The following is a 114,161-nucleotide window of genomic DNA, read 5'->3' as shown; positions in this document are numbered from 1 at the left end:
GACCAAGAGGTCAGTTACGGGGACCGTCAAGTTCGGCGGGCCCGCGCCCGCTGCCGCCAGCATCGACCGGACCGGTCAGGTGCTCACCGGCGGCCTGGTCACGTCCGGGCTCGTGATGGCGCTGTTCGCCGGCTACGCGTACCGCCGGCGGGCCCGGTTCCGGGAGCCCGCGGTGGCGGCCTGAGCCGTCCGGGCCGGTCCGTTCGGGGATGGCGGACCGGCCCGGACCAGGGTGTCGCCCGGCGCACGCCGGCACGACCTCAGGCCAGGGCCGCCTCGGCGGCGGCGAGGAACACGTCGTTCTCGGCCGGGGTGCCGATGGTCACCCGGACGCCGTCGCCCGCGAACGGCCGGACGATCACGCCCCGAGCCTCGCACGCCTTGGCGAAGTCCACCGCCCGGTCGCGCAGCGGCAGCCAGACGAAGTTGGCCTGGCTCGCCGGCACGTCGCCGACGAGCTTGCGCAGCGTCTCGGTCACGCGGTCGCGTTCGGCCACCACGAGGGCGCAACGCCGCCGCACCTCGTCCTCCTGGGCCAGGGCGGCGAGCGCACCCGCCTGCGCGGCCATGCTGCTGGAGAAGGGCGTCACGACCTTGCGCACGGCCGCCGCCACCGCCGGCTGGGCGACCAGGAAGCCGATCCGCAGGCCGGCCAGGCCCCAGGCCTTGGAGAGCGTCCGCAGCACGACCACGTTCGGCCGGTCGAGGTAGGTGAGGCCGTCCGGCACCTCCGGGTCGGTGACGAACTCGCGGTACGCCTCGTCGATCACGACCAGCACGTCCTCGCCGACCGCGTCGAGGAACCGGTCCAACTCGGCCCGGCGCACCGACGTGCCGGTGGGGTTGTTCGGGTTGCAGACCACGATCAGCCGCGTCCGGTCGGTCACCGCCGCCGCCATCGCCGTCAGGTCGTGCCCGTGCCCGGCGTCGTTGGGCACCCGTACGCTGGTCGCGCCGCTGGTCGCCGCGATGATCGGGTACGCCTCGAAGGAGCGCCACGCGTAGAGGAACTCGTCGCCGGGCAGGCAGGTGGCCCGGACGAGGTGCTCGGCCAGCGCCACCGACCCGCAGCCGGTGGCGATCCGGTCGACGTCCACGCCGTACCGCCCGGACAGGGCCTGACGCAGCGCGAGCACGCCCATGTCCGGGTAGCGGTGCACGCCGGCGACGGCCTCGGCGACGGCCTCCACCACGCCGGGCAGCGGCCCGTACGGCACCTCGTTGCTGGCCAGCTTGATCGCCTCGGGCAGGCCGAGCTCGCGGGCCAGGTCGGCCGGGCTGCGGCCGGGCACGTAGTTGGGCAGCGCGTCCAGGTCGGCGCGGGTCAGCCGCAGCGCCGGCTGGTGGCGTCCGGGTTCGGTCATGGGGTGTCTCCCGATGGGTGGGTGCGGTCGTCGGGGGTGCGGTCGTTCGGGGCGGTGCCCGCGCCGGGAGCGGTGCCTTCCTCGGCGGCGCTCCCGCCCCCGCTGGTGCGGTTGCCGCGCGGGAGCTGGACCACCACGGTCTGCGCCCGCTTGTCGTGCAACGCCTGACGCAGCGGGTGGTCGAAGAGCGGAGAGAGCGCGTCGACGAGCTGGAGCAGCAGGCCGAGGCCGCAGCAGTACCAGAGCAGGGTGGGCAGGCCGAGGGTGTTCCACCGGCGCAGCGCCCGGCCGAAGCCGAGCGGCTGGTCCGCGCTCATGGGCAGCACCTTGACGCCCACCAGCCGCTTGCCGAAGGTCTGCCCGCCCGAGGCCATCGTCGGCACCTCGTACGCGAGCCAGAGCGCGGTGGCGATCAGCAGGATGACGACCTGGAGGCCGCCGGCCTGTTCGCTGGGCTGTGGCAGGCCGTCGGTGGAGCTGTCGCCGGCCATCGCCCGCCGGAACACCTCCCGCCAGTACGGCGCGACCTCCTCGACCAGCCGCCAGACGAACCAGCCGTTCACCACGGCGTTCAGCGCGAAGACGATCGCGAAGTCGATCAGCCGGGCGACCAGCCGGGCGCCGAACCCGGCCAGGGGAAGCCCGTGCGGGCGGGGCTCCGGCGGCCGTCCGGGCCAGCCGCCGGCCGGCCAGCCGGGCGGCGGACCGCCACCGGGCGGCCAACCGGGCGGCGGGGCCTGCGGGTGGCCGTGCCCCTGCGGCGGCTGCCAGGGGTAGTGCTGGCCCGGATGCGGCTGCCCCGGCAGGGGCGGCCCGCCCGCGGGGGCGCCCGGCGCGGAGACCGGGGCCACGGGCGACGTCGGGGCGGGCGCGGGCGGCGGTTCGGCCGGCGGTGGTCCCTCGGGTGGGGTGGCGTCGACGGGGATCGGCGCGCCGATCCAGCCCTCGCCGTCCCAGTAGCGTCGGGTGTCCGGGTCTGCCGGGTCGACGTACCAGCCCGGTTCGACGCTCATGGCCTGGCCTCGCTGCGCTCGCTCACGCAGCCACCTTAACGACGACCGTGCCGGCGAACTTGTCGTGGAGGCACTGCTGCCAGGGCTTGTCCCACAACTGCCAGAGCCCGTCGAGGTAGCTGAGGCCGGGCAGGAAGCCGGCGGCCACGTACTGCACGGCGTAGCGCTTGCCGGCCATCCGCCGGTCCAGGGTGGCGGCGGGGTCGAGCGGCACGATCCGCAGCTTCATCACCCGCTTGCCGAACGTCTGCCCGGTGCGCTTCATGTATTCCACGTGGTAGAGCCAGTAGAGGCCGAACATCACCACCATCAGGCCCAGCTGGAGCAGGAACAGCGGCAGCAGGAACTCCGTGAGGAACGCGTCGGGCGTCGGCCCGAGGGTGCCGTCCGGGTTGGTCCGGGACAGGTCGCCCGTCATGTTCAGGAACAGGATCAGCATCGGCGGCATGAGGAGGACCATCATCACCGCCGTGCTCAGCGCGCCGTCGATCAGCGCGGCGAGCAGCCGGTCACCGAAGCTGGCGAGCGGTTGGCCGCCCGGCCCGAGCGCCGGGGCCGGGCGGGGCGGCCCGGCCCAGCCCGGGGGCGGCGGGGTCCAGCCCGGGGGCGGCGGGAGCTGACCGGGCGGGACGTGCTGGGGAGGCACCGCGTACCCAGGATTGGCGGGACCGGAAGGCGGCGCGAAGCCGCCGGCGGCGGGCGGGGGCCCACCGGCCGGCGGCGTCGGGTACGTCGGAGGCTGTGTCACGCTCGTCAGTGTTACAGGTTGCCGCGCGCTTCCTGCTCCCGCTCGATGGCCTGGAAGAGCGCCTTGAAGTTGCCCTTGCCGAAGCCGAGCGAGCCGTGCCGCTCGATCAGCTCGAAGAAGACCGTCGGGCGGTCCTGCACCGGCTTCGTGAAGATCTGGAGCAGGTAGCCGTCCTCGTCCCGGTCGACCAGGATCTTGCGGGCCTTCAGCTCCTCGATCGGCACCCGCACCTGGCCGATCCGGGCGCGCAGCTCCGGGTCGTCGTAGTACGAGTCGGGGGTCTCCAGGAACTCGACGCCGGCGGCACGCATGGCGTCGACGCTGGCCAGGATGTCGTTGGTGGCCACGGCGATGTGCTGGGCGCCCGGGCCCTGGTAGAACTCCAGGTACTCGTCGATCTGCGACTTCTTGCGGGCGATCGCCGGCTCGTTGAGCGGGAACTTCACCTTGCGGGTGCCGTTCGCGACGACCTTGCTCATCAGCGCCGAGTAGTCGGTGGCGATGTCGTCGCCGATGAACTCGGCCATGTTCGAGAAGCCCATGACGCGCTTGTAGAAGTCGACCCACTCGTCCATCCGGCCGAGCTCGACGTTGCCGACCACGTGGTCGACGGCCTGGAAGAAGCGCTTCGGCTGGAGGCCGGCGTCGATCATCGGTTGCCGGTCCACGATCGGCCCGCGAGCCACGAAGCCGGGCAGGAACGGGCCCGTGTAGCGGGACCGGTCGACGAGCGTGTGCGCCGTGTCGCCGTACGCGGCGATGGCCGCCATGCGGACGGTGCCGTGCTCGTCGCTGACGTCGTGCGGCTCGGTCAGGCCGGTGGCGCCCTGCGCGGTGGCGTGCGCGTACGCCGCGTCGACGTCCGGCACCTCCAGCGCGATGTCGGAGACACCGTCGCTGTGCTTGGTCACGTGCTCGGCGCCCGGGGCGTCGGGGCGGACCGCGCCGGTCAGCACGAACCGCGCCGAGCCGCTGGTCAGCACGTACTGGGCGTGGTCCCGGTAGCCCTGCTCCGGGCCCCGGTACGCCACGCAGGTCATGCCGAACGCGGTGGAGTAGTAGTGCGCGGCCTGCTTGGCGTTGCCCACCAGGAAGTGCACGAAGTCGAGGCCCTTGACGGGGAACGGGTCGCGGCTGATGTCGTGGTCGACGGCGCCGACGAGCACGTCGACGTCGACGTCTTCGGTTGCCTGGGGCCGGTCGATCGCCTGGGTCATCGCGGTCTCCCTCTCGTACCGGTCGGCCCGGGTGGGCCGCCGCCGTGGTCGTGGTGGGTGCTTCCTTCCGCGAGGATCGCGGTGACCCGCCCACTGGGCAACCGTCCGCGTTGCGGCTGGTCAGGTTGCACATTCGGTAGGGTGACCTGCCATGAATGCTGGTCAAGGTGTACAGCTGGACACGCTCGACGCGCGGTTGATCGAACTGCTCGCCGAGGAACCGCGGATCGGGGTGCTGGAATGCTCCCGGCGCCTCGGCGTGGCCCGGGGCACCGTGCAGGCCCGGCTGGACAAGCTGCTGGAGCGGGGCGTCGTCGGCGGATTCGGGCCGGAGATCTCCCCGGCGGCGATCGGGTTCGGGGTGACCAGCTTCGTCACCCTGGAGATCAGCCAACGGCACGGGCACGACCAGGTCGCCGCGCACCTGGCCGCGATCCCGGAGGTGCTGGAGGCGCACACCATCACCGGCTCCAGCGACCTGCTCTGCCGGATCGTGGCCCGCTCGAACACCGACCTCCAGCGGGTGATCGACCAGATCGTCTCGTACGAGGGCATCCGCCGGGCCTCCACGATCATCGCCCTGGCCGAGCAGATCCCGTACCGCACGCTTCCCCTGGTCCGCTCCGCCGCCCAGCGGTAAGGAAGGGACCCTTCCTATATACGGGGCGATAGTAGGGGGCCCTTCCTTACGCCCTCGGCGCGGCGAGAAAGGGCGGCGACACGGCGGCGCGGGAGGGCGACGACGCGGCGGTCGTCGCTACGGTGTGCGTGTGGCGAAGGCGGGCGGCCCCGGGTGGCGTGGCGGGCTGCTGCTCGCGCTCGTCGTGGTCGTCGCGCTCGCCGCGACCGGGGTGTGGAACCCGTTTCCCGGGGTCTGGGACTGGGTCGACCGCAGCGAGCCGATCTCCGAGCCCGACGTGGTCTGGCAGCAGCGTGTCGGCGGCACCCCGCGCAGCGTGACCATCGCCGGTGACACCGTCGTGGTCGAGCAGCGCACCCGCGTGGAGGCCCGCAGCCTGGCCACCGGAGCCCAGTTGTGGGAGCGCAAGGCCGACTGGTCGGCGGTGGCCGGCGGCGACCGGGACCCGGTCGTCGTCGTGGGCAAGCTGCTGGTCAAGGGGTACGAGGTGCTCGACCCCACGACCGGCGTCACGCGCCGGCGCGACGGCGACGCGGTGGCCGTCTGGACGTACCGCAACATGCTGCTCGACGCCCACTGCGTCGACGCCACCGACTGCACGGTGAGCGCCTGGGACCCGCGCGGCACCGCCCCGCTCTGGACGGCCTTCGTGCCGGGGGTGCGCAGCGGGCTGCTCGGCGACAACCCCGGGCTGCTCGGTACCCGCCGCCTCGACGCCGTCCGGATCGACGACGAGGTGGCCGGCCCGGAACCCGTACCGCCGCTGCTCGGGTTCCCCATCGACGGCCGGGTGCACGTCCTCGACACCGCCACCGGGCGGGTGCTCCAGGACGTCGAGCCCGGCCGGGACGAGCGGCTGTCGGTCGTCGGCGGCCGGCTGCTTCGGATCACCGCCCGATCCCAGGACGGCACCTGCTACTTCGCCATCTCCGGCCGCGACGCGGCGACCGGCCAGGAGGCGTGGCAGCGGACCGGCATCAACCTGCGGACCGCCGACAACGCCGGCTGCGTGCAGCGCGAGGACCCGCACGGTGCGCGCAACGTGCTGATCGGGGTGGCCCCGGACACCCGCGAGGCGGTCCTCGACGGCTACGACGGGCGGCTGCTGCTGGTCACCTCCGCCGGGGAACGGCTGCTCGCGGTCGACGACCGGCACGCCCTGGTCCGGCCGGCCGACAAGCGCGCGGTCATCGGCCGGGAACTGGGTGCCGGCCGCGTCCGGTGGACCCGCCCCGCCGGATCGAAGGCCGGCGCCGCGCTCACCCCGTACGCCGCCGTGATCGCCGATGAGAAGCCGTCCCGGCTGGTGGCGCTGGACCCGCGTACCGGGCGGGAACTGGCGAGCCTGCGCACCTCCGCGAACGCGCTCGCGGTCGGCCGGGGCGGCATGGTCATCGGCGAGGGGCGGGAGATCGGCTATGTCCGCTTCGGCGGAGCCCCGGGCGCCCCCGTCCCGCCACGCGACGGCGGCGTACCCGGCCCCGGCGGCACGGCGGGTGTGCCCGGGCCGCAGGACAGCTGCGGCCCGAAGCGGGAACTCTGCCCCGGGTGAGAGCGTCGTCCCAGGACCCACCCGGCGGGTGGGACTGATCGACCCTTCTGCCCTAGGCTTTCCGCTCATGAGCAGTGCCGCCTCGTTCTCGTATGCTCCCTTGCTGCCGACCGGCCCGGACCAGACGGAATACCGTCTGGTCACCGACGAGGGCGTCGACGTCGTCAACGGGCCGGGGGGTCGCCGGTTCCTCACCGTGGAGCCGACCGCGCTCACCGCGCTGACCGCCGAGGCGATGCACGACATCGCGCACTACCTGCGCCCGGCGCACCTGGCCCAGCTGCGGTCGATCATCGACGACCCGGCGGCCTCGCCCAACGACCGGTTCGTCGCGCTCGACCTGCTGCGCAACGCCAACATCGCGGCCGGCGGCGTGCTGCCGATGTGCCAGGACACGGGCACCGCGATCGTGATGGGCAAGCGCGGCCGGCACGTACTCACCGACGGCAGCGACGCCGAGGCCGTCTCGCGCGGGGTCTACCAGGCCTACACCCGGCTCAACCTGCGCTACTCGCAGCTCGCCCCGCTGACCATGTGGGAGGAGCGCAACACCGGCAGCAACCTGCCGGCGCAGGTGGAGCTCTACGCGGAGGATCCGGACGGGCAGCCCGACGCGTACAAGTTCCTCTTCATGGCCAAGGGCGGCGGCTCGGCCAACAAGTCGTACCTCTACCAGGAGACCAAGGCGCTGCTGAACCCCACGCGGATGATGCAGTTCCTGGAGGAGAAGCTGCGGCTGATCGGCACCTCCGCCTGCCCGCCCTACCACCTCGCCGTCGTCATCGGCGGCACCTCCGCCGAGTACGCCCTGAAGACCGCCAAGTACGCCAGCGCCAAGTACCTGGACGCGCTGCCCACCTCGGGCTCGATGAGCGCGCACGGCTTCCGGGACCTGGAGCTGGAGGCGGAGGTGCTGGAGCTGACCCGCGACTTCGGCATCGGCGCGCAGTTCGGCGGGCGCTACTTCTGCCACGACGTACGGGTGGTCCGACTGCCCCGGCACGGCGCCTCCTGCCCGGTGGCGATCGCCGTCTCCTGTTCGGCCGACCGGCAGGCGGTCGCCAAGATCACCCCGTCGGGCGTGTGGCTGGAGCGGCTCGAGACCGACCCGGCGCGCTACCTGCCCGACGTCACCGACGAGACGCTCGACGCGTCCGAGGTGGTCCGTGTCGACCTCAACCGGCCGATGGACGAGATCCGCGCCGAGCTGTCGAAGTACCCGGTGAAGACCCGGTTGTCACTGACCGGCCCGCTCGTGGTGGCCCGCGACATCGCGCACGCCAAGATCGCGGAGCGGCTGGACGCCGGCGAGCCGATGCCGCAGTACCTGCGCGACCACGCGGTCTACTACGCCGGCCCCGCCAAGACCCCGGAGGGCTACGCGTCCGGCTCGTTCGGCCCGACCACCGCCGGGCGGATGGACGCGTACGTGGAGAAGTTCCAGGCCGCGGGCGGCTCCCAGGTCATGCTCGCCAAGGGCAACCGCTCCGCCCAGGTCACCCGCTCCTGCCAGCAGCACGGCGGCTTCTACCTCGGCTCGATCGGCGGCCCGGCCGCCCGGCTCGCGCAGGACTGCATCAAGCACGTCGAGGTCCTGGAGTACGCGGAGCTGGGCATGGAGGCGGTCTGGAAGATCGAGGTGGAGGACTTCCCGGCCTTCATCGTGGTCGACGACAAGGGCAACGACTTCTTCGCCGAGGTCACCAAGCCGGTGCTGACGGTCGGCCGCCGCTGACCCGCGTACGCGAAGGGGCGCCGGGCAGTCGCCCGGCGCCCCTCGTCGTCATCCCGCTTCCGGCACCCAGAAGAACAGTTGGGCCTCACCCGAGAGCAGTCCGCCCGCGGTCGTGCTGCGGACGTACAGGAAGTACACGTCGGAGACCGCCGGGGTCACGGTGACCCGCGCCGTGCCGTCGGCTTCGGCGCTGACCGTGGTCTCCTCGCCGTCATTGAGCCGGTACGTGTACTTCACCACGTTCGCCATGTTCGGTGCGAAGCTGAGCCGCCGCGGCGTACCTGCCGGTGCCGCCGGGTCCTCGTCGATGATCGTCGGCGCGGTGGAACGCACGAAGAACTGGTAGACGGTGTTCTCGGAGAAGTTCCCGGCCCGGTCGACGCTCTGCACGACGAGGCTGTTCGGTCCGTCTCGCTCGGGCGCGTAGCTGACCGTCGCAGACCGGCCCGATGCGTCCACCGGGACGAAGTGCGTGCCACCGAAATCGCCGTAGACGAAGCCCTTCAGGTCGTCGGCTTCGGCGGCGAAGGTGAAGCTGCCCGGGATGCCGGGGCCCCCGGTGCCCGGCGAGCCGCCCTGATCCGGGTAGTCGGTGGAGGAGACGGCCGGGGCGGCCGGCGCCACCGTGTCGACGGTGAACCGGCATTCCGGCGACCAGCCCGAGCTGTCGTGCTGGTCGGACGCCCGCACCGCGAAGGCGTAGGTGCCAGCATGCACGAGCGTGTCCGCCGGGAGCCGGTACTGGTACTGCGCCGGGGCCGTCTGACCGTCGAGGGTGGCTTCCGCCCGCTCCGCCGGGCGGTCGACGGGCCACCAGGCGAAGGTGCCCGCGACATGGTCGTGGCCCCCGGTCTCGTTGACATCGGGATCGGAGACCAGGGCTCGGAGTGTCGGTGTGGTGGTGCGGATCGTCAGCGGGGTGTCGCACGCTGCGCCATCGACGGTGAGCTGGTCGGGAATGTTCGGCGGCGTGTTGTGGTCCAGGGAGATGCCGACGTTCTTGATCCGGCGGCCGTAGTGCCTGTTCGCCTCGTGGTCGCTGGCGATCCGGACCATGAGCGTGAGCTGGTCGTGCCCGTCCGCCACCGCCTGGCGCACCGTCTCGGTGATCATCACCCCGATGAAGCTGCTCCCGCAGGGCAGGTTCGGATAGGCGATGTCCGCCACCTTCTCCCGTACCGCCGGGGCGGTGTTCCAGGTCGGGGCGCTGGCGGGAGGGTCGGTCCGCCACAGCTCGATCTCACGCGGCCTGGAGCAGTCGTTGACGCTCGTCTCCCCGGTGATCCCGCGGGCCGAGATGACCCGTTTCCCCTGGTAGGGCGTCAGGTCAAAGGTGAAGTACGCCCGGGCGGTGTGCTTCTTCCCGTCAGCCACCCAACTGCCCACCGGAACCGTGTCGTCGGAGGGGGAGAACGACATGGTCGGCTGCCAGGCGTCAGTCCATGTGACGCTGGCTGGAGTGACGTAGTCGGTTATGGCCGCCGCTGGCTGCGCGGTCACGGCCACCAGGCTGCCCGTGGCCAGTAGGAGAGCAACTGTCGTCGTCGCCGTACGGCGTGACGAAACCCGGTGTCGAATCGACATGGAACCTCCGAGTGGTATGCGGTCGATGTCATGACCTTAGATTCGTCACGCCACCCGATCGTCAGGATTTGGAGCCGCACGGCGTCGGACCAGCTTTCCCTGCGGCCCGGCGCGCGGCGCGGCAGGATGGTACGCGTGACGACTCCAGAGGCGACGGGCTACCGGATCGAACGCGACTCGATGGGCGAGGTGGAGGTGCCCACCGAGGCGCTGTGGCGGGCGCAGACCCAGCGCGCGGTGCAGAACTTCCCGATCTCCGGCCGGGGCATCGAACCGGCCCAGATCCGGGCGCTGGCCCAGATCAAGGGAGCGGCGGCCGAGGTCAACGGCGAGTTGGGCGTCATCGACGCGGACGTCGCCGCGGCGATCGCCGCCGCGGCGGCACACGTGGCCGACGGCGGCTACGACGACCAGTTCCCGATCGACGTGTTCCAGACGGGCTCCGGCACGTCGTCGAACATGAACACCAACGAGGTCATCGCCACGCTGGCCGGCCGGGAGCTGGGCCGGGACGTGCACCCGAACGACGACGTGAACGCCTCGCAGTCCAGCAACGACGTCTTCCCGTCCTCGATCCACCTGGCGGCCACCGAGGCGGTCGCGCGGGAGCTGCTGCCCGCGCTGGCTCACCTGGCGGAGGCGCTGGAGGGCAAGGCCACGGAGTTCGAGACCGTGGTCAAGGCCGGCCGTACCCACCTGATGGACGCCACTCCCGTGACTCTCGGGCAGGAGTTCGGCGGGTACGCCGCCCAGGTCCGCTACGGCATCGAGCGACTGGAGGGGGCCCTGCCCCGGCTGGCGGAGCTGCCGCTGGGCGGCACGGCGGTCGGCACCGGCATCAACACCCCGTTCGGCTTCGCCGCGAAGGTCATCGAGAAGCTGCGCGGTTCGACGGGTCTGCCGCTGACCGAGGCGCGCAACCACTTCGAGGCGCAGGGCGCCCGGGACGCGCTGGTGGAGACCTCCGGGCAGCTGCGTACGGTCGCCGTCGGCCTCTACAAGATCGCCAACGACATCCGCTGGATGGGCTCGGGCCCCCGCGCCGGGCTGCGCGAGCTGCGCATCCCCGACCTCCAGCCCGGCTCGTCGATCATGCCGGGCAAGGTGAACCCGGTGGTGGCCGAGGCGATGCGGCAGGTCTGCGCCCAGGTCATCGGCAACGACGCCACCGTGGGGTTCGCCGGCTCCCAGGGCGACTTCGAGCTGAACGTCATGCTCCCCGTGATGGGCCGCAACCTGCTGGAATCGATCCGCCTGCTCGCCGCGTCGAGCCGGCTCTTCGCCGACCGCATGGTGGTCGGCCTGGTCGCGGACGCCGAGGTCTGTCTGGCGTACGCGGAGGGCTCCCCGTCGATCGTCACCCCGCTCAACCGCCACCTCGGCTACGACGAGGCCGCCTCCATCGCCAAGGAGGCGCTGGCCAAGCAGGTCTCGATCCGCGAGGTGGTCATCTCCCGGGGGCACGTCGACTCGGGCAAGCTCACCGAGACGCAGCTCGACGAGGCGCTCGACCTGCTCCGGATGACCCACCCCTGAGTCGTCCCGCCGCTACCCGCCCTGTCCCGCCCGGTCGTCCGGCCTTGGCCCGGTCCGATGCCCGCTCCTGCCGGAAGGTAGCGAGGGGAGGCACTGTCGAGCCTGCCCACGTCGGTCTCGGCCTTGTCAGGCTTCCGGCACGGGTCGTGGGTGAGCGCCGTCGTCGGGTGTCCGTGCCGGGCGCTGCCCGGTTCCCCGCGCGCGCAGGGCGGTGGGACACCGCCGGGAACCGCCATCCGTGGCGCATGCCCGGTCCCCGCGCGCGCAGGGCGGTGGGACACCGCCGGGAACCGCCATCCGTGGCGCATGCCCGGTCCCCGCGCGCGGAGGGCGGCGTGCGCGCTGTCGAGCTGCCCCATCGGTGAGACCGAGGCGCCGACAGCCCTGCCGACAGGTAGGCGTCCCAGCGCTGACCGGCAAGTCGGACCGTCCGTAGAGGCGGCGAGGGCCGTGCGTCCGGGGTGGTCCAATGAACGGGGCAGCTCGACAGGGCGGAGGGCGGGCGTGCCTGCGGGCGGGACGGGTGACAACGTTTCAACCGGCGGCGTCAACGGCGTCAACGGCATCAACGGCGACGGCGGCGAGGGTCGTGCCCGGGGCGGAGGCCCTGGACCGCCCCGGCCGCGAGCGTGTGGTGTCGCTGTGGACCCTGCGCCCGGACGGTTCGCCGCACCTGTCGCCGGTGCGGTTCCTGTGCCGCGACGGGGACTGGTGGGTCGGCACGGGAGCGGATACGCGGCCGGGCCCGCTGAATCGTCGCCGTCAACCGCGCGCGGCGGACCTGCGGGCGCGGTAGGCGGTGACGGCGGCGCGGTTGCCGCAGCCCGCGTCGCAGAACCGTCGGCAGCGGTTCTTCGACAGGTCGACGAGCACGTTCTCGCAGGCCGGGTGGTCGCAGGTCCGCAGTCGGCGCAGCTCCCCGGCGCGTACGAGATCCGCCAGCGCCATCGCGGCCTCGACGGCCATCCGGGCCGCCAGCGGCGCGTCGCGCGGCACGGCGTGGAAGTGGTACGGCTCGTCGTCGTGGGTGATGAGCTGCGGCAGCGCGTCGTGCTCGCGGAGCAGTTCGTTGACGATGGCGACGATGCCCTCGGTGTCGGCGTGCCAGACGCGGCGCAGCCGGGGCCGGAGGTCGCGCACCGCCCGCAGTTCCTCCTCGGTGTGCTCGTGCCGCCCGCTGTAGCCGTGGGCGACGAAGTGCGCGTCCAGGGCGGCGACGTCGGGCAGGCCCTCACCGTCGCGGCCGGCGGTGTTCACCAGCGCTGCCACGGCGGTCAGGGAGCACTCCGTGTCATGAGTGAAAAGCAACTTGACTCCTGTCGCAGGGCCGGCCTAGCGTCACGGGTGTAGTGGCATTTTACTCATGACAGTGGGAGTGGATCGATGCGTCAGCCACCCGCCGCCGGGCTCGGTCTCGGCCTCGCGCTGCTCTCCGCCGTCACCTTCGCCACGTCGGGCACGTTCGCCCGGTCCCTCATCGACGCCGGCTGGTCGGCCGAGGCGGCCGTGGTCGCCCGGGTCGGCGTCGCCGCCCTGATCGTGGCGGTCCCGGCCGTGCTGTCGCTGCGCGGCAGATGGGGCGTGCTGCGCCGCAACCTAGCCGCGATCGGCGTGTTCGGGCTGCTCGGGGTTGCGACGGCCCAGGTCTGCTTCTTCAACGCGGTCCGCTACCTGCCGGTCGGCGTCGCGCTGCTGCTGGAGTACCTCGGCATCGTGCTGGTGGTGGGCTGGATGTGGCTGGTCCACGGGCAGCGTCCCCGCCGGCTGACCGTCGCCGGCTCGGCGGCGGCCCTCGCCGGCCTCTTCTTCGTCCTGGACCTGACCGGGGCCGGCCGCCTCGACCCGGTGGGCGTGCTCTGGGGGTTGGGCGCGGCGATCGGCCTCGCCGGCTACTTCGTGCTCGCGGGCCGGGTCGACGAGGAGTTGCCCTCGGTGGCCATGGCCAGCGGCGGCATGGCCGTCGGGGCCGCCGCCCTGCTCCTGCTCGGCGCGGTCGGTGTGCTGCCGCTGCGGGTGGCTCTCGGCGAGGTCACCTTCGCCGGGCAGCGCACCAGCTGGCTGGTGCCGGTGGTCGGCCTGTCGCTGGTCGCCGCCGTCGTCGCGTACCTCGCCGGGATCGCCGGCACCCGGATCCTCGGCGCGCGGCTGTCGTCGTTCGTGGGGCTGACCGAGGTGATGTTCGCCGTCCTGATCGCCTGGCTGGTGCTGGGCGAACTGCCCACCGTGGTGCAACTGCTCGGTGGCGCCCTGATCGTCGCCGGCGTCGCCCTGGTGCGCGTCGACGAACTGCGTGCCCCCCGTACCGACGACCGCCCGGAACCGCACGTCGCCGAGCCCGCCCTGCCGTGACCCGAACGGGCCGCGCTGTCGCGTCCACGACGGATGAAAACGAGATTCCCGCCATAGCCGACGTTGCTATGGCGGAAAGTGCCGCGGTGTTGTCTGATGGCTGCCACGTCCCTCAACGAGAGGATCCGATGTGGTGAGCAAGCGCTTCACCGCCGGTGCCGTCGCAACCGCGACGACGCTGGCACTCGCGGTGACGGGCATGAGCGTGCCGGCCAGTGCCGAGCCGACCAGTGCCCGTACCTTCACCGTCGTCGCCGAGGACGGTGTCTCCGCGGACGCGGCCGTCGCCGCCATCCGTTCGGCCGGTGGCACCGTGGTGTCCCGGTCCGACGAGGTCGGCATGTTCCGGGTGACCAGCGACCGGGCGGACTTCGCCGCGAAGGCCACCGCCGCGTCGACGCTGATCGGCGCCACCGAGCAGAAGGCGATCGGCCGCAAGCCCAAGCTGGACCGGGTCGAGCAGGAGCACCTGTTGGCCGCCGCCGCGGCCAAGGGCGTCGGCGCCAAGCGTGGCAAGAAGATGGACCCGCTCGACGACAAGCTCTGGGGCCTGGAGATGATCAGGGCCGACCGGGCGCGCAAGATCGAGCCGGGTGACCGCCGGGTCACCGTCGGCGTCCTGGACACCGGCGTAGACGCCAGCAACCCGGACATCGCGCCGAACTTCGACTGGGCGCTGTCCCGTAACTTCGCCCCCGACATCGTCGACGTCGACGGCGAGTGCGAGGTGGCGAGCTGCCTCGACCCGGTCGGCACCGACGACGGCGGGCACGGGACCCACGTGGCCGGCACCATCGGCGCCGCCGCCAACGGCTTCGGTCTCTCCGGCGTCGCCCCGAACGTCTCCCTGGTCGAACTCAAGGGCGGCCAGGACTCCGGCTACTTCTTCCTGGAGCCGGTGGTCAACTCCCTGCTGCACGCCGGGAAGGTCGGCCTGGACGTGGTCAACATGTCCTTCTACGTCGACCCGTGGCTCTACAACTGCACCGCCAACCCGGCCGACTCCCCCGAGCACCAGGCCGAGCAGCGGGCCATCATCAAGGCCATGAAGCGGGCCCTGAACTTCGCCCACAACCGGGGCGTCACCCTGGTCGGCGCGCTGGGCAACAGCCACGAGGACCTGGGCGACCCGCGGACCGACACGTCGAGCCCGGACTACGGTGACACCGCGCCCTACCCGCGCGAGATCGACAACGACAGCTGCTGGGACCTGCCCACCGAGGGCCCCAACGTGATCAGCGTGTCGGCGGTCGGGCCGTCGGGCAAGAAGTCGGACTTCTCGAACTACGGCACCGAGCAGACCGCCGTGGCGGCGCCCGGCGGCTGGTTCCGCGACGGCTTCGGCACGGACACCTTCCGCACCGACGCCAACATGATCCTCTCGACGTACCCGAAGAAGGTGCTCCAGGAGGAGGGCTCGGTCGACGCCGACGGCAACATCGTCGCCGGCTTCGAGGAGTCGGTCTTCAAGGCGTGCAAGGCCAACGGCGAGTGCGGGTACTACACCTACCTGCAGGGCACCTCGATGGCGGCCCCGCACGCCTCCGGCGTCGCCGCGCTGATCGTCAGCAAGCACGGCAAGAAGGACCGTCGGGGTGGCTTCGGCATGGCGCCGAAGCTGGTGGAGCAGCACCTCTACCGGACGGCCGCCGAGCGCGCCTGCCCGGAGCCGCGCCTCCAGTCGTACGCCAACGAGGGTCGGGACGCCGAGTTCGACGCCTACTGCGCCGGAGGGCTGAACTTCAACGGCTTCTACGGGTACGGCATCGTCGACGCCTACGCGGCGGTGAAGACCCCGGTCAAGCCCAACGTCCGCCCGTAACGACGCACCATCGGAGGGGCCCGGTCGACGTCGACCGGGCCCCTCGCCTGTCCGGCGGGTGGCGGTCGGCCCGGCGGCCGGTGGCGGAGGCGCCCCGGTCACGGGCGCCAGCCCCGGGCGCCGAGCGCGGCGCGCGTCTCGCGCAGGACGCCCGGGAAGTCCTGGCGCAGTCGCCTGCCGGTCACCGGTAGCACGAGCCAGCCGGCCCCGACGAGCCGGGCGATCCGGTCGAGGTGCCCGGCGTCGGTCTCGGCGTGCCGCCCGTCCTGGGCGACGGCGACTCGGTACGCCGGCCACGCCAGGTCGGCGTGCACGACCAGCCCGGAGGCGGCCCGGACCGCGTGCCGGACGGCGGGACGTGGCAGCCCGGCCAGCACGAGCCGCACCCGAAGCTCGGACTCGGCCGCCGACCGGGCGCCCGGATCCGCCAGTTCGAACACCCAGCGGGCCCGGCGACCGCCCGGCCGGTCGGCGTTGCGGGCGGCGACGTCGGCGAGGGCCGCACGGCTGGTCAGCCCCTGCCGGAGCAGCCTGTCGACGATGCCGACCGCACGCAGCGGCTCCAACCAGACCGCCGTCTCCCAGGCCGCCGAGGTCGGATCCGTGCTGGCCGGCACGCCGGCGGTACGCAGATCCGCCACCCTCGGTCCGCCCGGAACCGGCCGGACCGGACTGCCCGGACCGTCGGCCGGCGCGCGCAGCGCCGTGCGGAGGCCGTCGCCCGGCGTGCGGAGCGTCGGGTACGGCCCGCCACCCGCCCCTGCTGGCTGCCGGTGCGCGCCCGTGCAGTGCACGCGCAGGCCCCGTTGCGGGCCGAGGCGAACCCCCCTCGGGACGAGGACATGCACGTCGTCGGCGAACGAGGCGGCGTGCTCGACACCGTGCAGACAGGCCGCCGAGGGGCCGGCGAAGAGCGCCTCGGGCGGCAGCCGCAGGACGGCGGCCCGGCAGGCCAGGGCGTGGTCCCGGTGCAGCCGGGCGTCGGCGTAGACGTCGTGGCGCAGGCGTAGCCAGGCCGAGCTGCGCAGCTGGTGCTCGGTGACCAGCCCCTGTCGGATCGCGTCTGAGCCGCGGAAGACCTGCCAGGCCAGGGCGCCGGGCCGGTGCGGTGGAGGTGGCATGGAGGCAGCGTGCCCGCCTCCGGGCGCCGCCCGGCACCCCTGTGGACAACCGGAGGCGCAACGGGACATCGTCGCCTGTGGACAACCGACACGACGGCCGCCGGATGTGCTAGAAGAGCGCCTCTCGGGAGGCGAGGACGTCCCCGGCGGGCGGGGGAGGTGAAGGACCGGCCCGCTCAGGAGAGGGCGGTGGCGATGGCGGCGGCGGCGGCGAGGACCTGCGCGCCGACCCCCTCGGCGTCCAGCGGGGCCAGCGCCACCACCCCGACACTCGCCTCCAGACCCGGCACGCCGAGCACCGGGGCGGCCACGCCGTACGCCCCCGGCTGGAGCTCCCCGGCGGTGCTCACCGGGCCGGCGGCGCCCGCCCGGCCGGCGAGGATGGCCTGCCCGGCCGCACCGCGCTCCAGCGGGTGCCGCGCCCCCGTCCGGTACGCGACGTGGAAGGACGTCCAGCTCGGCTCGACCACGGCGAGGGCGACCCCCTCGCCGCCCTCGACCACGGTCAGGTGGGCGGTCGCGCCGGCCTGCTCGGCGAGGCGGCGCAACGCGGGCAGCGCCCCCTCGGCGAGCAGCGGCTGGGCCCGTCGTGCCAGGTGCAGCACCCCGGCACCGAGGCGCAGCCGGCCCCCGCCGTCACGGCGCAGCATGCCGTGCGCGGTGAGCGCGCCGACCAGCCGGTACACCGCCGCCCGGCCGATGCCCAACCGGTTCGCCGCCTCGGTGACGGTGAGCCCGCCCGGCGCGTCGGCGACCAGGTGCAACAGCCGCAGCCCCCGGTCCAGCGTCTGCGCCGTCTCCCCGCCCCGCGCCGTCGTCTCCACGAACAGCAGCGTACGACCCGGCTCCGGACAACCCCGGAACGCGTGCGACGGCTACCCTTGTACGGTGACGCTACGCCTGTATGACACCGCCACCCGATCGGTGCGGGACTTCGTCCCGCGGGAAACCGGCAAGGTGGGGGTCTACCTGTGTGGTCTCACCCTCCAGGCCCCGCCGCACATCGGTCACCTTCGCTCCGGCGTCAACTACGACGTGCTGCGCCGCTGGCTGCTCGCCGCCGGCTACGAGGTCACCTTCATCCGCAACGTGACCGACATCGACGACAAGATCCTGGTCAAGGCGATGGAGCGGGGCCGGCCGTTCTGGTCGATCGCGTACGCCAACGAGCTGATCCTGGCCGACTCCTACCGGGCGCTGAACGTGCTGCCCCCGACGTACGAGCCGCGCGCCACCGGGCACGTCCCGGAGATGCACGAGCTGATCGCCAAGCTGATCGCCGAGGGGCACGCCTACCCGGCCACCGACGACTCCGGTGACGTCTACTTCGACGTCCGCTCGTGGCCGGCGTACGGCTTCCTGTCGGGACAGTCGCCGGACGCGATGCAGTCGGCCGGGGACGCGCCCGACCGGGGCAAGCGCGACCCGCGCGACTTCGCGTTGTGGAAGGGCGCCAAGCCCGACGAGCCGGCGGACGCCTACTGGCCGTCGCCGTGGGGGCGGGGCCGGCCGGGCTGGCACATCGAGTGCTCGGCGATGTGCTGGCGCTACCTCGGCGCCGAGTTCGACATCCACGGCGGAGGGCTGGACCTCACCTTCCCCCACCACGAGAACGAGATCGCCCAGTCGCAGGCCGCCGGGCTGCCGTTCGCCCGCTACTGGGTGCACCACGGGCTGCTCAGCATCGGCGGCGCCAAGATGGGCAAGTCGCTGGGCAACGCCCTCGACCTGACGTACGTCGACTCGCTCGGGGTGCGCCCGGTGGAGCTGCGCTACTACTACGCCGCCGCGCACTACCGGTCCCGCATCGACTACTCCGAGGACGCGCTGCGCGAGGCCGCCGTCGCGTACCGCCGGATCGAGGGGTTCGTGCAGCGGGCCGTCGAGCGCGTCGGCGCCGGCCAGCTCGGCGACCTGCCGGGGGCGTTCGCCGCGGCGATGGACGACGACCTGAACACCTCCGCCGCGTTCGCCGTCCTGCACGAGGTGGTCCGCGACGGCAACACCGCGTTGACCGGCGGCGACGATGTGACCGTCCGCACGGCGCTGGCCGCGGCCCGTGCCATGCTGGATATCCTCGGGATCGACCCCCTCGACCCGGCGTGGACCGGTGGCGGCCGCGCGGACGACCTGCGCGGCGTGGTGGACTCGCTGGTCGCGCTGGCCCTGGAGCAGCGCGCACAGGCCCGCGGTCGCAAGGACTGGGCTGCCGCCGACGCCGTACGCGACCAGCTCAAGCAGGCCGGCGTGGTGGTCGAGGACACCCCCCAGGGCCCCCGTTGGACTATTGGAGAGCAGGACTGATGGCCGGCAACTCGCAGCGCCGTGGCCGGCGACTGACGCCGAAGGCGGGAGCCCCGAAGGGCTCCGGTGGCAAGAACAAGGACAGCCTCGCCGGGCGGGGGAAGACTCTGCCCGCCGACGAGCGGCCCTGGCACAAGGCCTACTCGGGCACCGAGAAGCTGCCGCAGCGCACCGCCTGGAAGCAGGACAAGGAGCGCCGGGCGGCGGCCGAGGAGGGGCGCGCCCCGAAGATCGGTCAGCCGGGCAGCAAGGACACCACCTGGGGCAAGGGCGGTGGCCGGGGCACGCCGACCACCGGCGGGCGCGGCGCGGGCGGTGCCCGGGGCGGCCGGCCCGCCGGTCGCGGCGGCCCCCGGGTCGCGCCGGGCCGCAAGTCCAACCCGTCGAAGGACACCCCGGAGCTGCTGGTCGGGCGCAACCCGGTGCTGGAGGCGCTGCGCGCCCTGGTGCCGGCGACCGCGCTCTACACCGCCCAGGGAATCGACGTCGACGACCGGGTCAACGAGATCATCCGCACTGCCGCCGACCGGGGCATCGCGAACCTGGAGATCAGCCGGGCCGAGCTGGACCGGATGACGGGCGGCGTGCTGCACCAGGGCGTCGGCCTCCAGGTGCCGCCGTTCGCCTACGAGCCCTTCGAGGACCTCGTCGCGGCGGCGCTGGAGCAGGCCGCCCCGCTGCTCGTGGCGCTCGACGGAGTCACCGACCCGCGCAATCTCGGCGCGGTGATCCGCTCCGCCGCCGCCTTCGGCGCGCAGGGTGTCTTCGTACCGGAGCGGCGGGCCGCCGGCATCACCGCGACCGCCTGGCGGACCAGCGCCGGCGCGGCGGCGCGGGTGCCGGTCGCCCAGGTGACGAACCTGACCCGGTCGCTGAAGGCCTGCCGGGACGCCGGCTTCATGGTGGTGGGTTTGGACGCCGACGGCGAGACCGACCTCTACGACCTGGAGGCCGCCGTCGGCCCGCTGGTCGTGGTGGTCGGCTCCGAGGGTCGGGGGCTCTCCCGGCTGGTCGGCGAGACCTGTGACCTCACGGTCGGCATCCCGATGGTCTCCGACGTCGAGTCGCTCAACGCCAGCGTCGCCGCCGCCGTCACCCTCGCCGAGGTGGCACGCCGCCGGGCCGCCGAGGGCTGATCCCGCACACGCGCGAAGGGGCGGTCCGCCGGTGGCGGGCCGCCCCTTCGCGCGTCGGGGCCTACGGCCGGAAACGATGACGGGGGTGCGCGCCGGTCGGCGGGCACCCCCGTCGGGTCGTACGTCAGATGCGGTTGCCGGTGCTCGCGTTGAAGACGTGGCTGCGGCCCTCGCGCGGCTTGACGAACACGGTGTCGCCCATGTTCGGCATGGTGCGCCGGTCGGTACGGACCACGAAGCGCTCGTTGTTGCCCTCGAGCGCGGCGTGGCCGTAGATGTTGGCGTCCGAACCGAGGTCCTCGACCAGCTCGACGACGACGGGCATGCCGCCCTCGGTCGGGCTGACCAGGTCGCAGTCCTCGGGGCGGAAGCCGACGGTCACCTTGTTGTCGCCGCCGTCGGCGCGGGCCGCCTCGACCTGCTCGCGGGTGAGCGGGATCTGCAGGTCGGCGAACGCGGCGCCCCGCTCGCTCAGCGGCACGGTCTTGATGTTCATGGCGGGAGAGCCCATGAAGCCGGCGACGAAGACGTTGGCCGGGGTGTCGTAGAGCGCGCGCGGGGTGTCCACCTGCTGGAGCACACCGTCGAGCATGACCGCCACCCGGTGGCCCATGGTCATGGCCTCGACCTGGTCGTGGGTGACGTAGACGGTGGTGACGCCCAGCTTCGCCTGCAGCGACGCGATCTGGGTACGGGTCTGCACACGCAGCTTCGCGTCGAGGTTCGACAGCGGCTCGTCCATGAGGAAGACCTGCGGCTCGCGGACGATCGCCCGGCCCATGGCCACCCGCTGGCGCTGACCGCCGGAGAGCGCCTTCGGCTTGCGGCTCAGGTACTCCTCCAACTGGAGCAGCGCCGCGGCCTCCTTGACCCGCCGGTCGATCTCGGCCTTGGAGGTCTTGCGCAGCTTGAGCGCGAACGCCATGTTCTCGTAGACCGTCATGTGCGGGTAGAGGGCGTAGTTCTGGAAGACCATCGCGATGTCGCGGGCCTTCGGCGGCAGGTGGGTGACGTCCCGGTCGTCGATGTGGATCGAGCCCTGGTCGACGTCCTCGAGGCCGGCGAGCATGCGCAGGCTGGTGGACTTGCCGCAACCGGAGGGGCCGACCAGGACGAGGAACTCGCCGTCGCCGATCTCCAGGTCGAGCTGGTTGACGGCGGGACGCTCCTGGCCCGGGTAGATCCGGGACGCCTTGGAGTAGGTGACCGTAGCCATGGTGGGGTGCTTCCTTTCACCGGCAGGAACGTGCCGGACGATCCGAGTGAAGGAGCGGCCGGCACAGGACGCGCCGGCCCACGGGCAGCGTCTCGATGATCGAGATGTCGTCCGTGTCACTGCACGGTAAACGGCTTTCCGCCACGTGCCAAGGCGGGATGCACGGGATGGGACGGGCCGCCCAGACATTCCGGTCACTCGGGCACGGGCGGACATCAATCGACCGTCGATGTAGGTGCGCCGCAGCGGTTCGGCGACGTTTCCGGTGGTCGGGGGGCCTGCCGAGGGAGAAATCCGGACGTCAGTCGCTATGCTGACGTCGGCACCACGCGCCCCTGTAGCTCAGCTGGCCAGAGCACTCGCCTTGTAAGCGAGATGTCGCCGGTTCGATCCCGGCCGGGGGCTCCAATTGCAGATCGGCTCCCAACGGTTCGCGCGCCGGCGCGCGGCCGGGGTGGGGCCCTGCGGCCCTGGTCCACCGCCACCCGGCCATCACGGCCGCCATCCTGGCGACCGCGCTAGCGGGAACGGCGGTTCGGCCGACGCCTATGCTGGGCGGCGTGAGCAGGGCGACGGAGGAGTCGAACCGGGCCATGCTTCGCGCCCGGGACGCCATGGACCGCGCGTACGACCAGCCGCTGGACATCCCCGCCCTGGCCCGGATCGCGTACGTCTCGGAGGCGCACTTCATCCGCACCTTCCGGGCGACCTTCGGCGAGACACCGCACCGCTACCTCCAGCGGCGGCGGGTGGAGCGGGCCATGTACCTGCTGCTGCACACCGACCGGGACGTCACCGACGTCTGCTTCGCGGTCGGCTTCTCCAGCCTGGGCACGTTCAGCCGCACGTTCCGGCAGATCGTCGGGGAACCGCCGTCGGAGTACCGCCGGCGCAAGGCGCCGACCGCCGCCGTGCCGGTGTGCTTCACGAAGGCGTGGACCCGCCCCAGCAGCTTCGGGCAGCAGCGGTCAGTTTTGGATAAGCAGCAGGTCGGGCCCGCCCCGTAGCGTTCCCGGCATGACGATGAACGCGATCAGCCGCTCCCAGATCTACGTGCTCGACCAGGACGAGGCCCTCGACTTCTATGTCGGCAAGCTCGGCCTGGAGGTCAACACCGACACCGACCTCGGCTTCATGCGCTGGCTGACGGTGAACCTGCCCGGCGACCCGGAGCGCGAGATCCTGCTGGAGAAGCCGGGCCCGCCGGCGCTGGACCCGGCGACCGCCGGGCAGGTCCGGGAACTGCTCACCAAGGGGGCGCTGGGCGGCTACCTCTTCATGACCACCGACGACGCCCACAAGACGTACGAGGACCTGGTCGCCAAGGGCGTCGAGATCACCGACGAGCCGACGGAGCGCCCGTACGGGATCGACTTCGGCATCCGCGACCCGTTCGGCAACAAGATCCGCATCGGCCAGATGTTCTCCAGGGGCTGACCTGGCGGCGGGGGCGTGACCGGCGTCCCGGCCCCCGCGCTGTGGCTTGCCGCACCGGGTGGCGGTGCGCTACCACTGCCGCCGGATCGGACCGGGCCGTGCGGATGCCCCGGCTCAGGTCAGGGCGTAGCCGGGCCAACGGGCGGGGTCGGCGCGCAGTGCGGCGAGCAGATCCGGCCGACGCTCGGCCAACTGCCCGACGTGTCGGTCACGCAACCACCGCGCCAACCAGGCGGCGGTCGGTGCGGCCGGGCCACCGTGCCGCCATGCGACGGTCAACCTGACCCGGAGGTCCTCGGCCAGCCGTACGGTGTGCAGCTCGCCGGGAGGCACGAGGGTCGCGCTGGTGAGGGCGACCGCCACGCCGTCCTTCAGGATGTGGCGGCCACTGGGCCCGTTGAGGGCGGTGAAGCGGATCCTGGGCACGAAGCCCGCGGCCTGACAGACAGCCAGAACCGACCGCTGGTTACGGGTGCCGGCGGGGCCGGTGAGCCAGTCGTGGTCCGCCAACTCGCGCAGCGCGACGGTCGTCCGGCCGGCACCGGCGTCCTTGGGCAGCAGGACGTACGCCGGGTCCTCGAAGGCGACGATCGTGTCCCACCCGGCGGGCGTGGCAAGGCCGGCGAGCGGCAGGTCCGCGTACACGCAGATGTCGGCGGCGAGCATCGCTGGCGTCCAGTCCGGGCCGGGAATGCTGACGACGTGCTGCCGCACGTCGACCAGGGTTCCGTCGCGGAGCGCGTCGACCATCCCGGTGGAACCGAACTCACTGGCCACCGTCAAGCCGCCGGGGACGACCGGAACGTCGTCGGCCGTCGTCGTCGCCGACAGCCGGGACAGTTCCTTCTCCAGCCTCTGCAGGTGTGGCAGCAGTTCGACGAGTGTCGGCCTGGCCGACACGCCCTTCGAGGTCCGGTCGAACAGGGTGCTGCCCCAGCTACGCTCGATCCGCTTCAGCTGGGCACTCACCGAGGGCTGGGGCAGACCCAGGTCACGGGCCGCGCCGTTGATCGACCCGGTCGCGGCTACCGAGGTCACCAGCCGCACGTGCCGCATGGCCACGGCGTCGGCGTCGACGCCGACGAGGGCGGCGATCGCCTCGGCAGCGGCCGTCGCCTGACTGACCGAGCCCAGCGCCGCCCGCCCCCGGTCGGTCAGGTGGTACCCCGCCCCGGCCCGGCGCAGCCACGCCACCCCGCCGGCACCGGCCAGCCGGCGTAGCCGCTTGCGGACGGCGGTCTCACCCAGACCGAGTCGGGCGGCGAGGGCCGGGCAGTCGAGCCCGTCGGCAACGCCCAGCAGCAGCCGCAGGTCGATCGTGTCCACGGTGATCTCCAGGCGACGGAGCGGCAGGTTCGTCCGGCTGTCACTGACAGTCGGATCGCGCCTCGGCGAAGGCGGGCCATCCGACCGGGTCGGCACGCATCTCGGCGAGCAGTTCCGGGCGTAGCTCCGCCAGTCGCCGGATCTGCCCCTCTCGCAGCCAGCGCACGATCCACTGAGCCGTCGCGGTGGCCGTGCTGCGTCGCCGCCATCCGACTGTCATCCGCACCCGGACGTCCTCGGCAAGTCGGACGGCACGCACCGCGCCACTGGGGACCAGGGTCGCGCCGGTGAGGGCCACCGCTGAACCATCTTCGATGATGCGGCGACCGCTGGGCCCGTTGAGGGCGGTGAACCGGATCCGTGGATCGAATCCCATCGACCGGCAGAGCAGCAGCACCGACTGGTGGTTGCGGCTGCCGGGCGGACCACTGATCCAGTCGTAGTCGGCCAGCTCGCGCAGGCTCACCGCCGTCCGGCCGCCATCGGCACCGAGTGGCATCAGGACGTGGGCAGGATCCTCGAACGCGACGGCTTTCTCCCGCCCGGGTGGTACGGCGAGGCTGACGAAGGGAAGATCGGCGTAGAGGCAGATGTCGGCGGCGAGCATCGTCGGCGTCCAGTCCGGGCCCGGGATCTCGATGATGTGTTGCCGCACGTCGACCTGGGCATCGTCGCGGAGCGCGTCGATGAGTCCGTGGAAACCGAATTCGCTGGCCAACTGCAGGTCCCCTGGGGGCACCGAAGGTTCCTCGGCTGCGGCCGGCGCGGCGAGACAGGACAGCGCCCGGTCCAGCAGGCGCAGGTGCGGCAGCAGCTCGACGAGCCTGGGGGCAGGCTCGACACCGCTTCGGGTGCGCTCGAACAGGGTGGCCTGCCAGCGTCGCTCGATCCGGGCCAACTGCGCACTCAGCGAAGGCTGCGGGATCTGTAGCTGGCCGGCAGCGGTGCCGATCGAGCCGGTCGCGGCAATCGTGGTGACCACCCGGACGTGCCGCATCGAAAGGGACTCGACGCCGAGAAGTCGCACGATTTCCTGGGATGCGGCCACCGCCTGGCTGGCCGGACCCACCATGGCCCTTCCCCGCTCGGTCAGGTGGTGCTGTCGTCCCGCCTGTCGCAGCCAGGCCGACTCCTCGGCGCCGGCCATCCGGCGTAGGCGCTTGCGCACGGCGGGTTCGCCGAGGCCGAGCGAGGCGGCGAGGGTGGGGCAGTCATCACCGTGCGCGACACCCAGCAGAAGTCGAAGATCTATTGTTTCCACGAGTTCAGATGGTATGGCCGCTGCGCGCGATTGGTGAGGGCGACGCCGCGCTGGACTGGTAAATGAGGCAGGGCGGCGACCGCCGATACGGACAGCGACTAATTCGGCACCGAATGGAGTCCGGTAGTCGTGCGGCGGCATTTCCGCATCCGCCGTCGACGATCGATGATTGTTGCGGAGGGGATTAGTTGGAGCCGCCCTGTCCAGGTTGTTCCGGTGGGGGCTGCCGGGCATGCGTCTTCGGGCTCGCAGGTCGAGCAGCGCCGATGCCGGATCGACCGGTGGAGGGCTGCACCATCCACCCTGTCGGTCGTGTCAGGCGCACCTCGCACTCGCGGCGGCATCAGCGACGATCGCGCACGAGCCGGCTCTGGTATGGGCGATGAAACCAGTTGGTAGTCCCCAGACCCGGCCTGATGCTGATCCAATTCCCGTACGGTCTCGTTCCCTTCCGTGGGGCGGCGGGGCCCGTCGGCCGGCCGGTCATGCGGCCAGGCTCGATTTACAGTCCGTTGTTCGACCAGGTCCCAAGGCATCAGCCGCGGTCATTTCATCAGACCTGGGACAATATCCAGCTAAAGTGGAGGAATCCATGAGAACGAGTCAGCAGCCGAGAAGGTACTTCGGTCCTGTGCACCGAATTCTGATGGCGATGGCGCTCGCCGCGACCATCCTCGGCCCCTCTCTCGCTGTTGCCAGCCCCGCACAGGCCGCCAGCACCACGATGTGCTCGGCCACGCCGGTGCCCGCCGGCTGGGTGGTCACCCAGGCGCACAGGGATCCCGCCAACTGCGGCCCCCACCTGCACTACTGGATCACCAACGACCTCTACAACGGAATGCACATCTGCTCCGCCACCCGCGTGCCCGCGGGCTGGGTGGCCACCCAGGCGCAGACGAACCCGGTCACCTGCGGGCCGCACCTGAGCTACTGGGTCACGAGCAACCTCTACAACGGGATGCACATCTGCTCCGCGACCCAGGTGCCCGCGGGTTGGGTGGTCACTCGATCCCAGACGGATCCGGGGACCTGCGGTCCCCACCTGCTCTACTGGATTACCCGAGCCTGACGTCCGGCGAGCGCGGGGTGGTCTGAGGAACGCGTACTCAGCACCGGAGGCGGGTCAGACGCTCGCCCGTCAGGGAACGGACGGGCGAGCACTGCCAAGGCCATCTCATGGGTCACCACGAGATGGCCTTGGCAGTATCCGGGCCACGAATCCCTGGCGTAGGTGGTCCAGGTGTCCGGAGGCGCACACCTGCCGCCAGGGCTGCGCGGCACCGGTCTGCCGGGAAGCCAACGGGTGCCCGCCCGGCCGGTCGGCAGGCCGGCAACTCGTCGGCGAGCCGGCCCAGCGCCGCGTCGGCGCCGGTGTGGGCGAGCACGTCGGCGCCCGCTCGACGGCGTCGGCGCCGTGCGCGGTGACGGTGCCGAGCTGCCGAGCTGCCGAGCGGAGGCCAGCGAGCCGAGGTCGGCCTCGGAGCCGCCGCCGACTCCCAGCCGCAGCGTCGCGGTGCGCGCGACGAAGCGGCGCAGGAACTCGTCGTGCAGCGGGTCGGCGACCCCCCGGCCGACCCGGGTGGAGTCGGTGACGCAGGCTGCTGACCCGGCGGCCGGGCCCGTGAGCGGGAGCGCCTCGATCTTCGAGCTGCTCAGATGCTGCCTGTGACGGATCTGTGACGGATCTGGGGTCGGCCCGCCTAGCGTGTCGTCAGCACGGACCGGCAGCCCGCCGGAGCGTACGGGAGGAGGTTCCACACGCATCATTGACACAGTCGGCAGGGCCCCGCGCCTCGTACCGCCCACGACCACCGCTGGGAGGCCCGGACCTCCTAACGAACACCAGTAGCGCACCTACCCGGGGCAGCCGGACCAGGTGGCGTCGGGGGCGGCACGGTCCGAGCCGGCAACGCCACGTACGGGTCCCGGACCCGGGTCAGCGGCCGCACCCGCCTGACCATTGTGTAGTCGGCCCGTCACGGGGGCGGGTCGGCTGCCACGATCCGGCGGGACGAGACACGTCGGCTCTGGTGTCGGTCGTCGGGCCGATGCTGTCAGCGGCGCGTTGGGCGGGAAGTGGTGATCTTCAACGCGACTACCTAGCCGTGACGTGCGACAGCCGGCACACTCGTGGTCGTGCGGGGGCCGCTGCCCGGTGTCCCCGCGGGGCCACGCAGGGGGATTTCACGTGCACAGCGCAGCTATCTTCCGGCTGCTGGGACCGGTCGACCTGGTGTGCGGGGAAACGACGGTGCCGATCAGCGGGCGGGTCTCCCAGGCGGTGCTCGCCGCTCTGCTGCTGGAGGCGGACCGGTATGTCCAGGTCGACCGGTTGGTCGAGGCCGCCTGGGGCGACGACCGGCCCGCGAGGGCCCGTACCCAGGCCCAGAACCGGGTCTCCACGCTCCGCCAGACGCTGCACGCGGCCCTCGGCCGCCAGATCATCGAGTCCACCGGCAGCAGCTACCGCATCCGGCTGGACGGCATCGCCCTCGACGTCGACGAGTTCGACCGGTTCCTGCGGGTGGGCACCGACAGCATCGGTGCGGGCGACCTCGGCGGCGGCGTGAGCGCGCTGGAGAAGGCACTGGCGCTCTTTCGCGGCCCCGCACTGGACGGCCTGACCACGCCGCTGATGAGGGCCGCCGCCGAGCGGCTCGACCAGGCCCGTATCGACGCGACCGAGCAGTTGATCGACGCCCGGCTCGCGCTCGGCGAGCACCGGGCGGCTCTGTCCACCCTCGCCACGCTCGTCGCCGAGAACCCGTGGCGGGAGCGGTTGCACAGCCAGCTGATGATCGCCCTCTACCGCAGCGGACGCCAGGCCGACGCGCTCGCCGCCTTCGAGCAGATCCGTGGACGACTCGCCGACGAACTGGGTGTCGACCCCGGGCCCGACCTGCTGCGTACCCGGGACCTGATCCTGCGCGAGGACCCGTCGCTCGCGGCCCCCGAGGCGCCACCGCCCGCGGTGGCCCCGTCCGCCGGTGGCTGCCACCTGCCCCGCGCGGTGCCCGACTTCACCGGCCGCGCCGGTGACGTCGCGGCGTTGGACGCCCTGGCAGGTGAGGCGCCGCACGAGCCCGTCGTCGCCGTCGTCACCGGTACGGCGGGCGTCGGCAAGACGGCCCTCGCCCTGCACTGGGGACACCGTCGGCGTGCCCTGTTCCCGGACGGCCAGGTATACGTCAACCTGCGTGGACACGGTCCGGGCGCGGAGCTTCCGCCGCTCGCCGCGCTCGCGGTCCTGCTACAGGCGCTCGGGGTCACACCGGAGGAGATTCCGGCCGACGAGGACGCCGCTGCCAACGCCTACCGCGCGGTCCTCACCGGTCGCCGCGTCCTCGTCGTCGCCGACAACGCGGCCACCGCAGAACAGGTTCGACCGCTGTTGCCCACCCAGCCGGGCACGATGGTCGTGGTCACCAGCCGCGACAGCCTCACCGGGCTGGTCGCCATCGACGGAGCGCGGCGCGTGCCACTGTCGCGACTCAGCTCCGTCGACGCCGTGCGCCTGCTCCGGCGGATGCTGGGCGAGGGCGCCGTCGACGCCGACCCGGCCGCCGCAGCCGAGCTCGTGGCGGCGTGCGCGTACCTGCCGCTGGCGCTGCGGATCGCGGGCGCGCACCTGTGCGACCCGGCCGGGCCCGGTCTCGTCGGCTATGTGGCCGAGCTGCGCCGCGCCGCCCGGCTCGACATACTGCAGGTTCCCGTCGACGAGCTCGCGGCCGTCCGGGCCGCGTTCGACCGTTCCAGCCAACGGCTCTCCGCCGCCGCGGCCCGGCTGTTCCGGCTCTGCGGCGCGGTGCCGGCACCGGACATCGCGGCCGACGCCGCCGCCGCGGTCGGCGACACCACCGCCTGGCACGCCGCGGAACTGCTCGACCAGCTGGCGGCCGCCCACCTCGTCGAGCGGGTCGGCCCCGGCCGGTACGCCATGCACGACCTGCTCCGCGAGTACGCCAACGAGCAGTGCCGCCTGAACGAGCCCGAAACGGCGGCTGCGGTCGGTCGGTTCTACGACCACTACCGCGACCGCGCGGACGCGGCGGCGGTGTTGGCGTTCCCGACCGCCCTGCGACTGCCCGGCGAGCCGCCGCAGCCGGGCGGGTTCCCGGACCGCACGGCGGCGTTGGAATGGCTCGATGCCGAACGCGCCGTCCTCGTCGCCGCCGTCGCGGCAGCGGCTGCGGAAGGCCATCCCGACGCGGCCTGGCGGCTGGCTCAGGCGTTGCGGCCCTACTTCTGGCTCCGCCGTTGCACCGTCGAGTGGCGTGCCACGGAGCTTGCCGGCCGGGATGCCGCCACCGACGCGGGCGAACAGCAGGCGATCGCCGCCGGGTCCTTCGGACTGGGCATGGCGGACATCAACTTCGGCAGGTACGCCGACGCCGTCGGACACCTGCGGGTAGCGGCAGCGGCGAGCCGGGCCGCCGGATGGACGGCGGGCGAGGCCAGCGCCGTCGGCAACCTGGGCATCGCGTTCAGCGAGCTCGGCCGCCTCACCGAGGCCGCCGAGCACTACCGGCGGGCCTACGACCTCAACCAGCAACTCGGTCGGGTCGGTAGCCAGGCCAACAACCTCGGCAACCTCGGCCTGTCCGAGCTGCGGCTGGGCGACTTCCCCGCGGCGGTCCGGCACCTGCAACGCTGCCTGGATCTGTACGCCGAGTTCGGCGGCGGCCAGCACGACGGCGTCTATCTGGCGGGTTGCGCCCAGGCGCACCGCCATCTCGGCAATCTCGACGTCGCTGCCGACCAGCTCCAGCGGGCTCTGGCGATCTGCCGCGATCTCGACGACGAGGAGCAGGAGGTCCTGGTCCTCGTCGACCTCGCTCTGGTGCACCGCGCGTACGGCGACACCGACGCCGCGGTCGAGCACGCCCGGCAGGCCGCCGCACTCGCCAGACACCTGCACGACGCGGACGTCAGGTCGGTGGCGCTCGCCGGGCGGGCCGCCGTCCTGGCCGGCAGCGACCCCGCCGCCGCCCGAACCGACGCGGCGGAGGCGGTGCGCCTGGCGACCGAGGGCGCCAACACCTACGTCACCGCGCACGCCCTGCTGTCCCTGGCCGACGCCGAGATGGCGGGTGGCGACCGACGCTCCTGCCGGGACCACGCCGAGCAGGCGCTGCGCTTGGCCCAGGAGTACGGCTTCGCCGAGATAGCCCGCCGGGCCCGCGCGCTGGGCGCCCCGTCGTCGGCCGGGCAGTCCACGTAGCCGGTCCCGACCGTGCCGGCGGCGAGCCGGTAGCTGGAGGCGTCCCGGCGGCAGGCGGCGGGGGCCGGCGACCACCCCGCCACGGTGGTCGCCGGGCCGCCGTCGTTATGGTCGCCGCACCGACGCGGCGCCGCTCCCGGTGGCCGGGCGGGACGTCGAAGGGGTGGTGACGGTGGCGGACGCGGATCTCCTCGTCGAGGTGAGCGGGCCGGTGGCGAGGGTGGTGATCCGCAACCCGGCGCGGCGCAACGCGATGACCACCGCGATGTGGCGGCGGCTGCCGGAACTGCTCGACGGGCTGGAGGCCGATCCGGCCGTCCGGGCGCTGGTGCTCACCGGCGCCGGGGACACCTTCTGCGCCGGCGCGGACCTGGGCGACCTGGACGAGCTGCTGGACGCCGGTGACGCCAGCATCGCGGTGGCCGCCGAGGAGCGGCTCGCCGCCTTCGCCAAGCCGACCCTCGCCGTCGTCCGGGGCGCGTGCGTGGGCGGCGGCTGTCAGCTCGCCGTCGCCTGCGACCTGCGGGTCGCCGCCGCCGACGCCCGGTTCGGCGTGCCGCCGGCGCGGCTGGGCCTGGTGTACCCGGCGCCGACCACCCGCCGGCTGGCCCGGCTGGTCGGCCCGGCCGCCGCCAAGCACCTGCTGTTCACCGCCGAGCTGGTCGACGCCGAGCGGGCGCTGCGGGTGGGCCTGGTCGACGAGGTGCTGCCGGGCGACCGGCTCGCCGCCCGGGTGGAGGAACTCACCGCCGCCGTGGTGGCCCGGTCGCAGCTCAGCGTCGCCGCCGCCAAGGAGATCGTCGACGGGCGGGCGGACGAGAACCGGATCGCCTGGTGGCACGGGCAGGTCCGGGCCAGCGGCGAGGCCCGTGAGGGCGTCGCGGCCTTCCACGAGCGTCGCCCGCCCCGCTTCGGCTGGACGCCGCCCGCCCTGCGCTGACCGGATCCATCACCCGCAGGGGCGGCGGGGAGAGCGCCCCGCCCGCGCGGGACGTGACCCGACCGGGGGTGGGGCGGTCGTTCGACCCCCACCCCCGGTCCGGGTCAGGCCGGGTCGGCCAGGACGATCGTGATCGACCGGGCCGCGTCGTCGCGCAACCGGATCGTCTTCGCCGAGGACCGGTCGGTGCCGCCGTACCAGCCGGCGGTCCATGGCGGGTTCGGGACGTACCGGAGCTTGACCGGCTGGTCCGCGAGCCCCTCGATCACCCGTGGCCCGTAATGGAAGGAGTATTCCTTCACCAGGTCGCCCGTGGTCGCGTTGTAGACCTCGCCGGCGAGCCAACCGTGGTACGGCTGACCGTCCGCGGAGGTCGCGGCGACGTTGATCCGGGGGCCGGTCCTGCGCAGCGAGATGTCGGCGATGCCCGGCTCGTCGGTTCCCGCCCTGACCGCCTCCGCGGCCCGGCGGTTCGGCGTGCCACCCGACCAGACCGCCGCGTAGGGCTCGGCGTGGTCGTAGAAGTGCGAAAACTGCAGCGGCCAGGCGTACGGGCCGAGGTTCGGCACGGTGTAGGCGCCCTCCGAGTCGGCGCAGAACCTGCCGATCCCGGGCGGCCCGCCGCTGCCCTGCCGCAGGGGCAGCAGGGACGCACAGCCGTTGACCAGGGGCTCGCCGGTCGCGGCGTCCCGGATGGTTCCGGTGATCCGGGCGGCCGGATCCAGCTTGACCGTGGGGACGGTGCTCAGCCGGCCGCCCTGTCCGTCGACGCGCAGCGCGTCGTGCTGCCGGCCGACGCCGCCGTTGCGGCCCACCCACTGGGCGCCGTGCACGTCGTCGCCGGGGAGGGCCAGCAGGGTGTAATCGCCCGGCTCCAGCTCCCGCAGAGTGACCCGGCCCTGATCGTCGGTGTAGTTCACGTCCCACCGGCAGGTGTCGTCGTCCAGCGCGCCGAAGACCAGCGGCAGGGCGGCCACGCAGGTGTACGGCACCGGCTGACCGGTGGCCCGGTCCACCACGGTGGTGGTGATGGCGGTGGTGGGCCGGAGGGCGACCTCGACCCGGGTGGTCCGGCCGAGGGCGACCGAGACGTTCCTGACCTCCTGGCGGGCGTGCAGGCCGTCCGACGAGCGCACGTGGAGGGTGTACGTCCCGGACGCCAGGTTCTCCAGCCGCAGGCGGCCGTTCGTGGCTCCGCACTGGAGGGAGTGTTCCTGGACGCCGGCGCAGATCGCGTCGACCGGAGCGCCGCTGACCGCGTCGGTGGCCACCACCTCCACGACGCCGGGCAGCAGCATGGTCTCCTCGGGGACGGTGGTGGTCGCGCCGGGCGCGACCGTCACCAAGTCGGCCGTGGAGTAGCCGAGCTTCTGGTGGGACCACTGGAAGCGGCCAAGGAAACCATACTGGATCTTGTAGGTCCCGGCCGGCACCGAGGAGAACCGGAAGTTGCCCTCGGTGTCGGACAGGACCTGCCCGCCGGCGGCGCCGTCGGTGGTGAAGAGGTTGACGGTCACGCTGCCGGGCTGCTCCGTCACCACGTGGCCGGAGATCGCCCCCGGGGTGGGCTCCTCGGCGTACGCGGGTGTGGCGGCCAGACCGGTGGTCAGGCTGAGCACCGCAGCCGCGGCGAAGGCGGCGTACCTGCGGGCAGGATGGTTCATCTGTTCCCCGTTCGGGCGGAGGAGGCGGACGCGGGCGTCGGACCGGCGGCCCGGACGGGCTGACACGGGCGGCGGTCACGCTGGTCCCACACTGGTACCGGTTGCCCGCACGCTACTCCGACGACCCCCGCCCGCGCTGACCTCGTCGCAGGAACCGGCCGGACGGCCCGACCGCGCACCGCCAGCCGGGGTGATCGACCTCCGCCGATCGGGTGGTTCCCGCCCGGCGTCGGACCGTAGGCGGTGGTGAAGGCCGTCGCCGTCGACGACGGTCACTACGATCCGGGTGGGCCGCCGCTCGACGGCGAGCCATGAAGGAGGAGCTCCAGTTGAGATTCACCACCCGCGGTCTTCGGGGGCGCGGGCGCACGTCGGCAGGCGTGGTCGTCGCCGCACTGGTGCTGGGAGCCGTCGGCCTCCCCGCCGGGCCGGCCGCAGCCGCCGAGCCGCACCACGTGCTCACCCCCTCGTTCCTCGCCTACACCGACTCCACCAAACCCGACAGCGCGGTCTTCCACCCCAGCGGGGGCGACATCCCGGTTGGCTCGTGGCGCGACGACGTCCAGACCGTCCACACCTCCCGGGTCTACGTCACCTTCGACATCGGCGGGATCTATGCGGGGCGGGTGAGCAAGGCCGCGCTCGTCGCGCGGGAGAGCAGGGCGAACGACTGCTCCCGCGCGCGTACGACCACCGCCCGACCCACCGCGGCCTTCACTGGTGAGAACAGCTGGTCGAGCCCGCCGAGGACGATCGGCAAGGCGGTCGACGCGACCGCCGAGGGAAGCGACTGCACCTCCTGGCGAACGACCTGGGACCTGGCCGCCGCCCTGCGTGACGCACTGACCCGGGGCGACGACAAGCTCACCACCGAGCTGCGCATTCCCAAGCGGCACGAGGGGAGCGTCTTTCACGGCCGCTGGTTGGAGACCAACGAGTTCCGGTTCGAGGTGGAGCTGACCAACACCGCTCCGCTGAAGCCGACCAGGCTCTACAACGGCAACACCGACACACCGTGCGGCGCAGCTTACTTCGCCCGGTCGGACTTCAGCGCGTACGCGAACATGACCGACCGGGACCGCGACCCGGGCGACTCGCTGACCCCCGAGTTCGAGTTCTGGCCGGTCGCCGACCCGTCGGCCGTCACCGCGATGCAGACGGCCGTCTCGAGCGGTGGGGACGGCCTGAGCGGCGTCGGCACGGTGCCGGTGACCTCCCTGCCCGACGGCGAGTACGCCTGGCACGCCCGGACGTACGACCAGCGCGCCTGGTCGCCGTGGAGTGACCCGTGTCGCTTCCTGGTGGACCGGACGGCTCCCGGTGTCCCGCCGACCGTGGCATCTCCGGAGTATCCGGAGAACCCGACCAGCCCGACCGGCGGCACCGACGTCACCGGCACCTTCCTGCTCACGGCCCACGGTGTCGGTGACGTGGTGCGCTTCCAGTACGGCGAGAACCAGTGGAGCCTCTACAACCAGGTGCCCGCCGACCAGCTCGGCGGCGCGGCGACCATCCAGTGGCGGCCCCGTGGCGCCGGAGCGCAGACGCTCTACGTGGTCAGCGTCGACCGGGCCGGCAACACCTCACCGGTGCGGGCGTACACGTTCAACGTCCGGGACCGGACGGTCACCGCCTGGTCGACGAAGCAGGAGCCGGACCCGTCCGGGGCCGGCATCGCGGTGACGATACGGTTCGGCACACAGCCCGGCAACGGCGTCACCACTGTCACCTACCGCGTCGACGGCGCGGCGGAGCAGTCCGTCGCGATGGGCGCCGAGGGGGTGGCCGAGCCGGTGATCGGGCCGCTCAAGGGCGGCCAGCACACGCTCGCCTACGCCGGCCGCAACGCCGCCGGTGAGGCGCTGTACGAGCAGGAGACCACCTTCTACGTCGACGACGCGCCGACGGTGGCCTCGGACGGTGTGTATCCGATCGAGGGTTCGGGCGGCGGGGTCGGTGTCCCCGGAGTGTTCACGGTGACACCGGCCGTGCCGCAGGGGGCTACCTCGGTCAACTGGTTCACCACCGCCGACAGCAACCCGACGGTGGTGCCGCTGGACGCCGACGGTAAGGCCCGGATCACGTGGACGCCGACGGCCTCCGGCTGGACCTACTTCTGGTTCTCCGTGAAGTATGCCGACGGCACCTCGTCCGGCTCACGGTCGTTCTCGACCACGGTCCGGTGACACCTCGGCGGGGTGCGGGAAACTCCCCGCGCCCCGCCGCCGGTGCGGGGCCGGCGGGTGCCGCGCCGAGGGTCGTACCCCGACGCGGCCCCCCGTTCCCGCCGGCCGGTCCGTCACCGCCCGGCCAGCGACGCCCAGGTCGGCACCACCGGCTCGCGCCGCAGCGGCATGCCCGCCTCGGCCGGCGTCCGGTCGCCCTTGCGCTGGTTGCACGCGTAGCAGGCGGCGGTCGTGTTACGCCAGGTGTTCCGGCCGCCGCGCGAGCGGGGCAGGACGTGGTCGACGGTGCCGGCCGGCCCCCCGCAGTACGCGCAGCAGCGCCCGTCGCGGCGTAGCACGCCGGCACGGGACCAGGCCGGGGCGGCGCTGAACCGCCACCGGGTCACCACGTAGCGGACCAGGCGCACCACCCGGGGGACCGGGAACACGCCGATCACCCGGTCCGGCTCGGCCTCGTGGATCTCGGCGACCCGCCGGCAGAGCATCCGGATCGCGTGCTGGACGGTGACCCGGTGCAGCGGGCCGAGGTCGGCATTGACGACGAGGACGGCGTCCACCGGTGTCTCCCTTCGTGGCGGTGACGAGCTGGGCGGGCCGGACAACGAAAGAGCCGCCCGGTCCGGGTGCGGACGGGCGGCTCGACGTCGTGCGGGCACGCGTCAGTCGGGCCGGCCGCCCACGTGGTGTTCGGCGCGGTGACCGCCGCCGCCGGCCGGCGACGCCGGACGCGTGGGTAGGCACGACGGCACACAGGTGACGTGCGACATCGACATGACCAGCTCCCGCAGCGGTGGTTGACCTTGCACGATCACGGTAGGTCGGCGGGGGAGAGAGGGGCAACGGATTTCGATCGAGGCCCCGGCTCGTCGGGGCGGCGCTGGCGGCGGGCCCGGCTGGCGGCCCGCGCGGCGCCCAGGGGCCGGTCGATGCGTACGGCCATCCGCGCGGCCAGCTCGCTCTCCAGCAGCGGCCGGTTGACCTCGGCGGCGACCGCGAGCGCCGGCCCGGAGACGGTACGCCAGATCGCGGCCAGCCCGGCGCCGAGCCCGAGCAGGGCCACGGCGGCCCGGGTCATCGGCGACCCGGCGGCGGCGAGCACGCTCACCCCCACCACGGCGAAGAGCACCGCGAGCAGCGGTACGAGCACCGGCCAGAAGATCCCCCGGACGGCCTGCACCACCAGCGTCCGGTCCCGCACGATCAGGTTCCGGGCGACGATCGCGTAGTCCTCCTCGTCCAGCAGGTCCCTCGGGTGCAGCCCGCCGGTGAGCACGCCCTGCCACAGCTCGCCCTGGTTGCGCAGCTCGCGGGCCAGCTCGGGCAGCCCCGCCTCGGTCGGGTCGCCCACGCCGGCCCGGGTGACCGCCGACGACCACGCCGACAGCGACCGGCGGACCACGGCGGCCGAGTACGGGGGCAGCACGCTGGCCAGCTCGCCCAGCCAGCGGCCGATCTCGAATTGCCGGCCGCCGAAGCGGTGCGCCACCTGCCGGGCGTCGCCGTGCCGAACGGCGTCGCCGTAGCGGACCGTGTCGGCCAGCGAGCGGCCCAGCCGGTACGCCAGCCCCACCCGCTGGTTGGTGGCCATCGTCCAGCGCAGCAGCTCGACGTTCAGGTCGTCGAGGGCGAGCAGCAGGGCGTCGCCGGAGCCGTCGGCCACCCGGCCCCGCGCGTCGGCGGTGCCGGGCGCGGGGCCGACGCGCCGGGTCAGCGCGGCGATCTGGGCGAGTGCGACCTCCACGCCGTCCAGGTACATCTGCATGCGCCGCCGTCCCGACATCTCGGTCAGGTTGGACAGCTTCGCCGGTGCGCCCGGCGGCCGGTCGGTGCCGGGGTCACGCAGCTCGGCGGTCTGCGCGTGGTGGTAGGCGTCCGCCATCCACCAGCCGAGCCGCAGGGCGGTCACGACGCAGGCCCGCTCGTCCCGGATCAGCGGGTACGCGTCGTCCCGCGGCATGTCGGCGACGAGTGGGCCGTCGTCCGTGCGCGGCGACATCCCGCTGACCTCCCGGCTCATCCCAGACGATCAGCCTAGGCCAACCCGATGACCTTTTTGCCCGCTTTGCTCAGCCTCGCCCGGCGAGCAGGCCCCGGGGTCGGATCGAGCGCAGCGGCTCGGCCGCGCCGCCCTCGGCCCGCAGGATGTGGTTGGCCGCGACGATCCCGGTCGCCGCCGACCGCTCCATCAGCGCGCTCGGGAAGTCCGTCCGGATGCCGTCGCCGGCCAGGTAGAGCCCGTCGGCGTCGGTGCGTACCCCCGGCCGCCAGGCGTGACTGCCGGGCGTGAACGCCGGCGCCTGCGCCTCCACCCGGGCGCGCAGCTCCCGGACCCGCAGCCGGGCCGCCTCCGGCCAGAGCGCCGTCAGCTCGACCCGCATCCGCTCGGCCAGCTCCTCGGCCGGCACGCCCGCGTCGCAGGCGTACGCGTGCAGCTCCACGACCGAGCCGCCGGTGCGCTGCGCCCAGCGGCGGGACTCGTTCTCCAGCCGGTGATAGAGGGTCACCGAGTCCAGGGTGGGCTGTCGGGACACCCCGTTGAACACCGCCCGGTCGGCGGCGACGTCCCCGTCGCACCAGTAGCGCGCCACCGCGTACGGCGGGCCGGGCCGACCGAACGCGGGCATCCGCGCCGCCAACCGGGGCGCGTGGTCGGCCAGGCCGGGCGAGGCCGCGACCAGCGCGGCCAGGGCGGGCGGGTCGACGGCGAGCACCACGTGCCCGGCCGGGTACGCCGTGCCGTCGGCGGTCGTCACCCGCCACCCGGCGGCCTCGCGGGTCAGGGTGGTGGCGGCGGCGCTCGTGAGCACCCGGCCGCCGTGCTTCTCCACGTGCCGGGTCAGCGGCTCCCAGATCGCCGTCGCGTAGTCCTCGTCGGGGCAGTCGAAGGCCAGCCCTTCCGGGTTGCCCAGCAGGTAGAAGTGGAACTGGGCGATCATCTCCGCCGCCGACATCTCCGCCTCGTGGTTGAAGAACGAGTGGGAGAAGACCTCGAAGAGCATCGCGCGGGCCCGGTCCGGCAGCCGCAACGAGGTGAGCAGCGCGTCGGCGGTCGTGTCGTCGAACTCGGCGTACGTGCGCCCCGGGTCGTACGTGAGCAGCGGCAGCGCCGCGTCCCGGTCCATTCCGCGCAGGTCGCCCAGGCGCAGGCTGGGGCTGCGCAGCAGCAGCGCCAGCAGGTTCATCGGCGGCGCGGGCGGCAGCCGGCCGAACTCCTCGGTCGGCCAACGCCCGCTCAGGATCGGGTAGCCCGGAACCGGCTTGAGGAAGCCCAGTTCCGGGTCGGCGCGGCGCAGGACGGAGCGCCAGTTGTAGTACTGCCGGAAGAACGCGTGGAAGCCGTGCTCGTTCATCTGCCGGGTGCCGTCGGCGAGCGTCTCCGGCCAGGCCCCGAGCCGGCCGCCGAGGGTCGGCGCGGCCTCCAGCACGGTCACCGTCACCCCGCGTTCGGCCAGCACCACCGCCGCCGACATGCCGGCGATCCCGCCGCCGACCACCACCGCCTCCACCGGGCCCGGCACGCGGGGGGCCCCGCCACCGCCCGGGTCCACCTCGTGTTCGCGTACGCCGATAAGCCGACCGGCCACCTTCGACAGCGCCATGTGCACCTTCCCGCCGGATGAGCCTCCAGTCTGCCCGGTGAGGTGTAAGGAAGGGCCCCTTCCTAACGCATAGCGTTAGGAAGGGGCCCTTCCTTACACCTCAGGTGGTAGGCAGCGGCGCTTCCGGTCCGAGGCGGGCCAGACGTACTCCAGGTCGGGCGGGACGTCGTCGCCGAAGATCGGGCCGTAGTGCCCGGGGTCCTTGCGCAGCAGCGACGAGCGGTGGCTCAGGTGCAGGTCGTCGCGGCCCAGCCAGGGCGGCAGCTCCCCGGCCTCGGCCAGCTCGGCCTGCGTGCGGACCCGGGTGAGGCCGCAGGCGGCGGCGAGGTCGGCGGTCATCGTGGTGGCGCAGGTGTCCGCCCGCCCGGGCTCGCACCAGACCGCGCAGACGTCCAGCCCGTAGCGGGTCAGGGCCTCCTCGTACCCGGCCCACATCTTCACCGCCGGGTGGTTGCGCCAGCCGTACGTGGGCCAGGTCAGACCGCGCAGCACCTGGATGGTCTCCACCCGCTGCTTGCCCAGCCGTTTCTGGTCCAGGGTCCGGGCACTGGCCAGGAAGTCCGGGTACGGCAGGAACGTCTGCATGCCGGTGCTCTACCCGTCCCCGGATGGGACATGCCGGGGCGACCAGCGTCCATGATCACGGGGCTGCGCGCGGCGCGACGGGCTGACTACGATGCGGCACATGGCGGAGCCCCTGCTGGATCGTGCGCGGCGTGCCGGCCGGCGGCTCAGGGTCAACGGCGACGCCCCGGCACACTACGTGATCTGTGGCCGCGACGCCCTGGCCTACTGGGTGGTGCGGGCGCTGCTCGCCACCGAGTTCCAGGCCGGCCGCGTCCGCATCACTCTGGTCGTGCCCGGACGGCCGAGCTCCGACGAGCCCGACGGGCGCGACCTGCAGGGTGTCGAGGTGGTCCGCGCCGACCGGCTGGACGAGGTCACCTTCCGCCGGGCGGGGCTGGCCGGCGCCGACGGGCTGGCCCTGCTGCACCAGGACGACGTCGGCAACATGCACGCCGCGCTCTGCGCGCAGGAGGTCGAGCCCGGGTTGCGCCTGGTGGTGCGGATGTTCAACACCAACCTCGCCAACGGGGTGCGGCAGATCTTCCCCGACTCGGCGGTGCTCTCCGACGCCTCCATGGCCGCCCCCGCCTTCGTGGCCGCCGCGCTGGGCGAGGTCGCCCCCACCCACTTCCGGCACGGCGGGCGCACCCTCCACGTGGCCCGCCGCGACGACGTACGCCCGACCGACGTGGTCTGCGGGGTGGCCGACACCCGCGACCCGCAGCAGGTCCGGTTGCTCCCCGCCGACGAGCGCGCGGCCGACCTGGTGATCGCCGAGGCGACCGGGACACCGCCCGGTACGGAGCTGGCCGCCCGCCGGTTGAGGCGCGCCCGCCGGCGCCGCCGCCCCCTGACCGTGCTGCTGCGCGCCGTACGCAGCTTCGCCACCCGCAAGATCGGCGTCGCGGTGATCGTGCTGCTGGCGGTGATCGGGGTGCTCGGCTGGCTCAACGGCCGCGCCACGGACGCCAACTGGGCCGATTCGCTCTACCTGACGCTCGTGACGACGCTGAGCGGGCAGGACCCGGAACCGAACAAGCCGGCCGCCGAGCAGATCATGCAGGTGGTGCTCAACCTGGCCGGGCTGGCGTTGATCCCGCTGATCACCGCCGTGGTGGTCGACGGCATCGTCAACGCCCGGCTGGCCCTGCACTCGGGCCGCATCCAGCCCGAGCGCGCCGGGCACGTGGTGGTGGTCGGGCTGGGCAACGTCGGCACCCGGGTGATGGCCCAGCTCTGCGACTTCGGCGTCGAGGTGGTGGCCATCGACAAGCTGCCCGAGCCACGCGGTGGGGCGCTGGCCCGGCGGCTGGGCGTACCGCTGATCGTGGGCGACGCCGCGCTGGAGGAGACCCTCCAGTCGGCGTCCGTGGGCGGCTGCCAGGCACTGGTGGTGGTCTCCACCGACGACGAGACCAACCTCCAGGCGGCGCTCAACGGCCGGGCCGTCAACCCGGAACTCCAGGTGGTGCTGCGCCTCTTCGACGGCCACTTCGCCGAACGCGTCCAGCAGGCGTTCGGCATCGGCGTCTCGCGCAGCGTGTCCTACCTCGCCGCGCCGTCGTTCGCCGCCGCGCTGCTGGACCGGGCGGTGATCGCCACCATCCCGGTCGGCCGGCACGCGCTGCTGGTCACCGAGGTCAGCGTCGCCGCCGGATCGTCGCTGGACGGCCGGCCGCTCGCCGTCGTCGGGCGGGCCGAGAGCGTACGCCTGCTGGCGCACGCCCGGGCCGGCCAGCGCCTCGACTGGGCGCCCGACGCGCGCCTGGTGATCGTGGCGGGCGACCGGCTGACGGTGGTGGCCCGCCGGGCCGGCCTGAACGCACTGCTCCGCGAGGCCGCGCCACCCCCGCCGGAGGACCCGGTCGCGCCCACACCCCGGCAACCGGAGCAGTGACGGGTCGGGCCGGCCGGGTCAGGCCCGGCGGGGGCGCAGGGCGTACCAGAGGGCGCCGGCGGCGAGCACGGCGGCGCCGGCGAGCACGCTGGCCGGCGGCAGGTTGACCGCGAGCAGCAGGCAGCCGACCAGCCCCAGCACGGCCAGCCCCCGCACCGGCAGCCGCCGGCCCGGATCGCGGCCCAGCGTCAGCGCGGCGGCGTTGGTGATCGCGTAGTAGACCAGCACCGTGCAGCTGGAGAAGCCGATGGCGTCGCGGACGTCGCCCAGCAGCACGATCGCCACCACCACGGCGGCCACCGCCAGTTCCGCCCGGTGCGGCACCCGGTGCACCGGGTGGACGGCGGCGAGCGTCCCCGGCAGGTCGCGGTGGCGGGCCATCGCGAGCGCGGTGCGCCCCACCCCGGCGAGCAGGGAGAGCAGCACCCCGGTCACCGCCACGGTCGCCCCGGCCCGCACGAGCCACGCCAGCCCGGGCAGCCCGGCGGCCGTCACCACGTCGGCCAGGGGCGCGGTGGATGCGGCCAGCCGGTCGGCCCCGAGCACGCCGACCGTCACCACGGCCAGCACCAGGTAGACCGCCAGCACCACGCCGAGCGCCAGCGGGACGGCCCGGGGGATGGTCCGCTCCGGCTCGCGCACCTCCTCGCCGAGGGTGGCGATGCGGGCGTACCCGGCGAAGGCGAAGAAGAGCAGCCCGGCGGCGGTGAGCACACCCCGCCCGCCGCCGCCGAGGTCGCCGAGCCGGTCGAGCGCGACGTCGCCGCCGACCGCGCCGGCCACCGCGACCAGGGTCAGCACCGCCAGCACCACGCCGACCAGCACCTTCGTCGCGGTCGCGGTCTTGCCGATGCCGCGCAGGTTCACGGCGGTCACCGCCAGCACCGCGCCGACGGCGACGAGCCGCGCCTGCCCCGGCCAGAGGTACGCCCCGATGGTCAGCGCCATCGCCGCGCAGCTCGCCGTCTTGCCGACGACGAAACCCCAGCCGGCCAGGAACCCGGCGAACGGGCCGAGCCGCTGCCGCCCGTACACGTAGGTGCCGCCGGACTCCGGGTAGCGGGCCGCGAGCCGGGCCGAGCTGGTGGCGTTGCAGAAGGCGATGAGACCGGCCAGTACGAGGGCCGCCAGCAGCCCGGCCCCGCCGGCCGCCGCGGCGGCCGGCGCGAAGACCACGAAGACGCCCGCGCCGAGCATCGACCCCAGACCGATGACCACCGCGTCCTTCGCGCCGAGCCGGCGCGCCAGTTGATCCACGGCGAGACCCTAGGGGGCGCGGGTGAACGGACGGTGCCAGTCCCGCGGCGCCCCCGGCAGCGGCAGGTCGTCCCACGGCACCCGGTGCAGCAACCGGTCGAGCAGGAGCCCGAGCAGCAGCCCGGCGACCGAGTCGGTCAGCCAGTGCCAGCCCAGGTAGGTGGTGGTGCAGAGCACCACGAGCGGCGGCACCACCCGGACCACGGCGACCAGTCGGGGCGGCACGCTGCGGCCGTACGTGCGCAGCAGCGGGGCGAGCAGCAGCGCGATGACGCCGTACCAGACGATCGCGTTGGCGACGTGGCCGGAGGGGTAGGACTGGGCGAACCGCAGCGGCAGCTCGTCCTGGAACAGCGGGAGGGTCCGCTCGGCGGGCAGGAAGGGGTCCTTGATGCTCGCGCTGGGCGCGGGCCGGGCGGTCCACACCTTGAGCGGGCCGATCGTGAGGAAGGTGAGGGCGAAGGCGAGCACGGGCGGCAGCACCGGTCGTACGGATCCCAGCCGCACCGCGAGCAGCACCGCGAGCCCCAGGGCGATCAGCGTCAACGGGGTGCCCTGACCGAGGTAGTTGAGGATCACCGCCGTCCAGTGCGCGGCCGTCGGTCGGTGCGCCTGCGACCAGTCGGCGACCGCCCGGTCGATCCCGAAGAGCCTCTCGTTGGCGAGGGCCACGGTCATCCCGACCAGCGCGGTGAGCAGCAGCGCGTCGAACCACCAGCCGGCCGGCCGGACCGGCCGGAGCTGGACCTTTCCCCGTACCGTCGTGGTCTCGCGCACCCCGTCACGCTACCGGCCCCTGCCGGCGTCGGCACCGGACGGGCCGGGGGCGCCTGTGTGCCGAGCCACGAAGGGAGGCGCTCGGCGGGGGGAACCCGTCAGACTTGTGCCCGTGCGGATCACCTCGGCCCTCGTGGACCCGGCGCTGCTCGACCTCCCCTGGTCGACTCCGTTGGAGGAGTGGCCTGCGCAACACCTGGTGGCGTTGCCGCAGGGCATCTCCCGGCACATCGTCCGCTTCGTCCGGCTGGGTGAGTACGTCTACGCGTTCAAGGAGACCCGCGAGCGGATCGCCGAGCGGGAGTACGACCTGCTCCGCGCCCTGGAGCGGATCGACTTCCCGTCGGTCGAGGCGGTGGCGATCGTCGCCGACCGGCAGACGGACGACGGGGAACCCCTCGAGTCGGTGCTGATCACCCGGCACCTGCAGTTCTCCCTGCCCTACCGGGCGCTCTTCTCGCACACCCTGCGCCCGGAGACGATGGGCCGACTGCTCGACGCGCTCGCCGCCCTGATCGTCCGGATGCATCTGACCGGCTTCTTCTGGGGCGACTGCTCGCTGTCGAACACCCTGTTCCGCCGGGACGCCGGGGCGTTCGCCGCCTACCTCGTGGACGCCGAGACCGGGGCGCTGCACCAGTCGCTGTCCAGCGGGCAGCGCGGCGAGGACCTGGAGATCGCCCGGGTCAACATCTTCGGCGAGGCGCTCGACCTCCAGGCCGCCGGACTGCTGCACGAGTCGATCGACCCGGAGGTCGTCTGCGAGGAGGTCGTGCAGCGCTACGAGCGGCTGTGGCACGAGATCACCTACGAGCAGCAGGTCGAGCGGGAGGCCCGGCACGACATCGAAGGGCGGATCCGCCGCCTCAACGAGCTGGGCTTCGACGTCGCCGAGGTGGCCATGTCCACGATCGACAACGGGCGGTACCTGATCCGGCCGAAGGTGGTCGACGCGGGCTACCACACCCGGCGGCTGCTGCGCCTGACCGGCCTGGACGCCGAGGAGAACCAGGCCCGGCAACTGCTGAACGACCTCGACGCCTACCGTGCCGAGAGCTACCTGACCGACGAGCAGCAGGCCGCGCACCGCTGGCTGACCGAGGTCTTCGAGCCGGTGGTCCGGGCCGTGCCGGCGCACCTGCGCCGCAAGCTGGAGCCGCAGGAGCTCTTCGCGCAGATCATCGAGCACAAGTGGCTGCTCTCCGAGCGGGCCGGCCGGGACGTCGGGATGGCCCCGGCCGTGCAGTCGTTCCTCTCCGACGTGCTGGTGCACCGCCCGGACGAGCAGGCGGTACTCGGCGTCGAGGTCCCCACCACCGGCTGAACCCAGCCGTGCTCGGCGCCGTCCCGGCGCTGTGGATGGCACCATGACCGATCACGCCGAGGCCTGGTGTGGCCGGCCCGGTGTGGTCGTCCCGGTCCGGCCGGGCGCGGTCGAGCGGCCGGTTCAGCGTGGCGGTACACCGGGGCGCATCGATTCCGGCCGGGGCGAGGGTTCGCGGCCCGGGCACTGTCGAGCTGCCCCTGTGTGTGGGGCAGACCCGGCGGCGTCCTCCGCTCCGTCACCACGACCAGCACCAGTCGCCGCAACCATCACTGGACCGGGACGGCGGTGGCGGCGTGGTCTCACCGGTGGGGCAGCTCGACAGCGCCGAGGTGGCACACCGGCGGGCAGCTCGACAGCCTCGGCGACGGTGGTCGCCCGGCTGCCCGACTGCCCGGCAATGGACGTTGCCGCCGGGCTGCCAGCTTTCCCCGCCGCCGCGATCGCCGCCGCCGCGATCGGCGTCACTCCACCCAGGAGCCGCCGCGCATCACCCGGACCACGTTCAGGTCGTCGTCGAGCACCACCAGGTCGGCTCGGAGCCCGACCTGGAGCGCGCCCAACTGGTCGCCGAGGCCGATCGCGCGGGCCGGGGTGGTGGACGCCATCCGGACGGCGTCCGCGATCGGGATTCCGGCGGCCACCGCGTGCCGCAGCGCGGCGTCCATGGTCAGGGTGCTGCCCGCGATCGCGCCGTCGCGGGCCAGCCGGGCCACGCCGTCCGCCACCGTGACCGTCTGGCCGCCGAGGTCGTACTCGCCGTCGGCCATGCCCGCGGCGGCCATCGCGTCGGTGATCAGGGCGGCCCGCTCGGGGCCCGCCGTCGACGTGACGAAGCCCAGCGTCCCGTCGTGCAGGTGCACACCGTCGGCGACCAGCTCGCAGACCACGCTCGGGGCGTCCAGCAGGGCCACCACGGGACCGGGCTCGCGGTGGTGCACCGGCCGCATCCCGTTGAACAGGTGGGTGCCGACGCTCGCGCCCGCCGCGACGGCGGCGCGGGTCTCGTCGTACGTGGCGTCGGTGTGGCCGACGGCGGCGACCACCCGGTGCGCGGTGAGCAGCTTGACCGCCTCAAGGGCGCCGTCCCGTTCCGGGGCGAGGGTGACCATCCGGACGGCCCCGTCGCCCAGCTCGATCAGCTCGGCCAGCTCGTCGGTGGACGGGTCGCGCAGGTACTCGGGGTTCTGCGCGCCGCAGCGGGCGGAGGAGAGATACGGCCCCTCGAAGTGGATCCCGGCCAGCACCCCCTCGGCGACCAGCGGGGCGAACGCCTCGGTGGCCGAACGCATGAGCACGAAGGGTGAGCTGACGAGGCTGGCCAGCAGCGTGGTGGTGCCGTGCCGCAGGTGGAAGTCGGCGGCCTGCCGGGCCTGCCCGGCGTCGCCCGTGGTGAAGGTGTGTCCGCCGCCGCCGTGCGTGTGCATGTCGACGAAGCCGGGCACGATCCAGTGCCCGTCGCGCACGGACGGGTACTCGGCGACTGCCCTGATCCGACCCTCGTCCACCTCCACGCAGCCCTGCCGGATCACGCCCGTCGGGGTCACCACCTTGCCGTTCACCCGGTTGGCCATCACTTCTCCAGACTGTCGAGGGCGAGCAGGGCGGCGCCGAGGCAGCCGGCCCCGTCGCCGAGGGCCGCCGCGACCAGGCGCGGCTCCCGGTGGAAGGTCATCCGTTCGTGCAGCGCGGCCCGGAGCGGGTCGAGCAGGCGCGCGCCGGCGCGTGCGAGCCCGCCGCCGAGCACGACGGTCGCCACGTCGTAGAGGGCCTGACCGGTGGCGAGGCCGTCGGCGAGTGCCTCGACGGCCTCCCGCCAGACGTCCGCCGCCAGCGGCTCGCCGGCCGCCGCCCGGTCGGCGACCTCGGCGGCGGTCGCCGGCACGCCCGCCAGCGCCGAGTAGCGCCGACCGATGGCGGACGCGGAGGCGACCGCCTCCAGACAGCCGGGACGCCCGCAGCCGCAGCGCGGCCCGCCGGGGCGTACCAGGATGTGGCCGATCTCGCCCGCGGCGCCGTGCGCGCCGGTGGCGGCCGTGCCGTCGACCACGTGGGCGGCGGCGATCCCGGTTCCGATCGCGACGAAGAGGACGTGCCCGGCGTCGCGCCCCGCGCCGAGCCGGGCCTCGGCCAGGCCGCCGGCGCGCACGTCGTGGCCGAGCGCCGTGGGCAGCCCGAGCCGCTCGTGGGCGAGATCCCGCAGCGGTACGTCCCGGAAGCCCACGTTCGCCGACCAGACGGCGATCCCGCGCGCCTCGTCGATCACCCCGGGCACCGCGATGCCGACCGCGACCGGGTCGTGCCCGTCGGCGCGGGCCCGGTTGGCGAGCCCCTCGGCGACCCCCAGGACGGTCTCCACCACGGCGTCCGGGCCGCGCCCGGCTTCGGTGGGGTGCCGCTCGGTGCGCAGCACGGCGCCGTCCGGCCGGACCAGGGCGCACTTCATCCCGGTGCCGCCGACGTCGAGGGCGACGACGACGTCGGGCGACCTCACGCGAGGACCACGGAGCGGGTCAGGTGCCGGGGCGCGTCGGGGTCGAGGCCCCGGCTGGTGGCGAGCGCGACGGCGAACCGCTGCGCCAGGATCAGGTCGGCCATCGGGTCGACGGGCGTACGGCCGGCGGCCCAACTGCCCAGCACCGTGCGGCAGCCGTGGGTGCGGCTGTGCACGAACGCCGCTCCGGTCGCCGCGACGTCGGCCGGCAGCCCGTCGGGCAGCTCGCCGAACGCCCAGACCAGCCGGCCCGGGGCGGCGATCGAGATGGGCCCGTGCCGGTAGTCCATCGCCGGGTACGCCTCGGCCCAGAAGGTCGCCGCCTCGCGGCACTTCAGGGCCGCCTCCTGGGCCAGCCCGACCGTCCACCCGCGACCGAGGAAGGTGGCCTGCTCGATGCTGGTCGGGTCGATCGGCAGCGGGGCGCGTACGGCCACCTCCGCGTCGGCGGCGAGCGCGTCGATGTTGTCGCCGAGGTGGGCGCGGAGCAGGGCCAGCGCGGTGGTCGCGAAGCGGGTCTGCACCACCGAGCGCTCGTCGGCGAAGGGCATGGTGACCGCCGCGTCGGCCAGCGCGACGGCGGGGGAGTCGGGGTCGCCGACCAGGACGGTGGTCGGCACCTGCCCGCGCAGGGCGGCGATCAGCTCGGTGACCTCGGTGGTGGTGCCGGAGCGGGTGATCGCCACGAGCCGGTCGTAGCGCCGGCCGGTCGGGAACTCGGAGGCCTGGAAGGCGTCGGTCTCGCCCTGGCCGAGGTGCTCGCGGCGGGCCGCGTACGCCATCGCCATGAACCACGACGTGCCACAGCCCACGACGGCGACCCGCTCCCCGGGGCGGGGGAGGTGGTTCGTCGCGGTGGCGGCGAGTCGCGCCGCCTCCCGCCAGCAGTCGGGCTGGCTCGCGATCTCGGCGTCGACGTACGACATGAGAACTCCTACGCAGGGGAGCGGTGCGCAATACGGCTCGTTAAAGCCGCCTTTCGCGCGTTATTCTGCGCGAAAGCGGCTGGCTGTGGCAACCGGCTCCGGCATCGCGCAAGCCGGAGTTTTGCGCCCTCGTAGTTTCGCGCACTACTGTGCACGCAATCAATCACCGACCGTGCAGTAACTGGAGGGTTCGGGTGGACCGGTACGCCAGATGGAACGCCCTGCTCGAGATGCTGACCGACAACGGCCGGGTCAGCGTCGAGGAGGCCGCCGAGCGGCTGGACGTCTCCCAGGCCACCATCCGGCGTGACTTCGACCAGCTCGCCCAGCAGCAGATGATCACCCGGACCCGGGGCGGCGCGGTCGCCAACGGCGTCTCGTACGACCTGCCGCTGCGCTACAAGACCGCCAAGCACTCGGCGGAGAAGCAGCGGATCGGCGCGGCCGCCGCGGCGCTGGTCTCGCCGGGCACCGTGGTGGGCCTCAACGGCGGCACGACCAGCACGGAGGTGGCCCGGGCCCTCGCCGTCCGGCCCGACCTGAACACCAGCGCCGAGGGCGCCCAGCTCACCGTGGTCACCAACGCGCTGAACATCGCCAACGAGCTGCTGGTGCGCTCCCGGATGAAGGTCGTGGTGGCCGGCGGTGTGGTCCGTCCGAAGTCGTTCGAGCTGGTCGGCCCGCTGGGCGGGGCGCTGCTGCGCGAGGTCACCCTGGACGTCGCCCTGCTCGGCGTGGACGCGATCGACCCGCAGCTCGGCGCCGCCGCCCACCACGAGGGCGAGGCGGCGATGAACAACCTGATGGTGGCGCGGGCCAAGCGGGTCGTCATCATCGCCGACTCCTCCAAGCTGGGCGGTCACGCCTTCGCCCGGATCTGCCCGGTGGACCGGGTGGAGACCCTGGTCACCGACTCGGGCGCCAACCCGGAGGTGGTGGAGGCGTTCCGCACCGCCGGAGTCACGGTCATCTGCGCCTGAGGTGAAAGGAAGGGCCCCCCGCTAACGCCTGGTGCATAGGAAGGGCCCCTTCCTTGCACCTCGTCGGCGCGTCGGATGCCTGCCGGGCATCGCGGGCGGCTGCATACCGCGTATGGTGTCGGCTGTCGTACACCCATCGGGGGAGGTGCAGCTTGCCGGCTGTCCTGGAGATCGAAGGTCTCCGCAAGACGTACAGGAGCCGTCGGCGCGGTACCCGCCACGCGCTCGACGGTTTCGACATGCGGGTCGACGAAGGGCAGGTGCACGGCTTCCTCGGTCCGAACGGATCGGGCAAGACCACCACACTGCGTACGCTGCTCGGCCTCATCCGGCCCGACGGCGGCCGGATGACGATCCTCGGCCACGAGGTGCCGGCGGCGCTGCCCGCCGTCGCCGGACAGGTCGGCGCGATCGTGGAGAGCCCGCAGTTCTTCCCGCACTTCAGCGCGCGCGAGACCCTGTCCCTGCTCGCCGGCGCGGGTGAGGTGCCGCAACACCGCGTCGACGAGGTGCTGGAGCTGGTCGGGCTGCGCGACCGGGCCGGCGAGCGGGTCAAGACCTACTCGCTGGGCATGAAGCAGCGGCTCGCCGTCGCCTCGGCCCTGCTGAAGAACCCGAAGCTGCTGATCCTCGACGAGCCGGCCAACGGCCTCGACCCGGGCGGCATCCGGGAGATGCGTACCCTGACGCGCAGCCTCGCCGAGTCGGGGATGACCGTGGTGTTGTCCAGCCACATCCTCGGCGAGATCCAGCTGATCTGCGACTCGGTCACCATCATCTCGCTCGGCCGCCGGGTGGCCTTCGGGCCGGTCGAGCAGGTGCTCGCCCAGCACTCCTCGGCAGCGGTGCGGGTACGGCTGGAGGCGGTCACCGACCTGCCGGTCGCCGCCGAGGCGCTGACCCGCGCCGGGATCCGGGTGACGGGCCAGGCCGACCACCTGATGCTCGCCGGGGTCGACAAGCCGGCCACGGTGACCCGGCTCCTCGCCGAGCAGGGCCTCTACGTGAGTGAACTCGCCCCGGTCGCGGTCGATCTGGAGAGCGTCTTCCTCGAACTGACCGCCACCGCGCCGGTCCCCGGCCAGCACCGGCAGGTCGACCAGTCCACGAAGGTCGGTGGAGCGGGGCAGCCCGGTACCGCCGGAGGAGGGTGGGGCGCGTGAGCCTCTACCGTACGGAGCTGCGCCGGCTCGCCAAGCGGCGCTTCACCCGCTGGATGAGCCTGCTCGGCCTGCTGGTGCTCGCGCTGGTGGTGATCGGCGTCTTCTTCACCAACGAGAAGATCGACGCCGCCGCGCTGGCCAAGGCCGAGCGCGCCGCCGAACAGCAGTGGCAGCGGGACGTCCGCCACAACGCGCAGTACCGCGCGGAGTGCGACGAGGCGAAGGCCGCCGGGACGGCCCAGGCCCAGGACTTTCCGCAGGACTGCGCGTCCATCCAGCCGCCGCCCCGGGAGGCGATCGCGACGCGGTGGTTCCTGCCGTCGACCTTCGACTTCCGGCAGAACTTCGGCGACACGCTGCTGCCGCTCACGGCGATCCTGGCGCTGGTCGGGTTCGTGGTCGGCGCGTCCTTCGTCGGGGCCGAGTGGAACACCGGCGGGATGATGAACCTGTTGCTGTGGCGACCCAGGCGGCTGACCGTACTGCTGACGAAGCTGGCGGCGCTGCTCACCGGGCTGGTCGCACTGGCGGTGCCCACGACGCTGCTCTGGTTCGGCAGCTTCTGGCTGGTCGCCGTCTTCCGTGGCAGCACGGCGAAGATGACCTCCGGGGCGTGGCAGTCGTTTGCCCTGACCGGGCTGCGCGGGCTGGTGCTCGCCCTGGTCACCGCGACCATCGGCTTCGCACTGGCCTCGCTGGGGCGGCACACCGCGATGGCCCTGGGCGGAGTGATCGCCCTGATGGTCGTCGGCCAGTTCGGCCTCGGCATCCTGCTGGCGATGGCCGGCGTGCGCTTCGCCGAGGCGTGGCTGCTGCCCACCTACGCCGTGGCGTGGATGCGGAAGAAGGTGACCCTGGAGGACTGGAACACCTGCCAGGCGACCTACTTCGGTGAGTGCAAACCGGACACGCTGGAGATCACCTGGCAGCAGTCCTCGGTGCTGATGGTGGTCGGGTTCGTGGTGATCCTCGGCGCGGCCCTCTGGGCGATGCGACGGCGCGACATCTCCTGACCGTGGGCGGGTGCGACCGGCGGCTCTCCCCGGCCCCGGTCGCACCGCTCCCGCCTCCGGGCGGGCGGACACGCGATGGACCGGAGCGGTCACGTTGCGGCACCGTCGTCCGATGCGAACCGGGTCGGCCCTGGTTAGGCTGGTGTCCCCCCGTCGGTCGGCGTCGTGGCGTGCCGCCCGCGCCCGCCCGGGACGCCGATCCGCCCGGAGCAGGACCAGCCCCACGAGGAGCGCCATGCAGCCCGCCGACGCCGCCCCGGCCGCCACCGAGCCGCCCGCGACGGAAGGGCCCGGCGAGACGGTCGAGGCGGGCGAGGCGGTAGCCACCGGCGGGGCGCCCGAAGCCGGGACCGTCGTCCCCCAGCCGCGCGGCGGCCCGGCCGCCGCCCCGGCCGTTCCGCAGCCCCGCTCGGCCGTGGAGTCGGACGCCGCCGTGGCGACGCCCCGCGACACCGACGTTCCGCCCGGCGGCGCCGGCCGCGACACCGACGTTCCGCCCGGCGGCGCCGGCCGCGACACCGACGTTCCGCCCGGCGGCGCCGGCCGCGACACGGGGGCCCCGGCGGATGCCCGGCCCGAGAGCGGCCTGACCGAGCGGGAACGGCGCATCCTCGCCTTCGAACGACAGTGGTGGCGGCACGCCGGCGCCAAGGAACAGGCCGTCCGGGACACCTTCGGCCTCTCGGCCACCCGCTACTACCAGCTGCTCAACGGGCTGCTCGACAACCCGGCGGCCCTCGCCGCCGAGCCGGTGCTCGTCGGGCGGCTACGTCGGTTGCGTTCCTCCCGGGCCCGTAATCGCCGCCGCTGACCGCTGTCGCGCCCCGTGACCGGTCCCGGCCCCTGCCCCGGCTGGCGGTCCGGTGCCGTCGGCCGGACAGGGGCCGGACCGGGGCTCCGGCCGGACAGGGGCCGGGACCGGGGCTCCGGCCGGCGGTCCGGTGCCGTCGGCGTGGTACCGCGCCCGACCCGTCCACCGTCGGGCCCCCGCCGCCGGACGGAATGTCGGCGGTCCGCGCGGGTACGCGGGTGTCGTTCCGGGCCGCGTCTCGCGGCCGGTTCACGTTCCGGGCCGTGAACTGCGGCCCGGGGCCGACGGAGGGAGCGGGCGATGACGCAGATGAACCCGAGCCGGCCACCGGACGGTGCGACCGGCACCGCACAGCAGGCCCGGCAGGAGGCGTCCCGGGTCGGGCACCAGGCGGCCCAGGCCGGTGGACAGGTCGCGCACAACGCCGCCGAAAAGGGCGGACAGGTCGCGCACACCGCCGCCGAACAGGGCGGCCAGGTGGCGTCTGAGGCCCGGCGGCAGGCGCGCAACCTGACCGGCGAGGCCGGCACGCAGCTGCGCGACCAGGCCCGGGCGCAGCAGCACCGGGCCGCCGACGGGCTGCGCGGCATCGGGCGTGAGCTCGGCTCGATGGCCCAGCGGAGCGAGGACTCCGGGATGGCCGGTCAGGCGGTCCGCCGGATGGCCGACGCCGCCGAGCAGGCGGCCGGCTGGCTCGACGAACGCGAACCCGCAGCGGTGCTCGGCGAGGTGCGGTCGTACGCGCGCCAGCACCCGGGCACCTTCCTGGCCGGAGCGGCCCTGGCCGGCATGCTGGTCGGGCGGCTCACCCGGAACCTGACCGCCTCGGGCAACGGGGCGCGGGGCGCGAGCCAGCCGTCGACCCCGCCGTCCGTCACGCCCGCCGGGCCGGGTGCCGCGCCCATGCCGGCCGGCCCCCAGCCGTACGAACGGACGGTCGAGGCGCCGTACGTGGCCGAGGAGGCCTACACCGGGACGGCCCGGGTGCGCAACGCCTCCCCGCCCGGTCGGCAGGGGCCGGACATCCCGGGCGGGGTGGCGCCGTGAGCGCCCCCGAGAAGGAGCGGACGCAGTCGGTCGGCGATCTGCTGGGCGACGTGACCCGCGACTTCTCCACGCTGGTCCGCAAGGAGGTCGAACTGGCCAAGGCGGAGCTGCGCGCGGAGGCGGGTCAGGCCGGCAAGGTCGGCGGCATGTTCGGCGGGGCGGCGCTGGCCGGTTTCCTGACGGTGCTGTTCGTGTCGTACGCGCTGTGGTGGGGGCTGTCCAACGTGATGGACCAGGGCTGGGCGGCGCTGATCGTGGCCGTCATCTGGGCCGCCGTCACGGGTGTCCTGCTCGGTCGCGCGCGCAAGGAGAAGGCACAGATCAGCTCGGTGCTGCCGCGGACGAGACAGACCGCCGGGGAGATACCGGACGCGATGCGAGGCCGGTGAACCAGCCGGGAGGGAGCAGATCATGTCCAACGATCCGGACCGGATCCGGTGGGAGATCGAGAACACCCGGAACGAACTGAGCAGCGACGTCGACGCGCTGGCCGACAAGGTCAATCCGCGGCGGATCGCCGGTGAGCGCGTCGGGCAGGCCCGTGGCGCGCTCACCCGGGTCAGGGAGAAGGTGATGGGCGTGCAGTCGGACGGGCACGGTGCCGCGCAGCGGATGTCGCACACGGCAGGCCAGCGGATGTCGCACGCGGCCGATTCGGCGCGCGGGCTCGGGGAGCAGTCCCGGGAGCAGATGTCGCACGCGGCCGATTCGGCGCGGGAGTTCGGCGAGCACTCCCGCGAGCAGATGTCGGAGATGGCCGGGTCGGTGCGGGAGGAGGCCCGCTCGCTCGGGCAGCAGACCCGCCAGCAGGCGCAGGGCAATCCCCTCGCGGCCGGCCTGATCGCCTTCGGCGCCGGGCTGTTGCTCTCGTCGCTGATTCCGGCGAGCCGCCCCGAACGGCAGTGGGCGGGGCAGGCCAAGGACATGGTGAGCCAGCACTCCGATCAACTGCGTGCGCAGGCCGGACAGCTGCGGGAGCAGGCCAGCCAGGTCGGGCACGAGATGCGCGACAACCTGCGCGAGCCGGCACAGCAGGCAGCCGAGTCGGTGCGCTCCACCGCCGCCGGGGGAGCGTCGGCCGTGCGGGAGCAGGGCCGGTCGGCCGCCCACCAGATGCAGGGGCAGGCGCATGAGACCGCCGACGACCTCCGTCGCCGCTGAGGCGACCCGGGTGGTCGGGGCGGCGCGGACGATGCGGGTACGCTCCGCGTCCGCGCCGCCGCCCGGCCGGTCGGTCAACGAGGACCTGGTGTTCCGGTTGGGGCCAATGACCGGCGTGCTGGACGGCGCCAGCGTGCCGGAGGGCTTCGACACGGGCTGCGCGCACGGCACCGCCTGGTACGTCCGGCACCTCGCGGCCCGGCTCGGGCTGGCGGAGGCGGTCCGCCCGACGGCGACGCTGATGAGCAACCTGGCGGCGGCGATCCTCGCCGTGCGGGCCGACCACGGCGGGGAGTGCGACCTGGACCACCCGGGCACCCCGTCGAGCACGGTCTGCCTGCTGCGCGACGGCGGTGACCACGTCGACTACCTGGTGCTCTGCGACAGTCCGCTGGTGCTCGACGCCGGTGGTCGGGTGAGCGTGGTCACCGACGACCGACTGGACGCCGGGACGGCGGAGCTGCGGGCCATGGTGGCGGCCCTGCCGGGTGACGTCGACCGGGTCACCCGGCTCCGGCGGGCGGTCGACATGCAGCGGGCCCGGATGAACCGCACGCACGGTTACTGGGTGGCCGCCGCCGACCCGGACGCCGCGTTCCACGCCGTGACGGGGACCCTGCCGCTGCGGGGGGCGGGCGCGGTACGGCGGGCGGTGCTGCTCAGCGACGGGGCGTCGGCCCTGGTGGAGCAGTTCGGCCTGCTCGACTGGGCGGGGCTGCTGGAGGTGGCGACCGCGGCGGGGCCGGGCGCACTGGTCGACCGGGTACGCGCGGCGGAGCGCGACCACCCGGACCGGTTGCGCCGGCACAAGGCTGCCGACGACGCCTCGGTGGTCCTGTGCGAGTTCGACACCGGCCAGCCGTGACTTGCGGCTCGCGGGCCGCTGGGGGCGCTCGACAGCGGAGCGTGAGGCGAAACACGTAGCCACCGACCGGCCGGTACTTTCCGCCGGACCGCCAGTCGAGGCCCGATGGGGTGGACGTGGGCCGGTGAGGGCGGCAGACTGCGGCACGTGGCGGGAACGGTGCGGTTGGATCCGGTGGACGAGCAGAACCTGGAGCCATTGCTCTCCGTAGCGGCTGCGGAGGCGGAGCCGCTCGACGTGATGCCGCCGGTGGAGGCACCGGCGGGGTGGTCGCACGCCCGACGGGAGGCGTTCCGCGAGTTCCACCGGGCCAGCTTCGCGGGTCTGGACGGTCCGACCGGCACCCGCATGTACGCGATCCTGGCCGGCGGCGAGGTGGTCGGCATGATCCGGATGAGCCGCCGCGACGAGCCGGGCGCCGTCGAGACCGGGATGTGGCTCGGCCGCTCCGCCCGGGGCCAGGGGATCGGCGCGGCCGCCCTGCGCGAGTTGTTGCAAGAGGCGGCGGCGGCCGGCATGCGCCTGGTCGTCGCGGAGACCACGGCCGACAATCTCGGCGCCGTGTCCGTACTGGAGAAGTGCGGCGCGAAATTGCGCACAGACGGCAAGAAGGTGCTCGCCGAAATCTGTCTCGATTCGGCGCTGCCGCCCGTTTGACGGGCATTCCGCAACTCTGAACGCTCTGCCGTTCTTCCTGCTCCGTGGTGCCTCATCGTCCTTTTCTTGCGTTCCGCGAGGTGTTTGCTCGAAGCGCCGTCGACTCGCGTCGGGAAAGCGCGGCGGTGTTTTACCGAGGGGACAACGGGTACTGCCGGCCGGGTCCGATCGGACGGGACACCCGATGTGCGGTCCGGTGCGTGCTGATCCCCGGCGGCCATTTCCTCGACCATTGCCGTCAGGTGTCCGGCGCTTCGGGGAGCGAAGGAGAACTGATGAAGAGCGGAGCACGAATCGGGCTCGCGGTCGGCTTCGGCTACCTGCTCGGCCGGCGGCGCAAGCTACGTACCGCCCTCACCCTGGCAGCCGCGGTCGCGGCCGGCCGGGCCAGCCGGGAGCCCGGCGGACTGCTGAAGGCAGGCGGCAACCTGCTCCAGTCGTCCACCCACCTGAGTGACATCGGTCGCCTCGGCGCCCCCCTCGCCGCCGCGTCGAAGGCGGCCGCGACCGCCGCCGCCGGCAGCGGGATCGACGCCATCAGCGGCAAGCTGCGCGGCTCGGCCGACGCGCTGCGCCGCAAGGGCGGCGCCGGCACGCCCGACGGCGGTTCGGGCGACGGCGACCGGCCGGGCCGGGACGCCGAGGGCGGGCAGGGCGACGGCGGCGACGCGGCCGGGCGGTCCGACGCCGAGGGCGGGCAGGGCGACGGCGGGGACGTGGCCGGGCGGTCCGACGCCGAGGGCGGGCAGGGCGACGGCGGGGACGTGGCCGGGCGGTCCCCCGCCGACACCGGGCGGCGGGGGCGGTGACCGTGGCGGACACGACGAACCCCGGCGGACTCGGGAACAAGCTCCGGGGTCAACTCGCCGGCGAGGCGCGGAACCTGGCCAACGCCATCGGCGAACGCGCGGTGCAGGCCGTGACCGAGCGGATCACGGGCGCGACGGGCCGGCTCAGCGAATACGCGAAGCAGGGCGGCGGTCCCGGCCTGATCGCCGCCGCCACCGGGGCGCAGAAGCTCGCCGAGGGCGGCTCACCGGTCAAGGCGATGGTCCAGGCCGGGTTCGCCGGCGGTAAGGAGAAGGTCATGGCGGCTCTCGGCAAGGGCGGCAAGGGTGGCAAGGGCGGCGGCAAGAAGCTCAAGGTCACCAATATCGTCGAGGCGATCGAGGTCGGCGTGCCGGTCCGGGTCGCGTACGACCAGTGGACCCAGTTCGGCGACTTCCCGAGCTTCATGAAGAAGGTCGAGAACGTCGACACCGAGTCGGACGAGAAGCTGACCTGGAAGGCACAGGTCTTCTGGTCGCACCGCACCTGGGAGTCCACCATCGTGCGGCAGATCCCGGACAAGCTGATCCACTGGCGGTCCAAGGGCGAGAAGGGCTCCGTCGACGGCACCGTCAGCTTCCACGAGTTGTCGCCCGATTTGACCCGGATCCTGGTGGTGCTGGAGTACCACCCGCAGGGTCTCTTCGAGCACACCGGCAACCTGTGGCGGGCCCAGGGCCGCCGGGTCCGGCTGGAGCTGAAGCACTTCGTCCGCCACGTGATGACCGAGACCGTCCTCGACCCGGACGCGGTGCAGGGCTGGCGCGGCGAGATCGAGGACTCGCAGGTGGTCCGGGACCACGAGACCGCGCTGCGCGAGGAGCAGGAGGAACGGCAACGGCGCGAGGAGGAGCCGCGCGAGGAACGTGGTCACCGCCGGCCGCCGCAGCGCCGCCGCCCGGCGGAGGAGGAGTACGAGGACGAGTACGACGAGGGCGACTACGACGAGTACGAGGAGGAGCCGGAGGAGGAGCAGCCCCCGCCGCGTCGCCGTGCCCCGGAGCGGGCCCGCCGCCCGCAGCCGAGGGAGGAGCCCCGCCCCCGGGACGAGCCCCGCCGCCGCGAGGAGCCCCGCCCTCGCGAGGAGCCCCGCGCCCGCCGTTCCCCGGAGGCGCCCCGCCGACCCGTGGTCCGCCGTCGACGGGAGGAACGCGAGTGACGGTCTCGACGAACCAGGGTCCGCCCGGTGGCGCCCTCGACCGCGGGGGAGCCGGCTCGAGCCTGGCCGACGTCGTGGAGACCGTGCTGGACAAGGGTGTGGTGATCGACGCCCAGGTGTCGGTGAACGTGGTCGGCATCCAGCTGTTGGAGATCAACGCCAGGATCACCGTCGCGAGCATCGAGACGTACCTGCGCTTCGCGCAGGCGGTGGACCGGTTCGACATCACCCCGGAGCACCAGGCGGGCCTGCCCGACCTGGTCGGCGGCGTCGCCGGGGCGCTCGACGAGGGCGGTGCGGTCTCCGGGGTCGGCGGGACCGTGGGCGCGCTCGGTGGCGCGGTCCGGGACGTCGTCGGCGGTCTCGGCCCCGGCGACCAGGACCGGGACCAACACCAGGACCGGGACCAACACCGGGACCGGGACCAACACCGGGACCGGGACCGACACCGGGACCGGGACCGACACCGGGACCGGGACCGACCCCGGCGGCGCCGGGACGAGGAGCGGTGAGCATGGCGCAGGAGACCGGACTGTTCATCTACGGCATCGTGCCCTCGGATGTGGAGCCGACCCCGGACGCCGCCGGGGTCGGCGACCCGCCCGGCGAGGTGTCGGCGATCCGGCACGGTGAGCTGGCCGCGCTGGTCAGCGAGGTGAGCCTGACCGAGCCGATCGGCCGGCCGGCGGATCTGAGCGCGTACCAGGAACTGGTGGACGGCACGGCGGCGGTGGCGCCGGTGCTGCCGGTGCGCTTCGGCACGGTCGTCACCGGACCCGACGCGGTCGCCGACCTGCTGGACGCGCACCACGACCGGTTCGCCGCCGCCCTCGACGAGTTCGAGGGCCGGATCCAGTACACCGTGCACGGCCGTTACGACGAGGCGAAGCTGATCGGGGCGGTGCTGGCGGGCGACCCGGCCGCCGCCGAGCTGGCGGAGCAGGTGCGCGGGCACGAGGAGGCGGCCACCCGAGCGCAGCGGATCCGCCTCGGCGAGATCATCAGCCAGGCGGTGGAGCTGCGCCGCGAGGCGGAGAACCGGCAACTGGTCGACGCGCTCGGGCCGCTCGTCGTGGCGAGCGCACCCCGGGCGCCGAGCAACGAAATGGACGCGGCGAACGCCGCCTTCCTGGTCGACCAGGACCGGGAGGACGAGTTCGTCGCGGCGGTCGAGGAGTACGCCGAGCAGCGCCGGGAGCTGATCCGCACGCGGCTGCTCGGCCCGCTCGCCCCGTACGACTTCGTCAGTGCCCACCAGCTGACGGGGTGACCGGTGGACATCCTGTGGACGCTGCTGACCCTGCCGTACGCGCCGGTGCGGGGGCTGACCGCGGTGGTGAAGGTGATCGCCCGGGAGGCGGAGTCGCGGCAGCACGACCCCGTCGACGTCCGGCGCGAGCTTGAGACGCTGGACGCGGCGGAGGCCGCGGGCGAGATCAGCGCGGCGGAACGGGACCGGGGGCAGCAGCAGGTGCTGGAGCGGCTGACCGGAGTGGCACGGGCGCCGCGCGGCGGCGAGGAAGGTGAGCGCGATGGTGGATCTGATCCGCGGCGACGGCGGCCGGGCGCGTCGGAGTGAGCCCGTCGACGACCGGTACGACGACGAGGAGGAGTACCTCGAACCGATCTCGGCCGCCGAGGCGGCGCGCGAGGGGCTGCGGCAGATCGTCGAGTTGACCGGCCGGGACCCGGTCGGCACCACCTCGCTCAAGTCGTCGCGGGACGGCTGGCTGATCGGGGTGGAGGTGGTCGAGGACCGGCGCATCCCGACCTCCACCGACCTGCTCGGCCTCTACGAGGTGGAACTGGACCTGGAGGGCGGCCTGCTCGGCTACCGGCGGGTGCGGCGCTACCAGCGCGGCAAGGGCGAGGTGGGTTGAGGTGACCACGCAGCCGCCACCGGTGGTGCAGAACTCCGGCCAGGTCCTGCCCGCCGGGCACGAGCCGGCCAACCTCGGCGACATCCTGGAACGCGTGCTCGACCGGGGCATAGTGATCGCCGGCGACATCCGCGTCAGCCTGCTCGACATCGAGCTGTTGACGCTCAAGCTGCGGCTGGTCATCGCCTCGGTCGACACGGCCCGACAGATCGGCATCGACTGGTGGGAGCACGACCCGTGGCTCAGCTCCCGGGCGAGGCCGCCGGTGGAGCCCGGCCCACGGGACCCGGAGCAGGTGGAGGCGGAACGCCGCCCCCGGGTCGCGCGCAGGGCCGCCCGCAGGGAGGAACGGGATGAGTTCGACGGCTGACGTCCTGCCCGCCACCGGGCCGGCCCGCCCCGGCTGCGGGGTGTGGCTGCACGGCGTGACGCGGGACGTCGATCCGGCCCTGCTCGCCACGACCCGAGGGATGGACGGCGCCGCGGTGCGCGCGGTGCGGGCCGCCGGCCTGGTCGCCGTCGTCAGCGCCGCGCCGCTGTGCGAGTACGGCGAGGAGGCGCTGCGCCGGAACCTCGAAGACCTGGCCTGGCTGGAGCGGGCGGCCCGGACGCACCACGCGGTGGTCGCGGCCCTGTCCCGTGCCGCCGCGGTGGTGCCCGCCCGGCTGGCCACCGTGCACCACGACGACACCCGGGTGGCGGGGCAGCTCACCGCCCGCCGGGTCGAGCTGACCGCCGTCCTGGACCGGCTCACCGGCCACGACGAGTGGGGCGTCAAGGGGTACGTCGTGCCGGGCGCGACGCCCCGTACGGCGGAGCCCGCCGGTTCGGGCGGCGCCGGGGCGGCGTACCTGCGGCGGCGTCGGGCCCAGCTCACCGCCCGCGACGAGGGGCAGCGGATCGCCGCCGACGCCGCCCTCTCCGTGCACGAGGCACTGGCCGGGCACGCGGTGGCCGCCCGGCGGCACCCACCGCAGGACCGCCGGCTCTCCGGCGCGTCCACCGCGATGGTGCTCAACGGGGCGTACCTGGTGGGGCAGGGGGCGGTCGCCGGATTCCGCCGACTGGTCGACTCGCTCGCCGGGCGGCACCCCGAGCTCCGGCTGGAGCTGACCGGCCCGTGGCCGCCGTACTCCTTCGCCGAGGAACGGCCCGCCGGGCCGGCGCTGGCCGTACGGGAGCCGGCGTGCTGACCGCCCGTAGGTGGGCGTGGTGACCACCTCGCTCGCGCCGAGCAGCGCCGACGATCCGCTGGCCTACCGGCCGGTGGCCCTGGTCGACCTGCTCGACCGGGTCCTCGCCACCGGCGTGGTGATCAGCGGCGACATCACCATCGCCATCGCCGAGGTCGACCTGGTCCGGATATCCCTGCGCGCACTGGTCGCCTCCGTCGGCGCGCTCGCCCCGCCGGAGCCACCCGACGCCGTCCCGGCCGACGTCCACCGGGCGCCGGAGATGCCGGCATGACCGCCCCCGGCGACCGCGCGGACGGCCCGGGCAGGCACGCGGACGACCCGGGTGGCGGGGCCGGGACAACGGGCGCGGACGGCCCGGGCAGGCCTGCGGGCGACCCGGGTGGCGGGGCCGGGACAACCGGCGTGGCCCGCGCGGGCGGCGGTGACACCCGCCGGGACGAGGCGGCCGAACTCGCCGCCGCGCTCGGTGACACCCGGTGGCAGCCGCCCCGGGTGACCCCGTTGGACCGCCGGCTGGCCGTCGACCGGGACTCCGTCGAGCGGGGGCTGGCCAGCCTCGTGCTGACGGTGATCGAGCTGCTGCGGCAGCTCATGGAGCGGCAGGCGCTGCGCCGGGTCGACCTCGGCGACCTCACCGAGGAGCAGGTCGAGCGGATCGGCACCACCCTGATGGCGCTGGAGGAGCAGATGACGGGGCTGCGCGAGTACTTCGGCCTCGCCCCCGAGGACCTGAACCTGGACCTCGGGCCCCTCGGCCCCCTCCTGCCGACCGACTGACGACGCCGAGCCGGGCCGCCCCGGAACAGCCGTGTCAGCCGGCCCGCTTCTCGGCGTACGCGGCGAGCCAGGCGACCTGGGTCGGATCCAGGGACGGGCGGACCCGGGCGCGGGCCGAGGCCACGTGCGCGGCGGTGACCGTGGACGCGGTCAGCGACTCCCGCATGGCGGCCAGCGCCGCCTCCCGTACCAGCGCGGCGCAGTCGGCCGCCGAGAAGCCGTCCAGCTCCCCGCCCAGCTCCGCGAGGTCCACCTCGGGTGCCAGCGGCACGTTGCGCGCCGAGGCGCGCAGGATCTCCGCCCGCGCCGGCCCGTCCGGTGGCGGCACGTAGACCAGCCGTTCCAGCCGTCCCGGGCGCAGCAGGGCCGGATCCACCAGGTCCGGGCGGTTCGTCGCGCCGACCACCACCACGTTGCGCAGCGTCTCCACCCCGTCCAGCTCGGTCAGCAGCGCGGCCACCACCCGGTCGGTGGTGCCGCCGTCGCTGGCCTGGCCGCGTACCGGGGCGAGTGCGTCCACCTCGTCCAGGAAGATCAGGGTGGGCGCGGCCTCCCGGGCCCGGCGGAACAGCTCGCGGACCGCGCGCTCGCTCTCGCCCACCCACTTCGACAGCAGCTCCGCGCCCTTCACCGAGAGCACGTTCGCCCGCCCCGAGCCGGCCAAAGCCGTGACCAGGTAGGTCTTGCCGCAGCCCGGCGGGCCGTAGAGGAGCACCCCGCGTGGCGGCTGCACGCCGAGCCGGGCGAAGGTGTCCGGGTAGGTCAGCGGCCAGAGCACCGACTCGGTCAGCGTCTCCTTGACCTCCGTCAGGTCGCCCACGTCGTCGAGCGTCACCGAGGCCAGCTCCAGGGTGGAGGCCGCCATGGTGGTGGGTCGGACCACCTCCAGCGCGGCGGTGAAGTCGGCCATCGCCACCGTCGGCGTCTCCGCCGACTTCTGCCGCAGCGCCGCGCGCACCCCGGCCTCGCGGACCAGCGCGGCCAGGTCGGCGGCGACGAAGCCGGGGGTACGCCCGGCGACCTCGTCGAGCCGTACGTCGTCGGCGAGCGGCACCTGCCGGGTCAGCACCGTCAACTGCTCCCGGCGCAGGGCCGCGTCCGGCAGCGGGACGCTGATCCGCAGGGAGAGCAGGTCGGGGGCGCGCAACGCGGGGTCGACGGCCTCGGGCCGGCCGGTGGTGCAGACGACCGCCACCCCCGCCCGGACGGACTCGGCGACCAGTTGCCGGAACACGGTCGCCACCGGGCCGGGCCCGTCGGCCGGGGCGAGCGCCTCCACGTCGGTCACCAGCAGCACCCCGGGGCCGTCGGCGCGCGCCTCGGCCGCGGCGGCGCGCAGCCGGTCGGCGGCTGCCTGGTTGGTCAGCGCGGCCACCTCGGGGGCCCAGAGCGGGCTGACCCGGGCCCCGACCCGGGCGGCCACGGCACGCACGAGCGCCGCCTTGCCGGAGCCGGCCGGCCCGGCGATCAGCACGCCCAGCGAGACGGTGGTGCCCAGCCGGCCGAGCACCTCCCGGTGGTGGAAGCCGAGATCGAGCAGCTCGGTGAGCTCCTCGGCCTGCGCCCGCAGCCCGGGCAGCTCGTCCACGGCGGGCGGCGCGTCGTCGTCGCTCCCGACGGTCCGTCCGGTGGCGTCCACGGCCGGGCCGCCGGCGCGTACGCCCGTGGCGCGCGTCGCGCCGGGGGCGGTCCCGCCCGTCGTCGGGCCGGCCGCGTCGACGCTCCGCGCGTGCCAGCCGGTGCCGGCGGAGCCGTGGGTCGTCTGGCCGTGCTCCCAGCCGACCACGGTGTCCATGGTGACCAGCGAGCCGGCGTCGGGGTCGGCGGCGACCACGGCGAGCAGGGTGCTGGTCCACGCGTACCCGACGCTGTTGGAGAGGCTGCGCCGGGCTGCCTCCACCAGGCTGCGCACCGAGGCGTCGGGCAGCACGTCCTGCGGCAGCAGCGACACGTCGTCGCCGGTCGTCACGACCTTGCCGAGCAGGGCCAGCCGGAGCATCTCGGGGGAGACCACGGCGGCGATCTGCGCCGGCCCGGCGAGGAGCACCCGGCGGGCCGGCGTGACGGGCAGGCTGCGCACCGTCACCTGGCCGCCGTCGCGGATCCCGAGGTTGCCCAGCATCAGGTCGTCGGCGTGGAGCAGCGCCGTGCTGGCGGTCGGCTCGGCCGCCGCGACGATGCCGGCGGTCACCCGCCGGCCCGCCAGCCGCACCGGGTCGCCGGGGCGCAGCGCCAGCGCGGTGAGCACCTCGGGGTGCAGCCGGACGACGCCACGCCGGGCGTCCAGGGCCGCCGGCCGCAGGCTCGCGGTCAGGGTCAGGTCGGGTTCCGCCACCGCCCGACCCTAGCCGCCGTGGTCACGCCGCGCCCGCCCCCGGCACGTTCCGTGGCCCGTGGGGGCCGTCACCGTCGTTGAGCAGGGAGGGGTCGCGGCGGATCAGTTCGGCCAGCCGCCCCGCCGGGTCGGGGGTCAGCCCTTCCCGGGCCGGCGCCCAGGCCGGCACCGTCTTGACCGACATCGGCCAGGCCGGCGGCGGCGCGGCGACCTCCGTGCCGACCGTGACGCCCACGTCGGTCCAGGCGACCCGCAGCGGGTACGCCTGCCCGTCGTGCTCCACCCGGAGGCTGACCGCCGTGCCGGGGTGACCGGCCACCACCCGGCGGACGGCCTCGGCGACCTCCGTGACGGGGTCGCGGGGTTCCGGACCCCGCCTCGTGTCCGCCCAGCCCGGTCCGGCGTTGCGCCCCTCGCCCCGGGCCTCGACGCGGCCCGGGTCGGAGCCGCCTCGCGCCTCCGTCGGGGCGGCGGCCTCCCCGCCCGCCGCCTCCGCGTCGGCGGCCCGTCGGCGCAGCGCCTCCTCGCGGCGGGCCATCCGGGCCAGTGTCTCGTCGAGTCCACCTCTCATCACGACCACCCCTTCTCGTGAAACGGGTCGAACCGCCGGAACGGCTCAGGACTTCCTCTCCCGGGTGGCCCGCTCGAGTGCGCGGTCCAGGACGACCAGCAGGGCGTCCCGCACCGAGAGCCGGTCCCGGGCGTCGAACTGCACCAGGGGCACGTGGTCGCCGACGGCCAGTGCCCAGCGGATCGCGTCGAGATCGTGGGCCAGCCGCCCGTCGAAGGCGTTCACCCCGACCACGAAGGGCATGCCGGCCCGCTCGAAGAAGTCGATCGCCGGGTAGCAGTCGTCCAGCCGGGCGCTGTCCACCACGACGAGGGCGCCGAGCGCCCCCCGGGCCAGGTCGTCCCACATGAAGCCGAAGCGGGCCTGGCCGGGCGTGCCGAAGAGGTAGAGCTTCAGGCTGCGGTCGATGGTGACGCAGCCGAAGTCCATCGCCACCGTGGTGGTGGTCTTCGCGGAGCGTACGCCCGGGTCGTCGATGCCGATCCCGGCGCTGGTCATCTCCGCCTCGGTGGTGAGCGGGGCGATCTCGGAGATCGCGCCGACCGTGGTGGTCTTGCCGACCCCGAAGCCGCCGGCGATGAGGATCTTGACGGGGATGGGCGGCGCGGCGGCCGGCGCGGGCCGGGGCACCGCGGCCACCCCGGTGGCCGGCGACCGGGGCGGCGTCGGAGCGGACGCGGCGGGCTGCGGCCCGGCGGGGGAGCCGTACCGGGCGGCGGCGCTGTTGGCGGCGATCCCGCCCAGCGGGGCGACCGGCCATTCAGGAGATCGCACGGAGTCCATCAATCACTCGCAGGATGATGTCGGGGTCGAGGATGTCGGCGCCGTCGTGCACGTCCAGGTGGCCCGCCGCGCGGAGGTCGCCGACCAGCACCCGGGTGACGCCGAAGTGCAACCGGGTCCGGGCGGAGATCTCGGCGACCGAGATCGGCTCACCGCAGAGCGAGACGATCTCCTGCAACTCGGGCGCCAGCCGGGTCAGCTGCGCGGACCGGTCGGTCGCCGGCCGGGCGGTCACCTGCGTCTCCAGCCCGATCGTCGGGTCGGCGCCGGCCACCCGCCCGGCGGTGAGCACGAACGGACGCGGGCCCGCCGGCCCGTCCTCGGGCGTCGGCGCGGCCGTGGCCGCCGGCAGGCCGGGCCGGGCATCGTACGAGGACGACGCGCGCAGGTAGGGCCGGATCCGGATCGTGGGCTCCGGGTCCGGTTCCCCGCCGACGACCTCCGGGGTCATTGCTGGGCGGCGTTCTTCAGTTCGGCGATCAGTCTCGGGGTGAGGGCGCCACCGGCCCGGCCGGCGAAGAGCGTCATCTCGTAGGCGACGGTGCCGAGGTTCGCCGACCGGTCGGCGACCACGCCGAGCACCGAACCGCTGCTGATCGCGCTGATCAGCAGGTAGCCCTCGGCCATGTCCACGACCACCCGGTTCAGCCCGCCGAGGGCGTACCAGCTCGCGGCCCCACCGGCGAGGCTCGTCATGCCGGAGACCACGGCGGCGAGCCGCTCCGCGTTGGAGCGGTCCTTGATCGCCGACATGGCCATCAGCAGCCCGTCCGACGAGACGGCGATCGCCTCCAGCACGCCGGCGGTGCTGGAGGTGAAGGAGTCCAGCAACCAGTTGAAGGTGCGCGCCTCCTGGCTCAGGTCCCCGGTGCCCGGGCTCTGGTGGTCGACGTTGTCGTGCAGGAAGGGGCTGGTCACCGTGATGTTCCCTCTTCGTAGCGGTGGTCTTGGCTGACTTCACGCAGAGCGCGGGCGACGCCCGCCTCGAACTCGGTGAGGAGGTCGCGGACCTCGTCCGGATTGCCCAGGTGCGGGCTGTCGGGCTGACGGGCCGGGGTGGCGGTCAGGTTCGCCCCGGGCACCCGCCGGGTCAGCCGACCCGGCACCGTGCCGTCCGGCGTACGGCGGCCGACCTCGGCCCGGCGTACGCCCGACTCGACCGCCTCGACGAGGGCGCGGGCGGCCGCCGGATCCACGCCGGTGGCTTGCGCCGGCCCCACCGCGGGCGGCTCGGCCGGTCGCAGGGTGGCGCCCGGCACGCGCTGCCGGATGCCCGTCGGGGCGGCGCCGGTCGGTGCCTCCGGCTCGTCGCCGGAGCCGAACGCGTCCCAGGAGGCGCCGGACTCCATGCTGCGGGTGACGCGGCTCAGCAGCGCCGCGTCGAACCCGGCCGGCGGGGCCTGCGGCGCCGCCCCGACCGCAGCGTGGGGCCGGGCGACTTCCGGCGCCTCGACGGCCGCAGCGTGGGGCCGGGCGACTTCCGGCGCCTCGACGGCCGCAGCGTGGGGCCGGGCGACTTCCGGCGCCTCGACGGCCGCCGCGCGGGGCCGGGCGGCCTCCGGCGCCGCGACGGTCGCGGCGTGTGCCCGGGCGGGGGCAGGTCCGGTGACCTCCGGCGTCGCGACGGCCGGAGCGTGCGGCCGGGCGGCCGCCGGCGCGTCGGCGGTGGAGCGCCGGTCGCGGGCGGGTACGGCGGCCCGGGCCACGGTCACGCCGGTCCGCTCGGCGCGGTGGATCACCAGCGACGTCTCCGGGACCTCCAGGTGGGCGGTCACCCCGCCACCGGCGGTCGGCGCCAGCCGCACCGCCCAGCCGTGCCGGCGGGCCAGCCGGCCCACCACGAAGAGCCCCAGCAGCTCGGTCGGCGCCAGATCGAGCCGCTCCCGCCGGGTGAGCCGGGCGTTCTCCTCCGCCAGCCGTTCCTGGGTCATGCCGATACCCCGGTCGATGACGGTCAGCCGCGCCCCGGAGCCGGCCTGTTCGCCGTCCACGGTGACCCGGGTGTGCGGCGGGGAGAAGACGGTCGCGTTCTCCATCAGCTCGGCCAGCGCCAGGACGAGGTCGCCCACGGTGCCGGGCGCCACCGACACGCCCGGCGGAACCCGTACGTCGACGCGGGTGTAGTCCTCGATCTCGCCCAGCGCCAGCCGGACCACGTCGCCGAGCGGCACCGGCGCCACGTGCGGGTCCGCCCCGGCCGAGCCGGAGAGCACCACCAGGCTGCCGGCGTTGCGGCGCAGCCGGCTGGAGATGTGGTCGAGCCGGTACAGGTGCTCCAGCCGGCCGGGATCGGTCTCCTGCCGCTCCAGCCGGTCGATCAGCGCGATCTGCCGGCCGACGAGGTTCTGCGTACGGCGGCCGACGTGGCCGAACATCTGCGCCACGTTGCGCCGGCCGGCGACCTGCCGTTCGACGAGCCGGGCGGCGGTGCTCTGCACCCGGTCGAAGGCGCGGGCCAGGTCGCCGATCTCGTCGCGGGCCCGCACGTCGACCGGGTCGAGGCGCACCGGCGCGGCGCCCTCGGTCTCGTCGTCGGCGACCCGGGTCAGCTCCGCCTCGGCGACCCGGGCCACCCGGTCGGCGGAGCGGGTGAGCCGGGTCAGCGGCCGGGCCACCGTCCGGGCGACGGCCACGCTGAGCAGCACCACCCCCACGAGGATCAGGGTGGCGAGCCCACCGACCAGGTGCGCCTCGGTCAGCGCCCGGCGCTGCTGTCTGGTCACCTCGGCGATGACGTCGGCGACGAGCTTCTTCTCGATGAACTGCCCGAAGGTGATCATCGAGCGGACCGCCGGGAAGAGCGCGTCCAGCGGGATGTCCCTGGTCGCGCCGGCCGGGTCCAGCACGCTCGTGGTGAGGAAGGTCGCGTTGGTCCGGGCGGCCACGGCCGCGTCGTTGAGCCTCGCCAGCGCGAACTGCTCCGGCGTGATCAGGCTGCGGAACCGCTGGTTGTCCACCCGCAGCGCGGCCATGCAGGCGACGAACGAGGCGCTCACCCGGGGCTCCCCGGTGGCCTTGACGAGCACGATCAGGGTGGCGCAGGCGGCCAGCCCCTCGTCGGCGCGCAGCAGCCCGTCCAGGGCCAGCACCTGCCGTCCCGCCGCCGTCTCCGTGTCCACGCCGAACGGTAGCCGCAGCGACTCGATCAGCGCCGCGTTGACCGGCCCGTACGCGGCCATGATCTGGTCCGGGGTGGCGGTCCCGGCGAGTACGGCGGCCCGCAGGTCGGTCAGCCCGCGTACGCGGCTGAGGGCCTCGGCCACCCGCGGCTGCAGCCGGTCGCCCCGGGTGGCCCGCAGGTCGGCGACCCGGTCGTCCACGCTGGCCGTCCGCTGCACCAGTTCGGTGCGGGTGACCCGGCCGAGCAGCAGGCCGACGGAGAGGACGCGTTCCTGTTGCAGGTCCTGCACGAGGGTGCCGATGCGGCTGGCGACGCGGACCCGTTCGGCGATGTCGCCGGCCCGCTGCGCGGCGGCCACCCGGTCGAGCACCGCCGGCACGGCCAGACCCACGATGCTGAGCAGCGGGATGACCACGAGCAGCGCGAGCTTGCCCCGGATCCGGAGCCTAGCGAGCAGCATCGGAGGGCCCCCAATGCGCGCCGGGCTCGCGGGTCGGCCCCACCGGCTGGAGTCGACGGGCTTCGGCGCTCCGGGCGGCGGTCGGCCGCCACGGCGTCTCCTCCGGTGGGGCGGCGGTGCCGTCCCGTTCGAGTCGGGCCCGTGCCGCGCGCCGCCGGGCCCGGCGGGCGGCGGCCAGCCACACCGCGCCGAGTGCCGCCCACAGCACGACGGCCAGCACCCCGGCCGCCACGGTCAACCAGCGGTCGCGGTCCAGGTCGCCGAGGCGTCCGGCGAGCAGCGCGTCCAGCTCGTCCAGGATGACGGGTTGGAGCTGCTCGGCGGCGGTCTGCGCGTTGACCCGGGCGCCGGCGATGCGCGCCTGGTCGGCCACCGCGTCACGGCCGGTCGGGGCGGAGTGGGCCGCCAACGCCTCGACGGCCCGCTGGTAGGTGTCGAGCGGGGTCAGCACGCTCGCGCCGAGGTCGGCGCTCTCCGAGCTGTCCACGGCGGCCCGCAGGTCGGTGACGAGGTCGCCGGCCGGGGTGAGGACGGCCACCCGGAGGGCGGCGATCTCGACCGCGCTGCGGTTCCGGTCGGCGGCGGGGCGGTCGGCGGCGAGCACGGCCAGGTCGGCCAGCCGGCCGGTCGCCACCACCGTCTCGGGCAGGTCCCGGCTCGCGTGCTGGAGGAAGAACGAGTCCGACCGGGGGTCGCGGACCAGCCCGGAGGTCTCCCGGACCTTGCCGTGCAGGGCCAGCAGCAGATCGGTGGCCTCGCCGTACGCGGCGAAGGCCGCCTCCGGGTCGGCGGGGCCGCGGGCGCCCAGCGCCTCGATCCTGGCCCGCAGGCCGGCCCAGCGTTCCTGGGTGCGCAACTCGTCGCCGATCCGCGTGTCGACGGCGGCGGCGGCCTCGACGGCGCGGGTCAGCGCCGCGCTGTCGGCGGGGCGGGCGGCGACGGCGGCGGACTGGGCGTCGACCAGGGCGTGGGTGACCGGGGCGAGGGCGCGCAGGTACTCCACGCCCAGCCGTTCCCGGCTGGCCAGGTCCCGATCGTCGGCCGTGAGCCGCCAGGTCTGGACGAAGAGCAGAGTCATCGGCGCGAGCAGGGCGACGAGGAGCAGCAGCGGCAGTACGCGGCCCACGACGGTGGGCCGCCGGCGGGCCGGCGGCGCGGGGACTGGCATGTCTGTCTCCTCCGGCGGGCGCGCGGGATGGCGGGGGTGTCGGGGTCGACGGTGGTCCCGTGCACCGGACCGGAAAAGTAACCGACCGGCGGGGAGCTGATCCGGCTGCTGAACAGTCAGCTTTGCGGCATGAAGCCCGAAGTGGCCGCTGGGTGATTCGCCGGGCACACAGGGTGTCGGTACGGGGAGTGACAAGGATGGATCGGAGTGGATTTCCGACGAACATCGGAATTCACGTGATCCGAATTCATCTTCGTGAGACGGTCTGGACCGCGCGATCACGACGCCGATCGGATCAACCGGACGGACGTACGGAGGATCTCAGCCAACGCTCAGGGTCCGGGCCGTACCGTGTGCCGAATGAGATCGCCGTTGTCGGCCGCGTGGATCCGGCGTGCCCTGCCCACCCGCCGGCGTGCCGTCGCCGCGGCGGCGGTCGTCGTGCTGCTCGCCGCCGCCGTGACCTGGGCGGTCGTGCCGCAGGGGCCGACCGTCCGCACCGAGGCGGCGTTCGTGGCGGTCCGCTCCGGACCGACCGGGAACGAGCCCGTCGACCTCGACACCACGCTCTACCTGCCCGAGGGCGCCTCGGCGGCCGACAGAGTGCCGGCGGTGCTGCTGGCGCACGGCTTCGGCGGCACCAAGGAGTCCGTCCGCGCCGACGCCGAGGAGTTCGCCGGGCGCGGCTACGCGGTGCTCACCTGGACCGCGCGGGGCTTCGGCCGCAGCGGGGGGCAGATCCACCTGGACCACCCGGACTACGAGGTCCGCGACGCCCAACGTCTCCTGGACTGGCTCGCCGCCCGCCCCGACATCCGCACCGACGCCGCCGGGGACCCGGAGGTCGGCGTCGTCGGCGGCTCGTACGGCGGTGCTCTGGCGCTGCTGCTCGCCGCGCAGGACCAGCGCGTCGACGCGATCGTGCCGATGATCACCTGGAACGACCTGTCCCGCTCCTTCCTGCCGGAGAGCACCGGCAAGCAACCCACCGAGGGCGTCTTCAAGTCCGGCTGGGCCGGCCTGTTCTTCGGCGGCGGCGGCAACGTCGGCTCCGGGCCGGCCGGGCTCTCCGGGGCGAGTGCGGCCCAGCCCGAGGGGGCGCCCGTCTCCGCCGGCCCGCCCAGCCCGGGGCCGGGCGCCGGCCCGGGCACCGGTCCGGGGCGTGCCCCGGCCGGGGCCGCCGACCCGGCGTGCGGCCGGTTCGCCGCCGACATCTGCGCCGCCTACCTGCGGATCGCCACCACGGGCCGGGCCGACCAGGCCGCCGTCGACCTGCTGCGCCGCTCCAGCCCGGCCGGGGTGCTCGATCGGATCAAGGCGCCGACCCTGCTGGTGCAGGGCGAGGCGGACACCCTCTTCCCGCTCGGCGAGGCGGACGCCAACGCCCGTGGCATCGCCGCCACCGGCACGCCCGTGCGGGTGGCCTGGTTCACCGGCGGCCACGACGGCGGCGAGGGCCCGAAGACCGACTCGGACCGGGTGAAGTTCCTGACCGTGCAGTGGCTCGACCACTACGTCAAGGGCGAGGGCGAGGCCCCGGGCGACGACTTCACCTGGTCCCGCATCGCCGGCTTCGACGCCCTCGACCGGGGACTGGTGGCCACCGGTTACCGCTACGCCGACTATCCCGGCCTCGGCGGCACGGCCCGCCGGGACGTACCGGTCGCCGGCCCCGCCCAGCCCGTCGCCAACCCGCCGGCCGGCAACCCCGCCGCCATCTCCTCGGTGCCCTTCGCCGGCGAGCTGTCGGCGCTGCTCGGCGGCGTGGCGGGGGACGTCCCCGGCCAGCACGCCCGGTTCGAGTCGGAGCCGCTGGCCGAGGCGGTGGACGTGGTGGGCGCCCCGACCGTCGACGTCCGGGCGGCGTCGCCGACGGGGGAGGCGGTGCTCTTCGTCAAGCTCTACGACGTCGCCCCCAACGGCGCGGCCACCCTGCCCAACGGCCTGGTCGCGCCGGTCCGGCTCACCGGCCTGCCGCCGACGATCGACGCGGCGCGGCCGGTCACCGTCACCCTGCCGGCCATCGTGCGCCGGTTCGAGGCCGGGCACCGGCTGCGGGTGGTGGTGGCGACCTCCGACCAGGCGTACGCCACCCCGGTCGAGCCGGCCGTGCACACCGTCTCGGCCGGCGGAAGCGTGGTCAGCCTGCCGACTGTCGCCGGCGACCCGATCCCCACCTCCGCCACCGTGTGGCGTTGGGTGCTGGCCGGGCTGGTCGCGGCGATCGCCGTCGGGCTCGTCGTGGTCGTCGCCGTCCTCCGCCGCCGGCACCGCCGCCAGGACAGCTCCGTGCACCCGGCGTACGCGGGCGTCCCGCTGGCCGTGCGGCAGCTCCGCAAGGAGTACGCGGACGGCTTCGTCGCCGTCTCGAACGTGGACTTCGAGGTGCACCCCGGTCAGGTCGTCGGCCTGCTCGGCCCGAACGGCGCGGGCAAGACCACCACGCTGCGGGTGCTGATGGGGCTGACCCAGCCCACCGCCGGCGAGATCTACGTCTTCGGGCACCGGCTGGTACCCGGGTCGCCGGTGCTGTCGCGCATCGGCGCGCTGGTCGAGGGGCCGGGTTTCCTGCCGCACCTGTCGGGGCTTGCGAACCTGGAGGCGTACTGGCGGGCCACCGGGCGGCCGGCCGGGGACGCGCACTTCGACCAGGCCCTGGAGATCGCCGGTCTGGGCGACTCCGTGCACCGGCGGATCAGGAACTACAGCCACGGCATGCGGCAGCGCCTCGCGATCGCGCAGGCGATGCTGGGCCTGCCCGAGCTGCTGGTGCTGGACGAGCCGACCGACGGGCTCGACCCGCCACAGATCGCGGAGATGCGCCGGGTGCTCCAGCGCTACGCCACGGACGGCCGGGCGGTGCTCGTCTCCAGCCACCTGCTCGCCGAGGTGGAGCAGACCTGCACGCACGCGGTGGTGGTGAACAAGGGCCGCATCGTGGCCTCGGGCCCGGTCGAGGAGATCGTCGGCGAGTCGCCCAGCGTGCTGTTCGACGTGAGCGACCCGGAGGCCGCCCGGGCGGTGCTGGACGGCCTGCACGGGGTGCGGGTGCTCCCCGACGGCGAGGGCCAGCTCGTGGTGGACACCAACGGCACCGCCCGCAGCGAGGTGGTCGCCGAGCTGGTGCGGGCCGGCATCGGAGTGGACCGGGTGGTGCCGCGGCGCCGCCTGGAGGACGCGTTCCTCGCCCTGGTGGGCGAGAACTCTCGGGGAAGCGGGGACCGATGATGGCGGGCACGTCACCCACGGCGGGCGCGGCGGCCGGCTACCGGCCGTCGGCGACCATGCCGTTCGGCGCCGAGTTCCGGCGGCAGGCGTCCCGGCGGCGTACGCAGCTCGCCCTCGGGTTCATGGTGCTGCTGCCGTTGATCATCCTGATCGCGTTCCAGTTCGACACGGGCGACGACGACGACAACGGGCGCGGCGAGTTCGGCAGCCTGGTGGAGTTCGCCACGTCGGGCGGGCTGAACTTCACGCTCTTCACCATCTTCGTCTCGGCGTCGTTCCTGATGGTCGTGGTGGTGGCCCTGTTCTGCGGTGACACGGTGGCCAGCGAGGCGAGCTGGGGCAGCCTGCGCTACCTGCTGGCGGTGCCGGTGCCCCGGGCCCGCCTGCTGACGGTGAAGCTGGTGGTCGCGCTCGTCTACTCGGCCCTGGCGCTGCTGCTGCTCGCCGGCACCGCCCTGCTGATCGGCACGTTGCGCTACGGCTGGGAGCCGTTGCGCAGCACGGTGGCGGCCCAGCTCGAACCGGGCGAGGGGCTGCTGCGGCTGCTGGGCGTGCTCGGCTATTTGGCGGTCGTACTCCTGGTGGTGGCCGGCCTGGCGTTCCTGCTGTCGGTGGTGACGGACGCCGCGCTCGGCGCGGTCGGCGGCGCGGTGCTGCTCTGGATCCTCTCCAGCATCCTCGACCAGATCACCGCGCTGGGCGCGCTGCGCGCGTTCCTGCCGACGCACTACAGCACCGCCTGGCTGGGGCTGCTGTCGACGCCGGTGCAGACCGACGACGTGGTACGCGGCGCGATCTCCGCGATCAGTTACGCGACGCTGTTCTGGGGCCTGGCGTTCTGGCGCTTCACCCGTAAGGACATCACCAGTTAGGGCGCCGGGTCGGTCGCCTTCTTCCAGGCGCTGACCCCGATTCGGCCCGTGTTGCCGAGGTCGATCGGCCCGTCGAGGCCCACCACCTGCGTGGGTCGGCCCTTGGCGGGCGCGATCTCCAGGCGCTCGCCGTTGGTGGCGACGACCGTCGACTCGGTGACGAGGTTACGCCAGAGTACGGTGGCCACAGCTCGTTCGCCGGGCCGTAGGGTCAGCGGCCGGGGCGGGGCGTCGAAGCCCGACGTGATCTCCTCGGCCCCGTCGACGACCCGGACGGGTATCGGATCGCCGTCACCGTCGTAGAGACGCGGCACCGGGTAGCCGTTCAGCCGGTAGGGCTTCGTGCCGCAGTTGACCAGTCGCAGACTGAGCGCCCGCAGTCCCACCGCGGCACTGCCGCCCGGTGACGTGATCCGTACGCCGGACTCCGGGCATTCGCCCGCGGGGTCGGACGCCGTCCGGCGCGACGGTGGTTCGCCCGGCCGTGGGTCGGCCAGCCGGGCGACGGTGGGCATCGGCTCGACCGGCTGGGGTTCGGCCGGCTGCGGGTTGGCTGGCTGTGGGTCTGCCGGCACCGCGCCGGGCCCCGGCGCGCAGGCGCCGAGCAGGACGAGGCCGGCGACCGCGACGCCGACCCGGACCGTCCGGACCGGACCGGGGACTGCCCGGCGCGAGCGCGGTGTGGGTCGGCGCGTGGGGCTCGTTTTTGCCGTTGCCGTCACCATCGTCCGATCATCGCACCGGACGGGCCCCGCCCGAGCCCTGGACACCCTTCCGCCAGGCCCCGGACACCCGCGCGGCCAGGTACCGGACATCCGCGCGGCCGGGTACCGGACATCCGGCTGCCGGGGTTCAGCCGCCCCGCACGAAGGCCGCCCCACCGCCGCCGCCCTCGGTCCGCTCGCCGGTGGGGCGCTGTCGAGCTGCCCCATCTGTGGGACCGGCCCGGACGGGGGCGTGCTCGTCGCGGCCGGAGCCAGCAACCACCGGCGGGCCCCGGGGCGGAGGCGGCCCGGTCGCGGGGAGGTCAGCGGAAACGGGCAGGTCAGCGGGAACGGGGCCTGCGCTTGCGGGTGGGGGAGTCGGGAGAGTCCGGTGCGGTGCCCGAGTCGGCGGTGTCCCCGTCGCCGGACGCGTCGGTCACCCGGGCGTCGGTGTGGCGCAGCTCGGCCAGCGTCGCGCCCCGGAGCTGGTAGACGGCGGTGCGGCGGATGCTCAGCTCCGCCATCGGGCCGTCCGCCGGCCGGGTCAGGTAGACCACCGTCGCTCTGCCGTCGCGCACGCTGACGCTCTCCACCGGGGTGCGGTCGCCGAGGTCGACCTGAGCCTGGTAGTCCGGTTCGCCCTTGACGTTGCGCCAGGCGGCGAGGGTGAAGAAGCGGCCGGTGCCGCCACCGTCGAGCACGACCACCCCCACCGCGTCGCCCGCGCCGTCGCCGTCGAGGTCGCCGACGGCGCACGGCCGCTGCAACTCCACCGTCGTGCCGTCCCGGTCGGACCAGCGGCCGTCGGCGAGGCGGATCGGGGCGGCGTACCCGCGGTAGCGGACCTTCCTGCTGCCGACCCGGGTGTCGCGCAGTTCGACGCAGGTGAGGTGGTCGCCGGTGCGCCGTGGGGTCGGGGTCGCCCGGATGGTCGCCGGGGCGGTGTCGACGTCGTCCCGCTCGACGGCGGTGCCGGCGGGCCGGTCGGTGGACCGGCCCCGCTTCTTCCGGTTTCCCGAGGAGCAGGCGGTGGTGGCCACGAGCAGGCAGGCCAGGGAGAGCGCCACCACCGGGACGAGCTTGCGCCGCATTCGCGTGGTCCTTTCCGTCGATGTGTCCGCACCGTAACGGGCCCGCGCCAGCGGGCGGCCGGCATGCTTGGGAGCGTTCCCACGGATAGGGAACCAATCGACACCACCGAATGCCTGGCGGCATCCTGGTGCCGTCCCGTCGTCCTGACCGGAGGTGCCCTGATGCTCGTTGACCGGATCGGTGGCCCGGCCCTGTCCCTGTTCCGCGCCGTCGTCGGCCTGCTCTTCCTCTGCCACGGCCTGGCGTCGCTGCTCGGGGTGCTCGGTGGGAACCAGGGCACCGGCGAGGCGGTTCCGCTCGGCGAGTGGCCGGGGTGGTGGGCCGCGCTGATCCAGGCGGTCTGCGGCGCGCTGGTGCTCGTCGGGTTGTTGACCCGGGCGGCGGCCCTGCTGGCGTCCGGCTCGATGGCCTACGCGTACTTCGTGGTGCACCAGCCCGACGCGCTGCTCCCGCTGCGCAACGGCGGTGAACTGGCCGTCCTGTTCTGCTGGTCGTTCCTGCTGATCGCCGTGTTCGGTCCCGGCGCGTGGGCGCTCGACACCCTGCTGCCTGCCCGGCGCCCGGCCGACTCCCGCTCCGTGACCGCCTGAATCCGTAGCGTCGAGCAGTCGTCCGCCAGCCGCTGCGGCATCGCTCACAGCGTGGGATCTCCCGTCGAACCGGACGGCGTCGGTGCTTAGACTCGACGGCACAACTGCATACCTCATCCAGAGGGGCTGAGGGATACGGCCCGACGACGCCCCGGCAACCACCCCGCGCGCTCATCGCAGAGCGACCGGCGGGGCAGGTGCCAATTCCGTCCCCGCCGCAGGGTGCGATGCGGGGGAAGATGAGAGGACCCTCGACATGACGTCGACGTTCGCCCCCGCCGGCATCGACACCACCGCCAGCCCCGCCCGCGCCCTGGTCTGCCGCGCCTGTTCGGCGCGCTACCCGCTCGCCGCCCAGCACGCCTGCTACGAATGTTTCGGCCCGCTGGAGGTCGACTACGACGCGGCGGTGCTGGCGACGGTCACCCGGGAGCAGATCGAGGCGGGCCCGCAGAACATCTGGCGGTACGCGGCGCTGCTGCCCGCCGGCCAGGACCCGGCCACCCGGGTCACCCTCGATCCCGGCTTCACCCCGCTGGTGGCCGCCCCGCACCTGGCCACCGAGCTGGGCATCACCGCCCCACTCTGGGTCAAGGACGACAGCGCCAACCCCACCCACTCGTTCAAGGACCGGGTGGTGTCGGTGGCGTTGACCGCCGCCCACGCGCTCGGCTTCAACCGCTACGCCTGCGCCTCCACCGGCAACCTGGCCAACTCGGTGGCCGCGCACGCCGCCCGGGCCGGTGCGCCGTCGGTCGTGTTCATCCCCGGCGACCTGGAACAGGGCAAGGTCATCACCACCGCCGTCTACGGCGGCGAGCTGGTCGCCATCGACGGCTCGTACGACGACGTGAACCGGCTCTGCGGCGAGCTGGTCGAGACGGACGAGTTCGAGGACACCGCGTTCGTCAACGTCAACGTGCGCCCCTACTACGCCGAGGGCTCGAAGACGCTCGGCTACGAGGTGGCCGAGCAGCTCGGCTGGCGGATCCCCGCGCAGGTGGTGATCCCGATGGCCTCCGGCGAGCTGCTCACCAAGATCGACAAGGCGTTCACCGAGCTGGTCGAGATCGGCCTGGTCGAGGCGCCCGCCGGCGGCTGGAAGGTGTTCGGCGCGCAGTCGGCCGGCTGCAACCCGATCGCCACCGCCCTGCACGCCGACACCGACACCATCACCCCCGTCCGGCCGGCCGGCATCGCCAAGTCCCTCAACATCGGCGACCCGGCCGCCGGTGTCTACGCCCTGGAGGCGGTACGCCGGACCGGGGGCTGGATGGAGTACGCCGACGACGACGAGATCCGCGCCGGCATCCGCCTGCTGGCCCGCACCACCGGCGTCTTCGCCGAGACCGCCGGTGGGGTGACCGTGGCCGTGCTGCGCAAGCTGGTCGAGTCGGGTCGCCTGGATCCGGCCGCGGAGACCGTCGTCTTCAACACGGGCGAGGGCCTCAAGACCCTCGACGCGGTGGCCGGCGAGGTCGGCCCCACCCACCGCATCAGGCCCTCGCTGCGCGCCGCCCGCGACGCCGGCCTCCTCGGCTGACCCGCCCCGCCCCGTCGATCACGAGGTGGGCGGCGCCGTTCGCCGATCGACCTCGCCCGCCAACCTCATGATCGACGCTCGGGTCCCGGGGCGGGCCGAGGGCGGGGGCGGGGGATTCGGGGGGTGCCTGGGTTTTCGCTGTGTGTGCGGAAAACGCGCCGACAAGGACTTGACGGCAGGAACCGGACGGCGCAAGATGCTCCGTGCGGGAGGGCGTATCGCCGGAGACTTTCAGTTCTTGCGACCCAACGCCGAAGGCGTTGTGCGATCGTCCCTCCCGACCAACTTCCGATCGGGCCAGCGGTTAATTCGCTGGCCCGATCGTCGTCGGGTGGCGCACCCTCAGCCGATGAGCATCGTGATCGCGCCCATCGACGCCGGCGACCAGGCCGCGATCGACGAGGCGTACCGGATCGGCGCGGCGGCCAACGACGTCGACCTGCCGGACTTCCCGCCCTTCTGCCGGCGGCGCTTCGAGGCGGCGGTCCGGCACCCGATGCCGGGCAACGAGCCGCTCTGGGCGCTGGCCCGGCTCGACGGCGTGCCGGCCGGCTACCTCGCGCTGGACCTGCCGCAGCTCGACAACACCGAGAACGCCACGGCCGAGGTGACCGTGCACCCGGAGTACCGGCGTCGTGGTGTCGGCCGCGCGCTGCACGAGCACGCCGTACGCCTGCTGCGCGAGCGGGGCCGCAAGCGGGTGCTGGCGATGGCGGTCTCCGCGCTGCCCGGCGGTCCGGCGCGCTCCCCGGCCGGCGCCGCCTTCGCCGCGTCGACCGGCGCCCGGCCGGCGCTGGCCGAGGTCCGCCGCCGGCTCGACACCACCCGGCTCGACCACGACGGCCCGGCCGCCACGCTGGCCGAGGCCCGGGAGCGGGCCGCCGGCTACCGCGTCCTGCGCTGGCAGGGGCACACCCCCGAGCAGTACGTCGCCGACATCGCCTACCTCGACGGTCGGCTGATGACCGACGCGCCCCTGGGCGACCTGCAGTGGGAGCCGGAGCGGATCGACGCCGACCGCGTCCGGGGCACCGAGCGGGCGCTGGACGCGCGGGGGCGGCGGCGCTACCACACGGCGGTGCGCCACGAGGCGTCCGGACGACTGGTCGCCTGGACCCTGCTCGACGTGGGCGCCTCGGCCGACTGGCACGCGTTCCAGCAGATCACCATCGTCGACCCGGCGCACCGCGGGCACCGGCTCGGCCTGCTCGCCAAGGTCGGGAACCTGCGCCACCTGCTGGCCAACGAGCCGGCGGTACGCGCGATCGACACCTTCAACGCGGCGGAGAACGGCCACATGGTGCGCATCAACGAGCAGCTCGGGTTCCGCCCCGTCGACGGCTGGACCGACTGGCAGCTCACCATCTGAGTTGTGACACGCCCCTACTGATCCTGGGCCTTTCTGTTGCATGATGGCGGGCATGACGGAGACCCCGCACCCCCTGTACGACAGGCACGCCGACACCCTGACCCGGGCGCTGACCGCCATCACGGAGCGCGGGTACTGGTCCGCCTACCCCGAGTCGCCCAGCCCTCGGGTCTACGGCGAGACCGCCGCCGCCGACGGCAAGGCCGCCTTCGAGGCGTACCTCGGCGGTGACTTCCCCCTCGACCAGCCGGGCACGGCCGACCGGGTCGCCACCGAGACCAGCCCGTTCGGCGTCGAGCTGAACGTCCGCTACCCGCACGCCGGCGCCGACGAGCTGGTCGCCGCCGCCTCCGCCGCCCTGCCCGGCTGGCGCGACGCCGGTCCGCAGGCCCGGGCGGGAGTCTGCCTGGAGATCCTCGACCGGCTGCACAAGCACATCTTCGAGCTGGCCAACGCGGTGCAGTTCACCAGCGGCCAGGCCTTCGTGATGGCCTTCCAGGCCGGCGGCGCGCACGCGCTCGACCGCGCGCTGGAGGCGGTCGCCTACGCGTACGCGGAGATGACCCGGCACCCGGGGACGGCGGGCTGGGAGAAGGCGGCCGGCAAGGGCGACCCGCTGCGGATGACCAAGACCTTCCACGTGGTGCCGCGTGGCGTGGCGCTGGTGATCGGCTGCAACACCTTCCCGACCTGGAACTCGTACCCCGGGCTGTTCGCCTCGCTGGTCACCGGCAACCCGGTGGTCGTCAAGCCGCACCCGCGCGCGGTGCTGCCGCTGGCGATCACGGTGAAGTACGCCCGGGAGGTGCTCGCCGAGGCCGGCTTCGACCCGAATCTGGTGCTGCTCGCCCCCGAGGCCCCCGGCGAGAAGCTCGCCTCCACGCTGGCCCTGCACCCGGCCGTGAAGATCATCGACTTCACCGGTTCGACCGGGTACGGCGACTGGCTGGAGGCCAACGCCCGGCAGGCCGCCGTCTACACCGAGAAGGCAGGCCTCAACACGGTGGTGATCGACTCCACCGACGACTTCGCCGGGATGTGCCGCAACCTCGGCTTCACCCTGACCCTCTACAGCGGTCAGATGTGCACCACGTCGCAGAACATCCTGATCCCCCGCGACGGCATCACCACCGACCAGGGGCACAAGAGCTTCGACGAGGTGGCCGGCGGGATCGCCGCGGCGGTCGCCAAGATCACCGCCGATCCGGCGCGCGGGGTGGAGATGACCGGCGCGATCGTCAACGACGGGGTGCTGGAGCGCCTCGACGCGGTCACCAAGGTCGGCGAGGCGGTGCTGGAGTCGCGTACGGTCGAGCACCCCGCCTTCCCCGGCGCGGTGGTCCGCACCCCGACGGTGGTGCGGCTGGCGGCCGACGACACCGCGACCTACTCGCAGGAGTGGTTCGGGCCGATCTCGTTCGCCATCGCCACGGACTCCACGGCGCACAGTCTGGAGGTGCTGCGCTCCACGGTCGGCGAGAAGGGCGCGCTCACCGCGGCGGTCTACTCCACCGACGAGGCGGTCCTGAACGCGGCCGAGGCGACGGCGATCGAGGTCGGGGTGCACCTGTCCTGCAACCTCACCGGCGGGGTCTTCGTCAACCAGTCGGCGGCCTTCTCCGACTTCCACGGCAGCGGCGCCAACGCGGCGGCCAACTCCGCGCTCACCGACGGCGCCTACGTGGCCAACCGGTTCCGCGTCGTGCAGTCCCGCCGGCACGCGTGAGCCGTCCGGCTGCCCGGGTCGGCTCCGCACGGGCCGATCCGGGCGGTCGCGTCAGGCCGGTCGGCGCATCTGGAGTTCGGTGAGCGCCGGCACGGTGGGGTGCGGGACGCGTACGCCGGTGTCGACGAAGCCCAGCCGCCGGTACGCGCGGTAGGCCCGGTCGTTGCCCACCACGACCTCCAGCATCAGTTCGGGGCGTCCGCAGGCCCGGGACCAGGCCGCGACGGCGTCGACGAGGGCGCCGAGGAGGCCGGTGCCCCGCCAGGGCGGGGTGACGTAGACGGCGTACACCACGGTCAGCCCCGGCTCCCCGGGAGCCGCCGTGCCGCCGGCGTGCCCGACGAGCCGGCCGCCCGGGTCCGCGACGAACTGTGCGGTGCCGGCCCCGGTGGAGACGGACGCGATCCGGGCCGCGTAGTCGGCGTGCGGGCGGGCCGCCGCGTCGGCGAGGGTCTCCAGGAAGGCCAGCGGGGCGTCGGCGAGCATCTCCAGGCGCAGGGCCCGCATCCGGGCCGCGTCGCGCGGCCGGACCCGTCGGATCTCCGCCCGCCGTGCCGACCCCGACCCGTTGGGCGTGCTCGTCATCACGCATACCTACCACAACGATGATTGCCGATGGACTGCGGTCGAAGTTTGCCCGATTTGTGGTCGTGCGCCGTCGTCACGCTTCGTGTAGCGTGCGATTTCGGTCACCGTTTCAGCGGTCCTCGTCGATCGCCGAGCCGGTGGCCCTCCGGTGCCGGCCCGCCCGGCCTCCGGGTCGTGGAAAGCCGCGCAGAGTGAGGAAGTGCACCGTGGCACAGGGCACCGTGAAGTGGTTCAACTCCGAAAAGGGCTACGGCTTCATCGCCGTCGACGGCGGGCAGGACGTCTTCGTCCACTTCTCGGCGATCGAGATGGACGGCTACAAGGCGCTGGACGACGGCCAGCGGGTCGAGTTCGAGATCGCCCAGGGCCAGAAGGGCCCGCAGGCCGAGCGCGTGCGCGTCGTCGCCTGACCGGGCCCCCCGCTCCCGCCCCGGTCCGAGCTCGACGTCGGCGTCGGGATGCCGACCGGGTGATTCCGCGGTCGTAAGCAGTCGCCGCCGCGGGGGCGGGCTTCGGCGCGGTTGCGCCGGCAGGGAAGGATCGTGAGCCGTTCCAGCCACCGCTGAGGAGGGTTCATGTCCGACCAGCCGCCCCAGGCCGCGCCACCCCCGGGAGATCCTGACCCCGCCGCGCCGCCACCCGGCGGTCCGGCCGCACCGGAGCCCGGCGTCGTCACGCCCCCGGCCGCCGGGACCCCGGCCGATCCCGCCGCCGGGAACGCCGGCCCGGCCGCGCCGGGTGCCGCGGTGCCGGCCGTCCCGCCCCCGGGCGGTCCCGTGCCCCCGGGTGGTGGGGCACCCGCAGGCCCGCCGCCGCAGGGCTGGGTCTTCCCGCCCACCGGCGGGTACCCGGTCGGCTCCGGTCCGTACGGCGGGCAGCCGTGGTATCCGGGCGCCCCGGTCGCCTACCCCGGGCAGCCGGCCCACGGCTGGTACCCGCCGGGGCACGGCCTCGATCCGTCCGACCTGCTCGTCACCCCGCCCGGCGCAGGCGTCAACGGCTGGTTCGGCCGGTGCGTCGGCGCGGTGCGCCGGGGCTGGCGGCTGCTGCTGCCGATCCTGCTGCTCACCCAGGTGCTGCCGGCCCTCGTGGTGTCGGTGCTCACACTGTTCCTCGACCCGACCGCGAAGTGGGAGCAGTCGATGGCCGACGATCCGGCCGCGCTGCCCGACACGTTCGTGACCGACATGGGCGTCATGCTGGCCGTGGTGCTCGGCAGCGCCCTCGTCTTCGGTCTGGTGCAGAGCCTGGGCTGGGCGGCCGGCACCTGGGTGGTGACCCGGCAGGCGGCCGGCGAGGCGGTGAGCATGGGCGCGGCCCTGTCCTACGGGGCGCGTCGGGCCCTCGGCCTCTGGGGCTGGACCCTGTTGACGAGCGTGATCATCGGGCTCGGCCTCTGTCTCTGCGTCATCCCCGGCATCTACTTCGCGTTCGCGCTGAGCATGGCCGGCCCGGTCTACCTGTTCGAGCGGCAGGCCCCGATCGGCCGTTCCTTCCGGATGTTCCACGACCGGCTCGGTCTGCTGCTCGGCCGGGTGGCGCTGGTGGCGGCGGCGGTGATCATCGGCGGCGGGGCCGCCGCCATGGTGGAGGGCGTCGGCGCGCTGCCGTTCGGCGCCACCCCGATGGAGTCGCCCGGCACGGCCGTCGGCGTCATCGTGGTGGCGCTGGTGGGCGCGGTGCTGGCCCTGCCGACCCACCTCGCCCAACTGGTCGGCCTGGTCGTGACCTACGCCGAGCAGCGCGCCCACGAGGGGCCGGTGGACAGCGCGCGACTGGCCGGTGAACTCGGCTGACCGGGGCGGTCGTGCTTGCACTCGGCAGGGGAGAGTGCTAAACAAGTCATTGGCACTCGCATACCGCGAGTGCCAATGGTCGGGGCGGTAGGGCCACGGTCGTAGCGGCGTCCAGACGCGGCTGCGGCACATGGCCGGTCGTCGCGGGCTATCCGGCCCGGCCGAGGAGACGTCGTCGTCGCCAGGTGGCGACGTCCCAAGGTGCGTACACCAGGCGGCCCATCCGGGACACACACTCGGGTGGCCCGTGAGTGTCCAGGAGGACAACGCCGTATGGCCAAGATGATCGCGTTCGACGAAGAGGCGCGCCGCGGCCTCGAGCGGGGCATGAACCAGCTCGCCGACGCCGTGAAGGTGACCCTCGGCCCCAAGGGCCGCAACGTCGTCCTCGAGAAGAAGTGGGGTGCCCCCACCATCACCAACGATGGTGTGAGCATCGCCAAGGAGATCGAGCTCGAGGACCCCTACGAGAAGATCGGCGCCGAGCTGGTCAAGGAGGTCGCGAAGAAGACCGACGACGTCGCCGGTGACGGCACGACGACGGCGACCGTCCTGGCCCAGGCCCTGGTCCGCGAGGGCCTGCGCAACGTGGCCGCCGGTGCCAACCCGATGGCCCTGAAGCGGGGCATCGAAACCGCCGTGGCCAGCGTCTCGGAGGAGCTGCTCAAGCTCGCCAAGGACGTCGAGACCAAGGAGCAGATCGCTTCCACCGCCTCCATCTCCGCCGGTGACACCAGCGTCGGCGAGATCATCGCCGAGGCGATGGACAAGGTGGGCAAGGAAGGCGTCATCACCGTCGAGGAGAGCAACACCTTCGGGCTGGAGCTGGAGCTCACCGAGGGCATGCGCTTCGACAAGGGCTACATCTCGGCCTACTTCATGACCGACCCGGAGCGCATGGAGGCCGTCTTCGACGACCCCTACCTCCTGATCGTCAACAGCAAGATCTCGTCGGTGAAGGACCTGCTCCCGATCCTGGAGAAGGTCATGCAGTCGGGCAAGCCGCTGCTGATCATCTCCGAGGACATCGAGGGCGAGGCCCTGGCGACCCTGGTCGTCAACAAGGTCCGGGGCACCTTCAAGTCGGTCGCCGTCAAGGCGCCGGGCTTCGGTGACCGCCGCAAGGCCATGCTGGCCGACATCGCCATCCTCACCGGTGGCCAGGTCATCAGCGAGGAGGTCGGCCTCAAGCTGGACGCCGTCGGCCTCGACATGCTGGGCCGCGCCCGCAAGGTCGTGGTGACCAAGGACGAGACCACCATCGTCGACGGTGCCGGCGACGCCGACCAGATCCAGGGCCGGGTCAACCAGATCCGGGCCGAGATCGACAAGAGCGACTCCGACTACGACCGCGAGAAGCTGCAGGAGCGGCTGGCCAAGCTGGCCGGCGGCGTCGCGGTCATCAAGGTCGGCGCGGCCACCGAGGTCGAGCTGAAGGAGCGCAAGCACCGCATCGAGGACGCCGTCCGCAACGCGAAGGCCGCCGTCGAGGAGGGCATCGTCCCGGGTGGTGGCGTCGCGCTGGTGCAGGCCGGCAAGACCGCCTTCGACAAGCTCGACCTGGTCGGCGACGAGGCGACCGGTGCGAACATCGTCAAGGTCGCGCTGGACGCCCCGCTGCGGCAGATCGCCGTCAACGCCGGCCTCGAGGGCGGCGTCGTGGTGGAGAAGGTCCGTAACCTGAACCCGGGTCACGGCCTCAACGCCGCCAACGGCGAGTACGTCGACCTGCTGGCCGCGGGCATCATCGACCCGGCCAAGGTGACCCGCTCGGCGCTGCAGAACGCCGCGTCGATCGCGGCGCTCTTCCTCACCACCGAGGCCGTCGTGGCGGACAAGCCGGAGAAGGCCCCGGCCGCCCCGGCTGGTCCGGGTGGCGGGGACATGGACTTCTGAGTCCAGCTCCAACGCCGGAAGGGGCGGGCCGCGTCAGCGGCCCGCCCCTTCCGCTGTCACGTGGGCAGCGGTCGCTGGTTGCGTCTCTTCTGCGTCCGGTCGTACGGCTGCGGGATCTGCACCGGCTCGTCGACCAGCGTCACCGGCTCGTCGGCCGGCTCGTCGACACCGGCCATCTCCGCCTGCTGCTCGGCGTCGCCGTAGTCGAGCCGGTCGAACGGCAACGGGCCGGGGCGTTCGTCGTCCGTGGTCATGGTTGCCTCCTCTACCGGAAACGGTAGGGCGCGACGATCACCAATGCGGACGAATGGCGTTATGAGGTTCCATGTTCCGATCGTCCCGTCGTCAGTCCCCGAGCGACCTGCGGTACAGGAAGAAGACGCGCTCGATCCGGGCACCCGCGCTGCCCGAGTAGAAGGGCACCGGCCCCACCCACCCGATCTGCGCCGCCGACACGCCCGCCGCCCGCTGGTCGCGCAGGCACCGGCGCAGCAGCACCCCGCCGATCCCCGAGCCCGCCGCCGCCGGGGCGGTACCCATCGGGCCGAACCAGCTCGGCCGCGACGACCCGTACGCGGCGAAACCGAGCACCTCGCCGTCGCGTTCGGCCAGGTGGCAGCCCGCACCCTCCCGGCCCACCGAGCCGGCCAGTTCGGCGTCCCAGGCCCCACCGAAGGTGGCGCGCGCGAACTCCGTCAGTGCCGGCAGGTCGCCCGCCCCGGCCCGGCGGACCGTCACCCCCTGCCCGGCCAGCCGCTCCTCCGCGGGTGCCGTCGGGCGCAGCGCGGGCGAGTCGTCGTACGACAGGTCGGCGGTCATGTTCCACGCCGTCCGGTCCTGCCGGTAGCCGAGCGCCAGCGCGGCGCAGACCGCCGGGGTGTAGCGCACGTCGATGCCGGGCCAGGCGTGGTACGGCGGATTGCCGGCGAGCAGCATCTCCACCGCGCCGAGCCCGGCGAGCCGCGCCTCGGCGACCGCCAGCAGGGCCCTCCCGACACCCTTCCGCCGCTCCTGCGGTGCCACCGCGACCAGGTCGACGTGACCACGGGCGTCGCCGTCGTCGGCGGCGAGGGAACCGACGAGCACGCCGACGAGGCGCCCCTCCCGGTACGCGCCCCACACGAACACCGGGCGGCGGGCGGTTGCCCGGGCCCAGAGGGTGTCCACGACGGCCGGCGCCTCGGCCGCGTCCTCCGGCAGGTCCAGTGCCCGCCCGCAGAGCTCCACCACGGCGGGCAGCCGGTCGGGCCCCAGCTCGACGATCTTCAGGTCCATGGACGCCGACCCTAGGTCACCGGAGCGCTCCTGTTGAGGAGAGCCCCTGTCGGCGTTGCCCGGCCGGCGGTCGCCGTGGCGTGCCGCGACCGGCCCGGTCGCCTCAGCCGGCCGGCTCGGACCTCGGTTCCGGCTCGGGTGTCGGTTCCGGGTCGGCCCTCGGTTCCGGGTCGGGCTCGGGAAGGGCCGGGTCGGGCTCGGGAAGGGTCGGCGCGTCGGTGGGGTAGAGGCCGGCGACGAACCCGTACACCTGGTCGCCGGAGCGGGGGATCTGGGCGAAGCGGCGGGTCAGCGCCTGCACCTCGGCCCAGAATGCGCGTACCTCCTGGATCGGGATGCGGGCGTGGACGAGGGTGCAGCGCAGGTCGTCGGCGGCGTGGGCGGCGGCGGATTCGGCGACGGCCTCGGCGAGCCCGTTGACGGCGGTCGCGACCTGTCTGTCCTCGGGGCGGGTGAGCGCGCCGATGTAGAGCGTGCGGGCGACCCGGCCGTAGTACCGCTCGTCGATCGCCCGCACCCGCCGGGTCCGAACCACCCGGAGCAGGCCGGCATCGACGAGCGCGGTCACGTGGTAGGCGACGCTGCTCTTCGGCCGGTCGACCGCCCGGGCCAGCTCGGTCACCGTGGCGGCCCGCTCCAGGAGCAGTTCCAGGAGGGTGGCGCGCAGGGGATCGGCCAGCGCGCGAAGCTGCGCGGGCGCGGTGACCACGAGCATCTCGTCGAGGTCGTAGTCCGGGATCCGCTGATTGCTCGACATTTCTCGACCGTTCTAGAATCATGGATCATTCGATCGTTGTCGTCTGTAGACAGGAGTGTAGAGATGGCCGACGTGGTCCTGTTCCACCATCTGCGCGGGGTCACCGACGGGCTGCGCGGGTTCGCCGAACAGCTGCGGTCGGGCGGGCACACCGTGCACACCCCCGACCTGTTCGACGGTGAACGCCCGGCGACCCTCGAAGAGGGCTTCGCGCTCACGAAACGCATCGGGAGGGAGGTGCTCCGCGAGCGCGCCGACCGGGCCGTGGCCGAGCTGCCCGACGGTCTGGTGTACGCGGGCTTCTCCTGGGGCGCCGCCACCGCCCAGCGGCTCGCCCAGACTCGGCCGGGCACCCGCGGCGCGCTGCTCTACGAATCCTGCCTGCCCGTCACCGGCGAATGGGCCGTCGGCCCCTGGCCCGCCGGGGTTCCGGTGCAGATCCACGGCATGGACGCCGACCCGTTCTTCGCCCTGGAGGGCGACATCGAAGCCGCCCGCGAGCTGGTCGGCATCGTCGGCGACCTCGGCGAGCTGTTCGTCTACCCCGGCGACCGGCACCTGTTCACCGACAGCACGCTGCCGTCGTACGACGCGGAGGCGACGGCACTGGTGCTGCGGCGCTCGCGGGAGTTCCTCGACCGGCTGCGGTGAACCGGCGCTCCGCGCCTCACCCCCGTGCCGTGCGAACGGCGGCGTACGCGTCGACCAGGCCGGCGCCGGTGATGTTCCGGTCGCCCCCGCAGGTCTGGGTCCGGGACGCGTACGTGGCCACGGCCGGGGTCGCGGTGTCCCGCAGGATCTGCCGGGTACGGGGCAGGTCGCCGACCAGCGCCGGGTTGGCCGACCACATCAGCGCCACCACGCCGGCCACCTGAGGCGTCGCCATCGAGGTGCCGCTCAGGGTGGCGTACCCGCCGCCCGGCATCGCCGAGAGCACCTCGTCGCCCGGCGCGACCAGGTCCGGCTTGGCCGCCCCCGGCACCGGGCCCCGCGACGAGAAGAGGGTCACCCTGCGCTGCCGGTCCACCGCGCCGACGGTCAGCACGTCCGCGTACGGGGCGGGCGGGTCGTCGATCGAGCCGCAGTAGGGCCCGGTGTTGCCGGCCGCGGCCACCACCAGGATGCCGGCGGCGTCCAGGGCGGCGGTGGCCGGTCGGAGCGCGCCCGGGTCGCAGCCCTCGATCGACGGGCAGCCCCACGAGTTGGTGAGGATGTCCGGGGCCCGCCCGGGGCGCCCGTCGGTGAAGGGGTCCCCGCCCGGCGGGAAGGGCGCCAGCATGAACTGGAGGCAGTCCAGGTAGTACGCGGGGTTGCCGAGGTTGCGGTCCAGGTTGACGCAGCCGACCCACCGGGCGCCCGGGGCCACTCCGATGCCGTCGCGGCCCACCGCGCTGCCCGCCGTGTGGGTGCCGTGCCCGCCCTTGTCGGTCGGCGCCCGGGTGCCGTTCCACGGGTCGTGCCAGGAGTCGTCGCCGCCCCGGAAGCCGCCCGCCAGCGCGGGGTGCCCGTCGTCCACGCCCGAGTCGGAGCTGCCCACCACGATCCCCGAGCCGTCCACCCCGAGTTGGGACCAGACCCGGTCCGCGCCGATCATCCGGACGTGCCACTCCGCTCCGGCGGGCGCGGGCGCGCTGCCGCGACTGCGCCCGGCCGGCGCGGGCAGCGGTCGCACCCGCTGGCCGACCAGCACCCGGGCCACCTCCGGCCGGCGCGACAGCCAGGCCCGCACCGCCGGTCCGCCGTCCACCTCGACCGCGTTCACCAGGTAGTAGGGGGTGTGCTCCAGCCGCAGCCGGCGCAGGTCCCGGCGCAGGTCGGCCTGGGTCCGCTCGGCGGTCGTGACGAGCCGCCGGTGGACCTCGCCGACCCGGGCGTCCCGGCCGGCCCGGCCGGTCGTCGCCGGGACGTCACCGAGATCGGCCTGCTCGCGGAGCACCACGAACAGCCGCTCGCCGTGCAGGCCGGGCTGGCCCACGCCGACGGCCACCACGCCCACCGCGACCAGCAGCACGCCGGCGGTCACCCCGGCGACCCGCCGGCTCGGCCGCCGGGCCCGGGTCAGCAGCACGCCGTACGCGACGGCGAGGACGGCCGCGGCGGCGAGCCCGGCGCCGCCGGCGGCGGCCACCCAGAACGGCACGTCGCGGGTGCCGGCCAGGAGGAGGGTGATCTCCTCGGGGTCGGTGAGGGCCAGCGGGCCGAGGACGCCGAGCCCGACCAGCCAACGGACCGCGGGCCGCACCGCGAGCGGGCCCCGGCCGACCGGCCCGCGGGCAGCGGCGCCCGGCGCCGGACCGGCCGGACCGGCGGTGTCGGCCGGACCGGCCGGTCCGGCCGGGTCGGCGGGCCGGTGGTAGCGGGTGGCGGCCTCGGCCGGCCGGGCCGCCACGTGCAGGGCGGCCAGTGCGAAGCCGGCCGGCGGCAGCGTCAGCAGCAGGGGCAGTTGGGCCCCGGACTGCCCGACCCCGGCGGCGAGCAGCAGCAGCGCGACCCCGGCGACCAGCCCGCCGACCAGCACCGACCGCGCCGGCCGGGGCGGCTCCCCGACGGTGAAGCGGGACCAGAAGGCGGCGTCCAGCAGCGCCCCGGCCAGCACGCCCAACGCGGCGGCGGCGACCCCGGCCAGCACCGTCTCCAGCAGCCCGCCGAGCGCCCCCAGCCAGACCCAGGGCAGCAGCAGCGTCAGCCCGCCGGCCACCCCGAGCAGCGTGGCGGGTGGCGCGGACACCCGGGGCGTCGCGGCGGCCGCGCGGCGGCCCAGCGTCCGCAGGGCGAGGGCGGCCAGCGCGGCCGTGGTGGCCAGCGCGGCGAGGTACGCCTCGTGGTGCACCGGCGGGATCGCCCGGAGCGGCCCCAGCGCGCCGAGCACGAGCGCCGCCGCCAGCCAGACCCGGCCGGCGGCGCGGACCGCCTGCGAGCGGGGCAGCAGGGCGAGCGCCAGCGCGGGGGCGCCGACGAGGAGCACGGTGATCAACACCGTCGCCGGCCAGAGCCAGACCACGCGGTCCAGCCCGGAGGCCAGCACGATCTGGTCGGCCAGCCACCCGCCGCTCTGGCCCAAGACGACGAGCCCGACCGTCCAGCAGCCGGCGACCGCCGCCGCGACCACCGGCCAAGGGCTCGGCGGGCCCGGCGCGGCCGGTGGGCGTGGGACGGGCTGACCAGCGGGAAACGGGGGGCCGACGTCCATCCTGCGACAGTACGGCGCGGACGGGCTGTGCCGCCCGATGGCGGCGGCGGTTACCGTGGACGGGTGCGTGACCCCAACGTGTCCCGAACGACGGCCGGCCAGCTCTCCCCCGAGCGCCGGGCCGCCGACCTGCGCCGCCTGCGCGCCGAACGCTTCGACGTGCTGGTCATCGGCGGTGGCGCGACCGGGGCGGGGGCCGCCCTGGACGCCGCCTCGCGAGGGCTGAAGGTGGCTCTGGTGGAGGCGCGCGACTACGCCGCCGGCACCTCCAGCCGTTCCAGCAAGCTCATCCACGGGGGCCTGCGCTACCTGGAGCAGTTGGAGTTCCACCTGGTGCACGAGGCGCTCACCGAGCGCGGGCTGCTCGCCACCCGGCTGGCGCCGCACCTCGTCCGGCCGGTGCCCATCCTGGTCCCGCTGCCCGACGGGCAGGGCGTGCGCGGTCTGCCCGCCCGGCTGTTCCGCCGCTCCTACTACGGCGCCGGCGTGGCGGCATACGACGCCTTCGCCGGGGTCTTCGGCGGTGGGCGCGGCATGCCGCTGCACCGGCACCTGACCCGCGAGGGCGCCCGCCGGGTCTTCCCCAGCCTGCGGGCCGACGCGGTGGCCGGCGCGATCCGCTACTACGACGGGCAGGTCGACGACGCGCGGCTGGTGGTGACGCTGGCCCGCACGGCGGCCAGCCTCGGCGCGACCGTGGTGAACAGCACCCGGGCGGTCGGGTTGATCCGGCAGGCCCGCGAGGTCACCGGCGTCCGGATCCGCGACCTGGAGGCGCCCCCCGGCTGCCCGGACGCCGAGTTCGAGGTACGCGCCCGCACCGTCATCGCCGCCACCGGCGTGTGGAGCGACGACATGTCGCGGATGCTCAACGACGTCGGGCTGCGCCCCGGCATCCGCGTCCGGGCCTCCAAGGGCGTGCACCTGGTGGTGCCCCGCTCGGCGATCACCGGCGAGGCCGGGCTGATCCTGCGTACGGCCACCAGTGTGCTCTTCGTCATCCCGTGGGGCGGGCACTGGATCATCGGCACCACCGACACCGACTGGCGCCTGGACCGGTCCCACCCGGCCGCCTCCGCGCGGGACATCGAATACCTGCTGAACCAGGTCAACACGGTGCTCGACCGGCCGCTCACGACGGCCGACATCGAGGGGGTCTACGCCGGGCTGCGCCCGCTGCTGGCCGGCGAGGCCGACTCCACCTCCAAGCTGTCCCGCGAGCACGCCGTCTTCGAGCCGATGCTCGGTCTGCTGCTGGTCGCCGGGGGCAAGTACACGACGTACCGGGTGATGGCCTCCGACGTGGTCGACCGGGCCGCCCACCGGCTCGGTGCCGTACGCCCCTCCCGCACCGCCGACCTGCCGCTGCTCGGCGCCGACGGCTACCCGGCGATGTGGCGTGACCGGGCCGACCTGGCCCGCCGGCACGGGTTGCCGGTCGGGGTGGTCGAGCACCTGCTGGAGCGCTACGGCACCCTCACCCGCGACCTGCTCGCCCTGATCGACGCGGACCCGCTGCTGGCCTCCCCGCTGGCCGGCGCCCCGGAATACCTGGCCGCCGAGGTGACGTACGCGGCCCGGGCCGAGGGGGCGCTGCACCTGGAGGACGTGCTCACCCGGCGTACCCGGATCTCCTTCGAGACGGCGCACCGGGGCCTGGAGTCGGTGGGCCACGCGGCCGAGCTGATGGGCGCGGTGCTGGGCTGGGACGAGGCCACCCGGGCCCGCGAGGTGGAGCACTACCGGGCCCGGGTGGAGGCGGAACGTCAGTCCCAGCTGATGCCCGACGACGCGACCGCCGACGCAGCCCGGCTCGGCGCGCCCGACGTACGGGGCTTCGCGGCGGACCGCGGCGCGGACGACGACCAGGCCGAACTGCCCTCCTCGTCGCGCTGACCGGCCCGCCCCGGCCACCCCCTACGTCCGGCCCCGGGCCCGGTCGGCGGTGCCGTGCCGCACCTGCGGCCGACCGCCTTGACGATCCGGCCGACCCACGCAGCGTCAGAGGACCTTGCCGGGGTTGAGCAGACCGGCCGGATCCAGCGCGGCCTTGATCGCCTGGTGCACCCGGACGCCCACCGGGCCGATCTCGCGGGCCAGCCAGTCCCGCTTGAGCAGGCCCACGCCGTGCTCGCCGGTGCAGGTGCCGCCCAGGTCCAGGCCGAGGCGCATGATCTCGTCGAACGCGCGCCGGCCGCGTTCGAGGCTCACCGGGTCGGCCCGGTCCACCACGATGTTGGGGTGCATGTTGCCGTCCCCGGCGTGGCCGACCACGCCGATCGGCACGTCGCACTCCACCGCGATCCGGGCCACCCCGTCGAGCAGCGCGGCCAGGGCGCCCCGGGGCACCGCCACGTCATCGATGACCAGGCCGCCGTTGCCGCCCGGGTAGCTCTGCGCCGCGAACTGCTCCATCGCCGGGTGTGCGAGCCGGCGGGCCTGCAACAGGGCCGCCGCCTCCACGGCGTCGGTGGCCGCGTAGACCTCGTCGGCGCCGGCCGCCTCGCAGACCGCGGCCAGGTCCGCCAGGTCGTCGGCCGCGCGCGAGCCGGTGTCGGCGGCGGCCAGCAGCAGCGCCTGCGCGTCCGTCCGCAGCCCCATCGGCCGGTACGCCTCGATGGCCCGCAGGTGCGTCCGGTCGAGCAGCTCCAGCAGGCTGGGGGAGAGTCCCCGGGCGGCGATCTCGGCGACCGCCGCGCCGGCGGCGGCGGTGGACGGGAAGACCGCCACCATGGTCAGCGACTCCGCCGGTGCGGGCCGCAGCGCCACGGTCACCTCGGTGATCACGCCCAGGGTGCCCTCGGAGCCGACGAAGAGCCGGGTGAGGTCGTATCCGGCCACGCCCTTGGCGGTACGCCGGCCGGTGCGCAGCACCTCGCCGGAGGCGAGCACCACCTCCAGGCCCAGCACGTACTCGGTGGTGACGCCGTACTTGACGCAGCACATGCCGCCGGCGTTGGTGGCGACGTTCCCGCCGATCGTCGACGACTCCCACGAGCCCGGGTCGGGCGGGTACCACAGCCCCTGCTCGGCCACGGCGGCGGCGAGCGTCGCGTTGACCACGCCGGGCTGCACCACGGCGATCCGGCTCACCGGGTCGATCTCCAGCACGGCGTCCATCGCGACGGTGCTCAGCACCATCGCCCCGGCGACGGCGTTGGCCGCGCCGGCCAGCCCCGTGCGGGCGCCCTGCGGCACCACCGGTACGTCGTGCCGCGCGGCCGCGCGCAGCGCGGCGGCCACCTGTGCGGTGCTGCGGGGACGGACCACGACCAGGGGCGTGCCGGCGGCACAGAGGTCGGCCTCGTCGCGTTCGTGCAGCCGCAGCAGGTCCGGGTCGGTGAGCACGGCGTCGTCGCCGAGCGCCGCCCGCAGGTCGTCGAGGAGGGGGGATCCGGCCATGTCGCCGAGGCTACGGTCGGTGCCGCGCGATCACCAACCGGTCCCCGCGGCGGAGTAGTTTGGCCGACATGCTCTACCTGGACCGGCCCGCCTGGCCGTGGCGGGGGCGGCTCTGGTCCCACCTGATCAGCGACGTCTCGCCCGCCGAGCTGCACGCCTTCGCCGAGGCGCTGGGTGTGCCCCGCCGGTGGTTCGACCGGGACCACTACGACATCCCCGCCGAACGGTGCGCGATGGCCGTCTGGTTGGGCGCCCGGGTGGTGCCGAGCCGGGAGCTGGTACGCCTGCTCCGCCAGGCCGGCCTGCGCCGCCCCAAGCACCTGGCCGACCCTCACCCCACTCCCGGCCCGCCCTCCGCCCGCGTCGATCATGCAGTCGTGGTCCCCAGCGAAAGCCACGAACGGGCGCTTCCTGCCCACCACGACTACGTGATCGACACGTGAGGGCGGACGGACGGGAGTGCGGGGGCGGGGGGTCAGGGCGGGGTCAGGACAGGGCGGGCGGGGTGGGGGGTCGGCGGAGGGCGGACAGCTCGCGGGTCAGGTTGGCGCGGGCCCGCGACTCCCAGCGCCGCGCCAGCGGCGGCAGCCGAAACAGCGCCGGCAGGGCGAGCAGTCCGGCGAGCACCCGGGCCCGGCCCGCCCGGAAGGCCGGCTCGGGCACGTGCGCGTACTCCCGGCGGATCGCCGCGGCGTAGCGGTCGTACGCCTCGGGGGGCGCGGCCAGGATCGCGAGGTCGGCGTCGCAGAGCAGTGCCCCGTCGGCGTCGGCCGGGTCCACGGCGTGCCCGGCGGTGAGCAGCACCAGCCGGCGCACCTCCGCCACGGCGTCGGCCGGCAGGCCCGCCCGGACGAGCAGTGTGCCGGCGAGCGCCGCGCTGTCGCGTTCGTTGGCGTCGCCCCCGGCGCGCGGGTCGTAGACGGCGTCGTGGCACCAGGCCGCGAGGCGCACCAGGTCCGGCCGCCCGGCGGCCGGCGCGTGGGCGTCGACGACGTCGAGGACGGCCGTCAGATGGTGGGCGTCGTGGTAGTGCCGGTGCGGCTCGCGCCAGCGGGCCAGCAGGTCCGCACCGACCAGGGTCAGCTCCGCGGCGTCGGGTGCCCCGGACCCGCGGGCCGCGGCCCGCCACCGGTCGAGAAGGTCGGCCACCCGGTCGAGTCTGCCGTACCGCCGTCGGCGCCGAGGATTCACCCGGCGCGGCACGGGTAGTCCACGCCATGGCCGTGGCCCGGGACCGTCGACCCTCACCGGGGCGACGTGCCGCCCTGGGGGACCGGGGCAAGGATCTCGACACGGCCCGGGTCTCGGCGGCCCTGCGGACCCTGCGGCACCGTGGCAAGGCCACGCTGCACGACCGCCTGCACCGGCTGCGGATGGCGATGGGCCTCGCCGTGCAGGCCGGCCTCGCCGCCGGGCTGTCGTGGGTGGCGGCGCACGAGCTGCTCGGCAACCCGCAGCCGGTCTTCGCGCCGATCTCCGCGGTCGGCACCCTCGCCGCCTCGGTCGGCCAGCGGTTCCGCCGCACCGCGGAGCTGATCGCCGGGGTGGCGATCGGGGTCGCCGTCGGCGACCTGCTCATCTACTTCCTCGGCACCGGCCCGTGGCAGCTCGGCCTGGTCGTCACGCTGGCCATCATGCTGACCGTCTTCGCGGGCGCCAGCGTGGCGATCGTCATCCAGGCGGCGGCCACGGCGGTGCTGATCGTCACGCTCAGCCCGTCGACCGAGGACCTGGAGATCCCCCGGTTCATCGACGCGTTCGTCGGCGGTGGCGTCGCGCTGCTGGTCACCGCGATCCTGCTGCCGCTCAACCCGCTGCGGGTGATCAACCGGGCCGCCCGGCCGGCCCTGGACCTGCTCGCCGCCCAACTCGACGTCACCGCGGACGCCCTGCGGGACCGGGACCAGCCCAAGGCCCAGCAGGCCCTGGACCGGCTCCGCAACAACCAGGAGGAGCTGGCCGCCTTCACCGAGGCCATCGACGGGGCGAAGGAGACCGCCATGCTCTCGCCGATCCGCTGGCACCGGCGCGACGAGCTCACCCACTACGCCGAGGCCGCCGGCCCGGTCGACCGGGCGATGCGAAACGCCGGCACGCTGACCCGCCGCGCGGTGACCCTGATCGAGGACGAGGAGCCCATCCCGGGGCCGATGCCGGACGCGGTGGCCCACCTCGCCGAGTCGGTACGCCTGCTCAAGCACGAGTTCGCCGTCGGCGAGGAGCCGGAGCGGGCGCGGGAGCGGGCGCTGCGCGCGGTCAGCGAGGCCGGCCGGGCGTACGCCGAGGGGGTCGGCTTCTCCGGCAGCGTGGTGGTCGCGCAGGTGCGCACCACCGCCAGCGACATCATGGTGGCCTCCGGCCTCACCCAGGAGGAGGCCAACCGCGGCGTCCGGCAGTCCTTCGGCGACCAGGACCGGCCACGCGGTCAGGGGGAGTCCGACGCCGCCCCGAAGCCGCCCGCCGCCCCGCCGCTCGGCTGACCCGTACGCCCGGGAACCCGCTCAGGCCCGCAGGGCGCGGGCGAGACGGTGGACGGCCTCGTCCATGAGCTCGGGTGGGGCGGCGGCGTAGGTGAGGCGCAGGTGGGGGGCGGCGGGCTCGGCGGCGTACCAGGGGCGGCCGGGAAACACGACTACGCCCTCGGCGGCTGCGGCGGCGGCCAGCGCCACGTCGTCGGTGCCCTCGGGCAGGCGGATCCAGAGGTGCATGCCGCCGCGCGGGACCGGCTGCCGGGCGAGTTCCGGCAGGTGCCGGCGGAGCGCGGCCAGCAGCGCCTCGCGGCGTGCCCGCAGCGCAATGCGCAGGGCGCGGCGGTGCCGCGTCCAGGCCGGGGCGGTGACGAACTCGAGCGTGGCCTGTTGCAGCGGGCCGGCGACGAAGAAGTCGTCCAGCAACCGGGCCGCCCGCAGCCGGGCGCCGGCCGGGCCGCGGCCGCCGATCGCCGCGACACGCAGCCCGGGAGCGGTCGACTTGGTCAGCGAGCGCAGGTAGACGACGTGCCCGTCGGGGTCGTCGGCGGCCAACGGTGGCGGGGCCTGGCCGTCGATGGTGAGGTCGCGGGCGTAGTCGTCCTCGATCAGGAACGCTCCGGCGTCGCGTACGGCCTCGGCCACCCGGGCCCGGCGGTGCTCTGCCAGGGTCGCGCCGTGCGGGTTGGCGTGCAGCGGCTGGCAGTAGAACAGCCGGGCGCCGGTACGGGTGAACGCGGCGGCGAGCTGGTCGGGCTGTACGCCGTCGGCGTCGGCGGGCACGGGCACCACCCGCAGACCGGCTGCCCGGGCGGTGGCCAGCGCACCCAGGTAGGTCGGCGACTCGACGAGCAGGGTGTCGCCGGGCGAGGCGAGCGCGCGCAGCGCGGACGACAGCGCGGCCTGTCCGCCGGGGCAGATCACCATGTCCTCGGCGCGCAGACCGGCGCCGGCCTCGCGGGCGAACCAGCCGCGCAGGTCCTCGCGTCCCTCGGCCGGCCCGCGCTGCCAGGACGCGGGTTGCCGGGCGGCGCGGGTGAGCGCGGCACCGAGCGCGGCGGCGGGCTGAAGCTCCGCCTCCAGGTAGCCGCCCGACAGGGGGATCGCTCCTGCGGGCGGTAACGCCAGTAGCGCCTGCATGTCGTCCTCGCCCGGCCGGCGGGGGCCGAGCGCCACGGTCTGCCACGACAGGTCGGCCACGCGCCACTCGCGCGGCCGGGCGGCCACGAAGGTGCCTCTGCCGGATCGTGTCTCGATCACCCCTTCGGCCACCAGCTGCCGGATGGCCTCGGCGACGGTGACCGGCGAGGCGTGGTGGCGCGCGGTCAGCTCGCGCACGGAGGGCAGCCGCGCGCCGGGCTCGGCGACGGCCACGAGCCTGCGTAGATCTTGGATGACGCGTGCGGCTGCGTTACCGTCATTCATGAACGAGAAGAGTAGCGCTACTGTCCGCGGCGCGGTAACGGCCTACCGGACGACCGGTCTCGCCCTCGGCGCGCTGGGCGTCCTCGCCTTCAGCATGTCGCTGCCCGCCACCCGCGTCGCCGTGCAGCAGCTCGACCCGTGGTTCGTCGCCTTCGGCCGGGCCGTCGGCGCGGCGCTGCTGGCCGCGGCGTACCTGCGACTCACCGCCGCTTCGCGACCCACCGCCGCTTCGCGACCCACCCGTGGTCAGTGGCGGCGGCTGACCGTCGTGGCCCTCGGCGTCGTCGTCGGTTTCCCGCTGTTCACCTCGCTGGCGCTCAGCACCCGGACCTCCGCGCACGGCGCGGTCGTCATCGCCGTGCTGCCCGCCATGACCGCCGTGTTCGCCGTGCTGCGGGCCGGCGAGCGACCGCCGCCGCTGTTCTGGGCCGCGAGCGTCGGCGGGCTGCTGTCGGTCCTCGCCTTCCTCGGCGCCAGCGGCGCGGTGCGCGGGGCCCTCTCCCCGCCCGACCTGTTCCTGCTCGCGGCGGTCGTGCTCTGCGGCCTCGGATACGCCGAGGGCGGCGCGCTCGCCCGCGAGCTGGGCGGCGCTCGGACGATCTGCTGGGCGCTGCTGCTCTCGCTGCCGGTGACCGTGCCGGTCACGGTCGTCGCCGCCGTGGCCGCTGCGCCGCGCGCCGACGCCGTCGCCTGGTCGGCGTTCGGATACCTCACCGCCGTCTCCATGTTCCTGGGCTTCTTCGCCTGGTACGCGGGCCTGGCCCGGGGCGGCGTCGCACAGGTCGGCCAGATCCAGCTCGGGCAGCCGGTGCTCACCCTCGTCTGGTCGGCGCTGCTGCTCGGCGAGGCCGTCACTCCCGCCTCGATCGCGGCGGCGCTGGCGGTGCTGGCGTGTGTCGTGCTGATCCAGCGCACCCGCGGCCGCGCGCCGGCACCCGTGGCGAGGGAGGCCTGACGGCGCGGGCCGGTGACCTGCCGGCGGCATGGCGGGTCGATGCGGCCGGTCCAGCCGGCCCGGGATGGCTACGCTGACCGCATGGCCGACACCCCGCCCGGCGCACCCCTGCCGCCGTCGCCGACCGCGCCCGCCGTCCCGCCGCCGGGTGCGGCCGGGCCCCGGATGCCGCTGCGCCGGCTGGGGTGGCGGCGGGCCCTGGTGCTGGCCGGCACCGTCCTGTTCATCGCGGCGTGCGCGCTGTTCATGGTCTTCACGCTGGGGGAGAACCTGGGCGTCGAGGCGCTGCTGATCGGCGTGGTCGCCGCGATCCTCCCGGTTCCGGTGCTGGTGGCCTGCTTCCTCTGGCTGGACCGCTACGAGCCGGAGCCCCTCAAGTACCTGATCTTCTGCTTCGCCTGGGGCGCGTTCGTCTCCACGGCGGCCTCGCTGACGGTCAACGAGTTCTCCGCCGGGTTGTTCGAGGACTGGGGGCTGCCGACCGCGCTGACCGCGGTGCTGGTGGCGCCGTTCATCGAGGAGCTGACCAAGGCCCTCGGGCCGATCCTGCTGCTGATCTTCCGCCGCCGGGAGTTCTCCGGGATCACCGACGCCCTGGTCTACTGCGGGCTCTCCGCGATCGGGTTCGCGATGGTGGAGAACATCCTCTACCTGGGCGGCTACGGCTACGCCAGCGGCGTGGAGCGGTACGGGCCGGCGACCGGCACCCAGCAGGTCATCGCCATCTTCATCGTCCGGATCCTGCTCTTCGGCTTCGCCCACCCGCTCTTCACCTCGATGACGGGGGTGGGGCTGGGCATCGCCGCGCGCGCCGCCGACCGGTGGGTCCGGGTGCTCGCCCCGCTCGCCGGCCTGGTCCTGGCGATGATGCTGCACGGGCTCTGGAACCTGCTACCGACGCTCACCCAGGCCACCGGCCAGACCCTGATCATGCTGTACGGCTTCATCGGCGTGATGGTGCCGGTCTTCTTCGGCATGGTCGGGCTCGCCGTCTGGCTGCGGGCCTGGGAGGGGCGGCTCACCGAGCGGACCCTGCCGGACTACGTACGGGCGGGCTGGCTCACCCCGCCGGAGGTGGCGGCGCTGAGCAGCCTGGGACGGCGGCACGCGGCCCGGGTGTGGGCCAGGCGGGTCGCCGGCGACGGCGGGCTTAGGGCGATGCGTGGCTACCAGTTCGCGGCGACCCGGCTGGCGCTGCTGCGCGACGGCGCGCTGCGCGGGCTGGACCGACGCCCGGCGGACCGGGAGCGGACCGCGCGGGAGGAGCGGGAGCTGCTGGAGGCGATCGGCGCGTACCGGTCGTTCTTCGTGGGCCGGGACCCGCAGGTGCCGGTGGGGATCTGGGACGGGCACCGCTACCACCTGCGGTTCCCGGACGGCACGCAGCGCTCGGTGGAGGCGCCGGACGAGCCCGTCGTGCCGATTCCCGTGGTGCTCGTCCCGCCGCCGCCCCCGCCGCCCCCGGCCGGCTTCGGCCCGCCCGGCTGGTACGGCCAGCGTCCACCGGCGCCGTGGCCTCCCGGCCACCACTGACGCGTACGACCCGTCACCCCCGAGCCAGGACCGCGACCGGGGGCCGCCCTGTGCGGGTCGGCCCCCGGTCGTCAGGTCATCAGGCTGGTGAGGAAGTCACCGAGGCCCTGCGCCATCGCCATCAGCCCCGCCCCGATCGCCTTGAACATCTCGGCCGCGCCTTCCGGCCGGAAGGCCATGAAGTAGATCAGGAACGCGACGCTTCCCCAGAGCAGAATCTTCTTCACGAGTACCGGCATCGTCCCTCCCCAGGGCCGGTGGTGCGGCTGGCTTCCCGGCCGGGAGCGACGCAAACGGCACCGGCGCCCTCATCCGGACCGACGGGGCGGGGACGGGATCAGAGATAGAGACCGGTGGAGTCGTTCTCCACCCGCTCGGCGGCCACGGCGTGCACGTCGCGTTCGCGCAGCAGCACGTACCCGCGGCCGTGCAGTTCGACCTCGGAGCGGTCGTCGGGGTCGAAGAGGACCCGGTCGCCGGAGACGATGGCGCGTACGTTCGGCCCCACCCCCACGGCGGTGGCCCAGGCCAGGCGCTTGCCCACGGCGGCGGTCGCCGGGATCACGATGCCGGCGGTCGAGCGTCGCTCACCCTCGCTGCCCTCCATCCGCACCAGCACACGGTCGTGCAGCAGGCGGATCGGCAGCCCGGAGTCGAGATTATGGTCGGCGGTCACGCCGGAAACGCTACCGTGTCCCCGTCGGGCGGCCGTGGGTGGTTACGCCCCGGGGGCCGGGGGCAATGTGTGGCGGACCTGCCCTACGGTGGCGTCGTCGAACGTATCCTGTCCGCCCACCGAGTGGGCGGGCCGGTTCTCACGCCAGGAGGTGCGCTTGAGCCGCTTCGAGCAGTTACGCGGACGGCTCCGCCGCGCGTACGAGTCGGGCCGGGCGTCGGCGCGCGACCGCCGCACGGACCCGGCCGACGTCCCCGAACCGGCCGGCGTGGCCTCGCCGACGTCCCCCGGACCGGCGGCGGCGCCCTCCGCGACCGTGGTCGGCACCCCGCCGCCCGGTGCGATGCACAACTCCACCTCGAGCCGGGACGACGCGGACGTGCCGCACGCGTTGCGGATCGCCGCCGCCTGGTCCTGGCGGCTGATCGTGATCGGCGTCGTCGCCTGGGCGCTGTTGAAGATCGTCGGCACCGTCCGGATCGTGGTCATTCCGTTGGCCGTCGCGCTGCTGCTCTCGGCGCTGCTCGCGCCGGCGGTGGGCTGGCTGCTGCGGGCCCGCTTCCCGCGGTCCATGGCGACGGCGGTGGTGCTGGTGGGCGGCCTGGCCGCGGTGATCGGCACGCTGACCCTGGTGGTGAACGAGTTCATCCAGGGCGTGCCGGAGCTGAGCAAGAAGTCCTCGGAGGGCGTCCGGCAGATCCAGGACTGGCTGAAGACCGGCCCGCTGCACCTCTCCGACGGCCAGCTCGACAACTACATCGACGAGGGCCAGAAGTGGATCAACAACAACACCGAGAGGTTCACCAGCGGCGCCCTCTCCACGGCCGCCACGCTGGCTGAGGTGCTGACCGGCACGCTGCTGGTGCTCTTCGCCACCTTCTTCTTCCTGCGCGACGGCAACAAGATCTGGCGCTTCCTGGTCCGGCTGCTGCCGGTGGCCGCCCGTTGGAAGGTCGACGACGCCGGGCGGGCGTCCTGGGCGACGCTGGTCGCCTACGTCCGGGCGACCGTGCTGGTCGCCTTCATCGACGCGGTCGGCATCGGCGTCTTCCTCGTCATCTTCGACATCCCGTTCGCCTTCCCGCTCGCCGCGCTCGTCTTCCTCGGTGCCTTCATCCCGATCGTCGGTGCGACCCTGTCGGGTGTCGTCGCGGTCCTGGTCGCCCTGGTCGACAGCGGCCCGGTGACCGCGCTGATCATCCTCGGTGCGGTGATCGGGGTGCAGCAGGTGGAGGGGCACCTCCTCCAGCCACTCATCATGGGCCGGGCGGTGGCCATCCACCCGCTCGCGGTCATCATCGGCATCGCGGCCGGCGTGGTCCTCGCCGGGATCACCGGCGCGCTGGTCTCGGTGCCGCTGATCGCCGTGCTCAACACGGCCGTCCGCCGGCTCGCCGCCCGCACCGTCCCGGACACCCCGCCCGACGCCGTCGTCGTCGCCTCCCAGGCGCCCTGACCTCAGCCGGCGGGGGCCCGCGCCGCGGTGCGGCGCGGGGTCAGGTCCGGGCGAGGCGTTCGAGGGCGCCGCGGGCGACCTCCGGCCGGGTGGTGTACCAGAACGGCGGCAGCGACCGGCGTAGGAACGGCCCGTAGCCCCGGGCGGTCTCCAGGCGCGAGTCGAGCACCGCCACCACACCCCTGTCGCCTGTCGAGCGGATCAACCGCCCCACGCCCTGGGCCAGCCGGATCGCGGCGATCGGCACGCTGACCGCCGCGAAACCCGACCCGCCGCCGGCGTCCACCGCGGCGGCCCGGGCAGCGGCGAGCGGCTCGTCCGGCCGGGGGAAGGGCAGCCGGTCGATGACCACCAGTTGGCAGGAGTCGCCCGGCACGTCGACGCCCTGCCAGAGCGACATCACCCCGAACAGGCAACTCGACTTCTCCTCCCGGAACCGGCGTACCAGCAGCGGCAGCGCCTCCTCGCCCTGGAGCAGGACCGGCAGGTCGGTCCGCGCCCGCAGCAGCTCCGCCGCCTGCTGCGCGGCCCGCCGGGAGGAGAAGAGGCCGAGGGTACGCCCGCCGAGCGCGGTGACCAGCGTGAGCAGTTCCTCACCGGCCGCGTCGGGCAGCCCGGAGACGCTGGGTCGGGGCAGGTGCGCGGCGACGTACAGGATGCCCTGCCGGGGGTAGTCGAACGGCGAGCCGACGTCGAGGGAACGCCAGCCCGGCCCCGAGGTCGCCGGTGCGCCTGCCGGGCCGGCAGCCGTGCCGTCCTGCGCCCGGCCGCCCTGGGCGGTGCCGCCCTGCGCCGTGCCGCCCTGCGCCGTGCCGCCCTGGGCCGTGCCGCCCTCGGCCGGCCCGGTGCCCCGTGCCGGTGCGGCTGCGCCGGTGCGCCCGGCGGACCGGGCGGCCAGGGCAGCGGCGGCCGGTGACGGCGGGTCGGCCGGAGGCGCCTCCAGGCCCAGCGCCCGGGCCACCGTGTCGAACCGGCCGCCCAGCGTCAGCGTCGCCGAGGTGGCGACGACCGTGCGCTCGTCGTACAGGTGGGTGGCGAGCGTGCCGGCGACCGAAAGTGGCGCGACCACCAGCGCCCGGCGACCGTTGTTGTCGTTCTTCTCCACCCAGGCCACGTCGTGGTCGGCCTCCTCCAGCAGCCGCTGCGCGGTGGCGGAGAGCTCGTCGAGCACCGCCTTGGCCTGCTGCTTGCGCACCGGGTCCGGGTCGTCGGACTTGACGTCGCCGATCGCGTCGAGCGCCGCCCGGGTGGCCGCGTCGAGCAGGGTGCACGCCTCGCGCAGCGCGGCCGGCAGCCCCGAGGTGATCCGCCCGGCCGGCGCCTCGGCCAGCCCGACCGCCAGGGCGTCGCCGGCCGCGGTCAGCGACTCGGCGGTGTCCGGCCGCAGCAGCGGGCGGGCCCGCTTCGCGGAGCGGTCGATCAGCTCCGGCACCAGCTCGGCCTGCGCCGCGGAGGAGACCCGGTCGGCCAACTCGTGCGCCTCGTCGACGATGAGCAGCTTGTGCGGTGGCACGATGTGCCGGCCGGCGAGCATGTCGACCGCGAGCAGGCTGTGGTTGGTGACCACGATGTCGGCCTCCCGGGCGCGGGCCCGGGACGCCTCGGCGAAGCACTCCGCGCCGAACGGGCAGCGGGACGCGCCGACGCACTCGCGGGCCGGCATGGAGGCCAGCCGCCAGGCCTGGTCGTCGACGCCCGGGTCCAGCTCGTCGCGGTCGCCGGTGTCGGTCTTCTCCGCCCAGTCGCGCAGCCGCTGGACCTGCCTGCCGAGCCGCCCCGCCTCGCCGAGCCACCTGGTGCCGCCGCCGGGGCGCGCGGCCGGGGCGTCGAAGAGAGTGTCCTCCGGCTCGTCCTCGGTGGAGTTGTCCAGCCGGGCCAGGCAGAGGTAGTGGTGCCGCCCCTTCAGCACCGCGAAGGTGGGCCGCCGGCCGAGCACCGGCTCCACGGCGTCGGCGAGCCGGGGCAGGTCGTGATCGACCAGTTGGGACTGCAAAGCCAGGGTGGCGGTGGAGACCACCACCGGACCATCCACAGTCAGCGCGGGCGTCAGGTAGGCCAGCGACTTGCCGGTGCCCGTGCCGGCCTGCACCAGCAGGTGCTCGCGCGCCTGCACACACTCCTCGATGGCCGTCGCCATCTGCTGCTGGCCGGGGCGCGCCGCCCCGCCCGGCACCGCGCCGACCGCGGCGGCCAGCAGCTCCACCCCGCTCGGCCGGGCGCCCCGCCGCCGGCCTCCGGTGCGGGGCGAGGGGGTGGCGGAACCGGTGGTGAGGCGCGGAGTCACCGTGCGACGGTACCCGCCGTCCCCGACACCGGCCGCGCCGATCCGGGCGTGGCGTCGTCACGGTACGGTCTCCGGTCGACCGCGTCCGGTCACTTCCGTGCGGCGACGGATGGGCGGTATCGGTTAGGGTGCGATCATGCCGAGCGACGTGGTCCGCGTGATCTACCGCAAGTACGACGGCAGCGCCCACCGTGACTACCCGGCCCGCCGCCTCGCCGAGGACGATCTCGGCGTCTGGCTCGGCGTGCCCGAGGGCACGAAGTCCGTCTACCACGGCCGGCCGTCGGTGGAGCAGATCCCGTTCGTCCTCCTGGTGCCGCACCAGGCCTGGTGGACCGGCATGTTCAATCCACCACCACGGACCAGCGAGGTCTACTGCGACATCGCCAGCCCGGCCCGCTGGGAGAACGACGACACCGTCCACCTCATCGACCTCGACCTCGACGTGGTGCGCCGCCGGGCCACCGGTCTGGTGGAGTTGCGCGACGAGGACGAGTTCGCCGAGCACCAGGCCCGCTTCGGCTACCCCGACGACGTGGTGACGCAGGCCGAGGCGGCGGCCCGATGGCTCCTCGACGCGCTGGGCGACGGCACCGAGCCGTTCGCCACCTCGTACCGCAAGTGGCTGGCCCTGGTGGTCTGACCGCCGGCGCGACCGCCCGACGGATCAGGGCCGGCCGGGTGGCGGAACCCCCGGGCGTCACCAGCGCGGCGGCCAGCCGTCCTCGGCCGCCAGCGCCGGCAGATCACCCAGCTTCTCCGGATTGAGCTGGTGGAAGATCGCGGTCACCCGGCCCTCGTGCACCGCGAGGGCGGCGACCACCCGCAGCGGCCGTCCGTCCGAGTGCCGGCTCTCCAGGTGCAGGCCCTCCACCCCGTCGACCAGCACGCGGCGGGCGCGCAGCGTGCCGCCGTAGCGGCCGGCCCGGCCGAACAGGCCCAGCATGAAGCGGGCCACCGCGTCGGCACCTAGCACCGGGCGTCGGGCCGCCGGGAAGTGGCCGCCGCTGTCGCCGACGGCGACCACGTCCGGGGCGAGCACCCGCACCAGCGCGGCCAGGTCGCCCGACTCGACGGCGGCCACGAAGGCGGCGAGCACCCGGCGCTGCTCGACCGCGTCGGCGGTGTGCCGGGGCGCGTCGGGCGCGTGCACCGCCCGGCGGGCCCGGGAGGCGAGCTGACGAGCTGCGGCGTCGGTCGTACCGAGCACCTCGGCGATCTGGGAGAACGGCACGGCGAAGACGTCGTGCAGCACGAAGGCGACCCGCTGCTCCGGTGCGAGCCGCTCCAGCACCACCAGCAGGGCGGTGCCCACCTGGTCGGCGCGGACCGCCCGATCGGCCGGGTCGGGCGCGAAGCCGTCGGGGCGCGGGCCCTGGTCGAGCGGCGTCACCACGGGCTCCGGCAGCCACTGACCCGGGTACGCCTCCCGCCGTACCCGCGCCGAGCGGAGCACGTCCAGGCAGATCCGGGCGCAGGTGGTGGTGAGCCAGGCGCCCAGGTGCCGGATCTCGGCGCGGGCCGCCGGGTCGGCGAGCGCGGCGGCGTACCGCAGCCAGGTCTCCTGCACGGCGTCCTCCGCCTCGCTGCGGCTGCCCAGCATCCGGTGCGCCACCCCCAGCAGCCGCCCCCGCTCGGCCTCGAACTCGGCCACCAGTTCCCCCACGCCGCCCTCCCGCCCTGCTCTGCCGCCGCGCTCCACCGCGCCCCGATTCTCCAGCCCCCGCACCCGGCCCGCCAGGATCGGGGGCGATCGGGCAGTTGTGGTGCCCCGCGTAACGGGGGAAGCAGCGATTCTCGCCCACCCGCGAGTTCATGATCACGGGTGCGGGTGCGGGTGCGGGTGCGGGTGCGGGTGCGGGTGCGGGACGGGGCGCGGGCGGCCCTCGCCCCCTGCACCCGCACCTGCCCCAGTCGAAGCCCCGACCCTCGCCCCCGCCCCCGCGCCCCGTCCCACACCCCGCGCCCCGCCGCAGGGGCCGGGGCGGGGTTGGCGGGCGGTTGGGGCGGATGTGGGTGATGATCCGAGGATGCGAGCGACTGAGGAGGGCGGCGTGGGCCGCGATGCCGTGGACGGGGCCGGCGGTGTCGTGCGGCCGGTCGCCGGGACCATGCGGGAGCTGCTGCGGATGACGCCGGGCAGGGCGGTCGATCTCGGGTCGGTCGATCCCCGGTCGACGCCCGGGCTGCCCGGGCCGGAGGTGACCGGCCCGCAGCGCAAGGAGTGGGCCCGCGGCCAGGTCGCGCTGATCGGCGCGGAACTGGGCAGGCAGCAGGAGATGCTCTTCGCCGACGCGAAGGCGCGGCAGGCGGGCCAGCCCGTCGGCACGGCTGCCGGTGGGGAAGGGCCGGGTGCGGCTGCCGGCGTGGCGGGGCCGGGTGCGGATGCCCGCGCCGGGGAGCCCATGGCTGCCGGCGGGGACGGGCTCGCTGCGGCTGGCGGGCGCCGGGTGCTGTTGGTGCTCCAGGCGATGGACTGCGGGGGCAAGGACGGCACCGTCAAGCGTGTGGCCGGCGCGATGAACCCGCTGGGTCTGCACGTCCGCTCGTTCGGTCCGCCCACCCCCGAGGAGTTGCGGCACGACTTCCTGTGGCGGATCCGGCGGGCGCTGCCGCCGCCCGGGTACGTCGGTGTCTTCAACCGCTCGCACTACGAGGACGTGCTCGTGGCGCGCGTCGAGTCGCTGGTCCCCGAGTCGATCTGGCGGGCCAGGTACGACGAGATCAACGCCTTCGAGCGGGAGCAGGCCGACGCGGGGGTGGTCCTGGTCAAGGTGCTGCTGCACATCTCGTACGCCGAGCAGGGCCGGCGGCTGCTGGAGCGGCTGGACGAGCCGCGCAAGCACTGGAAGTACGACCCGTCGGACATCGACGCCCGTGCTCGCTGGGACGATTACCAGGCCGCGTACGCCGAGGCCCTGAGCCGGTGCGGCACGGACGCCGCGCCCTGGTACGTGGTGCCGGCGGACCGCAAGTGGTTCCGCGACTGGGCCGTCGCGCACCTGCTTCGTGAGACGTTCGACACTCTCGATCTCGGGTATCCGCCTGCCGGCTTCGACGTCCGGCACGAACGGGAGCGGCTGCTGAGACCCGAGAGAACGTCGTAAGTGAACGGCGGGTGAACGGGCGGTGAATGTGGGCTGGCCAGGGGGAGGCCGCCGAACTCCCGCTTTCGTCGTTCCCTAGCATTCGCAGGCGGGCACCCTCCGGGCGGCCGCCACCCTTCCACCGACACGACGAGGTCCGTGCTGTGAAGTTTTCCTTCCGCCCGAACGAGGGCGCCTTCTACGAGCTCTTCACCAGGGCCGCGCAGAACCTGGTGAAGGGCACCGAGCTGCTCAACGAGCTGGCCCTCCCGGGGGTGGAGGTGCAGTCGGTCAGCGAGCGGCTCACCGAGGTGGAGCACGACAGCGACCAGATCACCCACGAGCTGTACAAGAAAATCAACTCCACCTTCATCACGCCGTTCGACCGGGAGGACATCTACCGGCTCGGGTCGCTGCTGGACGACGTGATGGACCACCTCGAGGCGGTCGGAAACCTGCTCTACCTCTACGGCCTGACCAAGCTCCCCTCGCTGCCCCGAGAGATGCACGAGATGGTCAACGTCCTGGACGCCCAGGCGAAGCTGACCGCCGACGCGATGCCGCGGCTGAAGTCGATGAAGGACCTCGAGGACTACTGGATCGAGTGCAACCGGCTGGAGAACGACGGCGACCAGGTCTACCGGATGCTGCTGGTCCGCCTCTTCTCCGGCGAGTACGACGCGCTGACCGTGCTGAAGATGAAGGAGGTCGCCGACGAGCTGGAGGCCGCCTGCGACGCCTTCGAGCACGTGGCCAACACCGTCGAGACCATCGCGGTCAAGGAGTCCTGATCCTGTGAGTCCCGAACTCATCGCCGTACTGGCGGTGATCGCGGTGGCGTTGGTGTTCGACTACACCAACGGCTTCCACGACGCCGCCAACGCGATCGCGACCAGCATCTCCACCCGGGCGCTCACACCCCGGGTGGCCCTGGCCATGGCGGCGGTCGGCAACTTCATCGGCGCCCACTTCGGCGCCGAGGTGGCCAAGACCGTCGGCAGCGGCCTGGTGAGTCTGCCCACCGGCACGGCGAGCCTCGGCATCGTCTTCGCCGGCGTGATCGGCGCGATCGTGTGGAACCTGGTCACCTGGTACTTCGGGCTGCCGTCGTCCTCGTCGCACGCGCTGATCGGCGGCCTGGTCGGCTCGACCGTGGCCGCGTCGGGCACGGTGCTCTGGACCGGCATCGGGGAGAGCGTGATCATCCCGATGGTGCTCTCGCCGATGGTCGGCTTCCTGCTCGGCTACATCGTCATGATCGCCGTGCAGTGGATCTTCCGGAAGGGGCACCCGGGCCGGCTCAACCGGGGCTTCCGCTGGGCGCAGACCGCGTCCGCCGCCGCCATGTCCGTCGGCCACGGCATGCAGGACGCCGCCAAGACCATCGGCATCGTGGTGCTCGCCCTCTACGTCGGCGGCTACCAGGACGACCCCAGCTTCATCCCCGAGTGGGCGTTCTGGACCTCCGCCGCCGTGCTGGCCGCCGGCACGTACGCCGGTGGGTGGCGGATCATCCGGACCCTGGGCCGGAAGATCATCGACCTGCGGCCGCCGGAGGGCTTCGCCGCCGAGACCGTGGCCAGCGGGGTGCTCTACTTCAACGCGCTGGTGCTCGGCGCGCCGATCTCGACGACCCACACGATCACCTCGGCGATCATGGGTGTCGGCGCCACCAAGCGGCTCTCCGCCGTCCGGTGGGGCGTGGCCGGCAACATCATCGGCGCGTGGATCCTTACCTTCCCGGCCGCCGGATCGATCGGCGCCCTGATGTTCTTCCTGGTCCGACCCCTGTTCAGCTGAGGTGTAAGGAAGGGCCCCTTCCTAACGCATAGCGTTAGGAAGGGGCCCTTCCTTACACCGCTTCAGGAGTAGTCGACGCCGATCTGGGCGCGGATCCCGTCGAGCAGCGCCATCACCTCCAGCGTGGCGGCGTGGGGGACCAGAGGGCTCTCCCGCAGGCCCTCGGCGAGGCAGCGCTGAACCTCGACGGCCTCGTACTGGTAGCCGCCGCCGACCAGCTCGTCGGTGATCGTCTCCGGCTCGGCGTCGGCCCGGTGCAGGGTCGCCGAGCCGGGGCGGAAGAACGGCTCCGGCAGGTCGATCCGGCCGGTGGTGCCGGTGATCGAGGCGACCAGCGCGGTGGCCCCGACCATGCCGCAGCTCAGCGTGGCGACCGCGCCCGAGTCGTAGCCCAGGATGATGCCGGTGTTCTCGTCCACCCCCTCCGGGCTCAGCCGCGCCCAGGACCGCACCTGGTCGGGCACGCCGAGCAGCAGGTGGGCCAGGCTGATCGGGTAGACGCCGAGGTCGAGCAGGGCACCGCCGCCGAGGGTGCGGGCCCGCATCCGGTGCTCCGGCGGGAACGGCCCGGCCACCCCGAAGTCGGCCCGGACGCCGGTCACCGTGCCGATCGCGCCGTCCGCGATCAGCTCACAGAGCCGGCGTACGAGCGGGTTCGTCCGCATCCACATGGCCTCCATCAGGAAGACCCCGGCCGCGCGGGCGGTGTCGACCAGTTCGACGCTGGTCGCCAGGTCGAGGGTGAACGGTTTCTCCAGCAGCACCGCCCGGCCGGCCGCGAGGCAGGTCATGGCCGCCTCGTGGTGGGCGGCGTGCGGGGTGGCGACGTAGACGACGTCCAACTCGTCGTCCGCGGCGAGTTCCGCCCAGGAGGCGTACGCCCGCGGCACGCCGTGCCGGGCCGCGAACCGCTGCGCACTCTCGGCGCTGCGTGAGCCGACCGCCGCGAGTTCGGCGCCCGGCACCAGCCGCAGGTCCTCGGCGAAACGGGCGGCGATGTGGCCGGTGGCCAGGATGCCCCATCGAGTCATGCCGGCCACGTTAGCGAAGGTCACCGGACGGCGGCGGAGGTGATCCACCCGTCGGGAACTAGGCTCGGCGTATGACGATCGACGCCGACGGTTTCCCCGCACCCCCGGCGCTCGTGGCGCACGCCCGCCGGTTCCGCGCCGAGGGCGGCACCCCGGCGGCGCCCCGGGTCGCGGCCACCGTGCTGCTGCTCCGCCCCGCCGGCGACGACTTCGAGGTGTACCTGATCCGGCGGGTCGCCGCGATGGCCTTCGGCGGCATGTACGCCTTCCCCGGCGGCGGCGTCGACCCCTCGGACTCCCAGGCGCACCTGGACTGGGCCGGCCCGACGCCCGCCGGGTGGGGCGAGCGGCTGGGGCTGACCCCGCAGGCGGCCCAGGCGGTGGTCTGCGCCGCCGCCCGGGAGGTGTTCGAGGAGGCCGGCGTCCTGCTCGCCGGTCCCGACGCCGCGACCGTGGTGGGCGACGTGAGCGGCGACGACTGGGAGGCCGACCGGGTGGCGCTGGAGCAGCGCCGGGGCGGCTTTGCTGACCTGCTCGCCCGGCGCGGGCTCACCCTCCGGTCGGACCTGCTGCTGCCGTGGAGCCGGTGGATCACGCCGGAGTTCGAGCCGCGCCGCTTCGACACGTACTTCTTCGTGGCCCTGCTGCCGGCGGGGCAGCGGACCCGGGACGTCTCCGGCGAGGCCGACCACACCGTGTGGGTCCGCCCGGCGGACGCCCTGGCCCGGGCGGCGGCGGGCGAGCTGACCATGCTCCCGCCCACCCTGGTGAGCCTGGCCCAGGTGGCGGCCGGCGGCGACCTGGCCGGCGTCGCCCGCGCGGCGGCGACCCGGGACGCGGCCAACCCGGTCACGCCCCGCCTCGACGAGGCCGAGACCGGCGAGGCCCGGTTCGTGCTGGACTGACCGTGGTCGCTTCGTGCGCGGAGGTCGGCGGAATCAGGCCACGAAGATGCAGAACGGGTGACCGGACCGGTCCGCGAACACGTACAACGGCTCGTCGGGGTCGTCGGTCCGGTCGATCAGGAGTTCCGCGCCCAGGGCCTCCGCCCGCTCACGCTGCCGCTCCAACTCGGCCGCGTCCGGGACCGTGAAGTCGAGGTGCAACTGCATCGGGACGTCGTGCCGGGGCCAGGTGGTTCGCGGCAGGTGATCGACGAGTTGGAAGGCGAGCTGGGCCGTCCCGCCGTTGTCGGTGAGCACGAGCCAGTCCCGGTCGTCGGCCGTCCCGTCCGTCGGTGGTTCGTCACCAGGTCGGTACCGCAGCCCGAGCAGCTGCCGGTAGAACTCGGCAAGCTCTCGCGGGTTCGTGCTGTCGAGCACGGTGTGCAGCAACCGGGGATATCCAGACATGCCCGTCCTCCGCGGCGACCGTGGGCGTTCCCCCGACTCTAGAGCAGATCCTGGGGCGCCGCCGGGCCTGCCGCAGCGTGGGCGGGTGTAAGGAAGGGCCCCTTCCTAACGCTATGCGTTAGGAAGGGGCCCTTCCTTACACCTCAGCCGAAGCGGCCGGTGATGTAGTCCTCGGTCTTCTTCACACCGGGGTTGCTGAAGATCTTCTGCGTGTTGTCGTACTCGATGAGCCGGCCCGGGTCGCCGGTCTTCTCGATCGAGAAGAAGGCGGTCCGGTCCGAGACGCGGGCGGCCTGCTGCATGTTGTGCGTCACGATGATGATCGTGAACTTGTCCTTGAGTTGGAACATCAGGTCCTCGATGGCCAGCGTGGAGATCGGGTCGAGCGCCGAGCAGGGCTCGTCCATCAGCACCACCTGCGGCTCGACGGCGATGGTCCGGGCGATGCAGAGCCGCTGCTGCTGGCCGCCGGAGAGGCCGGCGCCGGGCTTGCCGAGCCGGTCCTTGACCTCGTCCCAGAGGTTGGCCGAGCGGAGGGCCCGCTCGGCCGCCTCGTCCAGGATCGACTTGCGGCGTACGCCGTTGAGCCGCAGCCCGGCCACCACGTTCTCGAAGATGCTCATGGTGGGGAACGGGTTCGGCCGCTGGAAGACCATGCCGATCATGCGCCGGACGGCGGTGACGTCCACGTCCCGGTCGTAGATGTCCTGGTCGTCGATGGTGAGGCTGCCCTCGACCCGGGCGCCGGGGAGCACCTCGTGCATCCGGTTGATCGACCGCAGGAAGGTGGACTTGCCGCAGCCGGAGGGGCCGATCAGGGCCGTCACCGTCTTCGGCTCGACCGTCAGGTTGATGTTCTCGATCGCCTTGAAGGCGCCGTAGTAGGCGGTGACGTTCGAGGCTTCGATGCGCTTGGCCATGGTGGTGGTACCTCCGGGGTTCATCGGCCGAGCCGGTTGCGACGGGCCAGCAGCTTCGCCGCGACGGTCAGGATCAGCACGAGGGCGACCAGGGTGAGTGCCGCCGTCCACGCCCGCGCCGGCGCGTACCTCGACGCGTCGCCGGCCTGCTGGTAGACGAAGAGGGCCAGCGACGACTGGTTGTTCTCGAACGGGTTGAAGTTGATCGCCGCGCCGCCGCCGGCGACGAGCAGCACCGGGGCGGTCTCGCCGGCCGCGCGGGCGATGGCGAGCATGACGCCGGTGACGATGCCCGGCAGCGCGGTCGGCAGCACGACCCGCAGGATGGTCTTCCACTTCGGCACGCCGAGGGCGTACGCCCCCTCGCGCAGCGGCGCCGGGACGAGACGCAGCATCTCCTCGGTGGAGCGGACCACGGTGGGCAGCATCAGCACGCTCAGCGCGAGCGCGGCGGCGAAGCCGGAGAAGCTGGGCCGCCCGTCGTTGAACCACGGCGAGACGATCAACACCCAGAACGCCAGCACGAACAGGCCGGCGACGATCGACGGGATGCCCGTCATCACGTCGACGAAGAACCGGATCGCGGCGGCGAACCGGCCCCGGCCGTACTCGACGATGTAGATCGCGCAGAGGATGCCGAGCGGGACGGTGATCAGGGCGGCGACACCGACCTGCTGGAGCGTGCCGACGATCGCGTGGTACGCACCGCCGTTCGGGTCCCGCGCGCCGATGTTGTTCATCGAGGTGAGGAAGAAGTCGGCGTCCAGGCGCTCGGCGCCCTTGCTGACCAGGGTCCAGACCACCGAGGCCAGCGGCAGGACGGCCAGCACGAACGCCGAGTGGATCAGCGCGCTCCAGGTGCGGTTGCGGGCCGACCGGCGTCCCTCGACCCGGTTCGCGGCGGCGTACAGGCCGGCCAGGTAGAGCAGCGCGCCGAGCACCACGACCAGCACGGGGCC

Annotated in this window: 100 protein-coding genes, 1 tRNA gene, 3 pseudogenes and 1 riboswitch (2 of these 105 cut by a window edge); of the genes and pseudogenes, 58 read left to right on the top strand and 46 right to left on the bottom strand. The window is 74.0% G+C overall.

Annotated elements, in window-relative coordinates:
- A protein-coding gene (locus tag KBX06_RS04250; protein ID WP_210832792.1) for a hypothetical protein crosses the window boundary here: on the top strand, positions 1-184 show its end. Its footprint begins 599 nt before the window's first position; 184 of the gene's 783 nt are visible here — the last part of the coding sequence; its start codon lies off the left edge, out of view; the stop codon is at positions 182-184.
- Positions 185-260: 76 nt separating this feature from the next.
- Here KBX06_RS04250 and hisC read toward each other — a convergent pair whose 3' ends face one another.
- Genes hisC through hppD form a run of 4 tightly spaced genes read right to left on the bottom strand, consistent with a single transcriptional unit; the run spans position 261 to position 4,342 of the window.
- Positions 261-1,364 (bottom strand): histidinol-phosphate transaminase, encoded by a 1,104-nt coding sequence (gene hisC, locus KBX06_RS04245; protein ID WP_210832791.1) that lies wholly within the window; start codon positions 1,362-1,364, stop codon positions 261-263.
- A complete protein-coding gene (locus KBX06_RS04240) occupies positions 1,361-2,377 on the bottom strand; it encodes an RDD family protein (protein WP_210832790.1) in 1,017 nt (338 codons plus the stop codon). Before KBX06_RS04240 ends, hisC begins: the two co-directional genes overlap by 4 nt.
- A gap of 22 nt (positions 2,378-2,399) precedes the next feature.
- Entirely contained in the window at positions 2,400-3,125 is a 726-nt protein-coding gene (locus tag KBX06_RS04235; RefSeq protein ID WP_210832789.1) for an RDD family protein, read from the bottom strand.
- 11 nt (positions 3,126-3,136) lie between these two features.
- Positions 3,137-4,342 carry a 4-hydroxyphenylpyruvate dioxygenase gene (hppD, locus tag KBX06_RS04230; protein WP_210832788.1) on the bottom strand — a complete coding sequence of 402 codons (1,206 nt, stop codon included), beginning with the start codon at positions 4,340-4,342 and terminating at the stop codon, positions 3,137-3,139.
- Positions 4,343-4,493: 151 nt separating this feature from the next.
- Here hppD and KBX06_RS04225 point away from each other — a divergent pair, with 151 nt between their 5' ends.
- The 3 genes from KBX06_RS04225 to KBX06_RS04215 all read left to right on the top strand — a co-directional run bounded on the left by KBX06_RS04225 (position 4,494) and on the right by KBX06_RS04215 (position 8,269).
- Positions 4,494-4,982 carry an Lrp/AsnC family transcriptional regulator gene (locus KBX06_RS04225; protein ID WP_210832787.1) on the top strand — a complete coding sequence of 163 codons (489 nt, stop codon included), beginning with the start codon at positions 4,494-4,496 and terminating at the stop codon, positions 4,980-4,982.
- Between the two features lie 130 nt (positions 4,983-5,112).
- The gene (locus KBX06_RS04220; protein ID WP_374225563.1) at positions 5,113-6,534 is read left to right on the top strand and encodes a PQQ-binding-like beta-propeller repeat protein; all 1,422 of its coding nucleotides are present in this window, start codon (positions 5,113-5,115) and stop codon (positions 6,532-6,534) included.
- Positions 6,535-6,601: 67 nt separating this feature from the next.
- A complete protein-coding gene (locus tag KBX06_RS04215) occupies positions 6,602-8,269 on the top strand; it encodes a fumarate hydratase (RefSeq protein ID WP_210832786.1) in 1,668 nt (555 codons plus the stop codon).
- A gap of 48 nt (positions 8,270-8,317) precedes the next feature.
- Here the strand turns inward: KBX06_RS04215 and KBX06_RS04210 are convergent, their stop codons facing one another.
- Positions 8,318-9,688, bottom strand: coding sequence for a hypothetical protein (locus tag KBX06_RS04210; RefSeq protein ID WP_210832785.1), 1,371 nt, complete (start codon positions 9,686-9,688; stop codon positions 8,318-8,320).
- A gap of 291 nt (positions 9,689-9,979) precedes the next feature.
- Between KBX06_RS04210 and KBX06_RS04205 the strand changes: the two genes are divergently transcribed.
- Complete coding sequence (locus tag KBX06_RS04205) at positions 9,980-11,389, top strand: class II fumarate hydratase (RefSeq protein WP_210832784.1); 1,410 nt, start codon at positions 9,980-9,982, stop codon at positions 11,387-11,389.
- A gap of 762 nt (positions 11,390-12,151) precedes the next feature.
- Here KBX06_RS04205 and KBX06_RS04200 read toward each other — a convergent pair.
- Positions 12,152-12,697, bottom strand: coding sequence for a CGNR zinc finger domain-containing protein (locus KBX06_RS04200; protein ID WP_210832783.1), 546 nt, complete (start codon positions 12,695-12,697; stop codon positions 12,152-12,154).
- Between the two features lie 75 nt (positions 12,698-12,772).
- Here KBX06_RS04200 and KBX06_RS04195 point away from each other — a divergent pair, with 75 nt between their 5' ends.
- Positions 12,773-13,738: a DMT family transporter gene (locus KBX06_RS04195; protein WP_210832782.1), complete on the top strand. Its 966-nt coding sequence runs from the start codon at positions 12,773-12,775 to the stop codon at positions 13,736-13,738.
- A 133-nt stretch (positions 13,739-13,871) separates the two neighbouring features.
- Complete coding sequence (locus KBX06_RS04190) at positions 13,872-15,560, top strand: S8 family serine peptidase (protein WP_210832781.1); 1,689 nt, start codon at positions 13,872-13,874, stop codon at positions 15,558-15,560.
- A 98-nt stretch (positions 15,561-15,658) separates the two neighbouring features.
- On the opposite strand, the gene KBX06_RS04185 is transcribed toward KBX06_RS04190, so the two are convergent.
- The gene (locus KBX06_RS04185; protein ID WP_210832780.1) at positions 15,659-16,681 is read right to left on the bottom strand and encodes a hypothetical protein; all 1,023 of its coding nucleotides are present in this window, start codon (positions 16,679-16,681) and stop codon (positions 15,659-15,661) included.
- 176 nt (positions 16,682-16,857) lie between these two features.
- On the bottom strand, positions 16,858-17,505 hold the full coding sequence (locus KBX06_RS04180; protein WP_210832779.1) for an IclR family transcriptional regulator: 648 nt from the start codon (positions 17,503-17,505) through the stop codon (positions 16,858-16,860).
- A gap of 64 nt (positions 17,506-17,569) precedes the next feature.
- On the opposite strand from KBX06_RS04180, the gene cysS reads away from it, so the two are divergent.
- On the top strand, positions 17,570-18,985 hold the full coding sequence (gene cysS / locus KBX06_RS04175; protein WP_210832778.1) for a cysteine--tRNA ligase: 1,416 nt from the start codon (positions 17,570-17,572) through the stop codon (positions 18,983-18,985).
- Complete coding sequence (rlmB, locus tag KBX06_RS04170; protein WP_210832777.1) at positions 18,985-20,121, top strand: 23S rRNA (guanosine(2251)-2'-O)-methyltransferase RlmB; 1,137 nt, start codon at positions 18,985-18,987, stop codon at positions 20,119-20,121. Before cysS ends, rlmB begins: the two co-directional genes overlap by 1 nt.
- Positions 20,122-20,245: 124 nt before the next feature.
- Here rlmB and KBX06_RS04165 read toward each other — a convergent pair whose 3' ends face one another.
- Positions 20,246-21,337: an ABC transporter ATP-binding protein gene (locus KBX06_RS04165; RefSeq protein ID WP_210832776.1), complete on the bottom strand. Its 1,092-nt coding sequence runs from the start codon at positions 21,335-21,337 to the stop codon at positions 20,246-20,248.
- A 331-nt stretch (positions 21,338-21,668) separates the two neighbouring features.
- Here KBX06_RS04165 and KBX06_RS04160 point away from each other — a divergent pair.
- The 3 genes from KBX06_RS04160 to KBX06_RS04150 all read left to right on the top strand — a co-directional run bounded on the left by KBX06_RS04160 (position 21,669) and on the right by KBX06_RS04150 (position 22,774).
- Positions 21,669-21,745 (top strand) — tRNA-Thr (locus KBX06_RS04160).
- 152 nt (positions 21,746-21,897) lie between these two features.
- Positions 21,898-22,344 (top strand): helix-turn-helix domain-containing protein, encoded by a 447-nt coding sequence (locus KBX06_RS04155; protein ID WP_210832775.1) that lies wholly within the window; start codon positions 21,898-21,900, stop codon positions 22,342-22,344.
- A gap of 10 nt (positions 22,345-22,354) precedes the next feature.
- Entirely contained in the window at positions 22,355-22,774 is a 420-nt protein-coding gene (locus tag KBX06_RS04150) for a VOC family protein (RefSeq protein WP_210832774.1), read from the top strand.
- A 114-nt stretch (positions 22,775-22,888) separates the two neighbouring features.
- On the opposite strand, the gene KBX06_RS04145 is transcribed toward KBX06_RS04150, so the two are convergent.
- Positions 22,889-24,100: a LysR family transcriptional regulator gene (locus tag KBX06_RS04145; protein ID WP_210832773.1), complete on the bottom strand. Its 1,212-nt coding sequence runs from the start codon at positions 24,098-24,100 to the stop codon at positions 22,889-22,891.
- Positions 24,101-24,140: 40 nt separating this feature from the next.
- On the bottom strand, positions 24,141-25,502 hold the full coding sequence (locus KBX06_RS04140) for a LysR family transcriptional regulator (protein WP_210832772.1): 1,362 nt from the start codon (positions 25,500-25,502) through the stop codon (positions 24,141-24,143).
- A 490-nt stretch (positions 25,503-25,992) separates the two neighbouring features.
- Between KBX06_RS04140 and KBX06_RS04135 the strand changes: the two genes are divergently transcribed.
- The 3 genes from KBX06_RS04135 to KBX06_RS04125 all read left to right on the top strand — a co-directional run bounded on the left by KBX06_RS04135 (position 25,993) and on the right by KBX06_RS04125 (position 31,522).
- The gene (locus KBX06_RS04135; RefSeq protein ID WP_210832771.1) at positions 25,993-26,430 is read left to right on the top strand and encodes a hypothetical protein; all 438 of its coding nucleotides are present in this window, start codon (positions 25,993-25,995) and stop codon (positions 26,428-26,430) included.
- Between the two features lie 1,119 nt (positions 26,431-27,549).
- A complete protein-coding gene (locus KBX06_RS04130) occupies positions 27,550-30,582 on the top strand; it encodes a BTAD domain-containing putative transcriptional regulator (protein ID WP_210832770.1) in 3,033 nt (1,010 codons plus the stop codon).
- A 166-nt stretch (positions 30,583-30,748) separates the two neighbouring features.
- On the top strand, positions 30,749-31,522 hold the full coding sequence (locus KBX06_RS04125) for an enoyl-CoA hydratase/isomerase family protein (RefSeq protein ID WP_210832965.1): 774 nt from the start codon (positions 30,749-30,751) through the stop codon (positions 31,520-31,522).
- Between the two features lie 104 nt (positions 31,523-31,626).
- Here KBX06_RS04125 and KBX06_RS04120 read toward each other — a convergent pair whose 3' ends face one another.
- On the bottom strand, positions 31,627-33,186 hold the full coding sequence (locus KBX06_RS04120; RefSeq protein WP_210832769.1) for a collagen binding domain-containing protein: 1,560 nt from the start codon (positions 33,184-33,186) through the stop codon (positions 31,627-31,629).
- A 329-nt stretch (positions 33,187-33,515) separates the two neighbouring features.
- On the opposite strand from KBX06_RS04120, the gene KBX06_RS04115 reads away from it, so the two are divergent.
- Positions 33,516-35,372: a hypothetical protein gene (locus tag KBX06_RS04115; RefSeq protein WP_210832768.1), complete on the top strand. Its 1,857-nt coding sequence runs from the start codon at positions 33,516-33,518 to the stop codon at positions 35,370-35,372.
- A 113-nt stretch (positions 35,373-35,485) separates the two neighbouring features.
- On the opposite strand, the gene KBX06_RS04110 is transcribed toward KBX06_RS04115, so the two are convergent.
- The 4 genes from KBX06_RS04110 to KBX06_RS04095 form a co-directional block, all read right to left on the bottom strand.
- Positions 35,486-35,929, bottom strand: a complete 444-nt coding sequence (locus KBX06_RS04110) for an HNH endonuclease (RefSeq protein WP_210832767.1) — start codon at positions 35,927-35,929, stop codon at positions 35,486-35,488.
- 251 nt (positions 35,930-36,180) lie between these two features.
- The gene (locus KBX06_RS04105) at positions 36,181-37,368 is read right to left on the bottom strand and encodes a hypothetical protein (protein ID WP_247685004.1); all 1,188 of its coding nucleotides are present in this window, start codon (positions 37,366-37,368) and stop codon (positions 36,181-36,183) included.
- 70 nt (positions 37,369-37,438) lie between these two features.
- Positions 37,439-38,971 (bottom strand): FAD-dependent oxidoreductase, encoded by a 1,533-nt coding sequence (locus KBX06_RS04100; RefSeq protein WP_210832766.1) that lies wholly within the window; start codon positions 38,969-38,971, stop codon positions 37,439-37,441.
- Between the two features lie 93 nt (positions 38,972-39,064).
- On the bottom strand, positions 39,065-39,556 hold the full coding sequence (locus KBX06_RS04095) for an MSMEG_6728 family protein (RefSeq protein ID WP_210832765.1): 492 nt from the start codon (positions 39,554-39,556) through the stop codon (positions 39,065-39,067).
- Positions 39,557-39,647: 91 nt separating this feature from the next.
- On the opposite strand from KBX06_RS04095, the gene KBX06_RS04090 reads away from it, so the two are divergent.
- Positions 39,648-41,435 carry an NAD-binding protein gene (locus KBX06_RS04090; protein ID WP_210832764.1) on the top strand — a complete coding sequence of 596 codons (1,788 nt, stop codon included), beginning with the start codon at positions 39,648-39,650 and terminating at the stop codon, positions 41,433-41,435.
- Positions 41,436-41,453: 18 nt separating this feature from the next.
- Here the strand turns inward: KBX06_RS04090 and KBX06_RS04085 are convergent, their stop codons facing one another.
- Both KBX06_RS04085 and KBX06_RS04080 read right to left on the bottom strand, forming a co-directional pair.
- Positions 41,454-42,692: an APC family permease gene (locus KBX06_RS04085; RefSeq protein ID WP_210832763.1), complete on the bottom strand. Its 1,239-nt coding sequence runs from the start codon at positions 42,690-42,692 to the stop codon at positions 41,454-41,456.
- Between the two features lie 9 nt (positions 42,693-42,701).
- Positions 42,702-43,469, bottom strand: coding sequence for a phosphatase PAP2 family protein (locus tag KBX06_RS04080; RefSeq protein WP_307854410.1), 768 nt, complete (start codon positions 43,467-43,469; stop codon positions 42,702-42,704).
- A gap of 112 nt (positions 43,470-43,581) precedes the next feature.
- On the opposite strand from KBX06_RS04080, the gene KBX06_RS04075 reads away from it, so the two are divergent.
- Positions 43,582-44,793, top strand: a complete 1,212-nt coding sequence (locus KBX06_RS04075; RefSeq protein WP_210832762.1) for a DUF4032 domain-containing protein — start codon at positions 43,582-43,584, stop codon at positions 44,791-44,793.
- Positions 44,794-45,257: 464 nt separating this feature from the next.
- Here KBX06_RS04075 and nagA read toward each other — a convergent pair whose 3' ends face one another.
- Genes nagA through KBX06_RS04060 form a run of 3 tightly spaced genes read right to left on the bottom strand, consistent with a single transcriptional unit; the run spans position 45,258 to position 48,213 of the window.
- Positions 45,258-46,367, bottom strand: coding sequence for an N-acetylglucosamine-6-phosphate deacetylase (gene nagA / locus KBX06_RS04070; protein ID WP_210832761.1), 1,110 nt, complete (start codon positions 46,365-46,367; stop codon positions 45,258-45,260).
- Complete coding sequence (locus KBX06_RS04065) at positions 46,367-47,287, bottom strand: ROK family protein (RefSeq protein WP_210832760.1); 921 nt, start codon at positions 47,285-47,287, stop codon at positions 46,367-46,369. The genes nagA and KBX06_RS04065 overlap by 1 nt, the downstream gene beginning before the upstream one ends.
- The gene (locus KBX06_RS04060; protein ID WP_210832759.1) at positions 47,284-48,213 is read right to left on the bottom strand and encodes an SIS domain-containing protein; all 930 of its coding nucleotides are present in this window, start codon (positions 48,211-48,213) and stop codon (positions 47,284-47,286) included. The genes KBX06_RS04065 and KBX06_RS04060 overlap by 4 nt, the downstream gene beginning before the upstream one ends.
- 194 nt (positions 48,214-48,407) lie before the next feature.
- Here KBX06_RS04060 and KBX06_RS04055 point away from each other — a divergent pair, with 194 nt between their 5' ends.
- The 19 genes and pseudogenes from KBX06_RS04055 (at position 48,408) to KBX06_RS03965 (ending at position 61,750) form a co-directional block, all read left to right on the top strand.
- Positions 48,408-49,193, top strand: coding sequence for a DeoR/GlpR family DNA-binding transcription regulator (locus KBX06_RS04055; protein WP_210832758.1), 786 nt, complete (start codon positions 48,408-48,410; stop codon positions 49,191-49,193).
- Positions 49,194-49,345: 152 nt separating this feature from the next.
- Positions 49,346-50,356: an ATP-binding cassette domain-containing protein gene (locus tag KBX06_RS04050; RefSeq protein WP_256442268.1), complete on the top strand. Its 1,011-nt coding sequence runs from the start codon at positions 49,346-49,348 to the stop codon at positions 50,354-50,356.
- Positions 50,353-51,369 (top strand): ABC transporter permease subunit, encoded by a 1,017-nt coding sequence (locus KBX06_RS04045; protein ID WP_210832756.1) that lies wholly within the window; start codon positions 50,353-50,355, stop codon positions 51,367-51,369. Before KBX06_RS04050 ends, KBX06_RS04045 begins: the two co-directional genes overlap by 4 nt.
- A 235-nt stretch (positions 51,370-51,604) precedes the next feature.
- Positions 51,605-52,180 carry a DUF3263 domain-containing protein gene (locus KBX06_RS04040; protein ID WP_247685003.1) on the top strand — a complete coding sequence of 192 codons (576 nt, stop codon included), beginning with the start codon at positions 51,605-51,607 and terminating at the stop codon, positions 52,178-52,180.
- Between the two features lie 300 nt (positions 52,181-52,480).
- A complete protein-coding gene (locus KBX06_RS04035) occupies positions 52,481-53,227 on the top strand; it encodes a hypothetical protein (RefSeq protein WP_210832755.1) in 747 nt (248 codons plus the stop codon).
- A complete protein-coding gene (locus KBX06_RS04030) occupies positions 53,224-53,616 on the top strand; it encodes a phage holin family protein (protein ID WP_210832754.1) in 393 nt (130 codons plus the stop codon). The genes KBX06_RS04035 and KBX06_RS04030 overlap by 4 nt, the downstream gene beginning before the upstream one ends.
- A gap of 22 nt (positions 53,617-53,638) precedes the next feature.
- Entirely contained in the window at positions 53,639-54,388 is a 750-nt protein-coding gene (locus tag KBX06_RS04025; protein ID WP_210832753.1) for a DUF3618 domain-containing protein, read from the top strand.
- Entirely contained in the window at positions 54,357-55,253 is an 897-nt protein-coding gene (locus tag KBX06_RS04020) for a hypothetical protein (protein WP_210832752.1), read from the top strand. Before KBX06_RS04025 ends, KBX06_RS04020 begins: the two co-directional genes overlap by 32 nt.
- Before the next feature lie 147 nt (positions 55,254-55,400).
- Positions 55,401-55,910, top strand: coding sequence for a GNAT family N-acetyltransferase (locus tag KBX06_RS04015; protein WP_210832751.1), 510 nt, complete (start codon positions 55,401-55,403; stop codon positions 55,908-55,910).
- A 275-nt stretch (positions 55,911-56,185) separates the two neighbouring features.
- Positions 56,186-56,719, top strand: coding sequence for a hypothetical protein (locus tag KBX06_RS04010; protein WP_210832750.1), 534 nt, complete (start codon positions 56,186-56,188; stop codon positions 56,717-56,719).
- Positions 56,720-56,721: 2 nt separating this feature from the next.
- Complete coding sequence (locus tag KBX06_RS04005; RefSeq protein ID WP_210832749.1) at positions 56,722-57,897, top strand: SRPBCC family protein; 1,176 nt, start codon at positions 56,722-56,724, stop codon at positions 57,895-57,897.
- Between the two features lie 62 nt (positions 57,898-57,959).
- Positions 57,960-58,109 (top strand): annotated as a pseudogene (gene gvpJ / locus KBX06_RS28655) (gas vesicle protein GvpJ); the annotation flags it as partial.
- A 302-nt stretch (positions 58,110-58,411) separates the two neighbouring features.
- Positions 58,412-59,167: a GvpL/GvpF family gas vesicle protein gene (locus tag KBX06_RS03995; protein WP_210832747.1), complete on the top strand. Its 756-nt coding sequence runs from the start codon at positions 58,412-58,414 to the stop codon at positions 59,165-59,167.
- A 3-nt stretch (positions 59,168-59,170) separates the two neighbouring features.
- The gene (locus KBX06_RS03990; RefSeq protein WP_210832746.1) at positions 59,171-59,476 is read left to right on the top strand and encodes a gas vesicle protein GvpG; all 306 of its coding nucleotides are present in this window, start codon (positions 59,171-59,173) and stop codon (positions 59,474-59,476) included.
- Complete coding sequence (locus KBX06_RS03985; RefSeq protein ID WP_210832745.1) at positions 59,430-59,777, top strand: gas vesicle protein; 348 nt, start codon at positions 59,430-59,432, stop codon at positions 59,775-59,777. The genes KBX06_RS03990 and KBX06_RS03985 overlap by 47 nt, the downstream gene beginning before the upstream one ends.
- Before the next feature lie 46 nt (positions 59,778-59,823).
- Positions 59,824-59,976 (top strand): annotated as a pseudogene (gvpJ, locus tag KBX06_RS28650) (gas vesicle protein GvpJ); the annotation flags it as partial.
- A gap of 154 nt (positions 59,977-60,130) precedes the next feature.
- Positions 60,131-60,970 (top strand): GvpL/GvpF family gas vesicle protein, encoded by an 840-nt coding sequence (locus KBX06_RS03975; RefSeq protein WP_210832744.1) that lies wholly within the window; start codon positions 60,131-60,133, stop codon positions 60,968-60,970.
- 19 nt (positions 60,971-60,989) lie between these two features.
- On the top strand, positions 60,990-61,244 hold the full coding sequence (locus KBX06_RS03970; RefSeq protein WP_247685001.1) for a gas vesicle protein: 255 nt from the start codon (positions 60,990-60,992) through the stop codon (positions 61,242-61,244).
- The gene (locus KBX06_RS03965) at positions 61,241-61,750 is read left to right on the top strand and encodes a gas vesicle protein K (RefSeq protein ID WP_210832742.1); all 510 of its coding nucleotides are present in this window, start codon (positions 61,241-61,243) and stop codon (positions 61,748-61,750) included. Before KBX06_RS03970 ends, KBX06_RS03965 begins: the two co-directional genes overlap by 4 nt.
- A gap of 34 nt (positions 61,751-61,784) precedes the next feature.
- On the opposite strand, the gene KBX06_RS03960 is transcribed toward KBX06_RS03965, so the two are convergent.
- From KBX06_RS03960 to KBX06_RS03930, 7 genes are read right to left on the bottom strand one after another with little or no spacing between them, the layout of a single operon-like run.
- Positions 61,785-64,085 (bottom strand): AAA family ATPase, encoded by a 2,301-nt coding sequence (locus tag KBX06_RS03960; protein WP_210832741.1) that lies wholly within the window; start codon positions 64,083-64,085, stop codon positions 61,785-61,787.
- A gap of 22 nt (positions 64,086-64,107) precedes the next feature.
- Positions 64,108-64,656 (bottom strand): hypothetical protein, encoded by a 549-nt coding sequence (locus tag KBX06_RS03955; protein ID WP_210832740.1) that lies wholly within the window; start codon positions 64,654-64,656, stop codon positions 64,108-64,110.
- Between the two features lie 45 nt (positions 64,657-64,701).
- Entirely contained in the window at positions 64,702-65,439 is a 738-nt protein-coding gene (locus KBX06_RS03950; RefSeq protein ID WP_210832739.1) for an ATP/GTP-binding protein, read from the bottom strand.
- The gene (locus KBX06_RS03945) at positions 65,417-65,890 is read right to left on the bottom strand and encodes a DUF742 domain-containing protein (RefSeq protein WP_210832738.1); all 474 of its coding nucleotides are present in this window, start codon (positions 65,888-65,890) and stop codon (positions 65,417-65,419) included. The genes KBX06_RS03950 and KBX06_RS03945 overlap by 23 nt, the downstream gene beginning before the upstream one ends.
- Positions 65,887-66,357, bottom strand: a complete 471-nt coding sequence (locus tag KBX06_RS03940) for a roadblock/LC7 domain-containing protein (protein ID WP_210832737.1) — start codon at positions 66,355-66,357, stop codon at positions 65,887-65,889. The genes KBX06_RS03945 and KBX06_RS03940 overlap by 4 nt, the downstream gene beginning before the upstream one ends.
- Positions 66,354-69,020 carry a nitrate- and nitrite sensing domain-containing protein gene (locus KBX06_RS03935; RefSeq protein ID WP_210832736.1) on the bottom strand — a complete coding sequence of 889 codons (2,667 nt, stop codon included), beginning with the start codon at positions 69,018-69,020 and terminating at the stop codon, positions 66,354-66,356. The genes KBX06_RS03940 and KBX06_RS03935 overlap by 4 nt, the downstream gene beginning before the upstream one ends.
- Complete coding sequence (locus tag KBX06_RS03930) at positions 69,007-70,188, bottom strand: hypothetical protein (protein ID WP_210832735.1); 1,182 nt, start codon at positions 70,186-70,188, stop codon at positions 69,007-69,009. Before KBX06_RS03930 ends, KBX06_RS03935 begins: the two co-directional genes overlap by 14 nt.
- A gap of 360 nt (positions 70,189-70,548) precedes the next feature.
- Between KBX06_RS03930 and KBX06_RS03925 the strand changes: the two genes are divergently transcribed.
- Together KBX06_RS03925 and KBX06_RS03920 are read left to right on the top strand one after the other, a co-directional pair.
- Positions 70,549-73,416: an alpha/beta fold hydrolase gene (locus KBX06_RS03925; protein ID WP_210832734.1), complete on the top strand. Its 2,868-nt coding sequence runs from the start codon at positions 70,549-70,551 to the stop codon at positions 73,414-73,416.
- Entirely contained in the window at positions 73,413-74,288 is an 876-nt protein-coding gene (locus tag KBX06_RS03920) for an ABC transporter permease (protein WP_210832733.1), read from the top strand. The genes KBX06_RS03925 and KBX06_RS03920 overlap by 4 nt, the downstream gene beginning before the upstream one ends.
- Here the strand turns inward: KBX06_RS03920 and KBX06_RS03915 are convergent.
- Together KBX06_RS03915 and KBX06_RS03910 are read right to left on the bottom strand one after the other, a co-directional pair.
- A complete protein-coding gene (locus KBX06_RS03915) occupies positions 74,285-74,803 on the bottom strand; it encodes a DUF4232 domain-containing protein (RefSeq protein WP_210832732.1) in 519 nt (172 codons plus the stop codon). The genes KBX06_RS03920 and KBX06_RS03915 overlap by 4 nt on opposite strands.
- Before the next feature lie 530 nt (positions 74,804-75,333).
- Entirely contained in the window at positions 75,334-76,083 is a 750-nt protein-coding gene (locus KBX06_RS03910; RefSeq protein ID WP_210832731.1) for a hypothetical protein, read from the bottom strand.
- A 162-nt stretch (positions 76,084-76,245) separates the two neighbouring features.
- On the opposite strand from KBX06_RS03910, the gene KBX06_RS03905 reads away from it, so the two are divergent.
- The 4 genes from KBX06_RS03905 (at position 76,246) to paaN (ending at position 81,312) form a co-directional block, all read left to right on the top strand.
- Positions 76,246-76,674, top strand: coding sequence for a DoxX family protein (locus KBX06_RS03905; protein ID WP_210832730.1), 429 nt, complete (start codon positions 76,246-76,248; stop codon positions 76,672-76,674).
- A 110-nt stretch (positions 76,675-76,784) separates the two neighbouring features.
- Positions 76,785-76,920, top strand: a riboswitch (SAM riboswitch).
- A gap of 10 nt (positions 76,921-76,930) precedes the next feature.
- Positions 76,931-78,217 carry a threonine synthase gene (gene thrC, locus KBX06_RS03900; protein ID WP_210832729.1) on the top strand — a complete coding sequence of 429 codons (1,287 nt, stop codon included), beginning with the start codon at positions 76,931-76,933 and terminating at the stop codon, positions 78,215-78,217.
- 349 nt (positions 78,218-78,566) lie between these two features.
- Positions 78,567-79,586: a GNAT family N-acetyltransferase gene (locus KBX06_RS03895; protein ID WP_210832728.1), complete on the top strand. Its 1,020-nt coding sequence runs from the start codon at positions 78,567-78,569 to the stop codon at positions 79,584-79,586.
- Between the two features lie 52 nt (positions 79,587-79,638).
- Positions 79,639-81,312: a phenylacetic acid degradation protein PaaN gene (paaN, locus tag KBX06_RS03890; RefSeq protein ID WP_210832727.1), complete on the top strand. Its 1,674-nt coding sequence runs from the start codon at positions 79,639-79,641 to the stop codon at positions 81,310-81,312.
- A gap of 51 nt (positions 81,313-81,363) precedes the next feature.
- Here the strand turns inward: paaN and KBX06_RS03885 are convergent, their stop codons facing one another.
- A complete protein-coding gene (locus KBX06_RS03885; RefSeq protein WP_210832726.1) occupies positions 81,364-81,897 on the bottom strand; it encodes a GNAT family N-acetyltransferase in 534 nt (177 codons plus the stop codon).
- 209 nt (positions 81,898-82,106) lie between these two features.
- Between KBX06_RS03885 and KBX06_RS03880 the strand changes: the two genes are divergently transcribed.
- From KBX06_RS03880 to groL, 3 genes are all read left to right on the top strand, one after another.
- A complete protein-coding gene (locus KBX06_RS03880) occupies positions 82,107-82,310 on the top strand; it encodes a cold-shock protein (RefSeq protein ID WP_088998148.1) in 204 nt (67 codons plus the stop codon).
- Positions 82,311-82,475: 165 nt separating this feature from the next.
- Positions 82,476-83,696, top strand: a complete 1,221-nt coding sequence (locus KBX06_RS03875) for a hypothetical protein (RefSeq protein WP_210832725.1) — start codon at positions 82,476-82,478, stop codon at positions 83,694-83,696.
- Between the two features lie 273 nt (positions 83,697-83,969).
- Positions 83,970-85,592 (top strand): chaperonin GroEL, encoded by a 1,623-nt coding sequence (gene groL / locus KBX06_RS03870; RefSeq protein WP_210832724.1) that lies wholly within the window; start codon positions 83,970-83,972, stop codon positions 85,590-85,592.
- Positions 85,593-85,648: 56 nt separating this feature from the next.
- Here the strand turns inward: groL and KBX06_RS03865 are convergent, their stop codons facing one another.
- From KBX06_RS03865 to KBX06_RS03855, 3 genes are all read right to left on the bottom strand, one after another.
- Positions 85,649-85,846, bottom strand: a complete 198-nt coding sequence (locus tag KBX06_RS03865) for a hypothetical protein (RefSeq protein WP_210832723.1) — start codon at positions 85,844-85,846, stop codon at positions 85,649-85,651.
- A gap of 91 nt (positions 85,847-85,937) precedes the next feature.
- Positions 85,938-86,867 (bottom strand): GNAT family N-acetyltransferase, encoded by a 930-nt coding sequence (locus KBX06_RS03860; protein ID WP_210832722.1) that lies wholly within the window; start codon positions 86,865-86,867, stop codon positions 85,938-85,940.
- A gap of 103 nt (positions 86,868-86,970) precedes the next feature.
- A complete protein-coding gene (locus KBX06_RS03855; protein WP_210832721.1) occupies positions 86,971-87,624 on the bottom strand; it encodes a helix-turn-helix domain-containing protein in 654 nt (217 codons plus the stop codon).
- Positions 87,625-87,687: 63 nt separating this feature from the next.
- Between KBX06_RS03855 and KBX06_RS03850 the strand changes: the two genes are divergently transcribed.
- Complete coding sequence (locus tag KBX06_RS03850; RefSeq protein WP_210832720.1) at positions 87,688-88,275, top strand: dienelactone hydrolase family protein; 588 nt, start codon at positions 87,688-87,690, stop codon at positions 88,273-88,275.
- A gap of 16 nt (positions 88,276-88,291) precedes the next feature.
- On the opposite strand, the gene KBX06_RS03845 is transcribed toward KBX06_RS03850, so the two are convergent.
- The gene (locus tag KBX06_RS03845; protein ID WP_210832719.1) at positions 88,292-90,814 is read right to left on the bottom strand and encodes a S8 family serine peptidase; all 2,523 of its coding nucleotides are present in this window, start codon (positions 90,812-90,814) and stop codon (positions 88,292-88,294) included.
- Positions 90,815-90,892: 78 nt separating this feature from the next.
- On the opposite strand from KBX06_RS03845, the gene KBX06_RS03840 reads away from it, so the two are divergent.
- Positions 90,893-92,710 carry a glycerol-3-phosphate dehydrogenase/oxidase gene (locus KBX06_RS03840; protein WP_210832960.1) on the top strand — a complete coding sequence of 606 codons (1,818 nt, stop codon included), beginning with the start codon at positions 90,893-90,895 and terminating at the stop codon, positions 92,708-92,710.
- A gap of 105 nt (positions 92,711-92,815) precedes the next feature.
- Here KBX06_RS03840 and KBX06_RS03835 read toward each other — a convergent pair whose 3' ends face one another.
- A complete protein-coding gene (locus KBX06_RS03835; RefSeq protein WP_210832718.1) occupies positions 92,816-94,216 on the bottom strand; it encodes an FAD-binding oxidoreductase in 1,401 nt (466 codons plus the stop codon).
- A 68-nt stretch (positions 94,217-94,284) separates the two neighbouring features.
- On the opposite strand from KBX06_RS03835, the gene KBX06_RS03830 reads away from it, so the two are divergent.
- Positions 94,285-94,659 carry a DUF4031 domain-containing protein gene (locus KBX06_RS03830; RefSeq protein ID WP_247685000.1) on the top strand — a complete coding sequence of 125 codons (375 nt, stop codon included), beginning with the start codon at positions 94,285-94,287 and terminating at the stop codon, positions 94,657-94,659.
- A gap of 43 nt (positions 94,660-94,702) precedes the next feature.
- Here the strand turns inward: KBX06_RS03830 and KBX06_RS03825 are convergent, their stop codons facing one another.
- Positions 94,703-95,365 carry a metal-dependent phosphohydrolase gene (locus tag KBX06_RS03825; protein ID WP_210832717.1) on the bottom strand — a complete coding sequence of 221 codons (663 nt, stop codon included), beginning with the start codon at positions 95,363-95,365 and terminating at the stop codon, positions 94,703-94,705.
- A 74-nt stretch (positions 95,366-95,439) separates the two neighbouring features.
- Here KBX06_RS03825 and KBX06_RS03820 point away from each other — a divergent pair, with 74 nt between their 5' ends.
- Positions 95,440-96,696, top strand: a complete 1,257-nt coding sequence (locus tag KBX06_RS03820) for an aromatic acid exporter family protein (RefSeq protein WP_374225570.1) — start codon at positions 95,440-95,442, stop codon at positions 96,694-96,696.
- 21 nt (positions 96,697-96,717) lie between these two features.
- Here KBX06_RS03820 and KBX06_RS03815 read toward each other — a convergent pair whose 3' ends face one another.
- A complete protein-coding gene (locus tag KBX06_RS03815) occupies positions 96,718-98,109 on the bottom strand; it encodes a PLP-dependent aminotransferase family protein (RefSeq protein ID WP_210832715.1) in 1,392 nt (463 codons plus the stop codon).
- Between KBX06_RS03815 and KBX06_RS03810 the strand changes: the two genes are divergently transcribed.
- Both KBX06_RS03810 and KBX06_RS03805 read left to right on the top strand, forming a co-directional pair.
- Entirely contained in the window at positions 98,108-99,064 is a 957-nt protein-coding gene (locus tag KBX06_RS03810) for a DMT family transporter (protein ID WP_210832714.1), read from the top strand. The two genes, KBX06_RS03815 and KBX06_RS03810, sit on opposite strands and share 2 nt — an antisense overlap.
- A gap of 39 nt (positions 99,065-99,103) precedes the next feature.
- Positions 99,104-100,597: a PrsW family intramembrane metalloprotease gene (locus KBX06_RS03805; protein WP_210832713.1), complete on the top strand. Its 1,494-nt coding sequence runs from the start codon at positions 99,104-99,106 to the stop codon at positions 100,595-100,597.
- 71 nt (positions 100,598-100,668) lie between these two features.
- On the opposite strand, the gene KBX06_RS03800 is transcribed toward KBX06_RS03805, so the two are convergent.
- Positions 100,669-100,836 (bottom strand): hypothetical protein, encoded by a 168-nt coding sequence (locus tag KBX06_RS03800; protein WP_165947924.1) that lies wholly within the window; start codon positions 100,834-100,836, stop codon positions 100,669-100,671.
- A gap of 98 nt (positions 100,837-100,934) precedes the next feature.
- Positions 100,935-101,273, bottom strand: a complete 339-nt coding sequence (locus tag KBX06_RS03795; RefSeq protein WP_210832712.1) for a co-chaperone GroES — start codon at positions 101,271-101,273, stop codon at positions 100,935-100,937.
- Positions 101,274-101,361: 88 nt separating this feature from the next.
- Between KBX06_RS03795 and KBX06_RS03790 the strand changes: the two genes are divergently transcribed.
- Positions 101,362-102,729 carry an AI-2E family transporter gene (locus tag KBX06_RS03790; protein WP_374225562.1) on the top strand — a complete coding sequence of 456 codons (1,368 nt, stop codon included), beginning with the start codon at positions 101,362-101,364 and terminating at the stop codon, positions 102,727-102,729.
- A 40-nt stretch (positions 102,730-102,769) separates the two neighbouring features.
- On the opposite strand, the pseudogene KBX06_RS03785 reads toward KBX06_RS03790, so the two are convergent.
- Positions 102,770-104,932: pseudogene (locus KBX06_RS03785) on the bottom strand (ATP-dependent DNA helicase); the annotation flags it as partial.
- Between the two features lie 217 nt (positions 104,933-105,149).
- On the opposite strand from KBX06_RS03785, the gene KBX06_RS03780 reads away from it, so the two are divergent.
- Positions 105,150-105,656, top strand: coding sequence for a DUF402 domain-containing protein (locus tag KBX06_RS03780; protein ID WP_210832710.1), 507 nt, complete (start codon positions 105,150-105,152; stop codon positions 105,654-105,656).
- A 57-nt stretch (positions 105,657-105,713) separates the two neighbouring features.
- Here the strand turns inward: KBX06_RS03780 and sigJ are convergent, their stop codons facing one another.
- The gene (gene sigJ / locus KBX06_RS03775; RefSeq protein WP_210832709.1) at positions 105,714-106,679 is read right to left on the bottom strand and encodes an RNA polymerase sigma factor SigJ; all 966 of its coding nucleotides are present in this window, start codon (positions 106,677-106,679) and stop codon (positions 105,714-105,716) included.
- 445 nt (positions 106,680-107,124) lie between these two features.
- On the opposite strand from sigJ, the gene KBX06_RS03770 reads away from it, so the two are divergent.
- The 3 genes from KBX06_RS03770 to KBX06_RS03760 all read left to right on the top strand — a co-directional run bounded on the left by KBX06_RS03770 (position 107,125) and on the right by KBX06_RS03760 (position 109,899).
- Positions 107,125-108,120, top strand: coding sequence for a PPK2 family polyphosphate kinase (locus tag KBX06_RS03770; protein ID WP_210832958.1), 996 nt, complete (start codon positions 107,125-107,127; stop codon positions 108,118-108,120).
- A 143-nt stretch (positions 108,121-108,263) separates the two neighbouring features.
- The gene (locus KBX06_RS03765; RefSeq protein WP_088998168.1) at positions 108,264-108,890 is read left to right on the top strand and encodes a DUF47 domain-containing protein; all 627 of its coding nucleotides are present in this window, start codon (positions 108,264-108,266) and stop codon (positions 108,888-108,890) included.
- Between the two features lie 4 nt (positions 108,891-108,894).
- Complete coding sequence (locus KBX06_RS03760) at positions 108,895-109,899, top strand: inorganic phosphate transporter (protein WP_210832708.1); 1,005 nt, start codon at positions 108,895-108,897, stop codon at positions 109,897-109,899.
- 62 nt (positions 109,900-109,961) lie between these two features.
- Here KBX06_RS03760 and KBX06_RS03755 read toward each other — a convergent pair whose 3' ends face one another.
- On the bottom strand, positions 109,962-110,930 hold the full coding sequence (locus tag KBX06_RS03755) for a Gfo/Idh/MocA family protein (protein ID WP_210832707.1): 969 nt from the start codon (positions 110,928-110,930) through the stop codon (positions 109,962-109,964).
- Positions 110,931-111,001: 71 nt separating this feature from the next.
- On the opposite strand from KBX06_RS03755, the gene KBX06_RS03750 reads away from it, so the two are divergent.
- On the top strand, positions 111,002-111,835 hold the full coding sequence (locus KBX06_RS03750; RefSeq protein WP_210832706.1) for an NUDIX domain-containing protein: 834 nt from the start codon (positions 111,002-111,004) through the stop codon (positions 111,833-111,835).
- A gap of 33 nt (positions 111,836-111,868) precedes the next feature.
- On the opposite strand, the gene KBX06_RS03745 is transcribed toward KBX06_RS03750, so the two are convergent.
- From KBX06_RS03745 to pstA, 3 genes are all read right to left on the bottom strand, one after another.
- Positions 111,869-112,282 (bottom strand): VOC family protein, encoded by a 414-nt coding sequence (locus KBX06_RS03745; RefSeq protein WP_210832705.1) that lies wholly within the window; start codon positions 112,280-112,282, stop codon positions 111,869-111,871.
- A gap of 143 nt (positions 112,283-112,425) precedes the next feature.
- Positions 112,426-113,202, bottom strand: a complete 777-nt coding sequence (gene pstB / locus KBX06_RS03740) for a phosphate ABC transporter ATP-binding protein PstB (protein WP_210832704.1) — start codon at positions 113,200-113,202, stop codon at positions 112,426-112,428.
- 20 nt (positions 113,203-113,222) lie between these two features.
- Positions 113,223-114,161, bottom strand: the 3' portion of a protein-coding gene (pstA, locus tag KBX06_RS03735; RefSeq protein WP_210832703.1) for a phosphate ABC transporter permease PstA. It continues 150 nt past the right edge of the window; only the last 939 of its 1,089 coding nucleotides appear in the window; its start codon lies off the right edge, out of view; its stop codon occupies positions 113,223-113,225.

The sequence above is a fragment of the Micromonospora sp. C31 genome, assembly GCF_018070575.1.
GTDB lineage: Bacteria > Actinomycetota > Actinomycetes > Mycobacteriales > Micromonosporaceae > Micromonospora.
The sequence above is the reverse complement of the archived record's forward strand: the minus strand, read 5'-3'. Positions and strand labels throughout refer to the sequence as shown.

Coding starts and splice junctions, on each gene's coding strand:
- hisC (WP_210832791.1), bottom strand. CDS start 1,364: ATGACCGAACCCGGACGCCACCAGCCGGCGCTGCGGCTGACCCGCGCC.
- KBX06_RS04240 (WP_210832790.1), bottom strand. CDS start 2,377: ATGAGCGTCGAACCGGGCTGGTACGTCGACCCGGCAGACCCGGACACC.
- hppD (WP_210832788.1), bottom strand. CDS start 4,342: ATGACCCAGGCGATCGACCGGCCCCAGGCAACCGAAGACGTCGACGTC.
- KBX06_RS04225 (WP_210832787.1), top strand. CDS start 4,494: ATGAATGCTGGTCAAGGTGTACAGCTGGACACGCTCGACGCGCGGTTG.
- KBX06_RS04215 (WP_210832786.1), top strand. CDS start 6,602: ATGAGCAGTGCCGCCTCGTTCTCGTATGCTCCCTTGCTGCCGACCGGC.
- KBX06_RS04210 (WP_210832785.1), bottom strand. CDS start 9,688: ATGTCGTTCTCCCCCTCCGACGACACGGTTCCGGTGGGCAGTTGGGTG.
- KBX06_RS04205 (WP_210832784.1), top strand. CDS start 9,980: ATGGTACGCGTGACGACTCCAGAGGCGACGGGCTACCGGATCGAACGC.
- KBX06_RS04195 (WP_210832782.1), top strand. CDS start 12,773: ATGCGTCAGCCACCCGCCGCCGGGCTCGGTCTCGGCCTCGCGCTGCTC.
- KBX06_RS04185 (WP_210832780.1), bottom strand. CDS start 16,681: ATGCCACCTCCACCGCACCGGCCCGGCGCCCTGGCCTGGCAGGTCTTC.
- rlmB (WP_210832777.1), top strand. CDS start 18,985: ATGGCCGGCAACTCGCAGCGCCGTGGCCGGCGACTGACGCCGAAGGCG.
- KBX06_RS04165 (WP_210832776.1), bottom strand. CDS start 21,337: ATGGCTACGGTCACCTACTCCAAGGCGTCCCGGATCTACCCGGGCCAG.
- KBX06_RS04150 (WP_210832774.1), top strand. CDS start 22,355: ATGACGATGAACGCGATCAGCCGCTCCCAGATCTACGTGCTCGACCAG.
- KBX06_RS04140 (WP_210832772.1), bottom strand. CDS start 25,502: ATGCCGCCGCACGACTACCGGACTCCATTCGGTGCCGAATTAGTCGCT.
- KBX06_RS04120 (WP_210832769.1), bottom strand. CDS start 33,186: ATGAACCATCCTGCCCGCAGGTACGCCGCCTTCGCCGCGGCTGCGGTG.
- KBX06_RS04105 (WP_247685004.1), bottom strand. CDS start 37,368: ATGTCGCCGCGCACGGACGACGGCCCACTCGTCGCCGACATGCCGCGG.
- KBX06_RS04100 (WP_210832766.1), bottom strand. CDS start 38,971: ATGGCGCTGTCGAAGGTGGCCGGTCGGCTTATCGGCGTACGCGAACAC.
- KBX06_RS04095 (WP_210832765.1), bottom strand. CDS start 39,556: ATGCAGACGTTCCTGCCGTACCCGGACTTCCTGGCCAGTGCCCGGACC.
- KBX06_RS04090 (WP_210832764.1), top strand. CDS start 39,648: ATGCGGCACATGGCGGAGCCCCTGCTGGATCGTGCGCGGCGTGCCGGC.
- nagA (WP_210832761.1), bottom strand. CDS start 46,367: ATGGCCAACCGGGTGAACGGCAAGGTGGTGACCCCGACGGGCGTGATC.
- KBX06_RS04060 (WP_210832759.1), bottom strand. CDS start 48,213: ATGTCGTACGTCGACGCCGAGATCGCGAGCCAGCCCGACTGCTGGCGG.
- KBX06_RS04040 (WP_247685003.1), top strand. CDS start 51,605: ATGCAGCCCGCCGACGCCGCCCCGGCCGCCACCGAGCCGCCCGCGACG.
- KBX06_RS04035 (WP_210832755.1), top strand. CDS start 52,481: ATGACGCAGATGAACCCGAGCCGGCCACCGGACGGTGCGACCGGCACC.
- KBX06_RS04025 (WP_210832753.1), top strand. CDS start 53,639: ATGTCCAACGATCCGGACCGGATCCGGTGGGAGATCGAGAACACCCGG.
- KBX06_RS04020 (WP_210832752.1), top strand. CDS start 54,357: ATGAGACCGCCGACGACCTCCGTCGCCGCTGAGGCGACCCGGGTGGTC.
- KBX06_RS04010 (WP_210832750.1), top strand. CDS start 56,186: ATGAAGAGCGGAGCACGAATCGGGCTCGCGGTCGGCTTCGGCTACCTG.
- KBX06_RS03995 (WP_210832747.1), top strand. CDS start 58,412: ATGGCGCAGGAGACCGGACTGTTCATCTACGGCATCGTGCCCTCGGAT.
- KBX06_RS03985 (WP_210832745.1), top strand. CDS start 59,430: ATGGTGGATCTGATCCGCGGCGACGGCGGCCGGGCGCGTCGGAGTGAG.
- KBX06_RS03975 (WP_210832744.1), top strand. CDS start 60,131: ATGAGTTCGACGGCTGACGTCCTGCCCGCCACCGGGCCGGCCCGCCCC.
- KBX06_RS03965 (WP_210832742.1), top strand. CDS start 61,241: ATGACCGCCCCCGGCGACCGCGCGGACGGCCCGGGCAGGCACGCGGAC.
- KBX06_RS03955 (WP_210832740.1), bottom strand. CDS start 64,656: ATGAGAGGTGGACTCGACGAGACACTGGCCCGGATGGCCCGCCGCGAG.
- KBX06_RS03950 (WP_210832739.1), bottom strand. CDS start 65,439: ATGGACTCCGTGCGATCTCCTGAATGGCCGGTCGCCCCGCTGGGCGGG.
- KBX06_RS03945 (WP_210832738.1), bottom strand. CDS start 65,890: ATGACCCCGGAGGTCGTCGGCGGGGAACCGGACCCGGAGCCCACGATC.
- KBX06_RS03935 (WP_210832736.1), bottom strand. CDS start 69,020: ATGCTGCTCGCTAGGCTCCGGATCCGGGGCAAGCTCGCGCTGCTCGTG.
- KBX06_RS03930 (WP_210832735.1), bottom strand. CDS start 70,188: ATGCCAGTCCCCGCGCCGCCGGCCCGCCGGCGGCCCACCGTCGTGGGC.
- KBX06_RS03925 (WP_210832734.1), top strand. CDS start 70,549: ATGAGATCGCCGTTGTCGGCCGCGTGGATCCGGCGTGCCCTGCCCACC.
- KBX06_RS03920 (WP_210832733.1), top strand. CDS start 73,413: ATGATGGCGGGCACGTCACCCACGGCGGGCGCGGCGGCCGGCTACCGG.
- KBX06_RS03915 (WP_210832732.1), bottom strand. CDS start 74,803: ATGCCCACCGTCGCCCGGCTGGCCGACCCACGGCCGGGCGAACCACCG.
- KBX06_RS03910 (WP_210832731.1), bottom strand. CDS start 76,083: ATGCGGCGCAAGCTCGTCCCGGTGGTGGCGCTCTCCCTGGCCTGCCTG.
- KBX06_RS03905 (WP_210832730.1), top strand. CDS start 76,246: ATGCTCGTTGACCGGATCGGTGGCCCGGCCCTGTCCCTGTTCCGCGCC.
- thrC (WP_210832729.1), top strand. CDS start 76,931: ATGACGTCGACGTTCGCCCCCGCCGGCATCGACACCACCGCCAGCCCC.
- KBX06_RS03895 (WP_210832728.1), top strand. CDS start 78,567: ATGAGCATCGTGATCGCGCCCATCGACGCCGGCGACCAGGCCGCGATC.
- paaN (WP_210832727.1), top strand. CDS start 79,639: ATGACGGAGACCCCGCACCCCCTGTACGACAGGCACGCCGACACCCTG.
- KBX06_RS03885 (WP_210832726.1), bottom strand. CDS start 81,897: ATGACGAGCACGCCCAACGGGTCGGGGTCGGCACGGCGGGCGGAGATC.
- KBX06_RS03875 (WP_210832725.1), top strand. CDS start 82,476: ATGTCCGACCAGCCGCCCCAGGCCGCGCCACCCCCGGGAGATCCTGAC.
- groL (WP_210832724.1), top strand. CDS start 83,970: ATGGCCAAGATGATCGCGTTCGACGAAGAGGCGCGCCGCGGCCTCGAG.
- KBX06_RS03865 (WP_210832723.1), bottom strand. CDS start 85,846: ATGACCACGGACGACGAACGCCCCGGCCCGTTGCCGTTCGACCGGCTC.
- KBX06_RS03860 (WP_210832722.1), bottom strand. CDS start 86,867: ATGGACCTGAAGATCGTCGAGCTGGGGCCCGACCGGCTGCCCGCCGTG.
- KBX06_RS03855 (WP_210832721.1), bottom strand. CDS start 87,624: ATGTCGAGCAATCAGCGGATCCCGGACTACGACCTCGACGAGATGCTC.
- KBX06_RS03850 (WP_210832720.1), top strand. CDS start 87,688: ATGGCCGACGTGGTCCTGTTCCACCATCTGCGCGGGGTCACCGACGGG.
- KBX06_RS03845 (WP_210832719.1), bottom strand. CDS start 90,814: ATGGACGTCGGCCCCCCGTTTCCCGCTGGTCAGCCCGTCCCACGCCCA.
- KBX06_RS03835 (WP_210832718.1), bottom strand. CDS start 94,216: ATGGCCGGATCCCCCCTCCTCGACGACCTGCGGGCGGCGCTCGGCGAC.
- KBX06_RS03830 (WP_247685000.1), top strand. CDS start 94,285: ATGCTCTACCTGGACCGGCCCGCCTGGCCGTGGCGGGGGCGGCTCTGG.
- KBX06_RS03810 (WP_210832714.1), top strand. CDS start 98,108: ATGAACGAGAAGAGTAGCGCTACTGTCCGCGGCGCGGTAACGGCCTAC.
- KBX06_RS03815 (WP_210832715.1), bottom strand. CDS start 98,109: ATGAATGACGGTAACGCAGCCGCACGCGTCATCCAAGATCTACGCAGG.
- KBX06_RS03805 (WP_210832713.1), top strand. CDS start 99,104: ATGCGGCCGGTCCAGCCGGCCCGGGATGGCTACGCTGACCGCATGGCC.
- KBX06_RS03800 (WP_165947924.1), bottom strand. CDS start 100,836: ATGCCGGTACTCGTGAAGAAGATTCTGCTCTGGGGAAGCGTCGCGTTC.
- KBX06_RS03780 (WP_210832710.1), top strand. CDS start 105,150: ATGCCGAGCGACGTGGTCCGCGTGATCTACCGCAAGTACGACGGCAGC.
- KBX06_RS03770 (WP_210832958.1), top strand. CDS start 107,125: ATGCGGGAGCTGCTGCGGATGACGCCGGGCAGGGCGGTCGATCTCGGG.
- KBX06_RS03755 (WP_210832707.1), bottom strand. CDS start 110,930: ATGACTCGATGGGGCATCCTGGCCACCGGCCACATCGCCGCCCGTTTC.
- KBX06_RS03750 (WP_210832706.1), top strand. CDS start 111,002: ATGACGATCGACGCCGACGGTTTCCCCGCACCCCCGGCGCTCGTGGCG.
- KBX06_RS03745 (WP_210832705.1), bottom strand. CDS start 112,282: ATGTCTGGATATCCCCGGTTGCTGCACACCGTGCTCGACAGCACGAAC.
- pstB (WP_210832704.1), bottom strand. CDS start 113,202: ATGGCCAAGCGCATCGAAGCCTCGAACGTCACCGCCTACTACGGCGCC.